Source organism: Phyllobacterium phragmitis (assembly GCF_002980495.1).
In the GTDB taxonomy this organism is placed as follows: domain Bacteria; phylum Pseudomonadota; class Alphaproteobacteria; order Rhizobiales; family Rhizobiaceae; genus Paramesorhizobium; species Paramesorhizobium phragmitis.
The window spans coordinates 55,849-155,515 of record NZ_PVBR01000013.1 but is presented as its reverse complement, the minus strand read 5'-3'; the positions used below and the strand labels follow the sequence as shown (position 1 = coordinate 155,515).

At 59.8% G+C, this 99,667-nt stretch carries 100 protein-coding genes, 1 tRNA gene, 3 pseudogenes and 1 riboswitch (1 of these 105 cut by a window edge); of the genes and pseudogenes, 60 read left to right on the top strand and 44 right to left on the bottom strand.

Annotated elements, in window-relative coordinates:
* Positions 1 to 339, top strand: a 339-nt coding sequence (locus C5748_RS17800; protein WP_146119557.1) for an ISAs1 family transposase, incomplete at its 5' end; no start/stop codon positions are given.
* A 59-nt stretch (positions 340 to 398) separates the two neighbouring features.
* Here C5748_RS17800 and C5748_RS17795 read toward each other — a convergent pair.
* Positions 399 to 638 (bottom strand): hypothetical protein, encoded by a 240-nt coding sequence (locus tag C5748_RS17795; RefSeq protein ID WP_105743267.1) that lies wholly within the window; start codon positions 636 to 638, stop codon positions 399 to 401.
* A gap of 31 nt (positions 639 to 669) precedes the next feature.
* On the bottom strand, positions 670 to 1,494 hold the full coding sequence (locus C5748_RS17790) for an AraC family transcriptional regulator (protein ID WP_105743266.1): 825 nt from the start codon (positions 1,492 to 1,494) through the stop codon (positions 670 to 672).
* A 77-nt stretch (positions 1,495 to 1,571) separates the two neighbouring features.
* On the opposite strand from C5748_RS17790, the gene C5748_RS17785 reads away from it, so the two are divergent.
* Genes C5748_RS17785 through C5748_RS17775 form a run of 3 tightly spaced genes read left to right on the top strand, consistent with a single transcriptional unit; the run spans position 1,572 to position 4,773 of the window.
* Positions 1,572 to 3,686 carry an FUSC family protein gene (locus C5748_RS17785; protein ID WP_105743265.1) on the top strand — a complete coding sequence of 705 codons (2,115 nt, stop codon included), beginning with the start codon at positions 1,572 to 1,574 and terminating at the stop codon, positions 3,684 to 3,686.
* Positions 3,683 to 3,898 (top strand): DUF1656 domain-containing protein, encoded by a 216-nt coding sequence (locus tag C5748_RS17780; RefSeq protein ID WP_105743264.1) that lies wholly within the window; start codon positions 3,683 to 3,685, stop codon positions 3,896 to 3,898. Before C5748_RS17785 ends, C5748_RS17780 begins: the two co-directional genes overlap by 4 nt.
* Positions 3,895 to 4,773 carry an efflux RND transporter periplasmic adaptor subunit gene (locus C5748_RS17775; RefSeq protein ID WP_105743263.1) on the top strand — a complete coding sequence of 293 codons (879 nt, stop codon included), beginning with the start codon at positions 3,895 to 3,897 and terminating at the stop codon, positions 4,771 to 4,773. The genes C5748_RS17780 and C5748_RS17775 overlap by 4 nt, the downstream gene beginning before the upstream one ends.
* Positions 4,774 to 5,035: 262 nt before the next feature.
* Here the strand turns inward: C5748_RS17775 and zigA are convergent, their stop codons facing one another.
* The 6 genes from zigA to C5748_RS17745 form a co-directional block, all read right to left on the bottom strand.
* The gene (gene zigA / locus C5748_RS17770; protein WP_105743262.1) at positions 5,036 to 6,259 is read right to left on the bottom strand and encodes a zinc metallochaperone GTPase ZigA; all 1,224 of its coding nucleotides are present in this window, start codon (positions 6,257 to 6,259) and stop codon (positions 5,036 to 5,038) included.
* A gap of 79 nt (positions 6,260 to 6,338) precedes the next feature.
* Complete coding sequence (gene aztD, locus C5748_RS17765; protein ID WP_105743261.1) at positions 6,339 to 8,132, bottom strand: zinc metallochaperone AztD; 1,794 nt, start codon at positions 8,130 to 8,132, stop codon at positions 6,339 to 6,341.
* 70 nt (positions 8,133 to 8,202) lie between these two features.
* Positions 8,203 to 9,141 (bottom strand): zinc ABC transporter substrate-binding protein AztC, encoded by a 939-nt coding sequence (gene aztC, locus C5748_RS17760; protein ID WP_105743288.1) that lies wholly within the window; start codon positions 9,139 to 9,141, stop codon positions 8,203 to 8,205.
* A 23-nt stretch (positions 9,142 to 9,164) separates the two neighbouring features.
* Positions 9,165 to 10,040 (bottom strand): zinc ABC transporter permease AztB, encoded by an 876-nt coding sequence (gene aztB, locus C5748_RS17755; RefSeq protein WP_105743260.1) that lies wholly within the window; start codon positions 10,038 to 10,040, stop codon positions 9,165 to 9,167.
* Positions 10,040 to 10,849: a zinc ABC transporter ATP-binding protein AztA gene (aztA, locus tag C5748_RS17750; RefSeq protein ID WP_105743259.1), complete on the bottom strand. Its 810-nt coding sequence runs from the start codon at positions 10,847 to 10,849 to the stop codon at positions 10,040 to 10,042. The genes aztB and aztA overlap by 1 nt, the downstream gene beginning before the upstream one ends.
* Positions 10,850 to 11,076: 227 nt before the next feature.
* Entirely contained in the window at positions 11,077 to 11,439 is a 363-nt protein-coding gene (locus tag C5748_RS17745; RefSeq protein ID WP_199194826.1) for a winged helix-turn-helix transcriptional regulator, read from the bottom strand.
* A 138-nt stretch (positions 11,440 to 11,577) separates the two neighbouring features.
* Between C5748_RS17745 and C5748_RS17740 the strand changes: the two genes are divergently transcribed.
* Entirely contained in the window at positions 11,578 to 12,189 is a 612-nt protein-coding gene (locus C5748_RS17740) for an NAD(P)-dependent oxidoreductase (protein ID WP_105743258.1), read from the top strand.
* A gap of 45 nt (positions 12,190 to 12,234) precedes the next feature.
* Positions 12,235 to 12,687 (top strand): nuclear transport factor 2 family protein, encoded by a 453-nt coding sequence (locus C5748_RS17735; protein WP_342588371.1) that lies wholly within the window; start codon positions 12,235 to 12,237, stop codon positions 12,685 to 12,687.
* A 41-nt stretch (positions 12,688 to 12,728) separates the two neighbouring features.
* Here C5748_RS17735 and C5748_RS28960 read toward each other — a convergent pair.
* From C5748_RS28960 to C5748_RS17705, 7 genes and pseudogenes are all read right to left on the bottom strand, one after another.
* A pseudogene (locus C5748_RS28960) lies at positions 12,729 to 12,827 on the bottom strand (IS481 family transposase); the annotation flags it as partial.
* A 49-nt stretch (positions 12,828 to 12,876) separates the two neighbouring features.
* Positions 12,877 to 13,656, bottom strand: a complete 780-nt coding sequence (locus C5748_RS17725) for an ABC transporter ATP-binding protein (RefSeq protein ID WP_105743256.1) — start codon at positions 13,654 to 13,656, stop codon at positions 12,877 to 12,879.
* Entirely contained in the window at positions 13,653 to 14,654 is a 1,002-nt protein-coding gene (locus C5748_RS17720) for a FecCD family ABC transporter permease (RefSeq protein WP_105743255.1), read from the bottom strand. Before C5748_RS17720 ends, C5748_RS17725 begins: the two co-directional genes overlap by 4 nt.
* Positions 14,651 to 15,508 carry an ABC transporter substrate-binding protein gene (locus tag C5748_RS17715; RefSeq protein WP_245581846.1) on the bottom strand — a complete coding sequence of 286 codons (858 nt, stop codon included), beginning with the start codon at positions 15,506 to 15,508 and terminating at the stop codon, positions 14,651 to 14,653. Before C5748_RS17715 ends, C5748_RS17720 begins: the two co-directional genes overlap by 4 nt.
* Before the next feature lie 19 nt (positions 15,509 to 15,527).
* Positions 15,528 to 17,435: a TonB-dependent receptor plug domain-containing protein gene (locus C5748_RS17710; protein ID WP_105743254.1), complete on the bottom strand. Its 1,908-nt coding sequence runs from the start codon at positions 17,433 to 17,435 to the stop codon at positions 15,528 to 15,530.
* Between the two features lie 165 nt (positions 17,436 to 17,600).
* A riboswitch (cobalamin riboswitch) is annotated at positions 17,601 to 17,806 on the bottom strand.
* Positions 17,805 to 17,951 (bottom strand): hypothetical protein, encoded by a 147-nt coding sequence (locus C5748_RS28245; RefSeq protein ID WP_158259884.1) that lies wholly within the window; start codon positions 17,949 to 17,951, stop codon positions 17,805 to 17,807. It overlaps the preceding riboswitch by 2 nt.
* A 28-nt stretch (positions 17,952 to 17,979) precedes the next feature.
* Positions 17,980 to 18,735, bottom strand: coding sequence for an SDR family NAD(P)-dependent oxidoreductase (locus C5748_RS17705; protein WP_105743253.1), 756 nt, complete (start codon positions 18,733 to 18,735; stop codon positions 17,980 to 17,982).
* Positions 18,736 to 18,892: 157 nt separating this feature from the next.
* On the opposite strand from C5748_RS17705, the gene C5748_RS17700 reads away from it, so the two are divergent.
* Positions 18,893 to 19,771 (top strand): AraC family transcriptional regulator, encoded by an 879-nt coding sequence (locus C5748_RS17700; protein ID WP_105743252.1) that lies wholly within the window; start codon positions 18,893 to 18,895, stop codon positions 19,769 to 19,771.
* Positions 19,772 to 20,032: 261 nt separating this feature from the next.
* Here the strand turns inward: C5748_RS17700 and C5748_RS17695 are convergent, their stop codons facing one another.
* Together C5748_RS17695 and C5748_RS17690 are read right to left on the bottom strand one after the other, a co-directional pair.
* Positions 20,033 to 21,316, bottom strand: coding sequence for a HAMP domain-containing sensor histidine kinase (locus tag C5748_RS17695; RefSeq protein ID WP_105743251.1), 1,284 nt, complete (start codon positions 21,314 to 21,316; stop codon positions 20,033 to 20,035).
* Complete coding sequence (locus C5748_RS17690) at positions 21,313 to 22,005, bottom strand: response regulator (RefSeq protein ID WP_105743285.1); 693 nt, start codon at positions 22,003 to 22,005, stop codon at positions 21,313 to 21,315. Before C5748_RS17690 ends, C5748_RS17695 begins: the two co-directional genes overlap by 4 nt.
* 360 nt (positions 22,006 to 22,365) lie before the next feature.
* Here C5748_RS17690 and C5748_RS17685 point away from each other — a divergent pair.
* The 4 genes and pseudogenes from C5748_RS17685 to C5748_RS17680 form a co-directional block, all read left to right on the top strand.
* Positions 22,366 to 23,229 (top strand): annotated as a pseudogene (locus C5748_RS17685) (efflux RND transporter periplasmic adaptor subunit); the annotation flags it as partial.
* A gap of 80 nt (positions 23,230 to 23,309) precedes the next feature.
* Positions 23,310 to 23,426 (top strand): annotated as a pseudogene (locus tag C5748_RS29635) (efflux RND transporter periplasmic adaptor subunit); the annotation flags it as partial.
* 9 nt (positions 23,427 to 23,435) lie between these two features.
* Entirely contained in the window at positions 23,436 to 23,567 is a 132-nt protein-coding gene (locus C5748_RS29240) for a hypothetical protein (RefSeq protein WP_280953490.1), read from the top strand.
* A gap of 4 nt (positions 23,568 to 23,571) precedes the next feature.
* Positions 23,572 to 26,718, top strand: a complete 3,147-nt coding sequence (locus C5748_RS17680; RefSeq protein ID WP_105743249.1) for an efflux RND transporter permease subunit — start codon at positions 23,572 to 23,574, stop codon at positions 26,716 to 26,718.
* Positions 26,719 to 27,618: 900 nt separating this feature from the next.
* Here C5748_RS17680 and C5748_RS17670 read toward each other — a convergent pair.
* The 4 genes from C5748_RS17670 to folE form a co-directional block, all read right to left on the bottom strand.
* Positions 27,619 to 27,703 (bottom strand) — tRNA-Leu (locus tag C5748_RS17670).
* Positions 27,704 to 27,836: 133 nt separating this feature from the next.
* Complete coding sequence (locus C5748_RS17665; RefSeq protein WP_105743284.1) at positions 27,837 to 28,727, bottom strand: patatin family protein; 891 nt, start codon at positions 28,725 to 28,727, stop codon at positions 27,837 to 27,839.
* Between the two features lie 319 nt (positions 28,728 to 29,046).
* Positions 29,047 to 29,454, bottom strand: coding sequence for a phosphoribosyl-AMP cyclohydrolase (gene hisI, locus C5748_RS17660; RefSeq protein ID WP_105743247.1), 408 nt, complete (start codon positions 29,452 to 29,454; stop codon positions 29,047 to 29,049).
* A 113-nt stretch (positions 29,455 to 29,567) separates the two neighbouring features.
* Positions 29,568 to 30,191 carry a GTP cyclohydrolase I FolE gene (gene folE, locus C5748_RS17655; RefSeq protein WP_105743246.1) on the bottom strand — a complete coding sequence of 208 codons (624 nt, stop codon included), beginning with the start codon at positions 30,189 to 30,191 and terminating at the stop codon, positions 29,568 to 29,570.
* 251 nt (positions 30,192 to 30,442) lie between these two features.
* Here folE and C5748_RS17650 point away from each other — a divergent pair, with 251 nt between their 5' ends.
* The 3 genes from C5748_RS17650 to thrS all read left to right on the top strand — a co-directional run bounded on the left by C5748_RS17650 (position 30,443) and on the right by thrS (position 33,382).
* Entirely contained in the window at positions 30,443 to 30,886 is a 444-nt protein-coding gene (locus C5748_RS17650) for an iron-sulfur cluster assembly scaffold protein (protein WP_105743245.1), read from the top strand.
* 3 nt (positions 30,887 to 30,889) lie between these two features.
* Positions 30,890 to 31,279 (top strand): membrane protein insertion efficiency factor YidD, encoded by a 390-nt coding sequence (gene yidD / locus C5748_RS17645; protein WP_105743244.1) that lies wholly within the window; start codon positions 30,890 to 30,892, stop codon positions 31,277 to 31,279.
* Positions 31,280 to 31,390: 111 nt separating this feature from the next.
* Positions 31,391 to 33,382, top strand: coding sequence for a threonine--tRNA ligase (gene thrS / locus C5748_RS17640; RefSeq protein WP_105743243.1), 1,992 nt, complete (start codon positions 31,391 to 31,393; stop codon positions 33,380 to 33,382).
* Between the two features lie 121 nt (positions 33,383 to 33,503).
* Here the strand turns inward: thrS and C5748_RS17635 are convergent, their stop codons facing one another.
* On the bottom strand, positions 33,504 to 34,394 hold the full coding sequence (locus C5748_RS17635) for a hypothetical protein (RefSeq protein WP_245581852.1): 891 nt from the start codon (positions 34,392 to 34,394) through the stop codon (positions 33,504 to 33,506).
* Between the two features lie 239 nt (positions 34,395 to 34,633).
* Here C5748_RS17635 and C5748_RS17630 point away from each other — a divergent pair, with 239 nt between their 5' ends.
* Positions 34,634 to 35,218 (top strand): nitroreductase family protein, encoded by a 585-nt coding sequence (locus tag C5748_RS17630; RefSeq protein WP_105743282.1) that lies wholly within the window; start codon positions 34,634 to 34,636, stop codon positions 35,216 to 35,218.
* Between the two features lie 7 nt (positions 35,219 to 35,225).
* A complete protein-coding gene (locus tag C5748_RS17625; protein WP_105743281.1) occupies positions 35,226 to 35,840 on the top strand; it encodes a flavin reductase family protein in 615 nt (204 codons plus the stop codon).
* Here the strand turns inward: C5748_RS17625 and C5748_RS17620 are convergent.
* Together C5748_RS17620 and C5748_RS17615 are read right to left on the bottom strand one after the other, a co-directional pair.
* A complete protein-coding gene (locus C5748_RS17620) occupies positions 35,829 to 36,698 on the bottom strand; it encodes an HpcH/HpaI aldolase/citrate lyase family protein (RefSeq protein ID WP_105743242.1) in 870 nt (289 codons plus the stop codon). The two genes, C5748_RS17625 and C5748_RS17620, sit on opposite strands and share 12 nt — an antisense overlap.
* Positions 36,698 to 37,156 carry a MaoC family dehydratase gene (locus C5748_RS17615; RefSeq protein ID WP_105743241.1) on the bottom strand — a complete coding sequence of 153 codons (459 nt, stop codon included), beginning with the start codon at positions 37,154 to 37,156 and terminating at the stop codon, positions 36,698 to 36,700. Before C5748_RS17615 ends, C5748_RS17620 begins: the two co-directional genes overlap by 1 nt.
* Positions 37,157 to 37,315: 159 nt before the next feature.
* On the opposite strand from C5748_RS17615, the gene C5748_RS17610 reads away from it, so the two are divergent.
* On the top strand, positions 37,316 to 38,455 hold the full coding sequence (locus C5748_RS17610) for a DUF2336 domain-containing protein (protein WP_105743240.1): 1,140 nt from the start codon (positions 37,316 to 37,318) through the stop codon (positions 38,453 to 38,455).
* A gap of 1 nt (position 38,456) precedes the next feature.
* Here C5748_RS17610 and C5748_RS17605 read toward each other — a convergent pair whose 3' ends face one another.
* The 3 genes from C5748_RS17605 to C5748_RS17595 all read right to left on the bottom strand — a co-directional run bounded on the left by C5748_RS17605 (position 38,457) and on the right by C5748_RS17595 (position 40,007).
* Positions 38,457 to 38,825 carry a VanZ family protein gene (locus C5748_RS17605; RefSeq protein WP_105743239.1) on the bottom strand — a complete coding sequence of 123 codons (369 nt, stop codon included), beginning with the start codon at positions 38,823 to 38,825 and terminating at the stop codon, positions 38,457 to 38,459.
* 7 nt (positions 38,826 to 38,832) lie between these two features.
* A complete protein-coding gene (locus tag C5748_RS17600; protein WP_105743238.1) occupies positions 38,833 to 39,183 on the bottom strand; it encodes a hypothetical protein in 351 nt (116 codons plus the stop codon).
* Between the two features lie 68 nt (positions 39,184 to 39,251).
* Positions 39,252 to 40,007 carry a dual specificity protein phosphatase family protein gene (locus C5748_RS17595; RefSeq protein WP_245581844.1) on the bottom strand — a complete coding sequence of 252 codons (756 nt, stop codon included), beginning with the start codon at positions 40,005 to 40,007 and terminating at the stop codon, positions 39,252 to 39,254.
* A gap of 56 nt (positions 40,008 to 40,063) precedes the next feature.
* On the opposite strand from C5748_RS17595, the gene mgtE reads away from it, so the two are divergent.
* Positions 40,064 to 41,482 (top strand): magnesium transporter, encoded by a 1,419-nt coding sequence (gene mgtE, locus C5748_RS17590; protein WP_105743236.1) that lies wholly within the window; start codon positions 40,064 to 40,066, stop codon positions 41,480 to 41,482.
* Between the two features lie 78 nt (positions 41,483 to 41,560).
* Positions 41,561 to 41,947, top strand: coding sequence for a MerR family transcriptional regulator (locus C5748_RS17585; protein ID WP_105743235.1), 387 nt, complete (start codon positions 41,561 to 41,563; stop codon positions 41,945 to 41,947).
* A 24-nt stretch (positions 41,948 to 41,971) separates the two neighbouring features.
* Here the strand turns inward: C5748_RS17585 and C5748_RS17580 are convergent, their stop codons facing one another.
* On the bottom strand, positions 41,972 to 42,979 hold the full coding sequence (locus tag C5748_RS17580) for a heparan-alpha-glucosaminide N-acetyltransferase (RefSeq protein WP_105743234.1): 1,008 nt from the start codon (positions 42,977 to 42,979) through the stop codon (positions 41,972 to 41,974).
* Between the two features lie 106 nt (positions 42,980 to 43,085).
* On the opposite strand from C5748_RS17580, the gene C5748_RS17575 reads away from it, so the two are divergent.
* From C5748_RS17575 to C5748_RS17565, 3 genes are all read left to right on the top strand, one after another.
* Entirely contained in the window at positions 43,086 to 43,889 is an 804-nt protein-coding gene (locus tag C5748_RS17575; RefSeq protein ID WP_105743233.1) for a YdcF family protein, read from the top strand.
* Positions 43,890 to 44,468: 579 nt separating this feature from the next.
* Positions 44,469 to 45,875, top strand: a complete 1,407-nt coding sequence (locus tag C5748_RS17570; protein ID WP_105743280.1) for an L-serine ammonia-lyase — start codon at positions 44,469 to 44,471, stop codon at positions 45,873 to 45,875.
* Positions 45,876 to 45,958: 83 nt separating this feature from the next.
* The gene (locus C5748_RS17565; protein ID WP_105743232.1) at positions 45,959 to 46,396 is read left to right on the top strand and encodes a DUF1489 family protein; all 438 of its coding nucleotides are present in this window, start codon (positions 45,959 to 45,961) and stop codon (positions 46,394 to 46,396) included.
* A 48-nt stretch (positions 46,397 to 46,444) separates the two neighbouring features.
* On the opposite strand, the gene C5748_RS17560 is transcribed toward C5748_RS17565, so the two are convergent.
* The 3 genes from C5748_RS17560 to C5748_RS27965 all read right to left on the bottom strand — a co-directional run bounded on the left by C5748_RS17560 (position 46,445) and on the right by C5748_RS27965 (position 48,505).
* The gene (locus C5748_RS17560; RefSeq protein ID WP_105743231.1) at positions 46,445 to 46,714 is read right to left on the bottom strand and encodes a hypothetical protein; all 270 of its coding nucleotides are present in this window, start codon (positions 46,712 to 46,714) and stop codon (positions 46,445 to 46,447) included.
* A 75-nt stretch (positions 46,715 to 46,789) separates the two neighbouring features.
* Positions 46,790 to 48,175 (bottom strand): D-alanyl-D-alanine carboxypeptidase family protein, encoded by a 1,386-nt coding sequence (locus C5748_RS17555; RefSeq protein WP_105743230.1) that lies wholly within the window; start codon positions 48,173 to 48,175, stop codon positions 46,790 to 46,792.
* A 48-nt stretch (positions 48,176 to 48,223) separates the two neighbouring features.
* Positions 48,224 to 48,505, bottom strand: coding sequence for a hypothetical protein (locus C5748_RS27965; protein ID WP_146119556.1), 282 nt, complete (start codon positions 48,503 to 48,505; stop codon positions 48,224 to 48,226).
* Positions 48,506 to 48,647: 142 nt separating this feature from the next.
* Between C5748_RS27965 and clpS the strand changes: the two genes are divergently transcribed.
* From clpS to C5748_RS17535, 4 genes are all read left to right on the top strand, one after another.
* The gene (clpS, locus tag C5748_RS17550; protein WP_105743279.1) at positions 48,648 to 49,001 is read left to right on the top strand and encodes an ATP-dependent Clp protease adapter ClpS; all 354 of its coding nucleotides are present in this window, start codon (positions 48,648 to 48,650) and stop codon (positions 48,999 to 49,001) included.
* A gap of 6 nt (positions 49,002 to 49,007) precedes the next feature.
* Positions 49,008 to 51,458, top strand: a complete 2,451-nt coding sequence (gene clpA, locus C5748_RS17545) for an ATP-dependent Clp protease ATP-binding subunit ClpA (RefSeq protein WP_105743229.1) — start codon at positions 49,008 to 49,010, stop codon at positions 51,456 to 51,458.
* A gap of 91 nt (positions 51,459 to 51,549) precedes the next feature.
* Positions 51,550 to 52,317 (top strand): AzlC family ABC transporter permease, encoded by a 768-nt coding sequence (locus C5748_RS17540; RefSeq protein WP_425350272.1) that lies wholly within the window; start codon positions 51,550 to 51,552, stop codon positions 52,315 to 52,317.
* Complete coding sequence (locus C5748_RS17535) at positions 52,314 to 52,661, top strand: AzlD domain-containing protein (RefSeq protein WP_105743228.1); 348 nt, start codon at positions 52,314 to 52,316, stop codon at positions 52,659 to 52,661. The genes C5748_RS17540 and C5748_RS17535 overlap by 4 nt, the downstream gene beginning before the upstream one ends.
* Before the next feature lie 13 nt (positions 52,662 to 52,674).
* Here the strand turns inward: C5748_RS17535 and C5748_RS17530 are convergent, their stop codons facing one another.
* The 4 genes from C5748_RS17530 to C5748_RS17515 form a co-directional block, all read right to left on the bottom strand.
* Positions 52,675 to 53,097 carry an HIT family protein gene (locus C5748_RS17530; RefSeq protein WP_105743227.1) on the bottom strand — a complete coding sequence of 141 codons (423 nt, stop codon included), beginning with the start codon at positions 53,095 to 53,097 and terminating at the stop codon, positions 52,675 to 52,677.
* 61 nt (positions 53,098 to 53,158) lie between these two features.
* Entirely contained in the window at positions 53,159 to 54,349 is a 1,191-nt protein-coding gene (locus C5748_RS17525; RefSeq protein ID WP_105743226.1) for a GNAT family N-acetyltransferase, read from the bottom strand.
* 106 nt (positions 54,350 to 54,455) lie between these two features.
* Positions 54,456 to 55,181, bottom strand: a complete 726-nt coding sequence (locus C5748_RS17520; RefSeq protein ID WP_105743225.1) for a glycerophosphodiester phosphodiesterase — start codon at positions 55,179 to 55,181, stop codon at positions 54,456 to 54,458.
* Between the two features lie 2 nt (positions 55,182 to 55,183).
* Positions 55,184 to 55,648: a RidA family protein gene (locus C5748_RS17515; protein WP_105743224.1), complete on the bottom strand. Its 465-nt coding sequence runs from the start codon at positions 55,646 to 55,648 to the stop codon at positions 55,184 to 55,186.
* Positions 55,649 to 55,772: 124 nt separating this feature from the next.
* Between C5748_RS17515 and C5748_RS17510 the strand changes: the two genes are divergently transcribed.
* From C5748_RS17510 to lpxB, 14 genes are all read left to right on the top strand, one after another.
* A complete protein-coding gene (locus tag C5748_RS17510; protein WP_105743223.1) occupies positions 55,773 to 56,612 on the top strand; it encodes a cell envelope integrity EipB family protein in 840 nt (279 codons plus the stop codon).
* A 221-nt stretch (positions 56,613 to 56,833) separates the two neighbouring features.
* The gene (rpsB, locus tag C5748_RS17505; protein WP_105743222.1) at positions 56,834 to 57,634 is read left to right on the top strand and encodes a 30S ribosomal protein S2; all 801 of its coding nucleotides are present in this window, start codon (positions 56,834 to 56,836) and stop codon (positions 57,632 to 57,634) included.
* 114 nt (positions 57,635 to 57,748) lie between these two features.
* Complete coding sequence (gene tsf, locus C5748_RS17500) at positions 57,749 to 58,672, top strand: translation elongation factor Ts (protein WP_105743221.1); 924 nt, start codon at positions 57,749 to 57,751, stop codon at positions 58,670 to 58,672.
* 122 nt (positions 58,673 to 58,794) lie between these two features.
* Complete coding sequence (gene pyrH / locus C5748_RS17495; RefSeq protein WP_105743220.1) at positions 58,795 to 59,526, top strand: UMP kinase; 732 nt, start codon at positions 58,795 to 58,797, stop codon at positions 59,524 to 59,526.
* Between the two features lie 12 nt (positions 59,527 to 59,538).
* Entirely contained in the window at positions 59,539 to 60,099 is a 561-nt protein-coding gene (frr, locus tag C5748_RS17490; RefSeq protein ID WP_105743219.1) for a ribosome recycling factor, read from the top strand.
* A 51-nt stretch (positions 60,100 to 60,150) separates the two neighbouring features.
* Positions 60,151 to 60,882, top strand: a complete 732-nt coding sequence (locus tag C5748_RS17485) for an isoprenyl transferase (protein WP_105743277.1) — start codon at positions 60,151 to 60,153, stop codon at positions 60,880 to 60,882.
* 25 nt (positions 60,883 to 60,907) lie between these two features.
* Positions 60,908 to 61,720 (top strand): phosphatidate cytidylyltransferase, encoded by an 813-nt coding sequence (locus C5748_RS17480; protein WP_105743218.1) that lies wholly within the window; start codon positions 60,908 to 60,910, stop codon positions 61,718 to 61,720.
* Between the two features lie 54 nt (positions 61,721 to 61,774).
* Positions 61,775 to 62,914, top strand: coding sequence for an RIP metalloprotease RseP (rseP, locus tag C5748_RS17475; RefSeq protein WP_105743217.1), 1,140 nt, complete (start codon positions 61,775 to 61,777; stop codon positions 62,912 to 62,914).
* A gap of 242 nt (positions 62,915 to 63,156) precedes the next feature.
* On the top strand, positions 63,157 to 65,541 hold the full coding sequence (bamA, locus tag C5748_RS17470; RefSeq protein ID WP_105743216.1) for an outer membrane protein assembly factor BamA: 2,385 nt from the start codon (positions 63,157 to 63,159) through the stop codon (positions 65,539 to 65,541).
* Positions 65,542 to 65,591: 50 nt separating this feature from the next.
* Entirely contained in the window at positions 65,592 to 66,647 is a 1,056-nt protein-coding gene (lpxD, locus tag C5748_RS17465) for a UDP-3-O-(3-hydroxymyristoyl)glucosamine N-acyltransferase (protein WP_105743215.1), read from the top strand.
* Positions 66,640 to 67,116, top strand: coding sequence for a 3-hydroxyacyl-ACP dehydratase FabZ (gene fabZ / locus C5748_RS17460; RefSeq protein WP_105743214.1), 477 nt, complete (start codon positions 66,640 to 66,642; stop codon positions 67,114 to 67,116). The genes lpxD and fabZ overlap by 8 nt, the downstream gene beginning before the upstream one ends.
* A gap of 7 nt (positions 67,117 to 67,123) precedes the next feature.
* Positions 67,124 to 67,954, top strand: coding sequence for an acyl-ACP--UDP-N-acetylglucosamine O-acyltransferase (lpxA, locus tag C5748_RS17455; RefSeq protein WP_105743213.1), 831 nt, complete (start codon positions 67,124 to 67,126; stop codon positions 67,952 to 67,954).
* On the top strand, positions 67,929 to 68,825 hold the full coding sequence (locus C5748_RS17450) for an LpxI family protein (RefSeq protein ID WP_105743212.1): 897 nt from the start codon (positions 67,929 to 67,931) through the stop codon (positions 68,823 to 68,825). The genes lpxA and C5748_RS17450 overlap by 26 nt, the downstream gene beginning before the upstream one ends.
* A gap of 15 nt (positions 68,826 to 68,840) precedes the next feature.
* Positions 68,841 to 70,037, top strand: coding sequence for a lipid-A-disaccharide synthase (lpxB, locus tag C5748_RS17445; protein ID WP_105743211.1), 1,197 nt, complete (start codon positions 68,841 to 68,843; stop codon positions 70,035 to 70,037).
* A 41-nt stretch (positions 70,038 to 70,078) separates the two neighbouring features.
* Here the strand turns inward: lpxB and gltA are convergent, their stop codons facing one another.
* Together gltA and gltX are read right to left on the bottom strand one after the other, a co-directional pair.
* Entirely contained in the window at positions 70,079 to 71,371 is a 1,293-nt protein-coding gene (gltA, locus tag C5748_RS17440; protein WP_105743210.1) for a citrate synthase, read from the bottom strand.
* A gap of 198 nt (positions 71,372 to 71,569) precedes the next feature.
* On the bottom strand, positions 71,570 to 72,991 hold the full coding sequence (gene gltX / locus C5748_RS17435) for a glutamate--tRNA ligase (protein WP_105743209.1): 1,422 nt from the start codon (positions 72,989 to 72,991) through the stop codon (positions 71,570 to 71,572).
* A gap of 135 nt (positions 72,992 to 73,126) precedes the next feature.
* On the opposite strand from gltX, the gene C5748_RS17430 reads away from it, so the two are divergent.
* Positions 73,127 to 75,760: a ComEC/Rec2 family competence protein gene (locus C5748_RS17430; RefSeq protein WP_105743208.1), complete on the top strand. Its 2,634-nt coding sequence runs from the start codon at positions 73,127 to 73,129 to the stop codon at positions 75,758 to 75,760.
* Here C5748_RS17430 and lexA read toward each other — a convergent pair.
* The 7 genes from lexA to C5748_RS17395 all read right to left on the bottom strand — a co-directional run bounded on the left by lexA (position 75,744) and on the right by C5748_RS17395 (position 83,040).
* Positions 75,744 to 76,478, bottom strand: a complete 735-nt coding sequence (lexA, locus tag C5748_RS17425) for a transcriptional repressor LexA (protein WP_105743276.1) — start codon at positions 76,476 to 76,478, stop codon at positions 75,744 to 75,746. The genes C5748_RS17430 and lexA overlap by 17 nt on opposite strands.
* 149 nt (positions 76,479 to 76,627) lie before the next feature.
* Positions 76,628 to 77,482 carry a D-amino-acid transaminase gene (locus tag C5748_RS17420; RefSeq protein ID WP_105743275.1) on the bottom strand — a complete coding sequence of 285 codons (855 nt, stop codon included), beginning with the start codon at positions 77,480 to 77,482 and terminating at the stop codon, positions 76,628 to 76,630.
* A 90-nt stretch (positions 77,483 to 77,572) separates the two neighbouring features.
* Positions 77,573 to 78,796 carry a molybdopterin molybdotransferase MoeA gene (locus C5748_RS17415; RefSeq protein WP_105743207.1) on the bottom strand — a complete coding sequence of 408 codons (1,224 nt, stop codon included), beginning with the start codon at positions 78,794 to 78,796 and terminating at the stop codon, positions 77,573 to 77,575.
* A gap of 1 nt (position 78,797) precedes the next feature.
* On the bottom strand, positions 78,798 to 79,292 hold the full coding sequence (gene moaC, locus C5748_RS17410) for a cyclic pyranopterin monophosphate synthase MoaC (protein ID WP_105743206.1): 495 nt from the start codon (positions 79,290 to 79,292) through the stop codon (positions 78,798 to 78,800).
* A 5-nt stretch (positions 79,293 to 79,297) separates the two neighbouring features.
* Positions 79,298 to 80,119 carry an indole-3-glycerol phosphate synthase TrpC gene (gene trpC / locus C5748_RS17405; protein WP_105743205.1) on the bottom strand — a complete coding sequence of 274 codons (822 nt, stop codon included), beginning with the start codon at positions 80,117 to 80,119 and terminating at the stop codon, positions 79,298 to 79,300.
* A gap of 3 nt (positions 80,120 to 80,122) precedes the next feature.
* Positions 80,123 to 81,142 carry an anthranilate phosphoribosyltransferase gene (gene trpD / locus C5748_RS17400; RefSeq protein WP_105743204.1) on the bottom strand — a complete coding sequence of 340 codons (1,020 nt, stop codon included), beginning with the start codon at positions 81,140 to 81,142 and terminating at the stop codon, positions 80,123 to 80,125.
* Between the two features lie 8 nt (positions 81,143 to 81,150).
* On the bottom strand, positions 81,151 to 83,040 hold the full coding sequence (locus C5748_RS17395) for a peptidyl-prolyl cis-trans isomerase (protein ID WP_105743203.1): 1,890 nt from the start codon (positions 83,038 to 83,040) through the stop codon (positions 81,151 to 81,153).
* A gap of 171 nt (positions 83,041 to 83,211) precedes the next feature.
* Here C5748_RS17395 and tpiA point away from each other — a divergent pair, with 171 nt between their 5' ends.
* The 19 genes from tpiA to C5748_RS17300 form a co-directional block, all read left to right on the top strand.
* The gene (tpiA, locus tag C5748_RS17390) at positions 83,212 to 83,976 is read left to right on the top strand and encodes a triose-phosphate isomerase (protein ID WP_105743202.1); all 765 of its coding nucleotides are present in this window, start codon (positions 83,212 to 83,214) and stop codon (positions 83,974 to 83,976) included.
* 179 nt (positions 83,977 to 84,155) lie between these two features.
* The gene (secG, locus tag C5748_RS17385; protein ID WP_105743201.1) at positions 84,156 to 84,572 is read left to right on the top strand and encodes a preprotein translocase subunit SecG; all 417 of its coding nucleotides are present in this window, start codon (positions 84,156 to 84,158) and stop codon (positions 84,570 to 84,572) included.
* A 265-nt stretch (positions 84,573 to 84,837) separates the two neighbouring features.
* Positions 84,838 to 85,530, top strand: coding sequence for a L,D-transpeptidase (locus C5748_RS17380; protein WP_105743200.1), 693 nt, complete (start codon positions 84,838 to 84,840; stop codon positions 85,528 to 85,530).
* A 173-nt stretch (positions 85,531 to 85,703) separates the two neighbouring features.
* Positions 85,704 to 87,332, top strand: coding sequence for a CTP synthase (locus C5748_RS17375; protein ID WP_105743199.1), 1,629 nt, complete (start codon positions 85,704 to 85,706; stop codon positions 87,330 to 87,332).
* Between the two features lie 5 nt (positions 87,333 to 87,337).
* Positions 87,338 to 88,234, top strand: coding sequence for a VOC family protein (locus C5748_RS17370; RefSeq protein ID WP_105743198.1), 897 nt, complete (start codon positions 87,338 to 87,340; stop codon positions 88,232 to 88,234).
* A gap of 5 nt (positions 88,235 to 88,239) precedes the next feature.
* The gene (gene kdsA, locus C5748_RS17365; protein ID WP_105743197.1) at positions 88,240 to 89,079 is read left to right on the top strand and encodes a 3-deoxy-8-phosphooctulonate synthase; all 840 of its coding nucleotides are present in this window, start codon (positions 88,240 to 88,242) and stop codon (positions 89,077 to 89,079) included.
* Between the two features lie 96 nt (positions 89,080 to 89,175).
* The gene (locus C5748_RS17360; RefSeq protein WP_105743196.1) at positions 89,176 to 89,538 is read left to right on the top strand and encodes a PRC-barrel domain-containing protein; all 363 of its coding nucleotides are present in this window, start codon (positions 89,176 to 89,178) and stop codon (positions 89,536 to 89,538) included.
* Between the two features lie 176 nt (positions 89,539 to 89,714).
* Positions 89,715 to 90,992 (top strand): phosphopyruvate hydratase, encoded by a 1,278-nt coding sequence (eno, locus tag C5748_RS17355; RefSeq protein ID WP_105743195.1) that lies wholly within the window; start codon positions 89,715 to 89,717, stop codon positions 90,990 to 90,992.
* A 246-nt stretch (positions 90,993 to 91,238) separates the two neighbouring features.
* On the top strand, positions 91,239 to 91,553 hold the full coding sequence (locus C5748_RS17350) for an FtsB family cell division protein (protein WP_105743194.1): 315 nt from the start codon (positions 91,239 to 91,241) through the stop codon (positions 91,551 to 91,553).
* A 147-nt stretch (positions 91,554 to 91,700) separates the two neighbouring features.
* Positions 91,701 to 92,741: a pyruvate dehydrogenase (acetyl-transferring) E1 component subunit alpha gene (gene pdhA / locus C5748_RS17345; protein ID WP_105743193.1), complete on the top strand. Its 1,041-nt coding sequence runs from the start codon at positions 91,701 to 91,703 to the stop codon at positions 92,739 to 92,741.
* A 15-nt stretch (positions 92,742 to 92,756) separates the two neighbouring features.
* Complete coding sequence (locus C5748_RS17340) at positions 92,757 to 94,157, top strand: pyruvate dehydrogenase complex E1 component subunit beta (RefSeq protein WP_105743192.1); 1,401 nt, start codon at positions 92,757 to 92,759, stop codon at positions 94,155 to 94,157.
* A 12-nt stretch (positions 94,158 to 94,169) separates the two neighbouring features.
* Entirely contained in the window at positions 94,170 to 94,430 is a 261-nt protein-coding gene (locus tag C5748_RS17335; protein ID WP_105743191.1) for a hypothetical protein, read from the top strand.
* 3 nt (positions 94,431 to 94,433) lie between these two features.
* Entirely contained in the window at positions 94,434 to 95,777 is a 1,344-nt protein-coding gene (locus C5748_RS17330; RefSeq protein ID WP_105743190.1) for a pyruvate dehydrogenase complex dihydrolipoamide acetyltransferase, read from the top strand.
* 7 nt (positions 95,778 to 95,784) lie between these two features.
* A complete protein-coding gene (locus tag C5748_RS17325; RefSeq protein WP_105743189.1) occupies positions 95,785 to 96,423 on the top strand; it encodes an SGNH/GDSL hydrolase family protein in 639 nt (212 codons plus the stop codon).
* 26 nt (positions 96,424 to 96,449) lie between these two features.
* Positions 96,450 to 97,913, top strand: coding sequence for a dihydrolipoyl dehydrogenase (gene lpdA / locus C5748_RS17320; RefSeq protein WP_105743188.1), 1,464 nt, complete (start codon positions 96,450 to 96,452; stop codon positions 97,911 to 97,913).
* Positions 97,914 to 97,928: 15 nt separating this feature from the next.
* The gene (locus tag C5748_RS17315) at positions 97,929 to 98,192 is read left to right on the top strand and encodes a hypothetical protein (RefSeq protein ID WP_105743187.1); all 264 of its coding nucleotides are present in this window, start codon (positions 97,929 to 97,931) and stop codon (positions 98,190 to 98,192) included.
* A 37-nt stretch (positions 98,193 to 98,229) separates the two neighbouring features.
* The gene (locus C5748_RS17310) at positions 98,230 to 98,514 is read left to right on the top strand and encodes a GlsB/YeaQ/YmgE family stress response membrane protein (RefSeq protein WP_105743186.1); all 285 of its coding nucleotides are present in this window, start codon (positions 98,230 to 98,232) and stop codon (positions 98,512 to 98,514) included.
* Positions 98,515 to 98,532: 18 nt separating this feature from the next.
* Complete coding sequence (lipA, locus tag C5748_RS17305) at positions 98,533 to 99,498, top strand: lipoyl synthase (protein ID WP_105743185.1); 966 nt, start codon at positions 98,533 to 98,535, stop codon at positions 99,496 to 99,498.
* 6 nt (positions 99,499 to 99,504) lie between these two features.
* Positions 99,505 to 99,667, top strand: the 5' end (the start) of a protein-coding gene (locus C5748_RS17300) for a type II toxin-antitoxin system RatA family toxin (protein ID WP_105743184.1). 287 nt of this gene lie beyond the right edge of the window; 163 of the gene's 450 nt are visible here — the first part of the coding sequence; the start codon lies at positions 99,505 to 99,507; the stop codon falls past the right edge of the window.

Below are 99,667 nucleotides of genomic sequence, written 5' to 3'. Positions count from 1 at the left end.
GCAATGGTCGAGAGCCAAACCATACGGGGCGCAAAAACCTGCCTCGAACGGCGCTACTATCTGTCTTCCGCGACCCTCACCGCACAACAGTTCGCCCACGCCGTGCGCGCGCACTGGCATGTGGAGAACCGCCTTCACTGGGTCATGGATGTCGTCTTCCATGACGATCTCATGCGCCTGAGAACCCAGAACGGACCCGCCAACATGGCCACCGTCCGCCATATCAGCCTCAACCTCATTCGCTCCATCAACGACAAGGCCAGCCTCAAGGTCAGACGGAAAACGCTCGGATGGGACGACGATTATCTCGAAACCGCAATAACCGCAGCACACAAATGATTTTTCAAGCGATTCCCCTGATGGGCACATGGCTGTGTAGGGATGGAAGCCGGTTTGGCCTAAAGGATCGGCTTGCCCGCCTGTTCCATCGCCGTCAGAAAGACGGAGTAGGGGAGGACCAAAGACAATGGCGTCTTCGGGATTTCGAGCGCGCCATAGGATTTGTACGAAGCTGCAGCGCGCTCATCCTTGGCGTCGATGAGAAGCAACGTGCCGCTGACCTGCAAATCAGCAGAGAATATGCCGTAGCAGACCTTGCCGATCTGATTACGAACTGGTTGCGGACGCAGACTTCCCATCTGGGAGATCGGTCGAGAATACAAAAAGCCGTCACTCTTTAAGCGCGCGTTTCGGGACTGTGAGCAGCGTTGCCCTGCGTTGCGCGAAATACTGGGCGGGCGTGCTTCCGAGCGCCTTCTTGAACATCGTGATGAAGGCGTTGACCGAGTCGTAGCCCAGTTCGGCCGCTACGTTCTGCACCGTCGCACCGCTGGCCAGTTCCCGAAGAGCGACGATAAGGTGGAGTTGTTGCCGCCAGCGTCCGAACGTCAGACCCGTCTCCCGGATCAACAAGCGCGCAAGCGTCCTTTCGCTCATGGCCACGCGCGTCGCCCAGTCGCACAGAGTGCTGCGGTCTGAAGGTTCGCTCGTCAGGGCGTCAGCTATTGCGCGGATCTTCGGATTGCAGGAGATCGGCAGATTGAACCGTTCTCGCGGCATCTCGGCGAGTTCGTCCAGGACCACCCTCGCAAGCCGGGCGGCATGGCTATCGGCAAGATAGTCCGCTCGCTCGCGAGCCAGCCGATCCACCATCTCCCGGATCATCGGAGAGACCGAAAGCGTGCAGCAGTCCTCGGGCAGATTTGCGGCTCCTGGCTCCACGAACAGATAGTTGAGCCGCGCATTCGCTGTTGCACGGGCGCTATGCGGCACACCGCCCGGAATCCAGACCCCACAATTGGGCGGCACGATCCAGATCTCGTTGTCGGCGGTGCAGGTGACAGCGCCGTGCAAGGCGAGGATCAACTGACCCTTCCGATGCACGTGCAAAGGCACTTCGGCCTCATGCTCCACGAAGTCGAGCCGATGGGCAACGGCCGGCAGAGACGTGAGGTCGGGGTCGAAAACAGAAACGGCGAGGCGCTGCATGTGCATAAGTATGGCATAATTTAGGGAGGTTTTGTCAGAATACCGAATTTATTTGCTTTTGCAAATCGGTCACAACTGGCGGCATGAACACCGCGCACCCCGCAAACACCCTGTTGAACAAGGCCAGCGCCGCACTATTGCGGTCAGGCCCGAACCTCCTTCGTACGCCCGCCATGAAGGCGGACGCGGATGCGATCCTCTTTTCGGCGAAGAGCTTCGCGGCGGCGATGCTGGCCTATTACATTTCGCTGCAGATCGGGCTTCCCAAACCGTTCTGGGCCATCGTCACCGTCTATATCGTCTCGCAGACCTCGGCCGGCGCATCGCTCAGTCGTGGTGTCTATCGCTTCGCCGGGACGCTCATTGGCGCCGTCGCGACGGTGGCGATCGTTCCGAATTTCGTGAACGACCCGATTGTATGCAGCGTGGTCCTTGCCTGCTGGATCGGTCTGTGCCTGTTTTTCTCGCTGCTCGATCGCACGCCAAGAGCCTATGCTTTCGTCCTGGCCGGCTACACCGCGAGCCTAATCGGTTTTCCCAGCGTGCTTGATCCAGGTGCGGTGTTCGAGACGGCATCGGTGCGGGTTCAGGAGATTTCGATCGGGATTCTTTGCGCCGTCCTGGTGCATCGCTACGTCCTGCCGAAGCGCATGACCGGCCAGTTCATCGGCAAGCTGTCGGCAACGCTGCGGGACGCCCGTCGGCTGGCAGGTGACGCACTGAACGGAACACCGGGAGAGAACCGTCGCGACCGCAACCAGCTCGCAGGAGATCTCCTTGCCCTGCAGGGGCTCGGCGTCCACCTGCCGTATGACGCGGCCTCCGTAACGCCGGACGCCAAGAAGCTGCAACTGGTCCATGACCGGCTCGCCCGACTGCTTCCGCTGGCGACGGAGATCGAGGACCGGATACACTCCCTCGGCGCCGGGGACGACAACGCGCCCGATGAACTGATCGCATTGCTCGGTGAAGTCGAGACCTGGATCGCAACCGTCGAGACGGACGAACGGGAGGGCGCCGCAGTCCATCTGATCGCCCGCGCGCGATCGATCCAGAAACGTCCCGGCGTTGATGCCGCGACGTCCGGCGACAGACTCGCCGCCAATCTCGCCGGCCATCTGGCAGAAATGATCGGCTTGCTTCAGGACTGCGACAGGCTTGAAAGGAACATCGCGACCGCCAGGCGATCCCATGTCGCGGCATCGCTTCATGGGCCGCAGCGGGCGACGGGCTATGTCTATCACCGCGATCCCTGGATGGCGGGCCGCGCTACGCTGGGCGCCATCGTCGGCATCCTCATCGGCTGCGCCTTCTGGATCTGGTCGGGCTGGCCGGAGGGTGGAATGGCGGTTTCCATCTTCGGCGTATGCTGCACCCTGTTTGGCAATGTCGACGCGCCGGCGCCTAACGTCATCAAATATATTGTCGGCTCGATCTATGGGGTGGTGATCAGCCTTGTCTATAGCTTCGTCATCCTGCCGCAGGTCACGGACTTCGGCGTCCTTGTGGCGGCGCTCGCGCCGGCGTTCCTGTGGGCCGGTTCCCTGCAAGCGCGTCTCCCGACGACGTTCATGGCGCTCGGCATCACCCTCACCATTCCGATCCTGACAGGGTTGGGCACCACCTACGCCGGCGACTTCGCCGCATCCTTGAATACCGTCATCGCGCTCTTTGCGGCAGTCGGGTTCGGGGTGGTGAGCATGGGCCTGCTCCAGACCGTACCGGTCGATGTGGCGATCAACCGGCTGCTTCGCTTAAGTCGTCGGGACGTCAGCCGACGAGCGCTTGGTGGAGCGCCCAATGAAGCGCACTGGACGAGCCTCATGGTCGATCGGACTGCGCTGTTGCTGCCAAGGCTGCGGGTGTCAAGGAACCGCTATTCTGACGTCCTGGACGATACGCTGCACCATCTTCGCATCGGTCACGCTGTTGGTCAGCTCCGCAGGACGATCCCGCAGGTCAAGGGCGAGGTTGGCGACAAGCTGAGCGAACTTCTTTCCCTGATCGCCGCCCGCTTTGGCGCCGGAGGCCTGACGGGGCCTGTCGATCACAGCGACCTTGATCAGCGCATCCAAACGTTGACGGCGATGATCGCCGGCAGCTCGATCAAGGGCTGCTCGCGGATGGTCGATCTGCTCATCGACCTTCGGTTCGCGCTCGGTCCCGGAGACACGGCGAAAGGGGAGTGTAGCTCATGATCCTTGATCTCAGTATCGGGGGCGTCCTCATCCCTGGTCTGCTGGTGTTCGCGTTGATCGCGCTCGTGGCGACCATGGTGGTGATCCGCTTCCTCGCCGCTACCGGCGTCACCCGCCTGTTCGCTTATCGGCCGCTCGTCGAGCTCGCCACCTTCGTCATCATTTACGGTCTGCTGGTGCAGCACCTGCCATCGATCGGACTCTTGCCTTGAAGCCTGTTTTATCCCTGCTCAGCCGCTACGCTCTGACCCTTTGCCTCGCCGCCGTTTCCGCTTTTATCGCACTGGAGGCGTGGAGCCGCTACGAGCGGACGCCCTGGACCCGCGACGGGCGGGTGAGCGTGGATGTCGTGCAGATCGCACCGGAAGTCTCCGGCACTGTCAGCGCCGTGCCGGTGGTCGATAATCAGTATGTGCGTCGGGGCGACATTCTCTATGTGATCGACCCCGAGCGGCTCCGGCTCGCAGTGGCGTTGGCAGAGGCCGACGTCGAAGCCAAGCGTCAGGATATGCTCGTTCGTCAAGCGACGGCGCGGCGTCACAGCCAGCTCCGGGAGGTCGTATCCCAGGAAGCCGTCCAGCAATCGGGTGGAGCAGCAGCGGTGGCCGGTGCCGCCTATCAGGCAGCGGTGGCGACTCTCGATCTCGCCAAACTCGATCTTGCCCGCTCGGCTATACGCTCGCCTGTTGATGGCTATGTCACCAATCTGAGGCTCCGGCCCGGAGACTATGCGACGGCCGGCGTGACGAGGGTCGCGGTTCTCGACGCGGCCAGCTTCTGGATCACCGGCTATTTCGAAGAGACGAAGATCCAGCAAATCAGCATCGGCAGCCCGGCGCAGATCATCCTGATGGGCTTTGATCAGCCCGTGTCGGGTCACGTCGAAAGCATCGGTCGCGGTATCGAGAACAGCAACGACGCGCCCGGTCATCTCGGCCTGCCAAATGTGGCAGCGACATTTTCCTGGGTGCGTCTTGCCCAGCGTATCCCGGTCCGCATCCATATCGATCATGTCCCATCGGGCGTCGAACTGGCGGCAGGCATGACAGCGACCGTCGAGATCACGCCCGCGAGCGCATCCTACTGAAATGGTGATGGTGTCGTGCAATCAGTCGCTTTATCGTCGTTTGGCATAAGATCGCGTGGCTGCTCCGGCGTCGGTTGAAGTTTATTTGTATGGAAGCCATTTTACTCGCCCTTGACAAAAATCGGTGACCGGCCAATTGGCGGCGCGCGGCGGAGCGTGGTCAAACACAGAGAACCGCGCCGTGCTCAAATGGCAACCGGCGTGCAGAAGCTTGTCATCGGCTGCTTGGAGGATAGGGTGGATCCGGCCCAGGCGGGTCTCATTAAGCTACGGGCCTTTCCCAACTTGGGAATGGATCGGGCAGATCCCGCCAGCGGCCAGGCGTAAAGTCCTTTTCCTTGACGAGACATTCATCGAGTTCGGCGCGCAGTCTCGTCTCGTCCATCGGATCGCAGCCGATGAAGACGATCTCCTGCCTCCGATCACCCCACACCGGATCGAGATAGGGTTTCATCGCCGCTCGCCACTCGGGATGATCGGGCCATTGGTGCTTGGGCACGGAAGCCCACCACAAACCGCGCTTGCCAGTGCGGATCAGAGCGCCGGCCTGGCTGATCTCGCCAACATAATGCGGGCGTGTCGCAAGCCAGAAGAAGCCTTTCGCGCGCACGACGCCCGGCCAGGAGCGATTGATGAAGTCCTTCAGCTTGATGGGATCGAACGGCCGACGCTCGCGATAGACGAAGGAGCGGATGCCATATTCTTCCGTTTCGGGGATATGATCCCTGAAACCGTTCAGTTCCTTGAACCAGAGCGGATGCCGCTCGGCTTTCTCGAAATCGAAGCGACCGGTATCGAGCAATTTGTCGAGCGACACTTTGCCGAAATCCGTCTCGACCAGTTCTGCATCGGGATTGAGCGATCGAATGATCTTGCGAGCGAGGTCGAGATCGGCGGGCGGCGTATCCGATACCTTGTTCAGCACGATCACGTCGGCGAACTCGATCTGCTCGACCAGCAGGTCGACCAGAGCCCGGTCGTCGGCGTCACCTGCGACCTCACCTCGGTCGCGCAAGAAATCCTGCGAGGAATAGTCTTTCAGCAGATTGGCCGCATCGACCACGGTGACCATCGTGTCAAGGCGCGCCACATCCGACAGACTCTCCCCGTTTTCGTCACGGAAATCGAAGGTGGTGGCGACCGGCAGGGGTTCGGCAATGCCCGTGCCCTCGATCAGCAGATAGTCGAAACGGCCCTCCTGCGACAGCTGCCGGACTTCTTTCAAGAGATCGTCGCGCAGGGTGCAGCAGATGCAGCCATTGGTCATTTCGACCAGTTGTTCTTCGGTGCGTGACAGGTTCGCACCGCCGTCACGCACGAGCGCGGCGTCTATGTTCACCTCGCTCATGTCATTGACGATGACGGCGACACGCCGACCTTCACGATTGTTGAGCACATGATTGAGAAGCGTGGTCTTGCCGGCGCCGAGAAAACCCGAGAGGACCGTGACAGGAAGGCGATTTGAGGATTTGGCTGTGTCGAGCATGGCGGCCTCTGGCAGTGTTAAGGGACGAGAGGTGCGCCCGGCCTTGAAGGCCGGGCACGTGCGAAGAGAAGCGCTGCGGTCAGTGCGCTATCATCTCTTCGACGATCTCCTTCGCGCTCAGGGACGAGGGATAGTAAGTCGGCCAGTTCGTCACTTCCTTGAGCAAAGCCGCACGATCGTTGCCCCAGTAGAGGTGATAATGATCAGCTTTTCCCGGTGCGATCTTGTGATCGCTGAACTGGAAGTACTCTGGCGCGTCCGCATCACCTTCTACTTTCTTGAAGATGAAGCGAACGCCCCGGTTGCCCTTTTCGTAGGTCAGGATCTCATGGCCGTCGCTGGCATAACGGGCCTTCAGTGGCTTTCCGTCCTTGAAGAAGGTCGCGATGTCGCCGTCGATCGTGATACGCTCGACATCAGTTTTGTATCCGACCGCGTAATAGGCTTTGTACTCGTCGGCGCTCTGCTTGCCGTCTTCCGCCTTGTGCGCCATCACAGGATCGAGCGTGCCATCCTGAAGGAAGGGATAAACGGACTGCCAGTCCCCCGCCCAATCTGACAGGGCACGATCCTTGACCTGGGCGTCCTCGAAGTAGCCCTTGTAGATCTGGTCATCACCGTGATTGTGAGCATGAGCATGGTCGTGACCTTGCCCGCCCTCATGTTCGTGGGCCTTCCCAGTGCCGCCGACGGCGACGATGTTGAACGGCTTGCCTTCAATGGCGATCTCACCGCTCTCCTTGAAGCTTTCCGCATTGATCAGGTGCAGCTTGCCGTTGAGTGGATCCGTCACGACGACGTTGTCGCCGGCGACTGCAACGCGCGGACGCGGATCGCTCCAGTGGCCGTCCATCGAATAGGGATCGGTCACCTTGAGCGACTGCGCGATCTTGCCCGCGAGCACATCGACCTTGTGGAGCTGGCCGTCCTCGGTAATTACATAGGCAAACTTTGCCCGGATCGGATCGACCGCGAAGTGAACGCGCCGCGTCGGAAGTTGGACCAGCTGGAAGCCATTCTCGCCTTCAGAGGGATCAACCACGACGATGCGGTCGGCGCCGTAGTTGCCGATGAAATATTGTAGCCCCTTGCCGCCGATCAGGGTAGAGGAGCTACCTTCGGGAAGGGACGACGCGTAGGGCAAGTGCTCGATGGTCGGCACACCGCCATCCTGCTTGATCAGAAGCAGGCCGGTGTCGCAGGCGAGCGCATAGATGCTGCCCGAACCTGCCGAGCCGTGCAGACCGGGACATGCCACGTCCTCGCCGACCTTGTTGCCGTTAAAATCAACCACGCGCGCCCCGATCGGCCGCTTGGAGGCGTCTTCGGGGTTCGGAATCGTGACAACGGCATGGTTCTGATAGGGAACTGCGACACCGTGATGGGGAGCAACGACATTCGCCTTGCGGACATCGATCTTCTCACCGAGAATCGATTTCTCCGAGAAGACCCGAACCTCGTCCTCGCCGTCGAACCACTGGGCGATATTGCCCTGAAGCTCGACGAAATGCGCCGGCTTCTTGCCGTCGATGTGGACATGCAGCAGTTCCGCGTCATCAACGTCGATGTCGCCATGATCGCCATGGTCATGGAATGCGATGCCGCTCTTGATCGCATGAACCTCACCCGCAGCCCCCTGCACGGCGAACACGGTCTCGCCGCTCGAGGAACGGTGAAGCGTAGCCAGTCCTTCGATCTTGAAGGTGTCGAGCAGGTCGCCGTCCAGCGCGTCGATCACCTTCACCACCGGCTCGGCATGATCGGACACGAACAGCCGCCATGCGGTGACGTCATCCTCGTCTGCAAATGCGGACGTTCCTCCAAGCGTGGCCGCAAGAGCCAGCGCGGAAACCCCGAGGGTCAATCGTCTCATTCTTCTCTCCTTTAGATATGATATTACGTTACATTCGGGAGCCACGGTCGGCCCTGCATTTTGGGAAACCTCAGCCGCCGTTGATTGCCTTGCCGAGCGTGTTGACGTTGTGGCGCATCAGGTCGACATAGGTGGGTGAAGGACCGTCCACCGGCGACAGCGCGTCAGAGTAGAGTGTGCCACCCAGCGTCAGGCCGGCTTCCGAGGCGATCTGCTCCACGAGGCGCGCATCGGCGATGTTCTCCGCGAAGACTGCGGACGCGCGCTTCTCCCGGATTTCGCGGATGAGAGATGCCACGTCCGCCGCCGATGCCTCGGATTCCGTTGACACACCCTGAGGCGAGAGGAAGGTCACGCCGTAGTCACGCTCGAAGTAGCGGAAGGCATTGTGGGCGACGACGGCGACGCGCCGCTCGGCGGGGATGGCATCGATCGCTTGCTTCACCTCGATGTCAAGGTCGGTTAGCTCTCCGATATAGGTTGCGGCATTGGCCTCATAGGTCGGGCAGCCCACTTTATCGGCCTCGCAAAAGGCGCGCGCAATATTCTGGACGTAGACCTTTGCATTGGCGACCGACTGCCAGGCGTGAGGATCGTTCGGCGCCGCGTGAAAGATCGCTTCACCGTTGACATAGTGATAGTGGCCACCGTTCGGGTCATGCAGAATATCGGCGCCGTCGGTCAGGATGGCAATCGTGGCGGAGGTCCCACTCGCCTCGACAAGGCGCTGCAGGAAACCCTCGAACAGCAGACCGTTGACCAGCACGACATCAGCCCGAGCAAGCGCGATGGCATCGGCGGGCTTCGGTTCGTAGACATGGGCGTCACTGTCGGGTCCGACGAGCGTCCTGAGTTCGATCCTGTCTCCGCCGACCTGTTTCGCGAAATCGCCGATGATCGAAAAGCTTGCGACCACGGAGAGCTTGTCTGTTTCGGCCTGCGCCGGCAGCACAAACCCAGCAAATGCTATAGCAATCAGGCTGGCGGCAAGTCTGTTCAGTTTTGTCATCGTCATTCCGATCGTTTGAGGTTTCAGGCGGTGCGGTGCGCGGCGCGTGGCCGTCGTGCCAGCAAAATGCCCCGGGGGCTTGCGATCACCGACACGAAATAGGCCACGCCCGCCGAAAGGATGATCGCCGGGCCGGAAGGCAGTGAGGCATGGTATGAAAGGAGCAGGCCGCAGACTGACGACAGCATCCCGAGCGCGATCGCCAGCAGGCACATGATCTCGACCCTCTGGCTCCAGAAGCGGGCTGCGGCGGCTGGCAGGATCATCAGCCCGACCGAAAGCAGGGTTCCAAGAGCCTGGAAGCCGGCCACCAGGTTGACGACCACCAGTCCAAGAAAGATGAAATGCACAGGCGAGCCGAGCCGCGACACCGAGCGCAGGAAGAGAGGATCAAGGCATTCGGCGACGAGCGCACGCCAGAAGATGCCGAGTGTGCCGAGCGTGAGCGCCGCGACCAGGCCGATCAGCGTCAGCGCGTCGTTGTTGAGCGCGAGCACGGTTCCGAACAAGACATGCATCAGATCGACGCTTGAGCCGCGCAGCGACACCATCAGCACGCCGAGCGACAGCGAGATCAGGTAGAAGGCGGCCATGGACGCGTCTTCCTTCTGGATCGTCAGCCGCGCCACCGCGCCGGCGCCGAGCGCCACCACGATGCCGGCGATCAGCCCGCCGATGGTCATCGGCACGATCTGCAGGCCATAGAGCAGGAAACCGGCGGCGGCGCCCGGCAGGATCGCGTGCGCCATGGCGTCCCCTGTCAGGCTCATCCGCCTCAGCATCAGGAACGCCCCAACCGGGCAGGCGCTGACCGACAGCATCAGAGCGCCGGCCAGCGCCCGCTGCATGAAGGCGAACTCGACAAATGGCGCTATCACGTAGTCAAAGAGTGCAAGCATCAGGCCACGCCCCTGCGATCTGCGTGATCCACATGGTCATGGCTGTTCACATGAGCCGGATCATCATGGTTGCGGGCCTCTTCGGGTACACACCATGGCGCATTCTCGTCCCATGCTTCGTGGAACTGCCGCGCACGCAGGAGATTGTCTGGTGCAAGCGTCTTGCGGGCTTCACCCCATGCCACCGGCTGTCGGGCGAGAAGCAACGCCTCCGGGAAATGTTGGCGGACCAGGTCGAGGTCGTGCACCACGACCATGATCGTCCGCTTCTCGCCATACCAGTGCTTGATGAGGTCGATCAGATCGGTGACCGTCCTTGCGTCAATGGCGTTAAACGGTTCGTCGAGCAGGATGAGATCGGCGTCCTGCACCAGCACGCGCGCGAACAAGGCACGCTGCAACTGCCCGCCCGAAAGTGTGTCGATAGGGCGCTTCTCGAAACCTTCCATCCCGACTGCCGATAGTGCTTGCGAGACCGCTTCACGGTCTTCCGAGCGATGGCGACCAAGCAAGCCACGCCGTGGCCATAGGCCGAGCGAGATCAGATCGACGACGCGTGCCGGAAAGGAACGATCCAGTTCCGATTGCTGGGGGAGATAGGCGAGTTTCACGCCTGGCGCGATTGTGCAGGCCCCGGCCATCGGCTTCAGGACGCCGACGATGCCCTTCAGCAGTGTCGACTTGCCCGACCCGTTGGCCCCGACCACCGCCGTCAGAGATCCCTTGCGCACCACACCGTTCAGATGATGCACCGCCGGGTGGCTGTCGTAGCCCAGCGTCAGGTTCTCAAGATTCACGCATGCAGACATTCGATCCAACCCTCGGGGAGCCGCCCGGCTTTCACTGTTGACGGCGGGGTACGTTATGTTATTACATCAGTCAATAGAAAATGTTATATTGTAACGCTGTAGATGATTCCGCTACCACCTCTGGAGAAACTACGAACCGGCGACTCGGCCGGAATCGTCAACTCGTGCGCGAGGCTTTCGCTATTGCGCCGAGCTTGCGTAAGTATCCCCGGGTGGAGGTCTATGCGCTATTGCGCGTTGCCATAGCGGTCTCGCGACTCCACTATCGCCCGGTGGTTGCTGTCCGCCCAGCTAACCAGTGTGCGCATCGGCTGCAGAAACGATCGTCCGAGCGTCGTAAGCTCGTACTCCACGCGCGGCGGGACCTCGGGATGAAGCGTGCGTTTGACGAACCCGTCCTGTTCCAGCCTTTTCAATGTCTTGGACAGCATCTGCTTGGAAATATCTCCGATGGCACGCATCAGTTCGTTGAACCGTAAAGTGCCGCTTTCCAGCGCTTCCAGAACCAGCAGGCTCCACTGGTCACCAATGCGATCGAGCACGTCCCTGATCGGGCACGGCTGTTCAAACACGAACTCCTGTTCCTTCATCTCTTTCTCCGTGGCGTGATCGCGCAAGCCATTCGTTTGCGACATGGTCACTGCGCGGTGACTTCTTGCGACCATGACCGCTTGCTGCTTAAGTATGAACCGTAGACCATGTCTTATTTCCATACCAAGGAGAAACAAATGTCAAAACTTGCTCTCATCGGCGCATCTGGCAACGCAGGGTCCCGCATCCTCAAGGAGTTGTCAGGTCGCGGCCATCAGGTAACCGGCATTGCCCGCAATCCGGAAAATATTGCGAAGCTTCCCGGCGTCACCGCCGTGAAGGGCGACGTCTTCGACAAGCAAGGATTGGCCGCAATCCTTCGCGGGCATGATGCCGTGGTCAGTTCCGTTCATTTCACGGCCAGTGACGCGAACACTCTTATCAGCGCCGTGCGGGCGTCGGGCGTGAAGCGCTATGTCGTGGTCGGTGGAGCCGGCAGCCTTGAGGTCGCGCCGGGCAGGCTCGTTATCGACCAGCCGGATTTCCCCGATGCTTACAAGCCGGAAGCCAGCAAGGGCGCCGAATTCCTCGCTATGCTGAAGACGGTCGACGATCTCGAATGGACGTTCCTGTCGCCATCGGCCGAGTTCATATCAGGAGCGCGCACGGGCAAGTTCCGCCTTGGCAAGGATACGCTGCTCACCAACGAAGGTGGTTCCAGCATTTCCTTCGAGGACTATGCCATCGCGTTAGCGGACGAGATCGAAAAACCCCAGCATGTGCGCGCTCGCTTCACCGTCGGCTACTGAGCCATCCAGAAAATGAAAGCGAATACCATGTCTCTTCTTAAAACCATGATTGTCGCAGGCTCGATGTTTGCGGCCATGCTTCCCGGCGCCGCCCTGGCTCAAAATGCCACGCGCGACGTGGCCAAAGAGGAAGCAAACCGCACCCTCGTCGTCGAGTTCTACGATCGGTTCTTCAACCAGCATGAAACGGAACAAGCCGCCGAAGCCATTGCCGACGACTACATCCAGCACAACCCCGAAGTTCGGGATGGAAAGGAGCCGTTTGTTTCCTACTTCACCGGCTTTTTCGCTGAAAACCCCGGCTCCAGGGCACGCGTCGTGCGCAGTTCCACGGATGGTGATCTCGTTTGGCTGCATGTTCATTCAAGGAATAGCGAGGACGACCTTGGTCAGGCCGTTGTCGACATCTTCCGCGTCGAAGACGGCAGAATTGTCGAGCATTGGGACGTGATCCAGAACGTGCCCGCAGAAGCGGCGAACGAGAATACCATGTTCTGACACGATGAACCTGGCCGTGCCTACTTGCTTCAAGGATGCACATATCTCTGGCTCAGCTCTGCGGCCGAAGCTTGCGATCGCTGTATTGCAGTTCGAACTGCGTGCGTGGTCGTGGCGCTGCCGTGACGTATTTGGCCCATAGTGCCTCCTTTCATTCGGCGGAAAAGATCCCACCATCAAACGCTGGGATCAAACAGCTAGGACAAGGTCGAGCGGCTGCACGATCGGTCGCCCGGCGGCTTCGCCGAGATAGGTTTCGATCTCGTAGACCGATCGCAGTCGATCTGCCGTCAGCACGGCGCGCGGCGGCCCGTCGGCGACGATGACACCCCTGTCGATCAGGATCAGCCGCGAGCACCAACGCGCGGCAAGGCCGAGATCGTGCATCGAGGCGACGACGGCGTGTCCCTCGCCAGCCAGAGCGGAAAAGGTTTTCATCAGGGTTATCTGATGCGACGGATCGAGCCCGGCGGCCGGCTCGTCGGCCAGAAGCAGCGGCGCGTCCTGCGCCAGCGCGCGGGCGATCAGCACCCTTGCTTTCTCGCCGCCGGAAAGCTCCGTTGCAGGACGATCGCGAAAGCCGTGGATTTCCATGCGCCGCATGGCGCGCTCGACGATCTGCCTGTCTGCATGGTCAGGCGCGGCAAAGGCCGGTCGATACGTGAGCCGGCCCAACGCCACCACCGTCTCGACCGATACCGGCCAGGCGATGTCGCGCTCCTGCGGCAGATAGGCGATATGGCGCGCTCGCTCTTTTGCGCCCATCGTCGATGCATCGCGCCCGTCGATAGCCACGCTTCCCTGATGCGGAACGAACCCGAGGACGGTCCGCAGCAGCGTCGATTTGCCGGCGCCGTTCGGCCCGATCAAGCCGACGAATTCACCTGCGGCGATGTTGAAGGATAGCCCCTTGAGCACGGGCTTGCCGCCCAGCGAGGCATGCAGATTCTTTACCGAAAGCAGGCTCACAGCATCTGTCTCCGCGTCTTGTAGACCAGCCAAAGAAAGAACGGCGCGCCGACGATCGCAGTCAGCACGCCAAGCTTGAGGTCGCGCTCCGGCGCGATGACGCGCACCAGCGTATCGGCCGCCAGAAGCACGCAGGCGCCGCCGAGCGCACTGGCCGGCAGCAGCCGCGACGGTCGCGAGCCGACCAGCGGCCGCAGCATATGCGGCACCACCAGTCCGACAAAGCCGATGACGCCGGCTACCGCTGTCGCGGCCCCAACGCTAGCCGCGGTGCCGAACACGGCCAGGAACTGCACCCGGCGCATATCGACGCCCATGCTGGCTGCGGCATCGCCGCCCAGCGTCAGCGCATCGAGAGAACGGCCAAGGCTGGCCAGCATCGCCCAGCCCACCAGCATGAAGGGCGCGGCCAGCCACACATGCGTCATCGAGCGGTCGGTCAGCGAGCCCAGCATCCAGAACATGATTTCCAGTGCCGCGAACGGGTTGGGCGACAGGTTGAGCGCCAGCGCGGTCATCGCGCTGGCGAGGCTCGACACGGCGATGCCGGCAAGGATGACGGTGAGCGCGCCGCCGCGCAGCCCGGCCATCGCCTGCACCACCAGCACGGCGGCGACGGCGCCTGCCAAGGCAACCAGCGGCAGCCCGAGCGGAAACAGCGCCGAAAAGCCGGTGTAGATCGCAATCACCGCGCCCAGCGAGGCCGATGCGCTGACGCCGAGCAGTGCTGGTTCGGCCAGCGGATTGCGCAGCCAGCCCTGCAGCGCCGCGCCCGACAGGCCGAGCGTCGCACCAACCATCAGGCCGAGGATCGCGCGCGGCAGGCGGATTTCCTGCATGATCAGGGCCACGGCGCCGCCCTTAGCGGAAAACAGCGCCCGCATGCTGTCGCCGAAGGCCACCGCCGCTGGCCCGACCATCAGCGACAGAAAGAACAGGGCAAGGGTGAGCACGCCAAGCAGGGCAAGCACCAGCCGGAAGCGCAGGCCACCGATCATCGTCCTTCTCCGTCCTGCCCGAGGACGGCGCGCTGCAACATGCGCGACGCTTCCAGCGTAAACGGCGCTCCGCAGATCGTGTATTTATCGGGAATTGGCACGATGCGGCTCGAAAGCGCCTTGAAGGCGGGATGGACAAAGTTCTCCTTGGCTAGCGCCGGCGCGCTGTACTGGCTGTCGCCCTCGATGATGATGTCAGGGTGGGCCGCCACGAGAAGTTCCAGCGGCAGCCTCGTCATGCCCTTGAAACCGAGTGTCTCGCCGACATTGGTGAGCCCCGCTGCCTTGACGATCGCGTCGGCCAGCGTGCCGGAGCCGGACGTATAGCTGTTGGCATAGTAGAAGGCTGCGTTCCTGGCCGGCATTTTGTGCGCGGTAAGGTCGGACAGGCCCTGGTCCAGTTCAGCGACCAATTCGGCGGCGCGTTGCTCCCGGTGAAGCAGGCTACCCATGCGGATCAGGCTTATCCGCACGTCGTCGAAGGTCGTCGCCGGCTTGAACTGCTCGACCCGGAAACCGAGTTCCTTGAGAAGGCTCACCGTCGCTTTGGCCGTATAGGCGCCGGCCAGCACAAGGTCGGGCTGCATGAGCAGGATTTCTTCCGCCTGGCCGTGGTTGAGCCGGTAATGGGCGGCTTCGTCCGCCATCATGGACGTGCCTTTCTCGGTGGCGAGAAAGGACACGGATCGGAGCTGGCCGGGCGTCGCCATCAGCATCGCCATCTGGTCTGTGCACAGATTGATCGACACCACCCGCTGCGGTGGCGAGTCGGCGGCGCCGGCGGGGGCCATGGCAAGCATGACCGCCGCAAAGACAGTACCGAGAAGGCGACACTGCGACAGGGCAGCACTCATGACGGCGCGGGCTCCATGTCTAGAACGACCGGGTAAAGCTCAAATCGACGGTCCGCCCCGGAGCCCGATAGCCTTCCTTGGTCTGGTACTGCTCGTCGAAGGCATTCGCCACCGAAAATTTGAACTGCGACTGCTCGTCGAGTGCGTAGAGCGCGGTAAAATCCGCCGTGACATAGTCCGGCAGTTTGGTTGTATTGGCGGCGTCCGCATAGCGCGCCTTGCCGTAGATGACGGCGGCCGAAAGGGCGAGCTTCGCTGTCGGCTTGTAGGTCAGCCCGGCGGTGGCGTTGAAGCGGTCGCCATAGGGAACATATTTGCCATGCACACCAGGGCTCTTATTCAGCGGTTCGCGGATATCGATGCCCAGCCGACCGCTCCATTCGTCGTTGAACGTGTGCGCCAGGGTCGCCTCGAAGCCGGTTATCTGCACCTGGTCGATGTTGGCAGGGCTCCATATGAAGCTGCCGGGCGCGCTCGGCGCCCAGTTGATCTGATTGCTCACCCGGGTCTGGTAAAGCGCCATGTCCAGGCTGGTTTGCGCCGTCGCCTGCCAGGTCAGCCCCACTTCATAGGAGCGTGACTTTTCCGGCTTCAGGTCAGGGTTGCCCGGCGTAAAGGGGTCTGGATAATAAAGGTCGTTGAAGGTCGGCGCCCGGAACCCGGTGGCGTAGGATGCGCGCGCGACCAGCCCGTCCATCAGTTCGTAGCTTGCGCCGATATTGTAGGTGGTGGCGCCGCCGAACTGTTCGTCGTGATCGTAGCGTAGGCCGCTATCGATGGTGAGCGCCTCATATTCCAGCGAGTACTGGCCGAAGATGGCCGTCATGTCGCGCTTCGATTTTCCATAATCGACATTCGAGACCGAACTGCCGTCGATAGATTCGCGATACGCCTCGACGCCGCCGAGGATCGTGTTCTTCGTTTCGTTGACTTCGAACGTCTTTTGCGTCGAGGCAAGGACGCCGTAGCGCTGCGTGTCGAAATCGTCGCCCTTGCTGCCTGGCCCGAAATTGGAGGCATGATCGAGCGCGCTCATCACTTCGACGGTGGACGACCAGGTGTCGGAATGATCGAGGCGCGCGCCGAGGCGGCCTGAAAAATTGTTCGTGTCGGCCTCGTTGTTGGGTTGGCGATCATACTGGTTGCGGCCGCGCGCATAAAGTCCGTCAGCGTATACGCGTCCCCAGTCGAGATCCTTGGACAGCGAGAAATTGGCCGAACCCTGCCGGAACCCGTCCTTATCGGACTCATGTCCATAGGTCGTCGGCAAGGTGAAGTCGTAGCCTTCCGTCCCTAGCACCTGGGCGCCAAAGGAATAGTTCACGCCGCTCGCGCTTTGGCCCTGCACATTGCCTGAGAGATATCCGCCCCAAGGATGCAGGACGCCCACCGTGACTGTGCCGCAGCTATTGCGTCCATCGGCGCAGATGCCGCCCTGCTTGGTAATGATGTTGATGATGCCGCCGATGGCGTCGGCGCCATATTGCGCGGAATGGCCGCCTTTGGCGATTTCGATGCGCTCGATCGAAGCGATCGGGATAGCGGATAGATTGACCGTCCCTGCCGTCGCCGAGCCGGCGCGCACGCCGTTAACAAGCACCAGCGTTTGCGCCGCAGTCGTGCCGCGCAGCGAGACGCTGGAATCGGCGCCCATGCCGCCGTTCGAGGTGACGGTGACGCCGGGATAGTTCTTGAGCAAAGACGCCAGGTCGGGCGCGGCCGACTGCTTGATATCTTCTTCGCTCACCACGGTCACCGACGACGTGGAGCGTTCCAGCGACGATTCCCGGCGCAGGGGCGTGGTGATGAGGATGAGATCGAGCATTATCGCGCCTTGATCATCCGTCCCCGTTTCCTGCGCACCGGCTTGGCTTGTCAGCGCCAGCGTCAGTGCGCCGGCTAATTTTATTATCGTCTTCACGTCCATCCCCCGGAACATTGCGGGCAAACCGTTCGCCCATAGCCATCACAAGCCGCGTTCCGGATCAGGCGATAAGAGGGATTTTTCACTTATCGGCCGTTCCCGCGCGCAGCAACACGTTGTCGTGTCACCGCCACGGACGACCGCGCCTGAACACACCCCGTGTTCAAGCATGGGTGACCGGAACGGGCAGGTCTCCTGACTTCCGTGTCGCTGCCGGTCTTCCGCCTTCCCGATCGCGCAGATGCGTCAGTGGCCAGTGGAAGAAGGCTCAACGGTTACAGTTGCGGGGGCAGTCGCGGTTTCGGCCGAAGGTCGGCCTCACCGTGTTCCCTTTTCATCCGCCTCGCGGCGGAACCAGTTCCGGCCTGGAAACTAGTCGGCATCCGCATTGGCGTCAATCGCATAAGCAAAACGTTCGGTACTGGACCTTACGATAGGATAGGCATCCAGCAGCGCATCGTCTTCGGGCGCCTTTTCTGTGCCGGCAACGACGTCATCGAACAAGTCGGCTACTTCCATACGCTATCCGCCAGATATCATCCGCAGATCAAATGGTTTGTCCGCCTGAGACTTCGATGCGCTGCGCAGTCACCCAGCGATTTCCCTCATCCAGAAGGCTGGCGATCATCAGACCGACATCGTCAGGAAGACCCACGCGACCGAGAGCGGTCATCTGGGCGAACTGGGCGTTCACATCGGCGTTGTCGCGCACCAGGCCGCCGCCGAAATCGGTCTCGATTGCCCCCGGCGCAACGGTGTTGACCGTGATGCCACGCGCCCCGAACTCGCGAGCCATATAGACCGTCAGCATCTCGACCGCTGCCTTGGCCGCAGAGTAGGCTGCGAAGCCCGGATAGGAGACGCGGGTGAGCCCGGACGAGAAATTCACGATACGACCGCCATCGGCCAGAAGTGGGAGCAGCGCCTGCACAAGGAAGAAGACGCCCTTCACATGTACGTCGAAGAGGCCATCGAATTGCGCCTCGGTTGTTTCGCTGATCATCGCGAATTCGCCATGGCCGGCATTGTTGATCAGATGATCAAAGCTGTCGCGGCCCCAGGTCTCGTTCAGCGCAGCTTTCAGAGTCTCAACGAATACCGGGAAGCTTGCCGATTGCGCCATGTCGAGCTGGAGCGCCACGGCCTTGCGCCCCAGAGCGCGGATTTCGGCGACAACTCCGTCAGCCTGCGCCTCGTTGCCACGATAAGCGACAATGACATCGCCGCCACGGCGGGCGATGGACAATGCAGTGTTGCGGCCAAGACCACGGTTGGCACCGGTTACGAGGGAGATTTTGGTCATGTGTAACCCTTTCTGTTTTGCATGAGCATCAGATAGGACACGGCCACTTCCCGAAGTTGCCCGATCCTTGCGGTTTTTTGCCTATTCCCATTGGTGTGTTTTGCAAGACCGGCATTGATGCTAAAAATGACGTCCAATCTTTGCCGGAAACCATCGCATGACTGCATCACTCCTGACCCTTTGCCGCCGTTACGCCGACGCGCACGCTGAGCCAAGCGGGGCAGCGATCACGCCTGTCCCGGGGCTGGCTATCATCCGCGCCTTACATGCCGGGGAGCTGCAGGTCGCGGTCAACAAACCGCTGATCGCCATGCTGCTGCAGGGGCGCAAGCGGGTCTCTTCCGGGGCGGAAAGCCATGAATACGGGCCGGGCGAGGCTCTTGTGATCTCCTCCGATGTGCCGACTGTCAGCCAGATCACGCAGGCAAGCCCTGCTACGCCCTATTATGCCTTGGTGTTGGAACTCGACCCCGCCATTCTACGCGATCTTATGGCCGGGGTGTCTCCGACGAAGAGACCGGCGCATCCTGTTCGCATCGAGCCGGTTGATGAACATGTTGCCGATGCCGCCCTTCGCCTCGTCCGGCTACTCGACCAGCCCGAGGTGCTGACGGCTCTTGGTGGTGGATTGCTGCGCGAGTTGCATTACTGGCTTCTGACGGGCCGGCACGGAGATGCGATCCGCCGGATCGGCGTCGTCGACAGCCATGCTGAACGTATCGGCCGTGCCGTTGCCATTCTCCGCCGGGATTACATGCAGACTATTCGGGTTGAGCAACTTGCAGCAGTGGCGGGCATGAGCGCCCCCGTGTTTCATCTGCACTTTCGGGAAATCACAACCTTGTCTCCCGTGCAGTTCCAGAAGCAGTTACGCCTCATCGAGGCGCGCAGGATGATGCTGGCGGAGGGCGCCGGAATTTCGCAGGCCGCGCATGCGGTTGGATATCAAAGCATTTCGCAGTTCACGCGAGAATATGGCCGGTTGTTCGGTGCTCCTCCCCGGCGGGATATCCAACAGGCGAAAGAGCAAACCTGATCAATATATGAAGAACGACCGTCCTTGTGACGCCCTTCGTCGCCAAAGACGCCTGGCGGCACAGGAAGAGCTGCCAGGCTATCTCATGGAAGGCGCGGCGAGTTTCACGCCGGCCAACGCGATGATGGTCCTTTACACCGCCATTCCCGGCTCCATCATCGCGCCCTTCGTCTTGATGTCGGCGGTGAAGCATCTGGGTGCCGGGCGCACGGCGATCTTCATGAACCTCATCCCTGTCGTTACGGCGGTGGTCGTCCTTGGCTATAGAGAGCACGAGGCCGGGATTTCCATGTTTATCGTGAGGCCGCCTTCACCAGGAACTTCCGCCCAAATCCGCCCGCCGTGCAACTCCAGAGAATGTCTGGCTATGGCAAGGCCCAGGCCGTGGCCGTCGATGAGCGGAGGTTCGCTCAAGCGCACGAAAGGGTCGAAGATTTCGGCAAGATGGCCAGGGGGAACACCGGGGCCGCAGTCTTTGACGGCTACCTTCAAAAGTTGTGCCCGTTCGAGAGAGGCGTGGACGCGAACCGTCGTGCCCTCTGCCGTGTACTTCAAGGCATTGCGGATCACGTTCTCGAACGCGCGATAAAGCAGCTCCCCGTCGACTTCGGCGATAAACGTCTTCTCCCCGTCCAGCCGGACATCGACATTTCGCCTCAGTCCCTCCAAGGAGGCGTCCTCGACGATAGCGTCGAGCAACTCAATTACGTCGATCCGCTGCCGTTCGACCGTGATGTGTGATCCGGAACTGAGCCGCGCCAAGGTCAGGATCTGCTCGACCAGGATGTTGAGTCGCTCGATCTCGTTATCCATCCGGTCGAGCATCGTGTCGATCTTTCCGGGCTTCTGCCGAAGCATTCCCAATTCGACCTGAAGGCGCGAAAGCGGAGATCGCAGCTCGTGCGAGATGTCGTGATAAAGCCTCTGGCGGGTGGCGTGCAGGGTTTCAAGCTTTTCAGCGGTAAGGTCGAAGTCATGCGCGAGGTCAGAGACCTCGTCCCGTTGGGCCGTGAACCTGCTCCCGATCCTCGTCGTGAAATCCCCGCCTGCCAGTTTGTGAAAGCCGTTTTTCAGCGTGACGATCGGGCGGGTCAGGAACTTTGCCAGCCAGAATGATGCCAGCAAGCTCGCGAAGAGACAGGTGATAAAGGGGAAGAAGATGTATTTGAAGACAATATACGGACGATGTTGCTGCCGTACTGAAACCTTGAAGCATCGGCCTCCCGCTTCAACGAATCGGGTATCGCGGTTGCCATCTGCTGCGCCCGCCTGGCACGCGGAAGCGCTCCCCGAAGCAACTTCTGCTATCTCTGGCCGCGATGATGATATGTTGGCCAGCGTGGTCGCAACCGCGTGGGCGGTGTCAATATGGTCCGTCGCGACGAGAGTGGCGACCAGATCAAGCGCAAGAGCCGCTGTGGTTGGGTACTTCTCCTCGGCGGGAAGCAAGGCTCCGGAGAGCCTTGCCAGGATGAGAACGAGGCCGATTGTTCCGGCTATGCACAGCCAAATCGTGAAGAACAATCTTCGAAACAGGCGGCTCATGAGGGGTCCTGAACCAGCTGGTATCCCTGTCCGCGAACCGTCCTGATCCAGGGTTGTCCATCGTGGCGCAGGCCGAGCTTCTGGCGGATGCTGCTGATATGGACGTCGATCCGCCGGTCGAACGGGGCAAGCGTGCTGCCGAAGGCGCGTTTGGACAAATCATTCTTTGCAACGAGCTGTCCTGCCTCACGAACCAGAACTTCCAGCAGATTGAATTCGGTTCCGGTGAGGTCGAGCGGCTGGCCGTCGCATGCGGCGGTTCTGGAACCGGGATAGACCTCCAGCGCGCCGGCCCGAACCACGCTGGATGCGGCATTGTGATCGGATTTCCGCAACCGGCGCAGGATCGCCCGCAGCCGCGCTACGATTTCGTCGGGGGAGCAAGGCTTGGCGACATAGTCATCCGCGCCGAGATTGAGCCCGGTAATCCGGTCGACATTTTCTCCGCGAGCGGACAGCATCAGGACCGGAAGGTCGCTGGAGGCACGAATCCTCTGGAGCACATCAATTCCATTGATGCGCGGCATCATGACATCAAGGATGACAATATCGTGGCGCCCGGACAGAGCTTCCTCGATGCCACGGCGCGGATCGTTCGCCGCGTGGCCGAGAAAGCCTTCCTCGCTCAAATATTCGATCAGAAGCGAGGTCAGTTCCTCGTCATCGTCAATCAACAGAACTTTCGTCATCGGCATTTCATTCGCTATTTCAGACCCTCATGCCACGAACCGAGGCGAGCGACCGACTAGTTTTACAAAACTTTACACCGGCTTAACGGCACTTAACGCTGGGGTTGCTAGAACGCGTCGTGCTTACCCCGCGCATTACCATACGATGCGAACAAAAGTTCGAATTTGCGGCACTTTCGATAATACCGCTCAATCAGGACAAAGACTCCCGGAGTGTCTCATGGAGAGAACGGACTTGCTGCGCACGCAGGAATTGCGTTGCGACAGCTTTTTTCCATCGGCGCGATCCAGGCAATTTTACATAACTTTACACTGACTTAACGGCACTTAACGTTGAGGCCGATAGGGTCCCCCCACTCAATGTGGGAAATTAAAGGAATTGGAATGACAGGCTTGCAACAGGCGGTCCGTTCGCTCGCTCTTATCTGTGTCTGGCTGCCTCTGGCCAGTTGTTCAGGCGAAACAGACACGTCAAAGGCCGGTGCGGCGCCTCAAGCCGAAGTCGCAGTCGTCGAGGTGAAGGCGGAGACGCTTCCTGTCGTCACCGAACTGCCGGGCCGTGTGGCCCCGATGATGACGGCGGATGTTCGTCCGCGCGTAACAGGCATGGTTCTCAAGCGCGTGTTCGAGCAGGGCTCGACGGTTAGGGAAGGCGACGTTCTTTACATCATCGATCCAGCGCCGTTCCAGGCCAAGGCCGAGGCAGCGAAAGCAGCGCTCGATTCCGCGATTGCCGCTCAGGCGCTTGCCAAGCAGCGTGCCGACCGGCAAGCGGAGCTTCTTCGCAAAGGCGTTGCCAGCAAGGACAGCACCGACACCGCCGTTGCAACGCTTGCGCAGAGCAATGCCGATGTCGATCGCGCGCGGGCGGACCTGACGACGGCCGAGCTCGAATTGCAGTACACGGAAATCCGCGCGCCGATCTCCGGCAAGATCGGTCGTGCGCTCGTCACGGAGGGCGCCCTGGTCAGCCCCACCTCGGATGTCATGGCCTCCCTCCAGCAGATCGATCCGGTCTATGTGGATTTCACCCAGCCGGCGGATAGTGTCATCGCCCTCAAGAATGCGCTTGCCGAGGGCAAGTTGCAGGCGGACGCGCCGGGAAGCGCCCGTTTGAAGCTCCTTTCCACAGGCGGCGAGCCATATCCGCACGATGGCAAGCTTCTGTTTTCCGAGGCGTCGGTCAATTCGGCGACCGGCCAGATCATCTTGCGCGGCGAGTTCCCCAATCCCGAGATGAACCTGCTGCCGGGCATGTATGTGCGGGGCCGCCTCGAGCAGGCCGCGCTCGACGGGCACTTGCCGTGCCCGAACAGGCTGTCCAGCGCGATACGGCCGGCAATGCCCAGCTCTATGTCATCGGAGCCGACGGCAAGGCGCAGCTTCGAACGGTTTCGCTCGGCTGGAGCGTCGATGGCCGCTGGGTCGTGATGAAAGGCATCAAGCCGGGCGACAGGGTGGTGGTGGAAGGTTTCCAGCGCATCGCTCCGGATGCGCCGGTGAAGACCACGCCCTGGACAAATCCCGCCCTCGCCGACGCCAACGATTCAAACAGGGGTTAAGACAGTGGCAGCCTTTTTCATCGATCGCCCGGTATTCGCCTGGGTCATTGCCATTGTCATCATGCTGGCAGGCGCGATTTCGCTCACGGTCCTTCCCATCTCGCAATATCCCAAGGTGGCACCGCCGCAGGTGAAGATCTCGGCGGTCTATCCCGGCGCCTCGCCGGAGGATACCTATGAAGGCGTCACACGGCTGATCGAGGAAGAGCTCAGCGGCGTACCCGGCATGCTCTATTTCGAGTCGACCTCCAATGCCGCAGGGTCCATCGGCATCACGGCGACCTTCGAATCCGGGACGGATCCGGAAGCGGCCACGGTCGAGGTGCAGAACCGCGTGCGGCGCGTGGAGGGAAGACTTCCGAGCTCCATCGTGCAGCAGGGGATCAGCGTCGATGCCGCCAGCAGCGGGACGATTCTTCTGGTCGCGCTGACCTCGAAGACCGGTCAGACCGACGGCCTTTCGCTCGGCGATTACATGAGCCGGAACGTGGCCGGTGAGTTGCGCCGCATCCCCGGTGTGGGCAATGCCCAGCTCTTCGGCAGCGAGCGCGCCATGCGCATCTGGGTCGATCCGGACAAGCTTCTCGGGTTCGGCCTTGCGCCCGCCGATGTCACGGATGCGATCCGATCCCAGAACGCGCAGGTGTCCGCGGGCCGTCTCGGCGCCGCACCCGTGGGGCCCGAGCGCAGAACGACGGGCTCGCTCATCGTCAGGGGACAGCTCACCTCTCCCGATGCGTTCGGCGGCATCGTGCTTCGCGCCGCGCCCGACGGCTCCACGGTACGCCTGCGCGACGTCGCCCGCATCGAAATCGGCGCGGAATCCTATGGCACCTCGACGCGGATCAACGGCATGCCCGCCGCTGGCGCTTCCATCGAGCTTGCGCCGGGCGGAAACGCCCTGGGCGTGGCGACGGCTATCCGTGAGCGGATGCAGGAACTGCAAACCTCGTTTCCCCAGGATATCGAGTGGTCGATCCCTTACGACACCACGCCATTCGTCGAAATTTCCATCGACAAGGTTCTGCACACCCTGATCGAGGCGATCGTTCTCGTCTTCGCCGTCATGTTCCTGTTTCTGCAGAACATCCGCTACACGCTCATTCCGACCCTCGTCGTGCCGATCGCGCTGCTTGGCGCGTGCGGTATCATGTTCGTGCTGGGCTTCTCCATCAACGTGCTCACCATGTTCGGCATGGTGCTCGCCATCGGCATTCTCGTGGATGATGCCATCGTCGTCGTCGAGAATGTCGAGCGTATCATGATGGAGGAGGGGCTTTCGCCCAAGGAGGCCACCAAAAAGGCGATGAAGCAGATCACCGGCGCGGTCGTGGGCATCACGTTGGTGCTGACCTCGGTCTTCGTGCCGATGGCGTTCTTTCCCGGCGCTGTCGGTGTGATCTATCAACAGTTCTCGCTGACGATGGTCGCATCCATCCTCTTCTCTGCCTTTCTGGCTCTATCGCTGACGCCGGCGCTTTGCGCCACATTCCTGAAACCGATTCCGAAGGGGCATGCCCATTCCAGGAAGGGGTTCTTCGGATGGTTCAACCGGACGTTCGATGCCTCGTCGCACAGCTATAGCAACTGGGTTGGCCGGCTGCTGCATAAAAGCGCACGCGTTATGCTCGTCTATCTCGTGATCGCAGGCGTGACCGGCTACCTGTTCCTGCGGCTGCCTACGGACTTCCTGCCTGTCGAGGATCAGGGCACATTGCTTGCCCAGGTGCAGGCGCCTGCGGATGCGACATCCGCGCGAACGCTCGAATCCATCGAAAAAATGGAAAAGACCGTGCTGGACAATCCGGCGGTCACACGCGTTGTCGCCATCAATGGCTTCAGCTTTTCCGGCGCGGGGGAGAATGCGGCGCTGGTGTTCATGACGCTCAAGGACTGGAGCGAGCGCACTGCCGAGCAAGGCGCATCGCTGATCGCCCAAAAACTGAACGCGCAATTCCAGAATATCAAGGATGCCGTCGCTTTCGCCACGTCGCCGCCGGCGATCCAGGGGCTCGGCACCAGCACCGGTTTTGCGTTCCGTCTTCAGGATCGTGGCAACAAGGGAACAGAGGCGCTTTCGGCGGCGCGCGATCAGTTTCTGGCCGAAGCGCGCAAGAGCTCTATTCTGGCGGGCGTGCGCGAGGAAGGACTTGCCGCCGCGCCGCAGGTGGTGCTGACGCTCGATCGTGAGAAGGCCAATGCCTTCGGCGTCACCTTCGCCCAGATCAACCAGACGATCAGCACCAATCTCGGTTCCGCCTATGTGAACGATTTTCCGAATGCCGGACGGATGCAAAGAGTGACCGTTCAGGCCGAACCGGGCAAGCGCGGCGACATTTTCGATGTGCTGAGCATGAGCGTTCGCAACAGCAATGGCGAGATGGTGCCGCTTTCCGAGTTCGCCAGCTACGAATGGTCGAAGGGGCCGATTCAGCTCGTCGGCTACAACGGCTTCCCGGCCATCCGGATCAGCGGACAGGCGGCTCCCGGCCATTCTTCCGGCGATGCGATCGCCGAGGTCGAGCGCATCGCGGACCTGCTGCCGGAAGGATTCGGATATGAATGGACCGGCCAGACGCTTCAGGAAATCCAGTCCGGCGCGCAGGTTCCCATGCTGCTCGGTCTCTCCTGCCTGCTGGTCTTCCTGTGCCTTGCAGCACTCTACGAGAGCTGGGCCATTCCGCTGGCCGTCATGCTGGTGATACCGCTTGGCGTGGTCGGATCACTTGCGGCGGTGATGCTGCGCGACATGCCGAACGACGTCTATTTCAAGGTGGGCCTCATCACCATCATCGGCCTGTCGGCTAAAAACGCCATTCTGATCATCGAATTCGCCAAGGATTTGCGCGCATCGGGAAAATCGCTCACAGAGGCTGCCGTGGAGGCGGCGCATCTTCGTTTCCGGCCGATCCTGATGACCTCGCTGGCCTTCACGCTCGGTGTCGTGCCGCTGGTCATCGCGAGCGGTGCCGGGTCGGCAAGCCAGCGCGCCATCGGAACCGGCGTGATGGGCGGCATGATTTCGGCGACGGTGCTCGCCATCTTCTTCGTGCCGGTGTTCTTCGTCTTCGTGATGCGATGGGTAAAGACCACCCCGCAGCAGCCGGAAGCCGATGCGGACGTGACCTCGACGAAACCGCAGCACGGTTGAAGGCGATCTGCCAGAGACCCCGGATCAGATCCCGAAAAAATCTAAACGCTGGAAGAAGGAGCAACAACCGTGAAAAAGCGTTTGATAATACTGGCCGCCTTTGCTGCAGTGGCTGCAGCATTCAGACAAAGCACCGAGTGTTTGGGGGCATCGGACAATCGCGCCTGCTTGTGCGGATCCCTGGCGGCTGATCGCGCCATCACGATGGGAGGCCACTACGGCATTAATCGATGGCTACGGCAGAATGAGTTTGGAAGAAACAAGTGGAGATCTTCCGGGTTTTGCAAGTGATAGTCTTTGGAGATAAAAATTGTTGTCAAGCAAGATAAATGAATTTAACACTGTAAAAAATCAATATGACGTCATGATCCTGCGGTTGTGTGGGGAAGTATCAGAATAAGGTCGGATTTTAAGCAGGTATACTTGTGTAGATGGGCGTTGCCACGCAGGACGCGGAAAGCCGGTCCATCCGTTTTTCGCGCGGCATGCGCCGCACACTCGAACGGCGGGAGGTGAGGCGCGCCGGCCGCGAGATGGCTCAAGCCAGGGGCCGCATCTTCACGGGCTGGAAATCGGCGACGAAGCACGTGGCAAGCTCGTCGGCGCCGCCAATCTCGCCAGCGGCCGCTACGCCTTCGTCGACGAGTCGCACACGATGAAGGGATATAGGTCCGACTTCGATGCTCGCGATGGCATTATCCTTCCGGATGCTTAAAGCCACGCTGCATAAGATAGCGGTCGGGGTCGAGACCCGTATGCTGCGTTGCATCCCTGCCCATCGAAGCACCTGCGGTGTATCTCAATATGTGTCACAGAGAGAGCGAAACAGGAAGAACCCCAAAGGGGCTTGCAATTCTTCCAATGCCTTCAAATGGTTATCGGCTCTCAATTTGGAGCCAATGGTGCGGTCGAGAAGACTCGAACTTCCACGGGTTGCCCCACAGCGACCTCAACGCTGCGCGTCTACCAATTCCGCCACGACCGCACGTGGTAGAGCCGAACTCATCGGCTCGCGGCATGTAGCAAATCAGTATGGGGGAAACAAGTCCAATGTCAGGTTTGGAGCGTCTTTTTCTCAAAGTTGAGGAAGGCGTCGTTCAAGCCTCCCTCAATAGGCTCTAAACGAAGACTTTCTGAAGCCGCCGGATATCGTTGAGGTGTTTCATCGTCTCTTCATAACCGATGCTGATGGCTTCATCTGCCCGATGGAATTCCGTCAGGCCAATATGCCCGACCGTCGGGAGAAGCGAAATATCAGGCGGATCGCCGGCCATGCGGGCGCGCGAAATGCGGTCCTGGATGATGTTGAAAGCTTCCATCATCACGCCCGTGATGCCGAGGCGTGTCTCGCGTTCCATCCGGCTATCGTTGCGGCGGCTCAAGAGCTCCGCGCTCAGCATCTGCTCCTGCTGCGGGCTGATATGCTTGACCACCGCGGCACGACCGAATTGATCATAGTGCAGATTGACGGCAAGGACGAGCGGCTGCTCGTTCGCCCGGCATACGGAAACCGGAACCGGATTGACCAATGCGCCGTCGACCAGAAGACGGTTGCCGTAGCGTACAGGCTCGAACACGCCAGGCAGGGCATAGGATGCCCGCATCGCCGTCACCAGCGAACCGCTGGAAAGCCAGATCTCGTGACCGGTGCGCAATTCGGTGCAGACGGCTGTAAAGGGTTTGCGAAGATCCGCGAAGGTCACGTCCTCCAGATGCTCACGCAGGCGTCCATCGAGCTTCATGCCGCCGAAAAGGCCGCTGCCGCGCAAGGTAATATCGAGGAGATTGAACATGCGACGCCGGGTCAGCCCGCGCGCGAATTCCTCGAGTTCGTCCAGCTTTCCCGCGAGATAGCAGCCGCCGACCAGTGCGCCGATGGATGTGCCGGCGATCATCGATATCTCTATGCCCGCTTCGTCCAGGGCCCTCAGCACGCCGATATGGGTCCAGCCGCGCGCTGCGCCACCGCCGAGAGCCAGGGAGATGGGAGTCTTGTGCTCGCTCAGCATCTCGACCGGTTCATCGGGCGGGGAGGACGCATCCTTCGCCTCGCCGTTTTCCGCGCGATTTCCCGCGCCACCATTTCCCGAAGCCAACCGATTTTTCCGCGAAACCCATTCGAGCACACCAATTACTCCTCATCGAACCATGATGAATGTATAAAGATATGGTATCCAAGGGATAAATATCGCAGAAAAATGACTGCTGCGTATTCTCACACGGTATTTTGATGAGCAGAGGCGGGATCGGCGTGAGGGTAAATGTGCGCTATCTCATTGTTTTTGTGCATGTCGCCCGAAACCGGTGCCCACTTTCGGACGACATGTTTTAGTCCTTGGTCAGCACAGCCTTGCCGTTTTCCAACGAAATCGTGCGGTAGAAGCAGGAGTGCCGCCCGGTGTGGCAGGTCGGGCCGTGGCCGGCGACCTTGACTTTGAGCCATAGTGCATCCTGATCGCAATCGGTGCGGATCTCCGTCACGGACTGGATATTTCCAGAGGTTTCCCCTTTCTTCCACAGCGCATCGCGCGAACGCGACCAGTAATGCGCTATCCTGGTTTCAAGCGTCAGGCGCAGCGCTTCCTCATTCATATATGCGACCATGAGCAGCGTTCCGTCGCCCGCGTCGGTGACGACGGCGGTGACAAGGCCTGATGCATCGAAACGCGGGGCGAAGGTCGCACCCTCCTCGTTTGCCGCCTTATCGGCGTCTGGTTTGGGGAATATGGAAGTCATCGATACACCTATGGCCGCCGCGCCGGCTCTTAAACTGGCTCTCAAACGAATATGAGCGATGAAGATGGGCGGGCAGGGGATTACCGTCCGCCTGCCCAAGCCGCAATGCGTGATCAGGTGTGCCGCACCATGGTCATGAAGCGCACCTGCTCGTTGACATCCTCCTGGAATGTCCCCTTGAAGGTGGTGGTGATCGTGGTCGATCCCTGCTTGCGGATGCCGCGCATCGACATGCACATATGATCGGCCTCGATCATCACGGCCACGCCGCGCGGCCGTAAAATGGTGTCCATCGCGTCCGCGATCTGCGCGGTGATGCTCTCCTGCGTCTGAAGACGGCGGCCAAAGATATCCACGAGGCGACCGATCTTGGAAAGGCCGACGACCTTGCCATCGGGCAGATAGGCGATATGAGCCTTGCCGATGATCGGCACCATGTGGTGTTCGCAATGCGAGTAGAAGGGAATGTCCTTCACCAGAACCGGATCGTTAAATCCCGAAACTTCCTCGAAGGTAGTGCCGAGCACGTCTTCAGGGGATTCACCGTAGCCGGAGAAGAGTTCCTTATAGGATTTAACCACGCGTTTCGGTGTTTCGAGCAAACCTTCGCGGTCCGGATCATCACCAGCCCAAAGCAGAAGCGTGCGGACCGCGGCTTCGGCTTCCTGCTGTGTCGGACGCGCGATGGCCTTGGCCTGGCGCGCGGAATTGTCGCGGAGGGTTAAAATAGCGTCCATCAGTATCTCCCGTAGTCTCCTTCGAGGAGGAGACGAGTTAAACGGACAATACAACGATGCGCTTTCATGAGCGGGACGGTGTATTGATGGCGAACGGAACCGTTTCGGCTCCAGTTCTGTTCTCGGCAAGGCATATATGGCGGTTGGGCCTTGGCGCTTGCAGACTACCCATATTATATAGATATGGATTTGCATATTCAAAGAGCACCGCAGCGACAATATTTAGCGTCTCTGCGTAAAGGGTCTGCACCATGATCGATGAAATCTACAATGCACGGATATTGGAATTTGCCGGAAACATCCAGCGGCTGGGGCGCCTCGATGCGCCGGACGCCAGCGCCACGGCACATTCCAAGCTGTGCGGATCAACAGTGACCGTTGATCTCAAGATGCGGGACGGCGCCGTGACCGATTTCGCCCATGAGGTGAAAGCCTGTGCGCTCGGGCAGGCTTCGTCCTCCGTCATGGCGCGTCATGTGATCGGCACCACGGCGGAAGAGCTGAAAGCCCTGCGCGAGACGATGCTGCGGATGCTGAAGGAGAACGGCACGCCGCCGCAGGGGCGTTTCGAAGATCTGAAGTTTCTCGAACCGGTGCGCGACTACAGGGCACGTCATGCCTCCACCATGCTGACTTTCGACGCGGTTGTCGATTGCATCGAGCAGATCGAGAAGAAAAACGCGGCGGCGGCCTGAGCCATGTGCCGGAATGATGCTCATTCCCATTCGCACAACGGGGCACACGCCGCCGCCGCTATTCCCCGCAAGCGCTATAGCCGCAATTTCGACGGTCCTTGGCGCAAGACGCCCGACCGCCTTTTCGGAACGGCGCTGGTACGGTTTTATCAGCTGACGCTGTCGGGCTTTATCGGCAATTCCTGCCGTCATCTGCCGACATGTTCGGAATATGCCTATGAGGCCATTGCCCGGCACGGGCTTTGGAGCGGCGGCTGGATGGGGTTGTTCCGCGTCATGCGCTGCGGACCAGGCGGCACGCATGGGCTGGATCCCGTCCCGGAAACGCTGGATCAGGACCTGGCATGGTATCTGCCCTGGCGCTACTGGCGGATTTCTCGGAAATCGGGCTAATCGCGCACTTTATTTCTGCGGACTGAGGTAATAAAAGGCGGTTTCCGCGAAAGCGGCCGACGAGACACGACCACCCGCATTCGTTGGCGGGACTGGATAAGGACAATTCCTATGGCAAATACCGTTTCCCTCGAATTCCCCGATGGCTCCAAGCGCGATTACGACGCTGCAATGACCGGCGCCGAACTGGCGGAATCGATCTCCAAATCGCTGGCGAAGAAAGCCGTGGCCTATGCGCTCGACGGCACTGTGCGCGATCTCTCCGATCCGCTGATGAATTCCGGCACGATCGAAATCCTCCCCCGCGAGGATCCGCGCGCACTGGAACTCATCCGCCACGACACGGCTCACGTGCTGGCGGAAGCCGTACAGGAATTGTGGCCGGGGACGCAGGTGACGATCGGGCCTGTCATCGAGAACGGCTTCTATTACGATTTCGCCAAGAACGAGCCCTTCACGCCGGAAGACCTGCCGGTCATCGAGAAGAAGATGCGCGAGATCATCGCGCGCAACAAGCCGTTCACCAAGGAAATCTGGTCGCGGGAAAAAGCCCGCAAGACCTTCGCCGAGAAGGGCGAGATCTACAAGGTCGAACTGGTCGATGCCATTCCCGAGGGACAGGACCTCAAGGTCTATTATCAGGGCGATTGGTTCGACCTCTGCCGTGGTCCGCATATGGCGTCCACGGGGCAGATCGGCAATTCCTTCAAGCTGATGAAGGTGGCGGGCGCCTATTGGCGCGGCGACAGCAACAATCCGATGCTGTCGCGCATCTACGGCACCGCCTTTGCCAACGACAACGATCTCAACGCCTATCTCCACATGCTGGAAGAGGCGGAGAAGCGCGATCATCGTCGCCTGGGGCGCGAGATGGACCTGTTCCATTTCCAGGAGGAGGGGCCAGGCGTCGTTTTCTGGCACTCCAAGGGCTGGCGCATGTTCCAGAACCTCGTCAGCTATATGCGCCGTAGGCTTGACGGCACTTATGAGGAGGTCAACGCGCCGCAGGTGCTTGATTCCTCGCTGTGGCAGACCTCGGGCCACTGGGGCTGGTACAAGGAGAACATGTTCGCGGTCGAGTGCGCCGACGAAGAGGCCGAGGACAAGCGCATCTTCGCGCTGAAGCCGATGAACTGTCCGGGCCATGTGCAGATCTTCAAGCACGGCCTGAAATCCTACCGCGACCTGCCGATCCGGCTTGCCGAATTCGGCGCTGTTCACCGTTACGAGCCTTCCGGCGCCTTGCACGGGCTGATGCGCGTGCGCGGCTTCACGCAGGATGACGCGCACATCTTCTGCACGGAAGAGCAGCTTGCCGAGGAGTGCCTGAAGATCAACGACCTGATCCTCTCCACCTATGCCGATTTCGGCTTTGAGGAGATCACGGTGTTCTTTTCCACACGACCGGAAAAGCGGGTGGGCTCGGATGCGCTGTGGGACCATGCGGAAGAGATCATGGGCGGCGTGCTGAAGCAGATCCAGCAGTCTGATAACCGTATCAAAACGGCGATCAATCCCGGCGACGGTGCGTTCTACGGGCCGAAATTCGACTATGTGCTGAAGGATGCCATCGGCCGGCAATGGCAGTGCGGCACGACGCAGGTCGATTTCAACCTGCCGGAACGCTTCGGCGCCTTCTATATCGACAAGGATTCGGAGAAGAAGCAGCCGGTGATGGTGCATCGCGCCATCTGCGGCTCGATGGAACGCTTCCTCGGCATCCTCATCGAGAATTATGCCGGCCATTTCCCGCTGTGGTTCGCGCCGCTGCAGGTGGTGGTGGCGACGATCACGTCTGATGCCGACGACTACGCGCGGGATGTCGCGCGCCGTCTGAAGGCGGCGGGGCTGATTGCCGAGGCTGATCTTCGCAACGAGAAGATCAATTACAAGGTGCGCGAGCACTCGCTTGCCAAGGTGCCGGTCATCCTCGTCTGCGGCAAGCGCGAGGCGGAGGAGGGCACCGTCAACATCCGCCGGTTCGGCTCACGCGACCAGGAATCGCTGACCCTCGACGAGGCGATTTCGCGGCTTTCCGAGGAAGCAACGCCGCCGGACATTCGCCGGGAGCGAAAGGCGCTGGAGGAGAAGGCTACCGTATAGGTCGCTGCCCGGACGCACAGCACTGAATCCACAACAAGAAAAGCCGCGGAAGAAACTCCGCGGCTTTTTCATTCAGATAATGAAGAAGCGATCCAAATAATGAAAACGCTCAGTCGAGCGATTAGCCCTCAACCGGCTCGTAATCGCCATTGGCCAGGACCTCGACTTCTTTGTTCTGGCCTGAAATCACCTTGAAATCACGCTGATAGATGCGGTCCTTGTTCTTGGCGATGGCGACATATTCGCCTTCGGCGAGAACCATCGAGGCATAGGCGCCGACACTTTCGCGCACGGGATCGCCCGATGCGTTGACAATCGACCAGGAGGTATCGGCCATAGCCTCACCGCCGCGTTCGCGCACCAGCTTCATCGTGATCTGCGCGGCACGATGCTCCACCGTCGCCTCGGTCAGCTTGCCGGCCTCGACGCGAATATCGGCGCGGATAATGGCGTTGGCAGAGCCGTAATTGGATACGACGTGATAGGTTCCGGTGTTGAGACGCACGACGCTGTTAGGCTTTACATCGGGTATGATCAGCGAACGGTCGTTGGTGTTGTCTTCCTCGCTTTCATAGATCGAGAAGCGCAGAAGCTTCTCCGGGATCTTGCCGCCGCTCGGCAAAACGGCATTGAGCTTCAGCCCGCCGGCATCGAGAATCATGCTCTCGTGCCGCGCGCCCTTATGCATGGTGATGCGCTTGGTGGCGCCGGCGCGGCCAAAGGTGACATGCACGAGATAGCTGCCCTCGGGCAGGTGGAACGAGGTCGTGCCGCCCTTCGAGCTGGCAATCAGCGGCAGTTTGTCATCGTCACCCGGTTCCGGCGAGAACACACGCCACACGAGGCCGCGTTCGATATCCGAATCTCCATCCCTAAGCTTTGCTTCCAGGATGAGCTCCGACGTGCTGGCAAGCGGTTTGTTTTCGGGCGCGTCGGGATTGGCATATTCGTTGAGACCGGGGAGTTCGAGGTTCGGCGCAGCCAATTTCTCCTGCGCCATGATTTGCGGCATGCTGGCGAGAACGATCGCTCCCGCGATGAGCGGAAGAAACCTTGCTCGACATGCGAGGCGCTGCATCAAGGAAAACGGCACGCGAAGAAATCCCATGCCAAGTTTTGAGACGAATCCAATGGCAATTTCAAGGCTGAATTTCTCCTGATATGTCTTTACACCGGTTCTTTCAGCGCCGAAGTATGGTGCAGCTTTCCCGCCAGCCGTTCTCAGGCCAAATTCTTGCACAGGACAAAATCTTGACATCTCCCGTTCTCGACTTTCTGCTGCAGCGCAGCTCGACCCCCATTTCAGCCATTGGCGAGCCGGGGCCAAGCGATGATGACATACAGACGATGATTCGCGCCGCGACCCGCGTACCCGATCATGGGCGGCTGACACCGTGGCGCTTCATCATCTATCGCGGCATCGCGCGTGATGAGATCGGCCAACATCTCGCCGCCCTGGCGGAGGAGCGGGAAGGCCCGCTGCCCGAGGCGCGGCGCGAGCAGGAATTGAAGCGCTTTGCCCGCGCGCCCATCGTCATCGGCGTCATCTCATCGCCGGTTCCGCATGAGCGTATCCCTGAATGGGAGCAATTCCTGTCGGCGGGGGCTGCGGCGATGAGCCTTTGCATCGCGGCCAATGCGCTCGGCTATGCGACGAACTGGATCACCAACTGGTATTCCTCCGATGAAAAGGGACGGACGTTGCTGGGGCTTGCCCCGCATGAGCGGGTCGCCGGTTTCGTTCATATCGGATCATGCGGCCTGAAGGTGCCGGAACGCCCGCGCGCCGAACTATCCGAAATCTTGTCCGAATATGCCGGACCGTGGCGGGAGTGACCTGAAATTGTTCTACGAACCCGAGAGCGGGCACGGCCTGCCGCACGATCCTTTCAAAGCCATCGTTGCACCGCGGCCCATCGGCTGGATTTCGACGCGCTCGAAATCGGGAGCGCTCAATCTATCACCTTATTCCTATTTCAACGCGATTTCGGATCATCCGCATCTGGTGATCTTTTCATCCAGCGGCCACAAGGACAGCGTCGCTTTCATCGAGGAGACCGGGGAGTTCGCCGCCAATCTGGTGAGCGGCAATCTTCGCGAACAGATGAATGCGAGTTCCGTGAACGCACCGCGAGGCGTCAGCGAATTCGACTATGCCGGGCTCACGCCAGCTCCTTGCAAGCTGATCGGCGCGCCGCGCGTCGCCGAGGCTTATGCCGTGCTCGAATGCGCCGTCACCGATATTCGTGTTCCGACAGACCGGCACGGCAAACCATCGAGAAATTTCCTGGTGACCGGCGAAGTCGTCGGCATCCACATCGACGAAGCCATTTTGACGGATGGCCTTGTCGACGTGAGGAAAGCCAAGCCTGTCTCGCGTCTCGGCTACATGGATTATGCGACGGTCAGCGACGTCTACCAGATGTGGCGGCCACGCTGGGATGAATCAGAGAGATGAGGCGGCGCGCGCCAAAAGCCGCTCGGCGCGCTTGAGGTGAGGGCGGTCGACCATCTCGCCGTCGAGCGCCGCGACGCCTGTTTCAGGCGCTGCGGCAAAGGCTTCAACGATGCGGCGGGCCTTGTCGATAGCTTCGGGCGAGGGCGTGAAAGCGGCGTTGATGACGGGGATCTGCGCAGGGTGAATGGCGAGCTTGGCGGTGAAGCCATCGCGTTCGGCGGCGGCGCATTCCCTTTCCAGCCCGGCATCGTCCTTCAGGTCGACATAGACGGTATCGATGGCGGCGACATCGGCTGCCGCCGCGCCGAGAAGCGTCAGCGCCCGCGCCAGACGGAAAGGGTCGGTGTAATTACTGTTTTCGTCGCGTGCCGTTCGCGCGCCGATGGCGGCTGAAAGATCCTCCGCGCCCCAGGTAAGGCCGACAAGACGCGGCGTAGAGTTGCAATAGCTGGCCATGGAAAGCGTGCCCATCGCCGTTTCGGTGGCGATGGCGATGATCTTCGTGATGCCTTCCGGCAGGCCGGCTTCTGCCTCATGTACATTCAGCCGCGCCGAGAGTTTCACGACATCCGTTCCGCCGTCGGATTTGGGCAGGATGATGCCTTCCGGCCTTGCGCCGACCGTTACCGTGAGATCATCGTCGGCAAAGGCGCTGCCGAGATCGTTGATGCGGACATAAAGCCGTGGTCCGCCTTCGGGCGCATCTTGCAGGAAGGCAGCGACCATCTCGCGCGCCGCCTGCTTGCGTGAGGGGCTGACGGAATCCTCCAGGTCGAGGATGAGTGCATCGGCGCTGCTGGAAAGCGCTTTTTCGAGTTTCTTTTCAGAATCGCCCGGGACAAATAACAGCGAGCGCATCAGGCAGCCTTCGCCTGCGACTTCATCATTGCCTGACGCCTGCAGCGGGCGACGAGAACGTCGTCCTGATTATAGGCGCGATGTTCGAACTCGACGATCCCGTGATCGGGTTTCGATCTGGAGCGTCTGACCGAGACCACTTCGGTTTCGACGCGCAGCGTATCGCCGTGAAAGAGCGGAGCGGGGAACGCGACCTCGCTCATGCCGAGATTGGCGATCGTCGTGCCGAAGGTGGTGTCATGCACCGAAATGCCTATCATCAGGCCGAGCGTGAACAGCGAATTGACCAGCGGCTTGCCCCATTCCGTTTTGGCGGCGAAATCGAAATCGATATGCAATGGCTGCGGATTGAGCGTCATCGTCGAGAACGACATGTTGTCGCCTTCGGTGATCGTCTTGCGCAGCGCGTGTCGAAAGAGCTGACCCGGCTCGAATTGCTCAAGATACAGTCCCTGCATGGCCACTCTTCCTCCTTGACGATGGAGCGGAGATTAGGGGCTGGCGTGGTGCCGGGCAAGTATCAACCGCCGGTTACCGGCTTAAGAAACATGGTGAACGATCCGTAAACCTTTTCTCCCTAGGTTCGATTCTGGGGAATATGGGTGCGGGCGGACAGAATGATCATCGAGCATTTTCTGAAATGGATCGGCGGTGCGCCTGTGGCACAGCGCCAGGTTGCGGCAAGTGCTCTTGCGCGTGCCTATCTTCAATCGAACCTGTCGCTTGAGGAGCGGTGCGCGGCGGAAGCCGCACTGACGCTCTTGCTCGACGATCCCTCGCCGAAGGTGCGGGCCGCCATCGCCGAAGCCTTTTCCATCAGCCATCATGCGCCGCTGCAGATCGTGATGGCGCTTGCCAATGAACAGGTGGAAATATCAGGTTTCATCCTGGCGCGCTCGCCACTGTTCAGCGATATCGATCTGATAGATCGCGTTGCGATGGGCGAAGAACCGGTGCAGCGGCTGATTGCCATGCGCCCGCAGGTGTCCTTCGCCCTGTCGGCGGCAATCGCCGAGGTCGCGGCGCCGGCGGCCTGCACCGATCTCCTGCGAAACAGCGCGGCACAAATCGCTTCGGTCAGTTTTCGCCGGTTGGCGGAACGGCTCGGCCATAATGCGCGCGTGCGTGCCGCATTGCTCGAACACAAGCATCTGCCGGCGGATTGCCGCCATATGCTGGCCGTCAGGGTGGGCGAGGCGCTGAGCAGAATGGAAATCGTCATGGCGATGATGGGCAAGGCCCGGGTGGAGCGTGTGGCGCGGGATGCCTGCATGAAGGTGTCGCTCGATATCGCCGACAGTACCGGTCCGCAGGAACATTTAGCACTTGTCGAACATCTGAGGTTGCGCGGCGACCTGACCACGGCGTTCGTGATCCGCACCATGGCTTACGGCAAGATCGATTTCTTCGGCGCGATCCTGGTGGCATTGTCCGGGCAGCCGGAGCGCCGTGTCAGGGCGATCCTGGCCGATGGCCGCGACAGCGCGCTTGGGGCGCTATTGCGTAGCGCCGGCCTGGCCGACAAGACGCATCCGCCGCTTCTTGTCGCCCTTCACGCCTGGCGCAGGATTGCCAACGGCAAGCTAACCGCTGGACCGCAGGAAATATCGCGGATGATGCTCATGGCCGCCGGCCAGGGGGCGGCAAATGATCGGGTGGCGGCAAATGACGATCTCAGCGCCTTGCTGCGCGGCATTCATCTCGATGTGATCCGTGAAAATGCGCGCAGCCACGCGCTGACAATCGCCGCGGCTTGATTTAGTCGGGCCGCTTGTCGGGCGAGTGCTTGTCGGGCGAGCGCGAAAAGCGCCTGGCGACGGAACCGATGATGACGCCCGCAAAACCACCCGTTGCCTTGATCATGAAATCAGCGGCTTCGCCGTGGCGTCCCGGAGCGATGCGCTGCAAGAGCTCGAACAGACCCGCGGAACCGACGACAAGGACCAGGACCGAAAGCCAGTGCTTCGGATAGGCCAGGGCAAACAGGGTGCCGACGATAAAGAAAGCAAGAAACCGTTCGATATCGACGGGCTCGCCTGTAACAGGACGCAAATTGATGGGACCGACAGTGACGACCAGAATAGCGATCAGGACAAGCCAGGCGACACAACGCAAATAGAAATTCATCTAGTCATTATTCTTCTGTTGTATCGCCGATGGGATCACCGCAAGGAACATACATTGCGTTCGTCAAGATCTTCTTTATCGAATTGCCGAAAGTGACGTTCTGATGCGCGATGGAATCGACGCCCATGCACCATTTTACCATTTGCGGTGAAAGGCCAAATTCATTGCCAAGATAGGCGGAAGCATAGTTCATGCCTTCTTGGCATTTGTCTGTCTTGCAGAAACCGCCTTCCTTGGCAAGCTCATAGAGAGCTTTATGACCCCGCGCCATCGTCCATTGCTGTAGCGCCAGTCCCGCCGCCAAAAGGCCGGCGACGATTGCAACTGCCGTAACGGTGATCTTCTTCAGGCGGCTCATTGATTTGGGGGCTCAAGCGGCTGGGGGTGGAGGAATACGGTATCATGCCGTTTTGAGACTTACATAGTTCAGGAATCGGAAAAGCCCAAAGAGGGCTCCAGAAATTCGAACGTTCTATCCATTGCGTAGGTCGAAACAAATGGCAGGGAAAAATGACCGTAGCGGATGGAAATCTGACTTTCGGCCGCGGCTTCTCCCGCCTTCTTGACGGCGGCGAGATAAAGTGCGGAAATGAGGCCGCTTCTGTCGGCTCCGGCCTTGCAGTGAATGAGGAGCGGCTTTGGTGCGTTCTCGAGGATCGATATGATTTGCGATGCCTCGGCCTGTGACAATTGCTTGCCGGCGGACATCTTGAAATCGATATGGGTGATGCCGAGCTTCGCCGCTTCGCTGGTTTCCGCCTTATACCAGGAGGCGTTCTGGCTTGCGCCCCGAAGGTTGATGATAGTCTTGATTCCGAACTGCTTGCTGTAGGCATCGATGCGTGCCGGCGTCGGCTGTGCGGAACGATAAGCTTCACCAGTGGAAATCACGTGAAAATTGCCGCTCAGCTGCAGGTTGGCAAGATAGAGGCCGAGCGCGCAAATCAATCCGACCGTCGTTCTGGATGCTAATTTCAGCTTGTTCGTGAATCGGACGTTATAGCCGCCAACCATTGCTTTTGCCTTTGCAAAGACATTACCGCTTGTTCTCCGGTAGGGTCGCGGGCCAGCCGGTGGGATTTGCTCCAGAGCACTGCATCGTGGCGTTTTCAGGGCCCAACTCAGGAGAGATATCTGAATTTCATGATTATTGCCGGTCAAGAAAAACGCTTCATTCTGCAACAATGATGCTCTAGTTCTCGCCCCAGAGATGCGACACAGAATCTGATCGGGAACCGATGGCTGAATCCGAAGTGCAGACCAGACAGGACGTGACGGACAGCCGCGAAGCCGATATTTACGGCGAGGACGGTGCGGTCCGCTCATCCTTCCTCGCCAGTGTCGGTGCGGCCATTGCAGACCGTGACGTGCTTTTTCTACGCTCCCATGTCGGCGGTCTTCATCCCTCCGAACTCGGCCATGTTCTGGAAGCCCTGCAGTCGGAGCAGCGGCGGGCTCTCGTCCAGCTTCTTGGCGAGGACTTCAACTTTGCGGCCCTGACGGAGGTGGACGAGGCAATCCGTCTCGAAATCGTCGGTGCGCTGCCCAACGACCAGATCGCCGAAGGCGTTCAGGAACTCGATTCAGACGACGCGGTCTATATTCTCGAGGATCTCGACCAGGAAGACCAGGACGAGATTCTCGCCAAGCTTCCATTCACCGAGCGTATCAGACTTCGCCGCTCGCTCGAATACCCTGAAGAAAGCGCCGGCCGGCGCATGCAGACGGAGTTCGTCGCCGTTCCTCCGTTCTGGACCATTGGCCAGACGATAGACTACATGCGGGAGGACCATGACCTGCCCGATCAGTTTTCCCAGGTGTTCGTCATCGATCCGACCTTCCGACTGCTTGGAGCCATCAATCTCGACCGGATTTTGCGCACGGGCCGCAGTGTCAAGGTCGACGACATCATGCATGAGACCCGTCATGCCATTCCGGCGACGATGGACCAGGAAGAAGCGGCCCAGATTTTCGAGCAATACGATCTTTTGTCCGCCGCCGTCGTCGATGAGAACGAGAGGCTGGTCGGCGTTCTCACCATCGACGATGTGGTTGACGTCATCCAGGCCGAGGCCGAAGAGGACATCATGCGCATGGGCGGTGTCGGCGACGAAGAACTGTCGGACTCCGTCTTCGACATTTCCCGCTCGCGTGCGCCGTGGCTGTTCGTCAATCTCCTCACGGCGTTCCTTTCCGCCTCGGTCATCGGCTTGTTCGACGCGACGATCGAGCAGATGGTGGCGCTCGCCGTTCTCATGCCGATCGTCGCTTCGATGGGAGGCAATGCGGCCACGCAGACGATGACCGTCACCGTGCGCGCCATCGCGACGCGCGACATCGACATCTACAATGCCAGCCGCGTCATAAGGCGCGAGGCCATTATCGGATTGCTGAACGGACTGGTTTTCGCCATCCTGATCGGCCTCGTCGCGGGATTATGGTTCCACAATCCGCATCTGGGCGGCATCATCGCCGCGGCGATGGTGATCAACATGTTCGCCGCAGCACTTGGCGGGATCCTCATTCCGCTGCTGCTACATCGTTTCGGCGCCGATCCGGCCATTGCATCCTCGGTATTCGTCACGATGGTAACTGATGTCACCGGATTTTTCGCGTTTCTCGGCCTGGCGACCTGGTGGTTCGGCATCAGCCATTAGAAGGCGGTAAAGCGTAATTGACTTTTACGTAAAGCATGGACACAACAGGTATCGATGGAATTTTAGTCGGGGAAAGAAATGCGCGAGTACTATACGATTACCGAACTCACCCGCGAGTTCGGCATTTCGACGAGGACGCTGCGCTTCTACGAAGACGAGGGTCTGATCCATCCCGTGCGACGTGGACGCACGCGTCTTTTCCGTCCGTCCGACCGGCATCTGCTCAAACAGATCCTGCGCGGCAAGCGCCTCGGTTTTTCAATCGCTGAAATCCACGAGATCATTCAGATGTACCGTGAACCGCCCGGCGAGTCCGGGCAGTTGAAGCTTTTGATGAAGCGTGTCGAGGAAAAACGCGGTGACCTGCGCCAGAAACGCCGCGACATCGAGGAAACGCTGGGCGAGCTCGACCAAATCGAGGAAGCCTGCATCGAGCGGCTTGCGGAGCTAGGCGTCAACACCTGATCCCGAGCGCATCCCGCGCTTGCTCTAATTTCCCGGCGTTTCGTTTTCGCGCGTGCAAAACCCGGCTATTTTCTTGACCGCCGGGTCGCTCTCAGTGTCGATCCGGCCTGCGAATACGTCGTCGAACATGTCGGCATTTTCGAGTTCTCCGATCACGCATGAACAGAAGCGTTGGCAGAATTGTGCGTCGTTTGCGGCATCGCAGCTCTGTTCGCATGATCTGGCGAATATCTCATGCGGCGGTGCGGCGGCCGGCGGGAAAAGCTGTGAAAAGATGAACACGCAGCCGATCAGCACGGGCTGGTGGATAAGATAAAAGGCGAGGCTATGCGTTCCGATGAACCGTAGCGGACGGTCGAGAAACGGCAGGCCCGTGGCGTTCTGCAACATTGGCATCAGGCGAAAGCGCTGGAAGAGACGCGCCAACGCCATGCCGGACAGGACCGCGCCGAACCAGGGAAAAAGCGGCACATAATCATTGGAACGGGGATCGATCGTCGAAAGACCGACCCACCACAAAGCGGGATGATCGAAGAAGGGCGATCGCCAGTAGAACGGCGCGGCAATCACCGCCACTGCGCAAAGCAGGAGAACCGGGATCGGCGACCGCAGAAACAGCAGGCCCAATACGCTGGCCAGCGCAATCTGATGCAAGATGCCGAAAAAGACGAAACTGTCGGGGGTGGCGAACCAGGTGACAAGGCTGATGGCGAGTGCAGCGGCGGTGATCTGCGTCAGCCTGACACCGAAGGATTTCCAGCGGATACCCCGCTGATGCGCCAGAACCAGGCTGAAGCCGACGAGAATCAGGAAGCTCGACGCGATCATGCGGGCGAATAGCTTCCAACCGCCATGGCCCGTGGTGCCGGGATCGAGATAGCCGAAGAATTCGAAATCCCAGCCGGTGTGATAGATCGCCATCGCGATCAGAGCGATGCCCCGGATGATGTCGAGGCGAGCGAGGCGTGACTTGCTTCCGGGAAGGGGGGCTGTGACGGCCTGTTCAAGCTGCATGAGAGCCAATTCCTGCATTTTCTGGACTTGCTCTAGCACATTGCATCATGCTGCAAAGGCCAATGATGCATTGCTGTTCGGTTTAACGCTTTGAACGGCCGTAATGGTGACTGGAGAGTGTCGCTTGTTTTTTGCCCTGTCAAAGATTCTCTGGCTGTTCACACAGCCGATAACGCTGCTTCTCGCCGGAATTCTGGCATCGATGCTGGCGATGGCCTTTGCCAGAAGGCGCATGGCGCTGGTTTTCTCGGCGATCACGGTGGTCCTGTTCGTCCTTGTCAGCTTCACGACGCTGGGAAACGTCCTGCTGCTGCCGCTGGAGGAGCGCTTTCCCGCAAACCCCGCCTTACCGGAGCGCATAGACGGAATCGTGGTCCTGGGCGGTTTTATGGAAGGCGAAGTGAACGCTTCGCGCGGCGGCCACGAGATCAATGGCGCCGGCGACAGGATCATCGAGACAATGCGTCTGGCCCGGCTCTATCCCGAAGCGCGTATTGTCGTTTCCGGCGGCGAGGGCACCTTCTTCACCGATTCGGTTCCCGATGCGATCAGCGCGCGCCAGCTCTTTCGTAATTTCGGGCTGACGGGCGAACGGCTGTCATTCGAGGCGGAATCGCGTAACACCTACGAGAACGCCGTTTATTCCCGTGAGCTCGTCAAACCGCGCGAGGGCGAGACGTGGCTGTTGATCACATCGGCCTTCCATATGCCGCGTGCCATGGGTTGCTTTCGTCAGGCTGATTTTTCGGTAATTGCTTGGCCCGTCGACTATCTGACGCGCAGGGACAGAGGCTTCTCCATCGATCTCCAGGACCCGGTAGGCGGTCTGGCGCGTACCACCATTGCCGTGCGGGAATGGCTGGGACTGCAATCCTATTGGTTCACCGGAAAAATAGGCAATGCATTCCCGGCCCCTCAGAACACGTGAAAGCGCCTGATTTCCGCCCGATGAATGAAAGGAATGTAAAAGGGTAAATTGGGGCGTATCCAGCTCAAAAATAACGGGTATTCATCTATACCCATGCAGCCCTTTCCCGGTCAGACATATTTGCGCCTCATTTTGCAGTTGCGAACAGGCATCGGCTTCTCTATACAGCGCCGTATCCAAGGCAGTGACGGGGCGTCAGACTGACCTTGCCGAATAACAGGGTATGATATCAAAATGGACGAAACCGTTGGAAAGTCGTGCTGGGGAGTTACTCTCCGGGCAGTTCTCGGTCTGGCCTGCATCATTCTGGTAGCCTATCTTTTCGCCGGAGCCTGAGGGCCCGGGAGCATCCAGCCAGTCGCGTTTGACGACAGGCTGGAGTTTTATCATGCAAGGCGCGGCGATTGCCGCGCTTTTTGATTCCTAGGGGTTTGCCAAGGGCTCCGGCGTGCCGTCAAAGTGTCGTAGAGGGATAAGCGCAGGTCGGCGGCAGGCTTCGTATTTTTCCCGATGTGGTCCATCATTCCGCTTGGTGACGGTGTGCAGCGCGCAGGATTGCGCCTAGCGAAATGGATCGGCATGTTTCTGTCTGTATTCGATCTCTACAAGATTGGGATAGGACCCTCGAGTTCCCACACGATGGGGCCGATGACGGCGGCGACCATGTTTCTGGCCGAATTGAAGGACGGGCAATGGCCGCGTCCGTCCGGCGTCAAGGTTTTCCGGTTGAAGGCGCGGCTGCATGGCTCGCTGGCTTTCACCGGCGTCGGCCATGCGACGGACAGTGCCGTCATCCTGGGATTGTGCGGCAATCTGCCGGACCAGGTCGATCCTGATCGCATGGCGCCGCTGATTGAAACAGTGTGGGCCGAAAAGATCATCCGTCCCGAAGGCCATCCGGCCTATCGCTTCGATCCCGATACGGATCTGATCATGGACCGGAGGATTGCGCTGCCTGGCCATGCCAACGGTCTTGCCTTTGAAGCCTATGATGTAGACGAGCGGCTTTTGCTCCGGCGCGTCTATTATTCCATCGGCGGCGGTTTTGTCGTCACCGAGGAGGAAGTGAACACGGTGAAGAGAGGCGGGGCAGCAGCGCCCGCCACCGTTGCGGACGTGCCTTATCCCTTTGCCAGCGCCTCCCAGATGCTGGCGATGGCCAAGGCCAGCGGCCTTTCCATTTCCGACATGAAGCGCGCCAATGAAGAGACGCGGATGAGCCGGGCCGCGCTGGACGAGGGACTGGACCGCATATGGGAAGCGATGCGCTCCTGCATCGAGCGTGGGCTGGCCCAAGACGGCATCATGCCGGGCGGGCTGAAGGTGCGCCGGCGGGCCCGTCATCTGCACGACCGCCTCCAGGAGGAGTGGCGGCAGAACCGGCGCAATCCGCTTCTGGCCAATGATTGGCTGTCCGTCTACGCCATGGCGGTCAATGAGGAGAACGCAGCCGGCGGGCGCGTCGTCACCGCACCGACCAATGGCGCGGCCGGTGTCGTGCCGGCCGTCATGCGCTATTATCTGCATTTCCACGACGACGCAGACCAGAAGGGCATTCGCGACTTCCTTTTGACATCAGCGGCCATCGGCGGCGTCATCAAGCACAATGCCTCGATATCGGGGGCGGAAGTCGGCTGCCAGGGCGAAGTCGGCTCCGCGTCGGCCATGGCGGCGGCGGGTCTTGCCGCTGTTCTGGGCGGTATGCCGGAGCAGATCGAGAACGCGGCCGAGATCGCGTTGGAACACCATCTCGGCATGACCTGCGATCCCGTTGGCGGACTGGTGCAGGTGCCCTGCATCGAACGCAATGCGCTTGGCGCGGTGAAGGCGGTCACCGCCGCTTCGCTGGCGGTCAAGGGCGATGGCATCCATTTCGTGTCGCTCGATGCTTGCATAGAGACCATGCGCCAGACGGGGCTCGACATGAACGAGCGCTACAAGGAAACCAGCCAGGGTGGCCTCGCCGTCAATGTGGTGGAGTGCTGAGTGGCTCAGCACTGAACGGGCTTTTGTGGAGAAAACCGCAAACTGATTGAAGGCAGGCGCTCATGCGACTACATCCTTCGATTATGGCACTTCACCTTCTCAAGCTCTGTGTGGGATGCGACAGCATCGAAGATCTCGCCGCCTGGATCGATTTCCGGCTGGAGGAGAAACGCGCTGCCGGAGAATTGCCCGAGCATTTTCACACGACACGCATGGTGCCGAAGCGCGTCGACGAACTTCTGGGTGGCGGTTCGCTTTACTGGGTCATCAAGGGCAATATCCAATGCCGGCAACGGCTTCTCGATATCCGCCCGTTCACGGATCAGGAGGGCATTCACCGCTGTCATCTGGTGCTGGAGCCGAAACTCGTCCCCACCGAATGGCAACCGCGGCGCGCCTTTCAGGGATGGCGTTATCTGAAGCAAGAAGAGGCGCCTGCCGACGAAGCGAATGGCGGGAAGGGTATGGCCGCGCTGCCGGCGGAACTGCGCCAGGAATTGGCAGCGTTGGGTTTGCTCTAAGCGGAGCCGCTTCCATTATGCCTTGTTTAGTGAAAGGCTCAGCTGGATTTAGTGAAAGCGCAGGCGGACCGTGGTCTTGCCCAACGGATCGGATGCATGGAGATGGACGGGCGCGAAAGGCAGCGATGCGCGCCTGCTGCGTGTAGCATGGCAGATCAGCAACGCCACGAGATCACGCGTGTTCAGTGAAGATCCGGCCCGCTTGAGATCGGCCAGGCGAACAGCGGCCTGATGCAGGGCGTGCATATTGAGAAAAGACGTCTTTTCCGTTTTGCCGTTAACGGTCGGCATTTCGAGAATTTTCTGTTTGCTCGACATAATGAAAACCCTTCTACGAACAACTATTCGGGGTTTTGGGTTGGAAGACCGAGCGATACACCGTCCGGTCTGCGGTTATTGCGCAATCGCATAGCAGCCGAATTTCTGTTTCTTCAGCACGGCACAGGCGTTCCATGCGGCGGTCTTGGTTTTGAATCCGACGAAGCGGGCACGGTAAAAGACGGTCGAATTTTTCTCGAAGGTCTCGGTGTGAGCCGTCGCGGCACTGAGTGTCGATCCGGCCTTGGCCGCTGCCTTGGCAAGCGTCGCCTGCGCCTGGTCCGAACTCGGCAACGAGCCGATCTGGATTGCCCACCCTCCCGATGCGGCAGCCAATCTGGCAGAGGATGTCGTGACGGGGTCTACACCATCCGGCAGCTCTGCATTCCGGGCAGGCACGATGGAAGCTACGGCGACAGCCGCCGCAGGACGGGGTGCAGGTTCGGCGAGCGCCATCGCCATATCGTCGTCGGCATCCCCCTGACCGGAAATACCTTCGATATCTGCGCGGGCGACAGGAACCGGCGCTTCGCGTGCAATGGGCAGATCGACCGGCATGATCGGAACCGGCGCGGTATCGCGTGCCGCCACGAGCACATTGCTTCCGCCTCTACGCGAGGCGCGCGGCAGGTATTTCGAGATCAGTTCGGCCATGTGCGCATCGCGGGTAGCGCCGCTCTTGCCGCCCATCACGACGGCAACGACCTTCCGGCCGTTGTCCTTGACCGACGAAACAAGATTATAACCGGAATCGCGGATATAACCCGTCTTGATGCCATCGACGCCTTTGATGCGGCCGAGCAGGCGGTTATGGCCCCTGATCGTTTTCCCGCGGAAGACAAAGCTCTTGGTCGAGAAATAGGCAAATTCGCGCGGAAAATGCTCGCGAAGTGCGATACCAAGGATCGCCATGTCGCGCGCGGTGGAGCGCTGCGACCTGTCGGGCAGGCCGGAAGCATTACGGAAGACGGTGCTCTTCATGCCGAGACGCCGCGCTTTCGCGGTCATCATCTGGGCGAAGCGCTGCTCGGAACCGCCGAGATATTCACCAATGGCGGCGGCGACATCATTGGCGGATCTCGTAATGAGCGCCATGATGGCGGCTTCCGCCGGGATCGACTGGCCGGGCTTGAAGCCAAGCTTCGTGGGAGGTTGCGCCGCGGCATATGCGGACACCGGTATGGGCGTGTTCTTGTTGACGCGCCCGGCACGCATCGCCTCGAAAAGCATGTAGAGCGTCATCATCTTCGTCAGCGACGCCGGGTATCGCCCGGCATCCGCATTGGCGGAGAAAAGCGTCTTGCCGGTGTTCGCATCGACGACGATGGCAGCATACTTGCTAGAATCGGCGAAGGCAGGGGGAACATTCGTTGTGGAGCAACCTGTAATGACTGTCAGTGCCAGAAAGGCATGTGCCGCTTTCTTGAGGATCGATGCAGCTTGACGGAACGCTATACGCACGATGACTACCCACCTGAAACACAATTGATTGAACCGCGGTGCATCCGACTAGCCGCAGTTGATTTTCGCCACCCTATCGGCGGCAGCGTTACCAATCCGTTTATGGTAACCACTTTGTTCATAATTTCCGGTCAATTTCAGAAAAAATTTAATAAGATTGCAACCGGAGAAATCGGTTTGCACCGTGATTTCTCCCTCTGGGTGGTGTTCTTTTCGGCCTTCACGAAAGGAAACGGCACATCCGGGGCCCGAGGCACTGGAAAATGATTCATCATGATCCCATATGCCGCACTCCCTCTTTTCTCGCGGCAGTTTTTGCTTCGATTCCATGTTATGGTTTTGCTATGGTTTAATTCTCGTGGGAGGTTTGGAACTGCTGTTGCAACCACGAAATGAGGGCTTAAAATTAGGGCGAAGCACCCTACATTATGTAGCAGCGCTTGAGCCACAGGGCAGGTGGGTGTTTGGTAGAATGATCCGTTTCGATTTGTTCATGCAGGGCGACAATGGAAGCAGCGGCAACGGTCCTGGCCGGGGTACTGCGGTCATCACGCGTACCAAGCCGAAAACGAAAAAACCCAGCCTCTATCGGGTTCTGTTGCTGAACGACGACTACACACCCATGGAATTCGTGGTTCATGTGTTGCAGCGGTTTTTCCAGAAGAGCCAGGAAGACGCTACCCGCATCATGCTCCACGTTCACAATCACGGTGTCGGCGAATGCGGGGTCTTTACGTATGAAGTCGCAGAGACCAAAGTAACGCAAGTTATGGATTTCGCCCGCCAGCACCAGCATCCGCTGCAATGCGTGATGGAGAAAAAGTGAGGTCTCATGCCATCATTCTCCCCAAGCCTTGAAAGGGCGCTCCATCAAGCCCTGACAATCGCCAACGAGCGGCACCATGAATATGCAACGCTCGAACATCTTCTCCTGGCCTTGGTCGACGATCAGGACGCCGGTGCGGTGATGCGCGCCTGCAATGTCGATCTGGAACAATTGAGACGGACGGTCACCGATTACGTTGACCGGGAACTCGACAATCTCGTGACGGGATATGACGAGGATTCCAAGCCGACCGCGGCGTTCCAGCGTGTCATCCAGCGTGCGGTCATCCATGTCCAGTCCTCCAACCGTGAGGAAGTGACCGGCGCGAATGTGCTCGTGGCTATTTTCGCCGAGCGCGAGAGCCATGCTGCCTACTTCCTCCAGGAACAGCAGATGACCCGCTACGACGCGGTCAATTATATCTCGCACGGCATTTCCAAGCGTCCGGGGGCAGCGGAAACACGCATCCCGCGCGGTGCGGAAAGCAGCGGCGAGGAAAGCCAGGCGCCCGAGCAGGACGACAGTGCAAAGAAGAAGCAGGACGCGCTGACGGCCTATTGTGTCAATCTCAATGAAAAAGCCAAGGCTGGCCGCATCGATCCGCTGATCGGGCGCGAATCCGAGGTCAACCGGACGATACAGGTGCTCTGTCGCCGTTCGAAGAACAACCCGCTTTACGTCGGCGATCCGGGCGTCGGCAAGACGGCGATCGCGGAAGGCCTGGCCAAGCGCATCGTCGAAGGCGATGTTCCCAACGTTCTCCTGAACGCGACGATCTTCGCTCTCGACATGGGCACGCTGCTTGCCGGAACCCGCTACCGCGGCGATTTCGAGGAGCGGCTGAAGCAGGTCGTCAAGGAGCTCGAGGAATATCCCGGCGCCGTGCTTTTCATCGACGAGATCCACACGGTCATCGGTGCCGGAGCGACTTCGGGTGGAGCGATGGATGCGTCCAACCTGCTCAAGCCGGCCCTGTCATCTGGTGCGATCCGTTGCATCGGCTCGACCACCTACAAGGAGTTCCGGCAGTTCTTCGAGAAGGACAGGGCGCTTGTCCGCCGGTTCCAGAAGATCGACGTCAACGAACCGTCCATCCCCGATGCGATCGAGATCATGAAGGGGCTGAAGCCGTATTTCGAGGATTTCCACAAGGTGAGATATACCGTGGAGGCGATCAAGTCGGCGGTCGAGCTTTCGGCGCGTTACATCAACGACCGCAAGCTGCCTGACAAGGCCATCGATGTCATCGACGAGACGGGCGCAAGCCAGATGCTTCTGCCCGAGACGAAGCGCAAGAAGACCATCGGCGTCAAGGAGATCGAGGCGACGATCGCCACCATGGCACGCATCCCGCCGAAATCTGTCTCCAAGGACGACGAGGAAGTGCTGTCGAACCTCGATGCCGAGTTGAAACGCGTCGTCTACGGCCAGGATCTGGCTATCGATGCCCTTTCGGCTGCGATCAAGCTGGCCCGTGCGGGCCTGCGCGAGCCGGACAAGCCGATCGGCAGCTATTTGTTCTCCGGCCCGACCGGCGTCGGCAAGACGGAAGTGGCCAAGCAGCTTGCAAGTTCGCTCGGTGTCGAGCTTCTGCGCTTCGACATGTCGGAATATATGGAGCGCCACACCGTTTCGCGATTGATCGGGGCGCCTCCCGGCTATGTCGGATTCGATCAGGGCGGTCTTCTGACCGATGGTGTCGACCAGCATCCGCATTGCGTGCTGCTGCTCGACGAGATCGAGAAGGCGCATCCGGATCTGTTCAACATCCTGTTGCAGGTCATGGATCACGGCAAGCTGACCGACCATAACGGCAAGCAGATCGATTTCCGCAATGTCATCTTGATCATGACGACCAATGCGGGCGCGGCGGATTTGGCGAAGGCGGCGATCGGCTTCGGCTCGTCGCGGCGTGAAGGCGACGATATGGAGGCGATCAACCGGCTGTTCACGCCGGAGTTCCGCAACCGTCTCGATGCAATCATTCCGTTTGGCGCATTGCCGGTGCCTGTCATCCACCAAGTCGTGCAGAAATTCGTCCTTCAGCTCGAAGCACAACTCGCCGATCGCGGCGTGACCTTCGAACTGACCGACGACGCGATCGCCTGGCTGGCCGACAAGGGCTATGACGACCGCATGGGTGCGCGGCCTCTCGCCCGGGTGATCCAGGAATACATCAAGAAGCCACTGGCCGACGAGGTTCTGTTCGGCAAGCTGCGCAAGGGCGGCACGGTCCGCGTGACGGTCGGCGAAAAATCCGATGGCGGCACCACGCTTCTTCTGGAATCGGTTGCCGACGAGGTGCCGGTAAAGCCGAAGAAGGATATTCCGGCGGAAAAGAAGACGGCAGCGAAGAAAAGAACGCCTGCCAAAAAGGCCGAACCCGAAAAGGTCGCTGCCGGCAAGGCCGGTGGCCCGGCCAAGGCATCGGTGCCCAAGGTGCCCCGCAAGAGCTAACCCCCGCATCACGAAGGGTTGATATCGAAAGCCGCCTCCATCGAGGCGGCTTTTTCTTGCTGATGGCGGTGCGCTGGTCTACTGCGGGTTTATGCGCGACGACCCACTCCTCAAATCCTCCTTTGATAGCGGTCCCGACGATTTCGCGACGCGCCTGCGCTGGTTCCTGCGCGGCACGTTGAAAATCTTCAGCGTGCCGGCCGTCCTGCTGATGAGTTCTTTCGTCGGGTTTGCCGGGCTTGCGATCGAAAGCGACATCAAGCTCGATCAGACGGTCTTCATGACAGTGGTAATCTGGGCGCTGCCGGCAAAGGTGGTGCTGATCGGCGCGGCGACCTCGGGCGCGACGTTGCCGGCGGCGGCACTTGCGGTCGCCTTGTCGTCGGTGCGCCTGATGCCAATGGTCGTTGCCCTGCTGCCGGAATTGCAGGGGCCGCGCACCCGCCGCATCACGCTGCTTTTCCTTTCGCATTTCGTCGCCGTCACCGCCTGGGTGATGGCGATGGAAGAACTGCACAAGATACCGCGCGACCTGAGAACCAGCTATTTCGCAGGTATCGGCATGGTTCTGGTCGGCGCCAATGCGTTGGTCGTCGTCATTGTCTATATGCTGTCGGCATCGTTTCCGCCGATCGTTTTTGCCGCGCTGTTCATGCTGACGCCGATGTACTTCCTGACCTCGCTCTGGCGGTCGGCGCGCGAAAAGGCGGGGCATATCGCCATGATCGCCGGACTTGTGCTCTTTCCGATCTTCCACGGCGTGGCGCCAGGCTATGATTTGCTGTTGACCGGCCTGGTTGGCGGCGCCTGCGCGTTCATCTTCCACCGTATCCAACGAAACCATCTGGAGGCGAAATGACCTGGCAAAGCCTGCCCGACTGGTGGTGGCCGTTCGTTTTCATCTTAGCTGCCGGATGGCTGGCAACTGATATCTGGCGCTTTCTGGGCGTGTTCGTCGGCGGGCGGATACGCGAGGATTCCGAAGCACTGGTTTTCGTGCGTTGCGTTGCTACGGCGCTCGTCGCCGCCGTCATCGCCCAGCTCATCCTTTTCCCGACCGGGGAACTGGCGAGTTCTCCGATCTGGCTTCGCATCGGTGCCGCGGCCGGTGGTTTTGCCGTCTACCTCGTTGCCGGGAAGCGGGTGCTCATCGGCGTCGCGGTGGCGGAAGCGCTGCTCGTCATCGGGCTTCTGGCTCTATGAAAGTCGATAGATATCAAAGCTCTGCGATGATCTTTTGAGCATTCTGTGCAAGAACCTCAGGATCTTCCATCTTTCCGCTATGCGGTTTCAGCGCCACGCCCTCGAAGCGCGGGATCACGTGGAAATGCAGGTGAAACACCGACTGGCCGGCAGCCGGTTCGTTGAACTGCATGACGGTAACGCCATCGGCGGCGAAGGCCTTTTTCGCCGCAATGGCGATCTTCTGCACGGCGGCGATCGAGGCCCCAAGCGTTTCCGGCGCGGCGTCGAGCAGATTGCGTGATGGGGCTTTGGGAACAACGAGCGTGTGACCGGTGCCCTGCGGCATCACATCCATGAACGCCACGACATGAGCGTCCTCATAGACGCGGGCCGAGGGGATTTCGCCACGCAGGATTTTGGCGAAGATATTGCTGTCGTCATAAGTCTCGGTCATTCGCGGAATCTCCTGTCTGATTTGCATCATGCCATAGGCTATAGGCGGCAGGACGAAAAGGTCATCCCTCGGTTTTGCGAAACGGTGTGTGGTCCTGCAGGGCTTCGTTCAGGCGCACGATTTCACGGCGTTCGCGATCGAGATAATCCTCGACCGCCCGGCGAAAGCCGTCATGCGGGATGTAATGGGCCGAATGCGTCGTGACAGGGACATAGCCGCGTGCCAGCTTGTGCTCGCCCTGCGCCCCGGCTTCGACGATCTTCAGGCCTTTCGAGATGGCGAAGTCGATCGCCTGGTGATAGCAGACCTCGAAATGCAGATAGGGATGATCCTCGACACATCCCCAATGACGCCCGAAAAGCCGGTCCGAGCCGATGAAATTGATGGCACCGGCGATATAGCGTCCATTTCGCTTTGCCATGACGAGGAGGATGTCATCCGCCATTCGCTCGCCGATCAGCGAATAGAATTCGCGGTTGAGATAGGGCCGGCCCCATTTGCGGCTGCCGGTGTCCATATAGAAGGCGAAGAACTGATCCCAGATGTCTTCGGTCAGATCGCTTCCCGTCAGCCAGTCGATGCTGATGCCGTGCGAAAGCGCTTCGCGCCGTTCTTTCTTCAGCGCCTTGCGTTTACGCGAGGCGAGCGTCTCCAGAAAATCATCATAGCTGCCTAGGCCCTTGTTGATAAAATGAAACTGCTGGTCCATGCGGTGCAGGAACCCCATTTCGGTCAGGGCGGGGAGTTCGTCCTCGGGCAGAAACGTCACGTGAGCCGAGGAAACGCCGCGCTGTTCAGTCAATTGGCGCAATCCGGCGGCAAGTGCTTGACGCACGACTTGTGGGGGCAAAGACCTGCTGCAGAGGAGACGAGGGCCTGTGGCCGGCGTGAAGGGTACAGAAGCCTGGTATTTCGGATAGTAATTGCCGCCTGCACGTTCGAAAGCATCCGCCCAGCCATGGTCGAAGACATATTCGCCTTGGCTGTGGCTTTTCAGATAGCAGGGAACCCCGCCGAGGAGCCGGCCTTCAGCGTCTTCGAGCCGCAGATGCTGCGGTAGCCAGCCGGTCTTGGGCGAGACGCAGTCGGATTCTTCCAAGGAAGATAGAAAACCATATGAAATGAATGGGTTATAGGTTTTTTCTCTATTAGAAGTTCCGGAAAGGCTTTTCCACTCCTCCGGCGTGAAGGCCGTCAAGCTGTCGCAAGCGCGCAAGACAAAACTGCACTCGCTTTGGTCTTGTCCGTTCACGCGCCTGTCCTTGCTGTCCGGTATCGCATCAACCGATCATATCGTGAGAGGACCAGCCTATGGCAAGGACAAAGCCCGATGCAAGGGCTTCGAATTGCCAGAATCGTCAAGCCAGCATCGAATCCGGTCTGAAGCCTTCGAAGGTGATCTGGTCGGCGAAGAGATCGCTCTGGACCCTGGCTGCCTCGTCCCTGACGGTCCAGGTGATGACCGGTAATTTCAGCTTTTCGCGCACGAAACCGACGAACGGGTTGGGCAGGTGATGAACATTATAGGAAACGAAGGCAAGTTGATGCGCCAGCATGGAAAAATGCGCTTCGATATCGCTGGTTTTTATCCCTTCCGCGGTCAGTCCGCCGGGAATGCCGGGCGCATCGGCGGGGAAGCGCCGCACGAGATGATGATCGAAAGACATGATGGCGGCATGGCCTTCATAACCATTGAGATCGCTCGCCACGGCCGCGACCAGGCCATCGTCACGTCCGGCAATGCCCTTGAGTTCGATGATGACGGGAACACGGCCGCCGATCAGCGTCAGAGCCTCACGCAGCGTCGGCACGCGATCTTCCGTACCGCCGACATGGAGGGCCGTGGCCTGCGCGGCGGTCAGTTGATGGATATGGCCGTCCTTGCCGGTCAACCGTTTCAGATCCTCGTCATGAAAAACGATCGCAACACCATCCGCTGAAAGATGCACGTCGCATTCAATGGCAAAGCCTGCCTTGGCGGCGGCATCGAATGCCGATAGCGTATTCTCCCAGCGCTTGTCGTTGAGATCGTGCAGGCCGCGATGGGCGATGGGGCGTTTGGTCAGCCAGTCGAGTTGCGCCATGATCACGTGACCTCGATGATGGCTTCGATCTCGACCGGCGCGTTGAAGGGCAGGGCGGCGGTGCCCACAGCCGAGCGCGCATGCCGTCCGGCATCGCCCAGAACGGCGACGAACAGATCGGAGCCGCCATTGGCGACGAGATGCTGTTCGGTAAAATCGGGCGTCGAGGCGACAAAGACGGTAATTTTGACGATGCGACTGATCCGGTTGAGATCGCCGAGGGCTGCCTTGGCCTGGGCAAGGACATTGATCGCGGCGGCGCGAGCGGCTTCCTGTCCCTGGGCAACCGTCAGTGCGTCTCCGAGAAGGCCCGCATGGACCAATTTGCCGCCGGAGAGCGGCAGTTGCCCGGAGGTGAAGAGGAGCGTGCCGCTCTGCGCATAGGGCACATAATTGGCCGCCGGCGCTGCTGCTTCGGGGATGACGATGCCGAGATCGGCAAGGCGTGCGTCGATGGTGTTGCTCATGATGAATGCTCCCTGGCGGAATGTGTCACAGAATCGATAAAAGTTTAATGAAGGTTGCGATTTTTGCCTCGCTTCCGCCATGAGTTTTTTTATGATGGAGCGATAACCAAACGGAGAATCCTTGATGCGTTCGATGAGTGTTTTGGCTGCCGGCGCCGGTCTTGCCGGTTTTGCATTTGTTTCTTCTCCGGCATTTGCCGCCGGCACGCTTGCGCTCGTTCCCCATCGCGCCGTCTATGATCTCCAACTCGACAATGCGGACGAGAAATCCGGCATCAGCGGCCTGACCGGCCGCATGGTCTATGAGTTCAATGGCTCGGTCTGCGATGGCTACACCACCAATTTCCGTTTTGTGACGCGCATAGATATGGATGAAGCGCCGCAGCGTATCACCGATCAGCAGACGACGACGTTCGAGTCGGGCGACGGTAATCTGTTCCGCTTCGTCAACAAGACCTTTGTCGACAAGGAGCTGGCCAAGGAGGTTCGTGGCGACGCCAAGCTGACGCCGAAGGAAACCCAGGTCACGATCACCAAGCCGGAAGCCAACAAGCTCGACCTTGCCCGCTCGCAGTTTCCCACCCGCCATATGGAAGAGCTGATTTCCAAGGCCGAGGCAGGCCAGGTGTTCTATCAGACATCGCTGTTCGACGGTTCGGAAGACGCCGATCGCATCATGGCCACGACAGTCGTCGTCGGCAAGGAGGAGACCTCTGCTTCCGACGAGGAAACAAAGGCCATGGGCAAGCTCGCTTCCCAGAGGACATGGCCGGTGAGCATCGCCTATTTCGACGACAAGGAAAATCAGGATGGCCTCCCGGTCTATCGCATCAATTTCAAGCTCTACCGCAACGGCATCACTCGTGACCTGACGATGGACTATGGCGACTTCTCGATGAAGGGAAAGCTCGTCAATTTGCAAGTGTTCGATCAATCCAAGAGGCAGGCCGACTGCAAGAAGTGACACCATCTCATCCCCAGGCCGTGGCGCACGCAGAGGCGTTGCAATCCGGCCTGGGTGACGGGCTTGAGTGATGGGGCTTGCAATCCGGCGGCTTATCGTTTAACAGCCGCAACATTCCACACACGGGTTATGGGTTGATACCGGGAGAAATCCGGTATGACCTCCGGTGGCGGGCAACCGCCTCTTCCCGTGGAGGTTCAACCGGAAAAGGAAAATACAGCATGGCATTGCCTGATTTCAGCATGCGCCAGCTTCTTGAAGCTGGCATTCACTTCGGACACCAGACGCATCGCTGGAACCCGAAGATGGCGCCTTATATCTATGGCTCCCGCAACAATATCCACATCATGGATCTGGCTCAGACCGTTCCGCTGCTGCACAACGCGCTGAAGGTCGTTTCCGACACCGTGGCCCGTGGCGGCCGCGTCCTGTTCGTCGGCACCAAGCGCCAGGCTTCGGAGATCATCGCCGACGCCGCCGGCCGCTCGGCCCAGTATTATGTGAACGCCCGCTGGCTCGGCGGTATGCTGACGAACTGGAAGACCATTTCCAATTCGATCCAGCGTTTGCGCAAGCTCGATGAACTGCTCTCCGGCGAAGCCCAGGGCTTCACCAAGAAGGAGCGCCTGAACCTCGATCGCGAGCGCGACAAGCTCAACCGCGCGCTTGGCGGCATCCGGGATATGGGGTCTGTTCCCGATCTGATGTTTATCATCGACACCAACAAGGAATCGATTGCCATTCAGGAAGCCAAGCGTCTTGGTATTCCGGTCGTGGCCATCATCGATTCCAATTGCGATCCCGATCAGATCGACTATCCGATCCCGGGCAATGATGATGCGGCGCGTGCGATTTCGCTTTATTGCGACCTCATCGCCAAGGCTGCTCTCGACGGCATCGCTCGTCAGCAGGGCGCTCTCGGCATGGATATCGGCGCCCAGGCGGAAGTGCCTGTCGAGCCGGCGCTCGAAACCCCTGCCGCCCCCGCTGCCCCTGCCGAAGGGACTGAACCCTCCGCGTGAGGGTTCATACACCCGTTGTGACGGGTGGATAATTTCAATTCGATCCGGTGCATGACGCATCGGCAAAGTGGGCATGCCGGCAACGGTGTGCCCTCGCTTTCACGAGAGGCGACAATGAGCATTTCAGCATCCCAGGTAAAAGAACTTCGCGAGCTCACCGGCGCAGGCATGATGGACTGCAAGGCCGCGCTGGCCGAAACCAATGGCGACATGGAAGCCGCCGTCGATTGGCTGCGTAAGAAGGGGGTTTCCAAGGCCGACAAGAAGGCCGGACGCACGGCGGCCGAGGGCCTGATCGGCGTTGCTTCGGCCGGCAATAAAGCCGCGGTCGTCGAGGTCAATTCGGAGACCGATTTCGTTGCCCGCAACGATGCCTTCCAGGCGATCGTCCGCAATGTCGCCACGGCGGCACTCGGAACCGATGGCTCCACCGAAGCCGTTGCCGCCGCAACCTATCCCGGCTCGTCCAAGTCCGTGACGGAAACGATCAAGGATGCCATCGCCACGATCGGTGAAAACCTCAGTTTCCGCCGCTCGGCAGCCCTGAGCGTTGGGGATGGTGTGGTTGCCACCTATGTGCACAATGGCGTTTCCGATGGTCTCGGCAAGATGGGAGTGCTCGTCGCCATCGAGACGACGGGCAATGCCGATGCTGCGCAGGCCTTCGGCCGGCAGGTCGCGATGCATGTCGCGGCGACCAATCCGCTCGCCCTGACGTCGGCTGAAGTCGATCCTGTTGCCGTCGAACGCGAAAAGGCGATCTTCGCCGATCAGGCGCGTCAGTCGGGCAAGCCGGAGAATATCATCGAAAAGATGGTGGAAGGCCGCATGCGCAAGTTCTTCGAGGAAGTCGTTCTTCTCTCGCAGGCCTTTGTCATCAATCCGGATCTGACGGTCGAGGCAGCGCTGAAGGAAGCGGAAAAGACGATCGGCGCTCCGGCCAAGATCACGGGCTTCGTCCGCTTCGCTCTTGGCGAAGGCATCGAAAAGGAAGAGAGCGACTTTGCGGCGGAAGTGGCCGCTGCCGTCAAGAAGTAAGGCCTGAAAGGCTATCGATTTGAAGGGCATCGCGTGACATCGCGGTGCCCTTCGTGTATCCGAAATCGGAATCATTACCAATCGGGGCTAATTTCGGCCAATCACGCGAACGAGGGGATCTCATGGCTGGTGCGCCCATCTACAAACGTGTTCTATTGAAAGCCTCAGGCGAGGCGCTGATGGGGAATCAGGGTTTCGGGATCGATGTTTCCGTGGCCGATCGCATAGCAGCCGATATTGCCGAGGCGAGGTCGCTCGGTGTCGAGGTTGGGGTGGTGATCGGCGGCGGCAATATCTTTCGCGGCGTTGCCGTTGCCTCCAAGGGTGGCGACCGCGTTACCGGCGATCACATGGGCATGCTCGCCACCGTCATCAACTCCCTGGCGCTGCGCACGTCGCTCGTCAAGATGGGCGTCGACACGGTCGTGCTGTCAGCCATCGCCATGCCGGAAATATGCGAGAGCTTTTCGCAGCGCCAGGCAACGGGCTATATGGATCAGGGCAAGGTGGTCATCTTCGCCGGCGGAACAGGAAATCCCTTCTTCACCACCGATTCCGCTGCGGCGCTACGAGCCGCCGAAGTCGGCGCGGACGCGCTTTTCAAGGGAACGCAGGTGGATGGCATCTATTCCGCCGATCCGAAGATACATGCCGATGCGGAACGCTATGAACGGCTGACACATAAGGAAGTTCTTGATCAGGGGCTCGCCGTGATGGATACCACTGCGGTTGCCCTTGCGCGGGAGAACAACATTCCGATAATTGTCTATTCCATCCACGAAGAAGGCGGTTTCGCCGATATTTTGCAAGGCAAGGGACGCTGTACAACCGTTTCCGACGGGCGGGCGGACTGAAGGAGAAAAAGCATGAGTGACGCTCTGGACCTCAACGACATAAAGCGCCGCATGGAAGGCGCCATCCAGGCTTTCAAGCATGATCTTGGCGGCCTGCGGACGGGCCGCGCATCGGCAAGCCTGCTGGAGCCGATCACCATCGAGGCCTACGGTTCGGAAATGCCGATCAATCAGGTCGCCAATATCTCGGTCCCGGAACCGCGCATGCTTTCCGTCTCTGTATGGGACAAATCGATGGTCGGTGCAGTGGAGCGGGCGATCCGCGATTCCGGCCTCGGCCTCAATCCGATCTCCGACGGCACCACATTGCGCATTCCACTGCCGGAATTGAACGAGCAGCGCCGCAAGGAACTGGTCAAGATCGCGCATCAATATGCGGAGCAGGCCCGCATCGCAGCGCGCCATGTGCGCCGCGACGGCATGGATCAGCTAAAAAAGCTGGAGAAGGACAGCGTTATCAGTCAGGATGACGGCCGGGTCCTCTCCGACAAGGTGCAAAAGCTGACCGACGAGACCATTTCGGAACTGGACAAGATGCTAACGGTCAAGGAAGCGGAGATCATGCAGGTCTAGGCCTGGATTTCCGACTTTCTGTCCATACGGCCTAACGGGGGAGCAATGCCCATATCCAATCCGCGCCACATCGCCATCATCATGGATGGCAATGGCCGTTGGGCGAAGGCGAGGGGGCTGCCACGCACTGCCGGACACAAGGCGGGCATGGAGACCTTGCGCGAAATCGTTCATAAGGCAGGCGAGCTGGAAATCGGCTGGCTGACGCTTTTTGCGTTTTCTTCCGAGAACTGGTCGCGTCCGCGCAGCGAGGTCAGCGATCTGATGGGCCTGCTGAAGCTCTTCATCCGCCGCGATCTGGCCGAATTGCACCGCAAGAATGTGCGCGTGCGGATCATCGGCGAGCGCGAAGGGCTCGCCAAGGACATTCGCAGCCTCCTGGCGGAAGCCGAATCCCTGACGGCCGGCAATACGGGTCTCAATCTGGTCATCGCCTTCAATTATGGCGCCCGCGACGAGATCGCGCGGGCGATGCGCGTGCTGGGCCAGGAGATTGCCGCCGGCAAGCTCGATCCATCGGCAATCACCGCTGAAACGATTGCAGCGCAGCTCGACACGGCGGATATTCCCGATCCCGATCTGATCATCCGCACGAGCGGCGAGATGCGTCTTTCCAATTTTCTGCTCTGGCAGGCCGCCTATTCGGAATTTCTGTTCGTGCCGTGTTTCTGGCCGGACTTCAAACCGGCCGATCTTGTCGATGCGATAGAAAAATTCCAAATGCGCGATCGCCGCTTCGGTGGCGTCGAATCGCAGGTCCACGCCCAGGATATCGCGCTGTGAGCCTTTCACATCGGGAAAGGTCCGTATGTCCAATCTCCAGACCCGCATTGTAACCGCGATCGTTCTGGGCGCCGCCGTACTCCTGCTGACCTGGATCGGCGGGGTGAGTTTCACGCTGCTCGCCATCGTCATCGGCGTCGCGGTTTTCCACGAATGGACGACACTTACGGCGCCGCGACAGACATCGTTTTCGCGCGCCTTCGGTTGGCTATGGCTCGGGTTCGTATCCGTGCTTCTCCTATGGGACGGAAGCGCCTCGCTGACGATCGGCGCGCTTGCCTTCGGTGCCGCTTTCCTGGCGCCTCTTACCTGGAAGACATGCAAGGGTTGGCCGGTCGCTGGGCTGCTTTATGCCGGGCTGCCGATGATTTCGCTCTCGTTGCTGAGAGGCGACGAGCCTTTCGGCTTTACGGCGATCGTGTTTCTCTTCGCCGTGGTATGGGCGACGGATATCGCCGCCTATTTCAATGGCCGTGCGATGGGCGGACCAAAGCTCGCGCCGCGCTTTTCGCCCAACAAGACATGGTCGGGAGCGATCGGCGGTGCAGCGGCGGCAATCGCGGCAGGCGTTCTGGTCGCATCGCTTGCCACGCCTCCGGGAAATTACGTGGTGCCTGTCCTTGCCCTGCTGCTTTCCGTGATCTCCCAGGTGGGCGACCTCGGCGAATCATGGGTCAAACGGATTTTCGGCGCCAAGGATTCAGGCAGGCTTCTGCCGGGGCACGGCGGCATCATGGATCGCGTCGATGGGCTTGTCGCGGCCGCCGTGCTGCTGTACGTGATTGGCGCGATCTTCGCCGAACCGGATGTGCCTTCCGCTATCTTCTTCGGTATGTAAATGGGTTATCATGGCTGCCGTGCATGATGCACGGAGCCTCGCCAGGAGTGGACATTGGGAGACTTTGTCTCATATCTTTTCGGCAGCGACAGCCTGCTTGTTGGAACGCTCGTACCGTTCCTCTTCGTGCTGACAGTCGTCGTTTTCGTCCATGAGATGGGTCACTATCTCATCGGCCGGTGGTGCGGCATAGGCGTCAAGGCGTTTTCCGTGGGTTTCGGCCCCGAACTGATCGGCTTTACCGACAGTCACGGCACGCGCTGGAAACTCTCGGCCATTCCGCTGGGCGGTTACGTCAAGTTCGTCGGCGACGAAGGTGTTGCGAGCGCCCCGTCGGAGGGGGCGGAAGAGGGGCTGAGCGATGCCGAGAAGGCTGTCGCCTTCCACCTTCAGCCGGTCTGGAAGCGCGCCGCCACGGTCTTTGCCGGCCCGGCCTTCAATATTCTCCTGACGATCGCTATCCTCAGCGTCTTCTTCGCCCTTTATGGCCGCGTCATTGCCGATCCGATGGTGGCGGAACTGCGCCCCGGCAGCCCTGCTGCGGTAGCCGGTTTCGAGCCTGGCGATCGTTTCCTGACGGTCGATGGGGAAAAGGTGACGACCTTTGCCGATGTGCAACGCTACGTATCGGGGCGGGCCGGCGATCCGATCCGCTTTACCGTGGAGCGCAAGGGGCAGGAAGTGGCGCTGACCGCCACGCCCGAACTGATCGAACAGTCGGACCCGTTGGGCAACAAGATCAAGATCGGTGTCATCGGCGTCGTCAACAACGAAGCTCTCGGCAAATTCAGGTCCGTCGAATACGGCCCGGTCGAATCGGTGCGGCAGGCGGTGCTGGAAACCGGCTATATCGTCAGTCGAACCGGTGAATTCTTCGGCAGATTCTTTGCCGGACGCGAGGACAAATGTCAGCTGGGCGGGCCCGTCAAGATCGCCAATATGGCCGGGCAGGCGGCGAGCCGGGGGTTCTCATGGCTGGTCCAGTTGACCGCCATGCTGTCGATCGGCATTGGACTATTGAATCTTTTTCCGCTTCCGCCTCTTGATGGCGGGCATCTGGTCTTCTATGCCGCTGAGGCGGTCCTGCGTCGGCCGGTACCGGTTGCGATACAGGAAATTTTCTTTCGTGTAGGCTTCATAACGGTAATGGGGTTTATGGCATTTGTGCTCTTCAACGACATTTTCGCCTGCTGAGTCGTGGGGTGAACAGGTGCTAATCAAAGGTAAAAAAGAGGGGCGATTTCAGCAAAATCGGGAAAAGCGTTTACCATGACGCGTGAATGGCGTGGCATGGATGCCACGGTTCGAAGCGAAGTAAACAGAATTTAACCGTAGTGCTTGCTTGTATGAAAAAACCAGCTATTACGGTGCTTTGACAAGTGCTTTTTCTGGGATCTCGCCCCGGGGACAACGAGAAACGAAGGTTCAGAAAGCCTATGACGGCAAGTTCGAAATTCTTTGGCGCCGCCTCCGCGATCGCCATGTCAGTGGCTCTTGCGGCCTCCGGTACGGTTGCTGTTTCCCTGGCTACGGTCAGCGCCGCCGAGGCCGCCGTGGTCAATCGCATCGATGTTCGCGGCAACAAGCGCGTCGACGCGTCGACGATTCGCGACAATGTCGGCATTCAGCCCGGAAAATCCTTTTCGAGTAGCGATATCGACGAAGCGGTGAAGCGCCTTTTCGGCATGGGGCTGTTCTCGGATGTCCAGATCAACCAGGTCGGCAGCACGCTTGTCGTTCAGGTCAGCGAATATTCCGTGGTCAATCAGGTCCTGTTCCAGGGCAACAAGAAGATCAAGGATCCGGCCCTGGCCGGCGCCGTGCAGCTAAAGCCGCGCGAGGCGTTCGATCCGGCCAAGCTCGCGGCGGACAAGCAGGCCGTCCAGGAAGCTTATCGCCGCATCGGCCGCAGTGATGCGATCGTCAACACGCGGACGATCGATCTCGGTGAGGGCCGCGTCAACGTGGTCTTCGAGATCAATGAAGGCGGTCGCACCAAGATCGCCACCATCGATTTCGTCGGCAATAATGCCTTCGGTGATCGTCGTCTGCGCGATGTCATCTCCACCAAGCGGACCAATCCGCTTTCATGGCTGACGCGCGGCGACATCTATGACGAAGACAAGCTGCGTGCGGATGAGGAGGCCTTGCGCCGCTTCTACTATAATCGCGGCTATGCCGATTTCCGCGTGGTTTCCTCGAATGCCGTCCTCGATGAGGCGACGAACGAGTACACCGTCACGATTTCGATCGACGAGGGACAGAAATACACCTTCGGCGACATTCAGGTAGAGAGCACCGTTCCCGGCGTCGACACGGAATCTGTCCGCGGCGAGATCAAGACGCAGCCGGGCGCCGTTTACAGCGCGAAGAATATCGAGAGCTCCATCATCGATATTACCGAACGCGTCGCCGGCAGTGGCTATGCTTTTGCCAAGGTCGAGCCGCGTGGCGACCGCGATTTCGAGAATCATACGATTTCGGTGGTCTACAGCATCGATGAAGGCCCGCGCGCCTATGTGCAGCGGATCGAAATCCGCGGCAACGAGAAGACGCGCGACTATGTCATTCGTCGCGAATTCGACGTCAGCGAAGGCGATGCATTCAACCAGGTGATGATCCAGCGCGCCAAGCGGCGCCTGGATGCGCTCGATTTCTTCCAGACGGTGAATATTTCGCAGGTTCCCGGCTCGGAACCTGATCAGGTCATTCTGGTTGTCGACGTCGTCGAGAAGCCGACGGGCGAATTCTCCATCGGTGGTGGCTACACCACAGGCGGCGAAACGCCGGGGGCATCCGTCGAGGCTTCGATCACCGAGCGCAACTTCCTCGGTCGTGGTCAGTATGTTCGCATCGGCGCGGGCGGCGGCCAGGACGATGCCCGTAATTATTCGTTCTCCTTCACCGAGCCCTATTTCCTCGGCCAGCGTATTTCGGCGGGCTTCGATGTCTTCCGCAAGACGTATTCGCTGAAGGACAGGTACGATGTCGAGCAGACGGGCGGCACGATCCGTTTCGGCCTGCCGATCACCGACAATTTCTCCGCTGGCGTGGCCTATAACTACGTGCAGGAGAAGTATGAACTCGACGATTACGTTCGCAACGAGGATGGCACGCCGAATTTTGATCGCGTTGCGCCGGCTATCGTAGAGGCCGCTAACGAAAGCCCGTGGATCAAGTCGTCGCTTAGCTACTCGCTGACCTATAATTCGATCGATGATGTCAAGAATCCGCATGACGGCATTTTCGCCCGCTTCACGCAGGAATATGCCGGTGTCGGCGGCGATGCGAAGTATCTGAAGTCGACCGTCAAGGGCAGCTATTACAAGACGCTTTCCGAAGAAGCCGATATCGTCGGACTTCTCGGGGTCGGCGCCGGCTATATCCATGCCTTCGACGATGACGGCGCGCGCATATTCGATATGTTCAAGAACAATTCGGATATCATCCGCGGCTTCAAATATAACGGTATCGGCGCATTCCAGCGGTCGAATAATGGCGAGCGCTATTATCTCGGCGGCACGACCTATATGAGCGCCACCGCGGAAGTGCAGTTTCCGATGCCGATGGTTCCCGAAAGCCTGGGCATCCGCGGAGCGTTCTTTGCCGATGCGGCGACGCTCTATGGAACCGAATACGAACCGGGCCCGGATCAGAATGCAGTTGAAGGCGACGGCAGCAAGCTGCGTGCTTCGGCAGGTATCAGCCTGATGTGGGCTTCGCCGTTCGGTCCGTTGCGCTTCGACTATGCCTGGCCGATCATGAAGGAAGACACGGACAAGGTGCAGAACTTCAATTTCGGCATTTCGAGCAAGTTCTGATAGATTTGCCTTCTCCCGGAGCTTCCGGTTCCGGGAGAGAAAGTGCTTAGATGGCAGATCCCGTTTTTTTCACGCCGTCGCGTCAATTGACAATCGGCGACATCGCCGAATTTACCGGTGCAAAGCTCCGCGATGCGGAGTTTGCGTCGCGTTCGGTTGTGCGGCTTGCCTCGCTTGCAGATTCCGATGCCAGCGCCCTGGTTTTCCTGGAAGGCAAGAAGAACGCCAGCAATCTCGCCAATCTGAAGGCTGCGGGCGTGCTTTGCACCGAGGAATTGCAGGGCCATATTCCTTCCGGCATCGCCATTCTCTTGACGCGCAATCCGCATCGGGATTTTTCCGCCGTCGGCAGAATGCTGTTTCCGGCTTCGGCGCGCCCGGAATCCTGGCTTGGTGAAACGGGCGTCTCGAAGAATGCGAGCATCCATCCGACGGCCGAGATCGAGTCGGGCGCCACAATCGAGGCGGGAGCGGTCATCGGCAAGGGCGTGTCGATCGGTGCCGGTACGGTCATTTCGGCGACCGCCGTCATCGGCGCCCATTGCCAGATCGGACGCGACAGTTTCGTGGCGCCCGGCGTTTCGATCCAGCATTCATTCGTCGGCAACCGGGTCTATCTGCATCCCGGCGCGCGTATCGGGCAGGATGGCTTCGGCTTTGTTCCGGGCAGAGGCGGACTGGAGAAGGTGCCGCAGCTTGGCCGGGTCATCGTTCAGGACGATGTCGAGATCGGCGCCAACACCACCATCGATCGCGGCGCGCTGGCCGATACGGTCATAGGCGAGGGTACCAAGATCGACAATCTCGTACAGATTGGCCATAATGTACGCATCGGGCGGCATTGCCTCATCGCCGCCCATTGCGGGATTTCCGGCAGTGTCACGATCGGGAACATGACCATGCTCGGCGGCCGGGTCGGGCTGGCGGATCACCTGACAATCGGTTCAAACGTGCAGATCGCGGCGGCGAGCGGCGTGATGAACGACATTCCGGACGGCGAAAAATGGGGCGGTCTGCCGGCGCGTCCGTTCAAGCAATGGTTTCGGGAAGTCGCGGCACTGCGCAGTATAGGCCAGCCAAAGAGGGAGAAGTCTTCGGATGAGTGAGATCGGGCGGGCCAATTTGAATGCGGCCGATATTCAAAGGCTGCTGGCGATCTTGCCGCATCGCTACCCCTTCCTGCTGATCGACCGCATCATCGATATCGACGGCGATCAATCGGCGACAGGCGTCAAGAACGTCACCATCAACGAGCCGCATTTCGCCGGACATTTCCCTGATAATCCGATCATGCCCGGCGTTCTGATCATCGAGGCGATGGCCCAGACGGCGGGGGCGATCTCGCTCATGCATCGCGGCGCAGACAAGCCTGGCATCGTCTATTTCCTGACCATCGACAATGCGAAGTTCCGGCGTCCGGTGGTGCCCGGCGACCGCCTGCTGATCCATGTCAAGAAACTGAGGCAGCGCGCCAATATCACGAAGTTCGAATGCACCGCGGAAGTCGACGGCATCAGGGTGGCCGAAGCCGAGGTAGCCGCGATGATCGGCGTCGCCGAAGACAACCAGGCGTGAACCCATCATGAGCGAGACTTTCATTCACCCGACCGCCCTGGTCGAAAAAGGCGCGGAGCTTGGCAAGGGCGTGTCGGTCGGGCCGTTCTGCCATGTCGAGGCCGGCGCCGTTCTTGGCGACAATGTCCAATTGATGAGCCATGTCGTGGTTACCGATGCCACCACGCTCGGGGCCGGATCGAAGGTCTATCCCCATGCGATTCTCGGCTGCGACCCGCAAAACGGCAAACACCGGGGCGGGCCGACCACGATCACCGTCGGGCGCAATTGCACCATCCGCGAAGGCGTCACCATGCATCGCGGATCGGATTCGAGCCGCGGCCATACCTCGGTTGGCGACGACTGCACCTTTCTTGCCTATGCGCATGTCGCTCATGACAGTGACGTCGGCAATCATGTGACGTTCTCCAACAATGTGATGATCGGCGGCCATTGCGTCATCGGCGATCATGCCATCATCGGCGGCGGCGCCGGCGTGCATCAGTTCTGCCGCGTCGGTCATCATGCCTTTGTCGGCGGCCTTGCCGCGCTCGTCCACGATCTCATTCCCTATGGCATGGCGGTTGGTGTCCAGGCGCATCTGGGCGGGCTCAATATCGTCGGCATGAAGCGCTCCGGCATGGCGCGCCCGGAGATCCACAATATCCGCCGTGCAACGCGCATGCTGTTCGACCGCACGAAGCCGATCCGCGAACGCGCCGATGATGTTCTGCAGGCCATGCCGGATTCGGTCGCTGTCGCCGATCTGATTTCCTTCATCACCATTGATACCAAGCGCGCCTATTGCACGCCGCTGATCGGCGCCGCCGATCATGGCAGGCGCGACGGCGAGAACTGAGGCCATTAGCGTGGCGCCTGATGTCGATGCCGCAGGCCGCACCGCCATTATCGCGGGAAGTGGTCTCCTGCCGCTGAAGGTGGCCGAAAGCCTGGACAAGCAGGGCAAAGCGCCTTTCATCGTAGGAATAAAGGACGAGGCGGACCCCGCGCTCTACCGTTATGATCACGTGGAGATTTCCCTGGTGGAATTCCGCAAGCTGATGGGCTCGATGAAGACCGCCGGCGTGCGCAATGTGATCCTGGCTGGCGGCGTGCGCAGCCGTCCGCATTTTGCCGACCTGAGGCTCGACGGGCCGACGCTTTCCGCCATACCGCGGATGATCGGGGCACTCGGCCGTGGCGACGATGCGCTGTTGCGCGCCTTCATCAGCCTTATCGAATCCTATGGCTTCAGGGTTGTCGGCGCGCATGAGATCGTGCCCGACCTGCTGGCGCCCGCCGTCGCCCGCCTGACGAAGCGGAAGGCGGCCAAGGAGGATGAACGCAATATCGCCATTGCGCGCGAGGCCGCGCATCTGATCGGCGTTCTCGACATCGGACAGGCGGTTGTCGCCGTCGGAGGCCGGGTCGTGGCGCTGGAAGGTGCCGAGGGTACCGACGCCATGCTGGAACGTATCGCGCAACTGCGCGGTGAGGGACGTATTCCGCAAAGGGGCGGCGTCCTTGTCAAAAGCGCCAAGCCGACGCAGGATGAGCGCGCCGATCTGCCGGGTATCGGTTTATCGACGGTTGAGAATGCGGTGCGAGCCGGGCTTTCCGGAATTGCGGTCGAGGCGGGAAGGACATTCATCTTGGGGTATGGGGAAACCGTGGCCGCCGCCAACGAGAAGGGCATTTTCATAGAGACGTTCGATTCGAAACAGGGTTAGAGCGGAGGAAAGCTGATGGCGCGGAAACTGCCGCTGAAGATCGCGATCATCGCCGGAGAGGAATCCGGCGATCTGCTTGGCGCGGATCTGATCGATGCGCTGCGCGGCCAGACAGATCGCCTGATCAATCTCGTCGGCGTCGGCGGCAGCCATCTGCAGCAGCGCGGACTGAAAAGCCTGTTCGACCCCGGTGAGATTGCGCTGATGGGCCTCAGCTCGGTCCTGAAAAATATGCCAAGGCTGGTTTGGCGCATCGCGCAGACGGCGAGGGCCGTGGTCGCGGCGAAGCCGGATTGCCTCATCATCATCGACAGTCCGGATTTCACCCATCGTGTCGCGAAGAAGGTGAGGGCTGCCAATCCCACTATACCGATCGTCAAATATATCGCACCGACCGTTTGGGCATGGCGCCCGCAGCGGGCCAAGAGCATGCGGGCCTATGTCGATCATGTGCTGACGATCCTGCCGTTCGAGGTGGACGTTCTGAAGCGGCTGAGCGGACCTCCGGCGACCTATGCCGGCCATCGCCTTGCGAGCTACAAGCCGATACTGGATGTCAGAGCGGCCCGGATAAGCCGGGAGGCTGCGCGGGCGGACGGCGAGGAGCGGACGCTGCTCGTGCTGCCCGGATCACGGCGCTCGGAGATCAAGACGCTGATGGAGCCTTTCGGCAAGGCCGTGGCCGAGTTGGCCGGGCGGGTCGAGACGCTGCATGTCATGCTTCCGACCCTTCCGGAAATCGAACCGATGGTGCGTACGCTTTCCGCCGACTGGCCCGTGAAACCGCTTATCGTGACAAGCGAGGAAGACAAATGGAAGGCGTTCGCGCAGGCGGATGCAGCCCTTGCCGCTTCGGGCACCGTCTCGCTCGAGCTGGCGCTGGCGCATGTTCCGACCGTTCTCGCCTATAAGGTCGACTGGTTCGCAAAGCAGTTCCTGATGCCGCGCATCACGACCTGGAGCGCGGCACTGCCCAATATCATCGCCGATGAAGCGATCATCCCGGAACATTTCAACGAGTTCGTCCGGCCTGGGCTGCTGGCGCGCCAGCTTGACCGGCTGATGCAGCCGGGGCCGGCACGCGACGCCCAGATTTCGGGTTTCCAGGATATCGTCGATCTTATGATGACGGACAGGCCCGCGGGCGAAATCGCGGCGAAAGCCGTGCTCGATCTGCTCGAAAACGGAAAGTCTCCCGGAAAATCGCGTTGAAAGAAAAGGCGCCCGAAAGCGCCTTTTCTTTTATCTTTGGATTATTTCCGCTTGGCCAGCGGCACGAAATCGCGCGGCGGCTCGCCGGTGTAGAGCTGGCGCGGACGGCCGATCTTCTGCTGCGGATCCTCGATCATTTCTTTCCACTGGGCGATCCAGCCGACGGTGCGCGCCACCGCGAACAGCACCGTGAACATTTCGGTCGGGAAGCCCAGCGCCTTCAGCGTGATGCCGGAATAGAAGTCGATATTCGGATAGAGCTTCTTTTCGATGAAATATTCGTCGGTAAGCGCAATCCTCTCCAGTTCCATCGCAACGTCGAGGAGCGGATCGTCCTTGATGCCGAGTTCGCCGAGAACTTCGTGCGTGGTCTTCTGCATGATCTTGGCGCGCGGATCGTAGTTCTTGTAGACGCGGTGGCCGAAGCCCATCAGGCGGAACGGATCGTTCTTGTCCTTGGCCTTGGCGATAAATTCGGGAATGCGGTCGACCGTGCCTATCTCTGCAAGCATGTTGAGAGCTGCTTCGTTGGCACCGCCATGGGCAGGGCCCCAGAGGCAGGCAACGCCAGCCGCGATGCAAGCGAAGGGATTGGCGCCGGACGAGCCTGCGAGGCGCACGGTCGACGTGGAGGCGTTCTGCTCATGGTCGGCGTGCAGGATGAAGATACGGTCCATGGCGCGGGCCAGGACCGGATTGACCTTGTATTCCTCGCACGGCACGGCAAAACACATGCGCAGGAAATTCGATGCCAGGTCGAGATCGTTCTTCGGATAAACGAAGGGCTGCCCAACATGATATTTGTAGGCCATAGCGGCCAGAGTCGGCATTTTGGCGATCAGCCGGATGGAGGCGACCATGCGCTGATGCGGATCGGTGATGTCGGTCGAGTCGTGATAGAAGGCCGACATGGCGCCGACGCAGCCGACCATGACGGCCATGGGGTGCGCGTCACGGCGGAAGCCGGTGAAAAAGCGGGTCATCTGCTCGTGCACCATGGTGTGGTGGGTCACGCGATAATCGAAATCCGCTTTCTGCGTCTTGGTCGGGAGTTCGCCGTAGAGCAGGAGATAGCAGGTTTCAAGAAAATCGCCATGCTCGGCGAGCTGATCGATCGGATAGCCACGGTAAAGCAGCATGCCCTCATCGCCATCGATATAGGTGATCTTCGATTCGCACGAGGCGGTCGAGGTGAAGCCGGGATCGTAAGTGAAGGCGTGGGCGTTCTTGTAGAGCGGGCCGATATCGACGACGTCTGGTCCAACAGTGCCCTTGCGGATAGGGAGATCGAAGGTATTGCCGTCAAGGGTGATATTAGCTGTAGTAGTAGACATTAGCGTTCCTTTCAAATCCTCCGTCACCGGCATCGATTGCGGTGAGATCGAAATAGCCCCTTATGAATTTTCGTGCTGAACAATCCCGAAGATTTCGCACGTCAAACTATCCCAAACCTCCAATGTTGCAATGCGGAATTTCACCTCCGGAAGCTGCTTTTTTCACGACAGCGTGATGTCCTGCAAGCGACCACAGGTTTAATCGAGCTGATCCCTAATTCTTGCCAGGGATTCGTCTCTGCCGAGGACAGCCAGCACATCGAATACACCAGGAGAGGTTGCGCGACCCGTCAAAGCGGCACGCAGAGGCTGCGCTATCTTGCCAAGTTTCAGCCCGGTCGATTCCGCATGGGCGCGTATGGCGGCATCGAGACTTACCGGTGTCCAATCGCTTGCTTCTTCCAGCGCCGGAAGAGCACCCTTGAGAATGGCGCGCCCTTCTTCGCCGAGCAGGGAGGCGGCCTTTTCGTCGAGCGCCAGCGGACGCACGGCAAAGATGAATTTGGCGCCGTCGGCCAGCTCCACGAGCGTTTTCGCTCGCTCCTTCAGGCCCGGCATGGCGGCAAGGAGTTGGCCGCGACGCTTGTCGTCGAGGGCGGCGAGCAGTTCCGGTCCTCCTTCGATCTCTGGCAGCACGGCGATGAGCGCTTCGAAAAGTTCGCCATCATCGCTCAAACGCATGTAATGGCCGTTGATTGCCTCCAGCTTCTGGAAGTCAAAACGCGCTGCACCCTTGTTGATGCCCTTGACGTCGAACCATTCGATCATCTGTTCCGTCGACATGATCTCGTCATCGCCATGGCTCCAGCCGAGACGAACCAGATAATTGCGCAGCGCCTGTGGCAGATAGCCCATCGCGCGATAAGCCTCGACGCCCAACGCGCCATGCCGCTTTGAAAGCTTTGCGCCATCGGCCCCGTGGATGAGCGGGATATGCGCCATCGACGGCACCGGCCAGCCCATGGCGTCGTAGATGATCGTCTGGCGGGCGGCATTGGTCAGGTGGTCGTCACCGCGGATGATGTGCGTCACTCCCATATCATGATCATCGACCACGACGGCATGCATATAGGTAGGGTTGCCGTCGGAACGCAAGATGATGAAATCATCGAGATCCTTGTTCGGAAAGCGAACCTCGCCCTGCACATCGTCATGCACGACCGTCTCACCTGTCTGGGGCGTCTTGATACGGATGACCGGCTTTATCCCCGCCGGCGCCTCGGAGGGATCGCGATCCCGCCAACGCCCGTCATAGCGCGGAGGACGGCCCTCGGCGCGGGCGTTTTCGCGCATTTCATCGAGTTCCTGCGGCGATGCATAGCAATGATAGGCCTTACCCCTGGTAACGAGCTCTTCGGCGACTTCGCGATGACGTCCGGCCCGCTCATACTGCGAAATCGTATCGCCGTGCCAGTCGAGGCCAAGCCAGCGCAGTCCGTCGAGAATAGCCGTGACCGCGGCCTCCGACGAGCGCTCCCGGTCGGTGTCTTCGATGCGCAGCAGCATCTTGCCGCCGGTATGCTTCGCGTAGAGCCAGTTGAACAACGCCGTACGCGCGCCACCGATGTGCAGAAAGCCGGTAGGCGAGGGCGCAAAGCGGGTAATCACGGGTGAGGACATGATAACTCCGGTGAGTGCGGGGCCATATTGAAAGCCCCACTCGATTTCGGTTGGCGTTCATGTAGCATAGGTGGCTGACGGTGCAAGTGTGCTGGCGCGATCGGTCTTGGGGTTCCGAGCGCCAAGCGGGGGCAAATGAGGGGTGCGCACGACACGAGCGAGGTGGATGAACGGGCGCTATTGAAGCGGCCGATCATTACTTTGCCGCCTGCCGAAACGCTGCCGGAGAAGAAAGCCGCCACTCATCAGCCCTGGCATCGCCGACACGCGCTCCCGACACGCGACCTTATCGCCGCGCGCTTCCGATTATTTGGCGATTCCCTTACGAACCTGTTTTCCGAGGAGCAGGAGCACGGGACGCGCTTTCTCTTCCTGCCCGTCTTCGCCGCCATGGGCGCCATTCTGTATTTTTCGCTCCCGCAGGAACCGCGATGGTCGGCGCTTCTTTCCGGCCTCTCTGTCCTGGTCATGATCCGTGTTCTTGCGCACAAGCGCCAGATCGCGGCGATGGTGCTGACATTCGCGATTGCCGTTGTGGCCGGCATGCTGACTGCAAAGACGGAAACGATACGGCTTGCGACGCCGATGCTCGGTGCCGACATCACCACGCGCGTGACGGGGCGCATCATCGCCATGGAGCAGAATGCCAGCGGCGGATGGCGCGTGACGCTGGATGTGCTTTCAACCGCACGGCCGAAACTTCGCTACGCGCCAGACCGCATCCGCGTTTCTGGCCGCGATCTGCCCGCCACCGCCGAAATCGGTTCGGGGCTTACCGGCCTGGTGCGCCTGCGCGCCCAATCCGGACCGGTGCGTCCCGGGAACTATGATTTCGCCTTTCATGGCTATTTCAACGGTATTGGCGCCAATGGTTTTTTCCTGGGAACGCCCAAAGGCGCGGTGATCCCGCCGCCCGAAGGGTTCGTTTCCCATGTGCGCTTGAGTATCGCCGCCCTACGGCAGGGGATAACCGAGAGCATCGTTTCCAGTCTGGAGGGCGAGGAAGGCGCGATAGCGGCAGCCCTCATTACCGGGCAGCGCGAAGGCATCAGCGATGAAACGAATGAAGCGCTGCGTCTTAGCGGCCTTGCGCATATTCTCTCCATATCCGGCCTGCACATGGCGCTCGCCGGCGGGCTCGTCATGCTCGTGGTGCGCGCGCTGATCGCTCTCTTTCCCGGCTTCGCCATGCGACACGCGATGAAGAAATATGCGGCGGGAGCGGCCCTGCTGGCCTCAGCGTTTTATCTCTTGCTTTCCGGTTCGGGCGTTGCCGCGCAGCGCAGTTTTGTCATGCTGGGGGTGATGCTCATCGCCGTCATGATGGACCGCTCCGCCATCACCATGCGCAACCTCGCATTGGCAGCACTGATTGCCATCGTCCTTGTCCCCCATGAACTCGTCGGCCCCAGTTTCCAGATGTCGTTTTCCGCGACCGCCGCGTTGATCGCGGCGTTCGTCTGGTGGACCGGCAGAAAACGGAATCGTGCGGAACAGGCATTATCATCATCATTCCAGGCGCAAGGGTTCGTCGGCAAGATCGTCGCATCGATCGGCGCGACGGCGGCGACATCGGTGATCGCGGGGACGGCAAGCGGAATTTTCGCGCTCTATCATTTCAACAATACAGCACCGCTCGGCCTTCTCAGTAATGTGCTTGCATTGCCCGTCATATCCGTCTGCGTCATGCCCTTTGCCGTCCTCAGCCTTATCATGATGCCTTTCGATCTTGAATGGGCGCCCTTGCAGGTGATGGGATCAGGCATCTCGGTGGTCAAATGGGTGGCGCGCGAGGTGGCTTCGATCTCGCCGGATGCCAATCCAGGGATCATGCCGGTCTCCACCCTGCTGCTCTGGTCGGCAGGGCTGGTGCTGGCCATGTTCCTGAAAACGCGGCTGCGCGCCATTTCGCTCGCATTCTTTGCCGCCGGTCTTTTCTTCTTCATGCAGGAACGCGGTCCGGATCTGATCATATCGGATGACGGACGACTGGTCGCGCTGCGCACCGAGAGCGGCGTGTTGGCGGTCAACCGCAAACGGCCGTCGCGCTTCACCATCGAGAACTGGCAGAAAGCTTATAATGCGTCTGATATCATCAAGCCGCAGCCTGGTTCGGCCACCGATTATCCTGGCTTCATCTGCGAGGATGGCGTCTGTCTTGCCGAAATGCGCAACGGGCAGATGCTGGCCTATACCAATGTCGCGGAAGGCCGCAAAATCGCCTGCGCGATCGGCGATATGGTCATACTCGCCTTTCCCGGCAAGAACCTGTCATGCGGTCAAAAGGACAAGCAAAAAGGGAAGATCGTGATTACCTTGCGCGATCTGGCGATAAAGGGAACGCTCGAAATAAGGTTGGGTGACATCGAGCAGATCGCACCGGCCCGACCTATGCCGGCAGAGCAGGTCCGGCAGGAACTAGATTTCGCGGGAAAAACAGGCACTGCTTTTCCATCTGATACAAGCGGGACGTTTGGCGAGGCGTTTGAGCGGGTCTCCGATTCCATCGAGATAGGAAGCGCATCAGAAAATGCCGAAACCCATCAAAGCGTATCGGCTGACCAGCCGATCGAGCAACCGCCAATCCTGACCTACGCCATCGGCTCTCCGGAGCGGCCATGGAACCGATATAGAGTCTTTTCGCGCGCGGCGCGCGGTCTCCCGGAGAAAACTCGCACCAGCCGTACATTCAAAACGCGAGCACAAGCCGGAAAAGCGGGGCAGAAACCGGTAAAACGCCTTCCGGCTCCCATCAATAGCGGCGGATGAGCCCCACCAGCTTGCCCTGTACCTGTACCCGGTCCGGCCCGAAGATACGCGTCTCATAGGCTGGATTTGCCGCTTCGAGCGCAATGGAGGCACCCTTGCGGCGAAAGCGCTTGAGCGTTGCTTCCTCGTCATCGACGAGAGCCACCACGATCTCGCCGGGATTGGCCGTATCGCTGCGCTTGATGACGACCGTATCGCCATCGAATATGCCGGCTTCGACCATGGAATCACCCTTGACCTCAAGCGCGTAATGATCCCCGGGCCCGATCATCTCAGGCGGCAGGCTGATCGTGTGGGTCTGGTTCTGAATGGCGGCGATCGGAACGCCGGCTGCGATACGCCCCATCACCGGAACGCTGACAGCGGCCACGGCGCCGTCGTCATTGGCAACACGATCATTGGCAATATGAGGGCGGGACGAAACCGGAGCCATGTTCTTTCCAAGGCTGCCCTCGATGACGCTGGGTGCGAATTTCTTCTGCGCGTTGAGACCGGGCGCGATGGAATCGGGAAGGCGTATGACTTCAAGAGCGCGGGCCCGATTGGGAAGACGGCGGATGAAACCGCGCTCTTCCAGCGCGGTGATGAGCCGGTGGATGCCCGATTTCGAAGCAAGATCGAGTGCTATCTTCATCTCATCGAAAGAGGGAGGGATTCCGGTTTCCTTCAACCGCTCGTGAATGAAAAGCAGAAGCTCATGTTGCTTGCGCGTCAGCATGGCAGGTTCCTTTGAGGGAATCGGAACAAAAAACAAAACCAGAACGAACACTATATGTTCCAGTCTTGTTCTGCAACTGTTTTAAAATCATTAACGATGTACGGAGGCGCGAAGGTTATTTAAAATCTGGGTGCGGGAAAGCCCGCATATCAGATAGCGTTGGAGCGCCTGTCCTCGACATAGGCGGCGCGGAGACGCTGGGTGATCGGGCCTGGAATACCGGCACCGATCGGCTCGCCATCGATCCGTGTTACCGGCATCACGAAACTCGTAGCCGAGGTGATGAAGGCTTCCGCCGCATTCTTTGCCTCCTGCGGAGTGAAGGCCCGTTCCTCGGCCGGAACGCCGGCGCCGCGCGCAAGATCCAATATGGACGCACGGGTGATGCCATGAAGGATCGCCGTGCTGAGACTGCGGGTTACGAGCTTGCCCTCAGTGGTGACGATATGGGCGTTGGCCGAGCTCGCCTCAGTGACGAAACCGTCCTCAACAAGCCAGGCATCGTCGGCATTTCGGTGCATGGCTTCCGTTTTCGCTATCGAGGGATAAAGAAGCTGCACGGTCTTGATGTCGCGCCGGACCCAGCGCAAATCGGGCATGGTTATGACGGAAATGCCGGTTTCGAGCTTCGGGCTGCTCAAAATGCCCTTTTCCTGCGTGAAAAGCGTGATGGTTGGAGTGGGATTCGCTGGAAAGGCGAAGTCGCGGTCTGCTGGACCACGGGATATCTGCATATAGATGAGGCCTTCGTCGAGATTGTTGCGGGCAACGATCTGGCGATGGACATCCAGCAGGCTGTCGGCGTCGAGCGGACAGGTCATGCGAAGTTCGGCCAGCGAGCGCTTGAGGCGTGCGGCATGGCCGGGATAATCGATGAGTTTTCCGCCGATCACGGCAGTGACTTCGTAAATGGCGTCGGCAAAAAGAAAGCCGCGGTCGAAGATCGAAACCTTGGCTTCGCTTTCAGCAAGCCACTCGCCGTTCAGATAAACAATGCGCTGCATATTCAAATCCTTGCCGTAAAACCAGAGAATGAAGCCTATCGACATACAAACGGCAACAGCGAAATTGCAAGCGCTTTGTATCCGCCGGAATCAGCGCAGCATAAACACTTCGCACGGTTCTCCTGCGCGCGCAGCTTGCGCATGAGGCTCGCGAATGATGAGCCCGTTGGCACGGGCCAGCGCGCTCAGCATGGAGGAATCCTGCAGGGACAGAGGGGTGGCGACGGGTTCGCCGTTCTCATCGGCGATAATTTGCGCGCGGATATGATCGCGCCTCAGATCATTGGCGGGCATGTCGACGCCAAGGCGCGCCGTGCGAATATCCGGCTGGTAAGGCCTGCCGGCCAATGCGGAGACGAGCGGGGCCAGGAAGAGATAGCTGCACACCAGGCTCGACACCGGATTACCCGGCAGGCCCAGTACGCGGAGGGGGGCACCGTTCAGCCCCTGGAGCCTTCCCGACATTAGCGGCTTGCCGGGACGCATGGCGATCTTCCAGAAATCAAGTTTCATTCCGCGCCGGGTCAGCGCCGCATGGACGAGGTCATGGTCGCCGACCGAGGCGCCGCCTAATGTAACCAGGATGTCCGCGCCATTCTCGATGGCCGCACCGATGGCAGTTTCGATATGGTCGATATCATCGTCGACGATGCCAAGATCGCGCGTCTCGCCACCATTGATGCGGACGATCTCCGTCACGCCTATATTGTTCGAGGAGATGATCTGATCAGGGCCCGGCACGGCGCCAGGCGCTACAAGTTCGTCGCCCGTTGCAATGATCGCCACCTTGGGTTGGCGCACAACATGGAGTTGGGCATTGTTCGCGGCCGCGGCCAGGGAAAGTGCTGCCGGATCTAGAATACGGCCTGGTTGGAGCACGACATTGCCCTTGCTGAAGTCCAGGCCGGCGCGACGGATGTTCCGGCCCTCGGCGACTGTCTGCAGGATATTGATGGCACTGTCGGCAAGCCGCTCGGTATTTTCCTGGATCAGAACCGTGTCCGCGCCTGGCGGAACCGGAGCGCCGGTAAAGATACGCACGGCTTCGCCGGCAGCGACAGCACCTGCATAGCGATGGCCGGCAGCCGATTCTCCGATGACTTTGAGCTGCGCCGGCACAGACGCGACATCGGCAGCGCGGATCGCATAGCCATCCATCGCCGAGGCATCGAAGGGTGGCTGGCTGTGATGCGCTTGGACGGGCCGGGAAAGTACCCGTCCGCCGGCCCGAGCGGTAGGCAAGATTTCTTCGCCCAAAGGTTTGGCATCGGCCAAAAGCTGCGCAAGCGCTTCATCGACGGCCAGCAACGCCATGTCAGCTCGTGCTCCGCAAAGGCGCTTGCCAGTCACCCGACTTGCCGCCGCTCTTGGAAAGAAGCCGTATATTGCCGATCACCATGCCTTTGTCGGCGGCTTTCGCCATATCGTAGATGGTGAGGCAGGCGACGGAAACGGCAGTCAAGGCCTCCATCTCCACGCCGGTCTTGCCGGTCAGCCTGGCGGTCGCCTGTACGCGCAGGCCCGGCAGCGCTTCATCCGCGTCGATCTCGACCGCGACGTTGGTCAGCATCAGCGGGTGGCAGAGCGGTATGAGATCGGCTGTCTTCTTGGCCGCCATGAGGCCCGCGATCCGCGCAGTGCCGATCACATCGCCCTTGGCGGCATTGCCTTCCAGGATGCGCTCGAGGGTTGCCGGAAGCATGATGACGAAACCTTCGGCGACGGCAACGCGCTCGGTCTCGTCTTTAGCCCCGACATCGACCATATGGGCGGCGCCGGTTTCGTCGAGATGGGTAAGCTTGCCGGCCATGGCGGTCAGCCTGCCGCGCGGCGGGTTTCCACATCGCCGCCGCGAAGAAGCGTGCGCGTGGCGGCCGCGACATCGTCCTGCCGCATCAGGCTTTCGCCGATCAGAAAGGTGCCGATGCCGGATCCTTGCAGCCGCAGGCAATCCGAATGGGTGAAGATGCCGCTTTCACCGACCAGAAGCCGGTCGGCGGGCGCCATGGCGGCAAGCCGTTCGGAGACGGCAAGATCGACCTCGAAAGTGCGCAGATTGCGGTTATTGATACCGAGGAGGCGGGAGGAGAGATTCAGCGCGCGCTGCATTTCCTCCTCGTCATGGACTTCAACCAGCACGTCCATGCCGAGCGAAAAAGCGGTTTCCTCCAGATCACGGGCGAGATCGTCACTGACACTCGCCATGATGATCAAGATGCAATCCGCGCCCCAGCTGCGGGCTTCATGCACCTGATAGCTATCGAACAGGAAGTCCTTACGTAGCGCGGGCAGGGAACATGCGGCACGCGCAGCGACAAGAAATTCCGGCGCGCCCTGAAAGGACGGCGTATCGGTCAGCACGGAAAGGCAGGTGGCACCGCCCGATTCATAGGCCTTGGCGAGCGCCGGCGGATCGAAATCGGGCCGGATCAGGCCCTTCGAAGGGCTCGCCTTCTTGATTTCGGCGATCAGCGCGAAATCATCCTGCGCGCGCTTGCGCTGCAGAGCATCGAGGAAGCCGCGCGGCGGCGTCTGGTCGGCCGCCTTGGCCTTGATTTCGGCAAGCGGCAGTCGCGCTTTGGCGGCGGCGATTTCCTCGCGCTTATAGGCTTCGATCTTCTTCAAAATGTCGGCCATGGCTCAGATGTCTTCGCGATTGGAAACGGTGATGAGTTTCTTCAATACCGCATTTGCGGCCCCGTTGTCGATCGAATGGGCGGCAAGCGCGATGCCTTCACCGAGATTTGAGGCCTTGCCGGCAATGACGAGCGCCGCGCCTGAGTTGAGAAGCGTGATATCGCGAAAAGCGCCTTTGACGCCTTCGAGAACGCCGCGCAGTGCCTCGGCATTGTATGCGGCGTCGCCGCCCTTCAACTCGTCCGGATCGGCGCGGCGCAGCCCAACGCTTTCCGGCGTGACTTCGAAGCTGCGTATCGCGCCGTTTTCCAGTGCTGCGACGTGGGTGATGCCCGCGGTCGTCATTTCGTCGAGGCCGTCGCCATGCACGACCCAGACGGCTTCCGATCCGAGATCTTTCAGCACATGGGCGATCGGCTCCACCCATTGGCGGGCAAAGACCCCGACGAGCTGGCGCTTGACGCCTGCCGGATTGGAGAGGGGCCCGAGCAGGTTGAATATGGTGCGCGTGCCGAGTTCGACGCGGCTGGGGCCGACATGACGCATCGCCGAATGATGCGTGGGGGCGAACATGAAGCCCAGGCCCGCCTCGTCGATGCATTGCGATATCCGCTGTGGATCGGCCTCGATGTTGATGCCGAGCGCCGCCAGCGTGTCGGCTGCGCCGGATTTCGACGAGAGCGCCCGGTTGCCGTGTTTGGCCACGGGAATGCCGGCCCCCGCCACCACGAAGGCGGAGCAGGTCGAAACATTATATGAACCGGACTGATCACCGCCGGTGCCAACGATATCGACCGCATTTTCGGGTGCTGCGACCGGCAGCATCTTGGCGCGCATGGAGGCAACCGCGCCGGCAATTTCCTCAACCGTCTCGCCGCGTACGCGCAGGGCCATCAGAAAACCGCCGATCTGGGACGGGGTCGCTTCGCCCGACATCATGATGCCAAACGCTTCCTCGGCATCCGCCCGCGAAAGCGGAATGCCGGAAGCGGCTTTGGCGATATGGATCTTCAAATCAGCCATGGTGTATCTCAATAAGCCAGTGCCCGATCAATGGCGGCCTGGTTGACGGTAACAGGGAATTCGGTCTGCAACTGGGCGACAAGCTGATCCAGCAGATCGTCGGAAAGGCGCGCGGCAAAGGCTTGGCGTTGATCCTCGGGGATCGAATCAGGACCAGCTCCGGCCGGCTCGACCGATTCGACGACTTTGAACAGGATCTGCGCGCCGTCGGAAACGGCAGGCGCAATGCCTGTCATGCCATCGGGTCCGCCGAAAACCTTCGCGACGGCTTCCGCCGACAGTTCGGCATCGTTGCCGACACGGGTGATGCCGCGTTTGGTCTGCTTTTCCAGATTGAGCTCGGTCGCCAAGGTGTCGAGGGTCGCCCCGCCATCCAGGCGCTTCTTCAATTCGTCAGCCTTGGCCGTCAGCCGCTTGGTCGCTTCCTCCGCCTTCCACTTTTCCACCACCTGGTCCTTGACCTCGTCCAGCGAGCGGTCACGGGCAGGGGTCACGCCGTCCACCTGGTACCAGAGGAAACCATTGGTACCGATGGGCAGGGGATCGTTATCGATGCCGGCATCCGTCTGGAATGCGGCCGGCAGGAGCCGCGCCTGATCGGGGATATTGGCAACAGGCGTTCCGTCAGGAGCATTTCCGCTGTTGTCCACCGCATCGATGGTGACCATTTTCAGTTTCAGCTTATCGGCGACTTCAGCCATCGTTGCGCCGGAGGAACGCTCGTCCTCATAATTATCGTGAACGCCGAGAACAGCATTTGCCGCCTGGGTAACGGCAATGGCCTTGCGGATTTCCGCCTCGACTTCGGAAAGCGGCTTGATTTTTTGCGGTGTGATGGTGGTAACACGCAGAATGACCGGACCAAACGCGCCGTTCACCACGTCGCTCACGCCGCCTTCTGGCAATCCGAAGACCGTATCGGCGATCGATTGATCGGGGAGGCGGCTCTTTTCGAATGTGCCGAGGTTGACGTCTTCGGGCGTCTTGCCCTCTGCCTTGACGATATCGTCGAACGAGGTTCCGGCGAGGATCTGCTCATGCGCGGCTTTCGCGGCATCCGCATTGGCGAAACTCAGCTGCTCGACAGTCCGGGTTTCGGGTGTCGTGTAGCGAGCAATGCTCTTTTCGTAATATTCTTGGATTTCCTCAGGCGTCACCGAGGAGAGATCGGCGATATCTTCAGGCTCGAGCTTCACATAGGAAATTTTGCGGTATTCCGGCGCCCGATATTCGGCGATATGGGCATCGAAATAGGCCTTGAGATCGCTATCGGACGGATTGGCAATCTCACCGGCACTGGAAAGCGGCAGGGTGATATAGTCGATAGTGCGGCTTTCGCCCTGATAGAGCGCCACCGCCTTGAGAAGCGTGTCGGGCACTTTTATGCCGTCCGTCACGGCTTCGACGATCTGCTGGCGGCGGGCGATCTGGGCGCGGTTCTGCAGGTAATCCTCCGGACGCATGCCGACCTGACGCAAAACCTCGTTGAATTGGGACACATTGAAACGACCGCTCGCGTCGTGGAAGGCCGGGTCATCTCCGGTCAGCCGCGCAAGCCGATCCTTGGAAAGACCAAGATTCATCTGCCTCGCTTCTTCGTCAAGAACGACGCCTGCAACGAGTTGGGAGAGAACCTGGTTGTTGATGCCGAGCGCCTGCGCCTGCTCGCGCGTGACGCGCTGGTTGAACCTTTGCGACAGGAGCTGCAGCTGCCGATCATAGGCGAGGCGGAATTCCGTCGTCGAGACTTCGGAACTGCCGGAGGACAGAACAGTATTGCCCCCGATATCGCCTTTGAAGACATCAGCTATACCCCAGGCGGCGAAACTCAGCACCAGAACGCCGAGAAGAAGTTTCGCAACCCATGAACGGGCGGCATCACGCAAACTGTCGAGCATAGGAATACCGTAGTTGAATAAGTTTCTACTTTGGAAACCGGGGATAGCCTCAAGCAGGGCCCCGATGCAAGGATTCATTGAGATTGCAGCGTTTGCTTTGCAATCGAGATTTGCTAGTCAGGGGGGATTTTGCCGGTCAGATGCCGGAATAAGCAAGGCGAGGAGCAGAATATGACCCCAGCTATCCGTCCATTGGTCGCAGGCAACTGGAAAATGAACGGCACGGGCGGCTCTCTCGCCGAATTGTCGGCGATCGCCGCCGGTTTGAGCTCCGATCTCGGGCAGAAGCTGGATGCGGTGATCTGCGTTCCGGCGACCTTGCTTTCGCGTGCCGCCGAAACGCTCGTCTCCGAAACGATCGATCTTGGCGGCCAGGATTGCCATGTGAAGGAATCGGGCGCCCATACCGGCGATATTTCCGCCGCCATGCTGAAGGAAGCCGGTGCGAGCCATGTAATCGTCGGGCATTCGGAGCGGCGCACCGATCATCATGAAACAGACGAACTTATCAGGGCAAAGACGGAAACTGCCTGGAAGGCGGGGCTTGCAGCGATCGTCTGCGTCGGTGAAACGGCGGCAGAGCGACAGGAGAAACGCACGCTCGAGATCATCGGCAGGCAATTGCTGGGCTCGCTGCCCGACAATGTACGAAACGACACGACGGTTATCGCCTATGAACCCGTATGGGCCATCGGCACTGGCCAGACGCCGACGGCAGACGACGTAGAGAAGGTCCATGCCTTCATGCGCAGCGAATTGATCGCCCGTTTCGGTTCAGAGGGCGCAAAGCTGCGGTTGCTCTATGGCGGATCGGTGAAACCGGCAAATGCGGTCGAGCTTCTCGGCGTCTCCAATGTCGACGGGGCGCTCGTTGGCGGCGCGAGCTTGAAAGCGACGGACTTCCTCGCCATCTGTGAGGCTTATAGGATCCTTTAAACCAGCCGCGGTCCGGCCGCTGCCATATTCCCGCAGTATCGATGCAAAGCGGGTAACATTTTCGGCGAATAAATGGCATTCCCGCTGGTAAGTGGATTTTCCGTACGCCGCCGGACTTGGATTATCGGACAAGAGCGTGTAAAGAGCCGCATCCAAAGCCAGAAAGCAGACTAGAATCCATGCAACCCGTCATCATCGTCATTCATCTCCTGATCGTCCTCGCCCTTGTCGGCGTGGTGCTCATTCAGCGTTCCGAAGGCGGAGGCCTCGGCATAGGCGGCGGCTCCGGCCTGATGACCGCACGCGGCGCGGCAAATGCCTTGACCCGGACGACGGCAATTCTGGCGGCAGCGTTCTTCGCCACCTCGATAACGCTCGGCATCATGGCGCGGCATGCCGAACAACCGACCGACATTTTGAACCGTATTCCAGCGGCGACCGGTACGCAGACACCCGGTTCGGGTGGCGTGCTCAATCAGCTCGGCGGTTCGTCGTCGCAGACCCCGCCTGCCGAAACCACACCGGAACAGCCTGCACCCTCGCAGACAGCACCGGCGCAGACGGCCCCTGCCAACCCGGTTCCGAATTCGCAGTAATCGCCAGCTGCAGCTTTTCAGTTCAGCATCGAAAGCCTTCCGAATCGTCGGAAGGCTTTTTGCTGTCGCTGCCCGACATTATTCTTCCAGTATTTGCCGAAGTGTTGCAGCCGGGCAATACATCCAGCCGATTCCTTTTCACTCTCCACATTGTGCGTTGAGTGGAAAACACGTTTCGCGTATTTGAAATCAAAAGGTTGGGGCTTTGGATATCGCCATTCGCGCCTGCCATACGAGGATTAATGTCTTGACCGGGGGCAAACCCATGTTTTCACGTATTCTTCTCGCCGGCGTCGCGGGATTGTATCTGACCCTTCCAGTGTCGGCTCAGGCCGTGGGGGATGTGGCTGCGGCGGTCAACGCCGATACAAAAGTTCAGCAGGTTTCGCTCGTCACCGAGAGCAAAAAATTCACTGCAGCCAAAAAGCCGCGAGCACGCAAGAAGAATGGGGCGCAGCAGGCGAAAGCCCAGTCGAGCCGCAAATACAATATCGATCCGAAATTCATGCCGCAGGAAGTCTCATTTTCGGGATACAAGCCCGGAACGATCGTCATCGATCCTGCAAAGCGCTTTCTTTATCTCGTCGAAACGTCTGGCACCGCACGTCGCTATGGCATCGCCGTTGGGAGAGAAGGGCTGGAGTTCAAGGGAACCGCGAAAATCCAGACCAAGCGGGAATGGCCGCGCTGGATCCCGACCAAGGAAATGATCGAGCGCGAACCGAACAAATACGGCAAATACAAGAATGGCATGGACGGCGGTCCGGGCAATCCACTCGGCGCCCGTGCGCTTTATCTTTTCCAGGGCAACAAGGATACCTATGTGCGCATCCATGGAACCACGCAGCCCTGGACGATCGGCAGTTCCGCCTCGAGTGGCTGCTTCCGGATGGTCAACGAGCATGTGATGGATCTCTACAGCCGCGTCAGCGTCGGCGCGGAAGTCGTCGTCCGCTAATCCACAGCGTATCAATCGGTGAAAAAGTCGGGTTTCAGCCCGGCTTTTTTGCTGCGCTTTGGCGCATATACAGAAATATTCAATCCAATCCGCGGGATCGGCTGGGGGAAAAAGTTTCCGAACCCGATTTTTTTGTGGCGGAATCATTCAGGAGCGTCTAACGACATAAGCCCATGGCGCGATATGTATTCATCACAGGCGGCGTGGTTTCCTCCCTTGGAAAAGGCATCGCTGCCGCAGCTCTTGCGGCTCTTCTTCAGGCACGTGGTTATCGCGTGCGGATCAGGAAGCTCGATCCTTATCTCAACGTCGATCCCGGCACGATGTCGCCCTACCAGCATGGTGAGGTGTTCGTGACGGATGACGGGGCGGAAACCGACCTCGACCTCGGACATTACGAACGGTTCACCGGGCGTCCTGCCAACAAGCAGGACAACATCACCACCGGCCGGATCTACCGCAACATCATCGAGAAGGAACGCCGCGGCGATTATCTCGGTGCGACGGTGCAGGTCATTCCGCACGTCACCGACGAGATCAAGAACTTCATTACCGAAGGCAATGATGACTTCGATTTCGTGCTTTGCGAGATCGGCGGCACGGTCGGCGATATCGAGGCGATGCCGTTTCTCGAGGCGATCCGTCAGCTCGGCAATGAATTGCCGCGCGCCAGCGCGGTCTACATTCACCTGACGCTGATGCCGTATATCCCGGCGGCCGGCGAGTTGAAGACCAAGCCGACGCAGCATTCAGTCAAGGAATTGCGCTCGATCGGCATTGCGCCGGATATTCTTCTGATACGTGCCGATCGGGCCATCCCCGAATCGGAACGCCGCAAGCTGTCGCTGTTCTGCAATGTGCGTCCGTCGGCGGTCATCCAGGCGCTGGATGTGGCGAGTATCTACGATGTGCCGATCGCCTATCACGCGGAAGGGCTCGATTCGGAAGTGCTGGCAGCCTTCGGCATCGATCCTGCGCCGAAGCCGCGCATGGAGCGCTGGCAGGAGGTCTCGAACCGCATCCACAGCCCCGAGGGCGAGGTGACCATTGCCATCGTCGGCAAATATACCGGCCTGAAGGACGCCTACAAGTCGCTCATCGAGGCGCTGCATCATGGCGGCATGGCAAACCGCGTGAAGGTCAATCTCGACTGGATCGAATCGGAAGTCTTCGAGCAGGAGGATCCCTCGCCGCATCTCGAAAAGGTCCACGGCATCCTGGTGCCGGGCGGCTTTGGCGAGCGCGGGGCAGAAGGCAAGATCCTGGCGGCGAAATTCGCGCGCGAGCGCAAGGTGCCATATTTCGGCATCTGCTTTGGGATGCAGATGGCCTGTATCGAGGCTGCACGCAATCTTGCCGGCATCGAAAACGCCTCTTCGACAGAATTCGGCCCGACAAAGGAGCCGGTCGTCGGCCTGATGACGGAATGGCTGAAGGGCAACATGCTGGAAAAGCGCAGCCAGGCGGGCGATCTCGGCGGGACGATGCGGCTTGGCGCATATGAGGCCTATCTCAAGGCGGGAACGCGTATCGCCGATATCTATGGCTCTTCCGATATTTTCGAGCGTCACCGTCATCGCTACGAGGTCAATGTCGACTACAAGGAGCGTCTGGAGGCGTGTGGGCTGGTGTTCTCGGGCATGTCGCCGGACGGCGTTCTCCCTGAGACCATCGAATATGCGGATCATCCCTGGTTCGTCGGCGTTCAGTATCACCCCGAGCTGAAATCGCGTCCGTTTGAACCGCATCCGCTATTTGCGTCGTTCATTACGGCGGCCGTCGAACAGAGCCGGCTCGTCTGACGGCGATGCCGGATTCCGTTTCCCCACGCCAAGCCCGTCCGGTCGATCATCTGGTGTTGCCGACGGCCAGCCTGGATTTGGCGCGGGAGCGGCTCCACAGCCTGGGCTTCACCGTTGCACCGATGGGCCGGCACCCGTTCGGCACCGCCAACGTCTGCACCTATCTCTCGGACGGGACCTTTCTCGAATCGCTCGCCATCGGCCAACGCGAGACTTGCGAACGGGCCGCGATCAGGGGCAATGTCTTTGTCGCCCGCGATCAGGCGTTTCGTTTCCGCAATGGCGACGAGGGCTTTTCCGCCCTGGTCATGGAGACGGAAGATGCCAAAGGCGATCATGCCGCCTTTGTCAAAGCAGGCATATCTGCCGGCAAGATCCTGAATTTTGCGCGCGCCTTTGTGACGCCGGACGGAACAAGGGACAAAGCGGCCTTCAGGCTCGCTTTTGCCGCCGACCTGCGCGCGCCCGATGTCTTCTTCTTCACCTGCCAGCGCGTCAATGTGCCTGATGTCGACCGCAGCGTGCTGCAGAGACACGAGAATGGCGTGGTCGCCATTCGTGAAATTGTGCTTTCCGAGACAAATCCGACCGATTTTCAGTATCTTATGCAGGAAGTCGTCAACGAGAGGGACGTGAACGCCCATTCCTTCGGTATGGATATTCGTGCCGCCAATGCCAATATAGCGGTTCTGACGCCGGCCGGGCTGGAGGCATTCTTTGGCGCCAAGGCACCGCTGGGCGAGCGGGGTTTGCACTTGCAAGGTATCGTTTTTGCCGTGCGCGACCTGGCGCATGTCGAAGGTCTCCTTTCCGGCAATGGCGTCGCATTTGAAAAACGCGGTGCACGAATCGTCGTGAAACCCGCCGCCGGACAAGGCGCAATATTCGCATTCGAGGCTTGAACGATATGATTTCTCCCAATTCCACTGTTTCCGCGGGCTCGGTCTCGTTTTCAAATTCCGGTCCTCTGTCGCTCATTGCAGGCCCATGCCAGATGGAAAGCCGGCAGCATGCTTTCGACATGGCGGGGGCGCTGAAGGAGCTGACGGAGAAGCTCGGCATCGGCCTCGTCTACAAATCGAGTTTCGACAAGGCCAACCGCACTTCACTGACGGGCAAACGCGGCATGGGACTTGAAAGCTCGCTTGAAGTCTTTGCCGATCTGAAGAAGCAGTTCGGTTTGCCGATGCTGACCGATGTCCACAACGAAGCCCAGTGCGCCATCGTCGGCGACGTGGTCGACGTGCTGCAAATCCCGGCCTTCCTGTGCCGCCAGACCGACCTCTTGATCGCAGCCGCAAAAACCGGGCGGGTGATCAATATCAAGAAGGGCCAGTTCCTTGCGCCCTGGGATATGAAAAACGTCATCGCCAAGGTGACGGAAAGCGGCAATCCGAATGTTCTGGCGACGGAGCGTGGTGCCTCCTTCGGCTATAATACGCTTGTCTCCGACATGCGCTCGCTGCCGATCATGGCCGGCTTCGGTTCGCCTGTTATTTTCGATGCGACCCATTCGGTACAGCAGCCGGGCGGGCAGGGCGCATCAACCGGCGGCCAGCGCGAATTCGTCGAGACACTGGCGCGTGCGGCCGTTGCCGTCGGTGTTGCGGGCGTGTTCATCGAGACCCACGAAGACCCTGATAACGCGCCTTCCGATGGGCCCAACATGGTACCTCTCGATCAGATGCCGCGTCTCCTCGAAACGTTGCTCGCCTTCGATCATATAGCCAAGGCCAAAGGGCGCTGATCGCGCGATACTTCACGATATAGCCAAAGCTTAAGGAACCTTGACCGCACCTGCTCATTGAGTTGATGGAAATCAGCACAAAGAGGAGGTCGTGCCATGCCGACAGCGTCCGGTCATACCACCGCCATTCGCGCCAGCCGTGTCATCGGAACCAATGTCTACAACAGGGAAGGCGAGAAGATCGGCGAAATCGAGGATCTGATGCTCGACAAATTGTCCGATCACATCATGTTCGCCGTCATCGGCTTTGGCGGCGTCTTCAGCATTGGTGAGAAGTTCCACGCCATTCCGTGGTCGGTTCTCGACTATGTTCCCGAGCAGGGCGGCTATGTCGTTCCCTATTCGCGTGAACAGCTCGAGGCTGCTCCGGTCCAGTCCATCAGCGAACTGTCGGAAGACGATGGCCAGAAAGCCCGCAATCTGTCCTTCGATTATTACAAGGTCCCGAAATATTGGTGATCCGGCAGGAATCAATCGGCAAAAACAGATGAAACGGCTCCGGATACGGGGCCGTTCTGGTTTGTGACATTGATTTCATGCGATGGGGATTTTCCTCGCCTCTTCCTTTCGCTATGGAAGGCGCGGAAGCTCGTGCTCGCGCTTCATCGTTCAGGGAAATGGAAGGAATATCCCCCATGACTGCTATTATCGACATCGTCGGCCGTGAAATTCTCGACAGCCGCGGTAATCCGACCGTGGAGGTCGATGTAAGGCTGGAAGACGGTTCTTTCGGCCGGGCGGCGGTGCCGTCGGGTGCGTCGACCGGCGCACACGAAGCGGTGGAGTTGCGCGATGGGGGCACCCGCTATCTGGGCAAGGGCGTCGAGAAGGCCGTCGATGCGGTCAATGGCGAGATATTCGACGCGCTGGGCGGCATCGACGCTGAAAACCAGATCCATATCGACCGGACGATGATCGACCTAGACGGCACGCCGAACAAGAGCCGTCTCGGCGCCAACGCCATTCTCGGCGTCTCGCTTGCCGTGGCCAAGGCTGCGGCGGAAACCTCCGGCCTGCCGCTCTATCGCTATGTCGGCGGCCCGAACGCGCATATCCTTCCGGTGCCGATGATGAACATCATCAATGGCGGCATGCACGCCGATAACCCGATCGATTTCCAGGAGTTCATGATCCTTCCCGTCGGTGCATCGTCGATGGCCGAGGCGGTCCGTTACGGAGCGGAAGTGTTCCATACGCTGAAAAAGCGCCTCAAGGATGCCGGGCACAACACGAATGTCGGCGACGAAGGCGGTTTTGCGCCGAACCTGAAGAGCGCGCAGGCAGCATTGGATTTCATCGTCGAATCGATCGAGAAGGCCGGCTTCAAGCCGGGCGAGGAGATCGCCATCGGGCTCGATTGCGCCGCGACGGAAATCTTCAAGGACGGCAACTACGTCTATGAAGGCGAGAAGAAGACGCGCGATCCGAAGGCGCAGGCGAAATATCTGGCGAAGCTTGCCGGCGATTATCCGATCATATCGATCGAGGACGGCATGTCCGAGGACGACTGGGAAGGCTGGAAATATCTGACCGACCTGATCGGCGACAAGTGCCAGCTCGTCGGCGACGATCTCTTCGTCACCAATTCGGCGCGCTTGCGCGACGGCATCAAAATGGGCGTGGCGAACTCGATCCTGGTCAAGGTCAACCAGATCGGCACCTTGACGGAAACGCTGGATGCCGTCGAAACGGCGCACAAAGCGGGCTATACCGCCGTCATGTCGCACCGCTCGGGCGAAACCGAGGATACGACCATCGCCGATCTCGCCGTCGCCACCAATTGCGGACAGATCAAGACGGGCTCGCTCGCACGCTCAGACCGGCTCGCCAAATACAACCAGCTCATCCGCATCGAAGAGGAACTGGGGCCGCAGGCGCGCTACGCCGGCTATTCGGTCTTCAAGCGCATCTGAGCCTACACTTTGCCGCGCGTCTCTGTGGGCGCGCGGCGAGAGTTCTATACCGCTTTTATTCGGCCTCTGACGGCGAGGCATGGCAACTGTGACAAGCACAGGAATCCATGCCTCAACGCCGCCGCGACAAATGCAGTCCAGAACCATTCTGCCGGTGGCGCAATGCCTCTATTTCCATCAGGCATCGCGAATGTAAGCCTCTGTTAAGCAAAACAATGTTTCTGTGTTCTCGAAGGTTCGGGAATCATGTGGACAAAACAGAAGCGCAAATCAATCCGTGGGCGATTCATCGTGCCGGCTCTCGCGGCCGCATTTCTTTCCTATTTCGGCTTTCATGCCTATCATGGCGAGTATGGGCTTTATGCCCGAATGAGGTTTGAGGAGCAGGTGACGATCATGAATGATCAACTTGCCGCTCTCACCAAACAACGCACGGCACTGGAGCGCAAGGTGGCGCTTGTGCGCGATGGTTCCATCGAAAAGGACATGCTTGACGAGCAGGCGCGCCGGGCGTTGAATCTTTCCCGTCCAGATGAAGTGACGATTATGTTATCGCATTAGTCGCAGCAGATTAACTGGGTTTCGGTTAATATCGTTTTTATCAAGCATTTATAAGAGCTTATTGTCATAGCAGCTATGCTCCCCGTGCATATTGTATCTTGCGCGCGGCGCGTCTATCCTTGCACCAACTATAACAGGGAGTGAGATATGGCACCGAGGGCTAAAAAAGCTCCTGCGTCAAAAACGCAGGCGGCTTCATTAAACGCACCCAAGGCACCAAAGCCTGCCGATTTTGACCGAGAACAGGAACTCGAAGCCTATCGTGAAATGCTGCTGATCCGGCGTTTCGAGGAAAAGGCGGGCCAGCTTTACGGCATGGGCTTCATCGGCGGTTTCTGTCATCTCTACATCGGTCAGGAAGCCGTCGTTATCGGCATGCAGCTTGCGCTGAAGCCGGGCGATGAAGTCATTACCGCCTACCGCGATCACGGCCACATGCTGGCCACCGGCATGAGCCCGCGCGGCGTCATGGCGGAACTGACCGGACGGCGCGGCGGCCTTTCCAAGGGGAAGGGCGGTTCGATGCACATGTTCTCCAAGGAAAAGCATTTCTATGGCGGCCATGGTATTGTCGGCGCGCAGGTTCCACTTGGAACCGGCCTTGCCTTTGCCAACCGTTATCGCGGCAATGACAATATCTCGCTGACCTATTTCGGCGATGGCGCGGCCAACCAGGGCCAAGTCTACGAGAGCTTCAACATGGCCGCGCTGTGGAAGCTGCCGGTGGTCTACGTCATCGAGAACAATCACTATGCGATGGGAACTTCCGTCTCGCGCGGTTCCGCCCAGACGGATTTCTCGCGCCGCGGCCTTTCCTTCAATATCCCCGGCATTCAGGTAGATGGCATGGATGTGCGCGCGGTGTTGGCTGCCGGTGAGTTGGCTGCCGAATGGGCGCGTTCCGGCAAGGGGCCGATCATTCTGGAGATGTTGACCTACCGCTATCGCGGCCACTCCATGTCGGATCCGGCGAAATATCGCACGAAGGATGAAGTTCAGAAGATGCGTTCCGAACATGACCCGATCGAGCAGGTGAAGTACCGGCTGGTCGATAAGGGCTGGTCGAGCGAGGACGAACTGAAAGCCATCGATAAGCAGGTTCGCGAGATCGTCGCCGATGCGGCGGATTTCGCCCAGGCCGATCCGGAACCTGATGCATCCGAACTTTATACCGATATCTTGCTCTAAGGGGAGGGTGTAGACATGCCTGTAGAGATTCTCATGCCTGCCCTCTCGCCGACGATGGAAGAGGGCAAACTATCCAAATGGCTGAAAAAGGAAGGTGACGCGGTCACATCAGGTGACGTCATCGCCGAAATCGAGACCGACAAAGCGACCATGGAAGTGGAAGCCGTCGACGAAGGTACGCTCGGCAAGATACTCATCGCCGAAGGCACGGATAATGTGAAGGTGAATACGCCGATCGCCGTCCTGCTCGCCGAGGGCGAGAGCGCCGATGCGATCTCGTCTTCCAAGTCAGAGCCTGCGGCCGAAGAGCGTGCCGAGGCACATCCAGAAACGCGGACGGAGCAGCCTGCGAAGCAGGAGAATACCGTTCCGGCGGCGCCGAAAGTGCCGGCTCTCGACATCGCCTCCGATCCCGACATTCCGCAAGGCACCGAAATGGTGAACACCACGGTCCGCGAAGCGCTGCGCGACGCGATGGCCGAGGAAATGCGCCGCGACCCTGACGTTTTCGTCATGGGCGAGGAAGTCGCCGAATATCAGGGCGCCTATAAGGTCACGCAGGGACTTCTCGATGAATTCGGCCCGCGCCGCGTGGTCGATACGCCGATCACGGAGCATGGTTTTGCCGGCGTAGGCGTCGGCGCTGCGATGGCCGGGCTTCGTCCCATCGTCGAGTTCATGACCTTCAATTTCGCCATGCAGGCGATCGACCAGATCATCAATTCGGCGGCAAAGACGCTCTATATGTCGGGCGGCCAGATGGGCGCGCCCATCGTGTTCCGCGGCCCGAGCGGCGCCGCCGCGCGTGTCGCGGCCCAGCACTCGCAGTGCTATGCCGCCTGGTACAGCCATATTCCGGGGCTCAAGGTGGTGATGCCTTACACCGCCGCCGACGCCAAGGGCTTGCTCAAGGCCGCGATCCGCGATCCAAATCCGGTCATCTTCCTCGAAAACGAGATTCTCTACGGCCACAGCTTCGATGTGCCGAAGATCGACGATTTCGTCCTGCCGATCGGCAAGGCGCGTGTCCACAAGACGGGCAAGGACGTGACGCTGGTTTCCTTTGGTATCGGCATGACCTATGCGGTCAAGGCGGCTGAAGAGCTCGCAGGGCTTGGCATCGACGCAGAAATCATCGATCTCAGGACGATCCGCCCGATGGATCTGCCGACGGTGATCGAATCAGTGAAGAAGACGGGCCGTTGCGTGACGATCGAGGAAGGCTATCCGCAATCCTCCGTTGGAACCGAGATTGCCACCCGCATCATGCAGCAGGCGTTCGATTATCTTGACGCTCCAGTGCTCACTATTGCAGGCAAGGACGTTCCGATGCCTTATGCCGCCAATCTTGAAAAGCTGGCGCTGCCGAATGTGGCGGAAGTCATCGAGGCGGTCAAAGCCGTCTGTTACAAATAAGGAAAGCGGCAAATGAATGTGACTTTGACGCTTTATGATGGAGTAGAAGTAATTAACCGCTTCGATCTGCCGTCTGGCATTTCCTCCGACCTTGAAGTGGAAGTCGCCATGAAATGCTTATTATCGACTTCACTTAATCCAGAGGAAGTTTTTGAAAGCTTATTTGGCAGCAGAACCGAGCTGCAAATCCGCAAGGATAAGGCGGCTAACGGCAATCGGCTTTTAACAGCCGGTAGCAATCCACACGTCGTTGCACAGATATCGGGGGAGTGAGATATGCCGATCAATATCACCATGCCGGCCCTTTCCCCGACGATGGAAGAGGGCAATCTTGCCAAATGGCTGGTCAAGGAAGGCGACAAGGTCACATCGGGCGATGTGATCGCCGAGATCGAAACCGACAAGGCGACGATGGAAGTCGAGGCCGTCGATGAAGGCACTGTTGCCAAGATCGTCATTCCCGAAGGCACCGAAGGCGTCAAGGTGAATGCGCTGATCGCCATTCTGGCGGAAGAAGGCGAGGATGTCGCGGCCGCCGCGAAGGGCGGCGATGCTGCTGCTCCGGCCAAGGCGGAAGCGCCAAAGGCCGAGGACAAAACCACGCCTGCAGCCGAAACAAAAGCTGCGGAGCCGGCGAAACAGGAACAGCCAAAGGCCGCTCCGGCGCCTGCCGCGCAGGCGGACGCTTCCCGCGTCTTCTCCTCGCCGCTCGCCCGCCGTATCGCCAAGGAAGCCGGCGTTGACATTGCCCGCGTCACAGGTTCGGGTCCGCACGGACGCGTGGTCAAGAAGGACGTGGAAGCGGCCATCTCCGGCGGCGTGGCCAAGGCCGCACCTGCCGGCGCAGCGCAGCCAAGCGCGGCCAAGCCGATGTCGGACGATGCCGTGCTCAAGCTGTTCGAGGAAGGCTCCTACGAGCTTGTCGCCCATGACGGCATGCGCAAGACGATCGCCCGTCGTCTGCTGGAATCAAAGCTCAGCATTCCGCATTTCTATCTGACGATCGACTGCGAACTCGACGCTCTTCTGGCGCTGCGTGCGCAGATCAATGCATCGGCTCCGCTGCGGAAGACGGAAAACGGAGAGGTTCCAGCCTTCAAGCTTTCGGTCAATGATCTCATCATCAAGGCCACGGCCCTGGCGCTTCGCGATATTCCAGAGGCGAACGTCTCCTGGACCGAAACCAACATGGTCAAGCACAAGCATGCCGATGTCGGCGTTGCCGTGTCGATCCCCGGCGGGCTGATCACGCCGATCGTGCGTCGCGCCGATGAAAAGCCGCTTTCCGTCATCTCCAACGAGATGAAGGATATGGCCAAGCGAGCGCGCGAGCGCAAGCTGAAGCCCGAGGAATATCAGGGCGGCACGACCTCGGTTTCCAATCTCGGCATGTTCGGGGTGAAGGATTTCGCGGCAATCATCAACCCGCCGCACGCCACGATCTTCGCTATTGGCGCAGGCGAGCCCCGTGCGGTGGTGAAGAATGGCGAGGTCAAGGTTGCCAACGTCATGTCCGTGACGCTCTCGACCGACCATCGCGCCGTCGACGGCGCGCTCGCGGCGGAATTGGCCCAGGCTTTCAAACGGCGCATCGAAAATCCGATGGGCATGCTGGTCTGACGGGGTCATGAAAACCGTCCTCTGCTACGGCGATTCTCTGACCTGGGGCTATGATGCCACCGGGCCGGGGCGTCATGCCTTGGAGGATCGGTGGCCTTCTGTCTTGCAAGAAGCTCTCGGTAATCAAGTCAACGTGATTGCCGAAGGGCTTAACGGACGGACGACCGCTTTCAACGATTACGCCGCGGCGGAGGATCGCAACGGGGCGAGGGTGCTGCCGACCATTCTGGGGACGCATGCGCCGCTCGATCTGGTCATCATCATGCTGGGCACCAACGATATGAAGCCGTTCATATCGGGCAGCGCGCTGGGCGCAAAGCAGGGCATGCGGCGCTTGGTCGACATCGTCCGCAGGCATCCCTATTTTGGCGAGGCTGAGGCTCCTGACGTTCTGATCGTCGCGCCACCACATATCGGTGAGACGGCGAATCCGGATTTTGCCGCCCTGTTGACCGGCGGTGTCGCTGAATCACGCAAGCTCGCAATCCTCTATGCAGACATGGCGGATGAAACGAGCTGCGGCTTCTTCGATGCCGCGCGCGTCGCCAGGACCACGCCGATCGACGGCATCCATATGGATGCAGATCATACGAAGGCCCTGGGGCGTGCGCTTGCACCGGTTGTGCGCGTCATGCTCGGCCTCTAAAACAAACAGGACCAAGGAGAAACACGGTGGCAAACAACTACGACGTCATTGTTATCGGTTCGGGACCGGGTGGTTACGTCACTGCTATTCGCTCCGCGCAGCTTGGCCTCAAGACGGCGATCGTCGAACGTGAGCATCTGGGCGGCATCTGCCTCAACTGGGGCTGTATTCCGACCAAGGCGCTGCTGCGCTCGGCGGAAATCCTGCATTATGGCGAACATGCCAAAGATTATGGCCTGGTGCTGGAAGGCAAGATCAGCGCCGATATCAAGGCGGTCGTGCAGCGTTCACGCGGCGTATCTGCCCGTCTCAATGGCGGCGTTGCCTTTCTTATGAAGAAGAACAAGATCGACGTGATCTGGGGGGAGGCGAAGCTCACCAAAGCTTCGACTGCTGGTCAGCCGGCCGAGATCGTCGTCTCGAAATCCTCCAAGAAGCCGATGGAGCCCCAGAATCCGGTTCCAAAGGGAACGCTTGGCGATGGTACCTATACGGCGAAACACATTATCGTCGCCACTGGCGCCCGGCCGCGCGCATTGCCCGGCATCGAACCGGACGGCAAGCTGATCTGGACCTATTTCGAAGCGATGGTTCCGCCCGAAATGCCAAAATCGCTCCTGGTGATGGGCTCGGGCGCGATCGGCATCGAATTCGCCTCCTTCTATCGCACCATGGGCGCGGACGTGACGGTTGTGGAACTTCTGCCGAATGTCATGCCGGTCGAGGATGCCGAGATATCCGCTTTCGCCCGCAAGCAGTTCGAAAAGCAGGGCATCAAGATCATTACCGACGCCAAGGTGACGAAAGTCGACAAGGCGTCGAACTCGGTGACGGCGCATATCGAAACCAAGGACGGCAAGGTGCAGCAGATCACGGCCGACCGGCTCATCTCGGCCGTCGGCGTGCAGGGGAATATCGAAAATCTCGGTCTGGAGGCGCTTGGCGTCAAGACAGAGCGAGGCTGCATCGCAACAGACGGCTACGGCAAGACCAACGTGTCGGGCATCTATGCCATCGGCGATGTCGCGGGCCCGCCGATGCTGGCGCACAAGGCCGAGCATGAGGGCGTGATCTGCGTCGAGAAGATCGCTGGCGTACCGAACGTCCATCCACTGGAGAAGGACAAGATCCCCGGCTGCACCTATTGCAATCCGCAGGTCGCTTCCGTGGGCCTCACCGAGGCGAAGGCCAAGGAGCAGGGCTACGATATCCGCGTCGGGCGCTATCAGTTCGCGGCCAACGGCAAGGCGATCGCGCTCGGCGAGGATCAGGGGCTGGTCAAGACGATCTTCGACAAGAAGACCGGCCAGCTTCTGGGCGCCCATATGGTCGGCGCGGAAGTCACCGAACTCATCCAGGGTTTCGTGGTCGCGATGAACCTCGAAACCACGGAAGAAGAGCTGATGCATTCCGTTTTCCCGCATCCGACACTTTCGGAGATGATGAAGGAAAGCGTGCTCGACGCCTATGGACGGGTATTGAACGCATGATCGGAGTGAAGCCGTTTGCCGCTGATCGATGACGGAAAGCCCTGGATAAGAGCGTCGTGGCCGGTCCTGAAGGGATCGACCGTGACGGGCATCTTCCTTGGCTTTCTGACGGGTGTCTTGAGTCATCTTTCCGGAAACACCATATCGGCCAATGGTATGGAACTATCGGGCTGGTTCGGCGTCTGGTCGCTCGCTGCGGCACTCGGCATCGCAGGTTTCATGTTCGGGCTCATCTGGATGCTGGTTTTCCGAGCATTGGGCGAGGCGGCAAGACGATGAAGAAAACCGGCGACGAGATCGCTGTCAGGGACAGGCAATGAACGAAACGCAATCCCTCATGAACATGCCCGGCGTCGGATTTTTCGGAATGCTGATCATCGGTTTCCTGGCCGGTTATGTCGCGGAGCGCTCGCTGAAGCGCAATCACGGGTTCCTGACCAACATTCTGGTCGGTATCGCCGGTTCTTTCGTGGGCGGGGCCCTGGCCAACGTCCTCAACATCCAATTTTATGGTTTTGCCGGCAATCTGATCGTGGCGATCGCCGGCGCCATCATCATCTTGTGGATATTCGGTCGTCTTCAATCGAAAAACCCGCAGTAAAGGCGGTCAGGAAAGCACATGGTTACGGTTCTGGACACGGTCAACGACACGAGACGTCAGCGTCATCCCGAAAAGGCGCACCGGCCGGATTCCGAAATTCTGAAAAAACCGGACTGGATCCGGGTGAAGGCGCCGACCTCGAAGGGGTATGGCGAGACGCGCGAGATCGTGCGTTCGCATAATCTCGTCACGGTATGCGAAGAGGCGGGCTGCCCCAATATCGGTGAATGCTGGGACAAGAAGCACGCCACCTTCATGATCATGGGCGAGATCTGCACCCGCGCCTGCGCCTTCTGCAACGTCGCGACCGGCATTCCGACGGCGCTCGACCGACAAGAGCCGGAAAATGTCGCGAAAGCCGTCAAGCAGATGGGCTTGAACCATGTGGTCATCACATCGGTCGACCGCGACGATCTCGATGATGGGGGGGCTCAGCATTTCGCCGATGTCATCCATGCGATCCGGGCTGCGACGCCGAAAACCACGATTGAAATCCTCACGCCGGATTTCCTGCGCAAGGACGGCGCGCTCGAGATCGTGGTCAAGGCAAAGCCTGACGTGTTCAACCACAATCTCGAGACGGTGCCTTCGAACTATCTGAAGGTGCGTCCGGGCGCCCGCTATTTCCATTCGATCCGGCTGCTGCAGCGGGTCAAGGAACTCGATCCGACGATCTTCACCAAGTCCGGCATCATGGTCGGATTGGGCGAGAAGCGTAACGAAGTGCTGCAGCTGATGGACGATCTTCGCTCGGCCGACGTGGATTTCATGACCATCGGTCAGTATCTCCAGCCATCGCGCAAGCACCATCCGGTCATCAGCTTCGTCACACCGGATGAATTCAAATCCTATGAGACGATCGGGCGGACCAAGGGGTTCCTGCTGGTGGCGTCCAGCCCGCTCACCCGGTCCTCGCACCATGCCGGAGAGGATTTCGCCAAGCTCAGGGCGGCACGTGAAGCACAGATTTCAGGACAGGCCTGATACCGCATGCCCCAGTTCACCACGATACGGCAGGTCCGGCACCGGGCGGAGGAAATGTTCGCGCTCGTTGCCGATGTCGAGAAATATCCCGAGTTCCTGCCGATGTGCGAGGCGCTGACGGTGCGCTCGCGCAAGGAGCGGGGCGCCAGAACCTTGCTCGTCGCCGACA

Bases quoted from the DNA above. Each gene is read 5' to 3' on its own strand.
- C5748_RS17565 (WP_105743232.1), top strand. From the start codon at position 45,959: ATGGCACTTCACCTTCTCAAGCTCTGTGTGGGATGCGACAGCATCGAA.
- C5748_RS17520 (WP_105743225.1), bottom strand. From the start codon at position 55,181: ATGGCGCAACTCGACTGGCTGACCAAACGCCCCATCGCCCATCGCGGC.
- C5748_RS17690 (WP_105743285.1), bottom strand. From the start codon at position 22,005: ATGACGAAAGTTCTGTTGATTGACGATGACGAGGAACTGACCTCGCTT.
- aztD (WP_105743261.1), bottom strand. From the start codon at position 8,132: ATGAGACGATTGACCCTCGGGGTTTCCGCGCTGGCTCTTGCGGCCACG.
- C5748_RS28245 (WP_158259884.1), bottom strand. From the start codon at position 17,951: ATGGAAGTAGCCGACTTGTTCGATGACGTCGTTGCCGGCACAGAAAAG.
- C5748_RS17700 (WP_105743252.1), top strand. From the start codon at position 18,893: ATGACTGCATCACTCCTGACCCTTTGCCGCCGTTACGCCGACGCGCAC.
- C5748_RS17420 (WP_105743275.1), bottom strand. From the start codon at position 77,482: ATGCAGCGCATTGTTTATCTGAACGGCGAGTGGCTTGCTGAAAGCGAA.
- C5748_RS17530 (WP_105743227.1), bottom strand. From the start codon at position 53,097: ATGACCGAGACTTATGACGACAGCAATATCTTCGCCAAAATCCTGCGT.
- C5748_RS17650 (WP_105743245.1), top strand. From the start codon at position 30,443: ATGATCGATGAAATCTACAATGCACGGATATTGGAATTTGCCGGAAAC.
- lpxB (WP_105743211.1), top strand. From the start codon at position 68,841: ATGGCGCGGAAACTGCCGCTGAAGATCGCGATCATCGCCGGAGAGGAA.
- C5748_RS17430 (WP_105743208.1), top strand. From the start codon at position 73,127: ATGAGGGGTGCGCACGACACGAGCGAGGTGGATGAACGGGCGCTATTG.
- lpxD (WP_105743215.1), top strand. From the start codon at position 65,592: ATGGCAGATCCCGTTTTTTTCACGCCGTCGCGTCAATTGACAATCGGC.
- C5748_RS17570 (WP_105743280.1), top strand. From the start codon at position 44,469: ATGTTTCTGTCTGTATTCGATCTCTACAAGATTGGGATAGGACCCTCG.
- C5748_RS17780 (WP_105743264.1), top strand. From the start codon at position 3,683: ATGATCCTTGATCTCAGTATCGGGGGCGTCCTCATCCCTGGTCTGCTG.
- rpsB (WP_105743222.1), top strand. From the start codon at position 56,834: ATGGCATTGCCTGATTTCAGCATGCGCCAGCTTCTTGAAGCTGGCATT.
- clpA (WP_105743229.1), top strand. From the start codon at position 49,008: ATGCCATCATTCTCCCCAAGCCTTGAAAGGGCGCTCCATCAAGCCCTG.
- C5748_RS17540 (WP_425350272.1), top strand. From the start codon at position 51,550: ATGCGCGACGACCCACTCCTCAAATCCTCCTTTGATAGCGGTCCCGAC.
- secG (WP_105743201.1), top strand. From the start codon at position 84,156: ATGCAACCCGTCATCATCGTCATTCATCTCCTGATCGTCCTCGCCCTT.
- C5748_RS17705 (WP_105743253.1), bottom strand. From the start codon at position 18,735: ATGACCAAAATCTCCCTCGTAACCGGTGCCAACCGTGGTCTTGGCCGC.
- lexA (WP_105743276.1), bottom strand. From the start codon at position 76,478: ATGCTGACGCGCAAGCAACATGAGCTTCTGCTTTTCATTCACGAGCGG.
- C5748_RS17480 (WP_105743218.1), top strand. From the start codon at position 60,908: ATGTCCAATCTCCAGACCCGCATTGTAACCGCGATCGTTCTGGGCGCC.
- gltA (WP_105743210.1), bottom strand. From the start codon at position 71,371: ATGTCTACTACTACAGCTAATATCACCCTTGACGGCAATACCTTCGAT.
- C5748_RS17340 (WP_105743192.1), top strand. From the start codon at position 92,757: ATGCCTGTAGAGATTCTCATGCCTGCCCTCTCGCCGACGATGGAAGAG.
- yidD (WP_105743244.1), top strand. From the start codon at position 30,890: ATGTGCCGGAATGATGCTCATTCCCATTCGCACAACGGGGCACACGCC.
- trpD (WP_105743204.1), bottom strand. From the start codon at position 81,142: ATGGCTGATTTGAAGATCCATATCGCCAAAGCCGCTTCCGGCATTCCG.
- C5748_RS17610 (WP_105743240.1), top strand. From the start codon at position 37,316: ATGATCATCGAGCATTTTCTGAAATGGATCGGCGGTGCGCCTGTGGCA.
- C5748_RS17370 (WP_105743198.1), top strand. From the start codon at position 87,338: ATGCCGGATTCCGTTTCCCCACGCCAAGCCCGTCCGGTCGATCATCTG.
- C5748_RS27965 (WP_146119556.1), bottom strand. From the start codon at position 48,505: ATGGAATCGAAGCAAAAACTGCCGCGAGAAAAGAGGGAGTGCGGCATA.
- C5748_RS17600 (WP_105743238.1), bottom strand. From the start codon at position 39,183: ATGAGCCGCCTGAAGAAGATCACCGTTACGGCAGTTGCAATCGTCGCC.
- C5748_RS17715 (WP_245581846.1), bottom strand. From the start codon at position 15,508: ATGAGTGCTGCCCTGTCGCAGTGTCGCCTTCTCGGTACTGTCTTTGCG.
- C5748_RS17310 (WP_105743186.1), top strand. From the start codon at position 98,230: ATGAACGAAACGCAATCCCTCATGAACATGCCCGGCGTCGGATTTTTC.
- C5748_RS17515 (WP_105743224.1), bottom strand. From the start codon at position 55,648: ATGAGCAACACCATCGACGCACGCCTTGCCGATCTCGGCATCGTCATC.
- C5748_RS17735 (WP_342588371.1), top strand. From the start codon at position 12,235: ATGATTGTCGCAGGCTCGATGTTTGCGGCCATGCTTCCCGGCGCCGCC.
- lipA (WP_105743185.1), top strand. From the start codon at position 98,533: ATGGTTACGGTTCTGGACACGGTCAACGACACGAGACGTCAGCGTCAT.
- lpxA (WP_105743213.1), top strand. From the start codon at position 67,124: ATGAGCGAGACTTTCATTCACCCGACCGCCCTGGTCGAAAAAGGCGCG.
- fabZ (WP_105743214.1), top strand. From the start codon at position 66,640: ATGAGTGAGATCGGGCGGGCCAATTTGAATGCGGCCGATATTCAAAGG.
- C5748_RS17535 (WP_105743228.1), top strand. From the start codon at position 52,314: ATGACCTGGCAAAGCCTGCCCGACTGGTGGTGGCCGTTCGTTTTCATC.
- C5748_RS17795 (WP_105743267.1), bottom strand. From the start codon at position 638: ATGGGAAGTCTGCGTCCGCAACCAGTTCGTAATCAGATCGGCAAGGTC.
- frr (WP_105743219.1), top strand. From the start codon at position 59,539: ATGAGTGACGCTCTGGACCTCAACGACATAAAGCGCCGCATGGAAGGC.
- clpS (WP_105743279.1), top strand. From the start codon at position 48,648: ATGATCCGTTTCGATTTGTTCATGCAGGGCGACAATGGAAGCAGCGGC.
- C5748_RS17635 (WP_245581852.1), bottom strand. From the start codon at position 34,394: ATGCCGCAAATCATGGCGCAGGAGAAATTGGCTGCGCCGAACCTCGAA.
- C5748_RS17415 (WP_105743207.1), bottom strand. From the start codon at position 78,796: ATGGCGTTGCTGGCCGTCGATGAAGCGCTTGCGCAGCTTTTGGCCGAT.
- eno (WP_105743195.1), top strand. From the start codon at position 89,715: ATGACTGCTATTATCGACATCGTCGGCCGTGAAATTCTCGACAGCCGC.
- kdsA (WP_105743197.1), top strand. From the start codon at position 88,240: ATGATTTCTCCCAATTCCACTGTTTCCGCGGGCTCGGTCTCGTTTTCA.
- C5748_RS17790 (WP_105743266.1), bottom strand. From the start codon at position 1,494: ATGCACATGCAGCGCCTCGCCGTTTCTGTTTTCGACCCCGACCTCACG.
- C5748_RS17745 (WP_199194826.1), bottom strand. From the start codon at position 11,439: ATGAAGGAACAGGAGTTCGTGTTTGAACAGCCGTGCCCGATCAGGGAC.
- tpiA (WP_105743202.1), top strand. From the start codon at position 83,212: ATGACCCCAGCTATCCGTCCATTGGTCGCAGGCAACTGGAAAATGAAC.
- hisI (WP_105743247.1), bottom strand. From the start codon at position 29,454: ATGACTTCCATATTCCCCAAACCAGACGCCGATAAGGCGGCAAACGAG.
- C5748_RS17580 (WP_105743234.1), bottom strand. From the start codon at position 42,979: ATGCAGGAATTGGCTCTCATGCAGCTTGAACAGGCCGTCACAGCCCCC.
- thrS (WP_105743243.1), top strand. From the start codon at position 31,391: ATGGCAAATACCGTTTCCCTCGAATTCCCCGATGGCTCCAAGCGCGAT.
- C5748_RS29240 (WP_280953490.1), top strand. From the start codon at position 23,436: ATGAAAGGCATCAAGCCGGGCGACAGGGTGGTGGTGGAAGGTTTCCAG.
- C5748_RS17720 (WP_105743255.1), bottom strand. From the start codon at position 14,654: ATGATCGGTGGCCTGCGCTTCCGGCTGGTGCTTGCCCTGCTTGGCGTG.
- gltX (WP_105743209.1), bottom strand. From the start codon at position 72,991: ATGTCCTCACCCGTGATTACCCGCTTTGCGCCCTCGCCTACCGGCTTT.
- C5748_RS17665 (WP_105743284.1), bottom strand. From the start codon at position 28,727: ATGCTGAGCGAGCACAAGACTCCCATCTCCCTGGCTCTCGGCGGTGGC.
- C5748_RS17615 (WP_105743241.1), bottom strand. From the start codon at position 37,156: ATGCAGGGACTGTATCTTGAGCAATTCGAGCCGGGTCAGCTCTTTCGA.
- C5748_RS17335 (WP_105743191.1), top strand. From the start codon at position 94,170: ATGAATGTGACTTTGACGCTTTATGATGGAGTAGAAGTAATTAACCGC.
- C5748_RS17375 (WP_105743199.1), top strand. From the start codon at position 85,704: ATGGCGCGATATGTATTCATCACAGGCGGCGTGGTTTCCTCCCTTGGA.
- folE (WP_105743246.1), bottom strand. From the start codon at position 30,191: ATGGACGCTATTTTAACCCTCCGCGACAATTCCGCGCGCCAGGCCAAG.
- aztB (WP_105743260.1), bottom strand. From the start codon at position 10,040: ATGCTTGCACTCTTTGACTACGTGATAGCGCCATTTGTCGAGTTCGCC.
- C5748_RS17585 (WP_105743235.1), top strand. From the start codon at position 41,561: ATGCGCGAGTACTATACGATTACCGAACTCACCCGCGAGTTCGGCATT.
- tsf (WP_105743221.1), top strand. From the start codon at position 57,749: ATGAGCATTTCAGCATCCCAGGTAAAAGAACTTCGCGAGCTCACCGGC.
- C5748_RS17380 (WP_105743200.1), top strand. From the start codon at position 84,838: ATGTTTTCACGTATTCTTCTCGCCGGCGTCGCGGGATTGTATCTGACC.
- C5748_RS17740 (WP_105743258.1), top strand. From the start codon at position 11,578: ATGTCAAAACTTGCTCTCATCGGCGCATCTGGCAACGCAGGGTCCCGC.
- C5748_RS17395 (WP_105743203.1), bottom strand. From the start codon at position 83,040: ATGCTCGACAGTTTGCGTGATGCCGCCCGTTCATGGGTTGCGAAACTT.
- C5748_RS17710 (WP_105743254.1), bottom strand. From the start codon at position 17,435: ATGGACGTGAAGACGATAATAAAATTAGCCGGCGCACTGACGCTGGCG.
- C5748_RS17360 (WP_105743196.1), top strand. From the start codon at position 89,176: ATGCCGACAGCGTCCGGTCATACCACCGCCATTCGCGCCAGCCGTGTC.
- C5748_RS17510 (WP_105743223.1), top strand. From the start codon at position 55,773: ATGCGTTCGATGAGTGTTTTGGCTGCCGGCGCCGGTCTTGCCGGTTTT.
- bamA (WP_105743216.1), top strand. From the start codon at position 63,157: ATGACGGCAAGTTCGAAATTCTTTGGCGCCGCCTCCGCGATCGCCATG.
- C5748_RS17560 (WP_105743231.1), bottom strand. From the start codon at position 46,714: ATGTCGAGCAAACAGAAAATTCTCGAAATGCCGACCGTTAACGGCAAA.
- moaC (WP_105743206.1), bottom strand. From the start codon at position 79,292: ATGGCCGGCAAGCTTACCCATCTCGACGAAACCGGCGCCGCCCATATG.
- C5748_RS17450 (WP_105743212.1), top strand. From the start codon at position 67,929: ATGGCAGGCGCGACGGCGAGAACTGAGGCCATTAGCGTGGCGCCTGAT.
- zigA (WP_105743262.1), bottom strand. From the start codon at position 6,259: ATGCTCGACACAGCCAAATCCTCAAATCGCCTTCCTGTCACGGTCCTC.
- trpC (WP_105743205.1), bottom strand. From the start codon at position 80,119: ATGGCCGACATTTTGAAGAAGATCGAAGCCTATAAGCGCGAGGAAATC.
- pyrH (WP_105743220.1), top strand. From the start codon at position 58,795: ATGGCTGGTGCGCCCATCTACAAACGTGTTCTATTGAAAGCCTCAGGC.
- C5748_RS17605 (WP_105743239.1), bottom strand. From the start codon at position 38,825: ATGAATTTCTATTTGCGTTGTGTCGCCTGGCTTGTCCTGATCGCTATT.
- aztA (WP_105743259.1), bottom strand. From the start codon at position 10,849: ATGTCTGCATGCGTGAATCTTGAGAACCTGACGCTGGGCTACGACAGC.
- C5748_RS17350 (WP_105743194.1), top strand. From the start codon at position 91,239: ATGTGGACAAAACAGAAGCGCAAATCAATCCGTGGGCGATTCATCGTG.
- pdhA (WP_105743193.1), top strand. From the start codon at position 91,701: ATGGCACCGAGGGCTAAAAAAGCTCCTGCGTCAAAAACGCAGGCGGCT.
- C5748_RS17330 (WP_105743190.1), top strand. From the start codon at position 94,434: ATGCCGATCAATATCACCATGCCGGCCCTTTCCCCGACGATGGAAGAG.
- C5748_RS17325 (WP_105743189.1), top strand. From the start codon at position 95,785: ATGAAAACCGTCCTCTGCTACGGCGATTCTCTGACCTGGGGCTATGAT.
- mgtE (WP_105743236.1), top strand. From the start codon at position 40,064: ATGGCTGAATCCGAAGTGCAGACCAGACAGGACGTGACGGACAGCCGC.
- C5748_RS17785 (WP_105743265.1), top strand. From the start codon at position 1,572: ATGAACACCGCGCACCCCGCAAACACCCTGTTGAACAAGGCCAGCGCC.
- C5748_RS17695 (WP_105743251.1), bottom strand. From the start codon at position 21,316: ATGAGCCGCCTGTTTCGAAGATTGTTCTTCACGATTTGGCTGTGCATA.
- aztC (WP_105743288.1), bottom strand. From the start codon at position 9,141: ATGACAAAACTGAACAGACTTGCCGCCAGCCTGATTGCTATAGCATTT.
- C5748_RS17620 (WP_105743242.1), bottom strand. From the start codon at position 36,698: ATGCGCTCGCTGTTATTTGTCCCGGGCGATTCTGAAAAGAAACTCGAA.